This window comes from Pontixanthobacter luteolus (assembly GCF_947494915.1).
In the GTDB taxonomy this organism is placed as follows: domain Bacteria; phylum Pseudomonadota; class Alphaproteobacteria; order Sphingomonadales; family Sphingomonadaceae; genus Pontixanthobacter; species Pontixanthobacter luteolus.
Map to the genome: position 1 here is coordinate 621,999 of NZ_CANLWR010000002.1, position 115,343 is coordinate 737,341.

Annotated in this window: 103 protein-coding genes (2 of these 103 cut by a window edge); 47 read left to right on the forward strand and 56 right to left on the reverse strand. The window is 60.1% G+C overall.

The genetic code is table 11. From position 1 onward, the window contains the following. From PO778_RS11935 to PO778_RS11945, 3 genes are all read right to left on the reverse strand, one after another. Window positions 1-1,133 carry the 5' portion of a cytochrome P450 gene (locus tag PO778_RS11935; RefSeq protein ID WP_271439791.1) on the reverse strand. The gene continues 184 nt to the left of window position 1, outside the view, so only the first 1,133 of its 1,317 coding nucleotides appear in the window; it begins with the start codon at window positions 1,131-1,133; the stop codon falls past the left edge of the window. A 74-nt stretch (window positions 1,134-1,207) separates the two neighbouring features. Next, window positions 1,208-2,473: an ABC transporter permease gene (locus tag PO778_RS11940; protein WP_160731028.1), complete on the reverse strand. Its 1,266-nt coding sequence runs from the start codon at window positions 2,471-2,473 to the stop codon at window positions 1,208-1,210. Further along, window positions 2,470-3,504: an ABC transporter ATP-binding protein gene (locus PO778_RS11945; protein WP_271439792.1), complete on the reverse strand. Its 1,035-nt coding sequence runs from the start codon at window positions 3,502-3,504 to the stop codon at window positions 2,470-2,472. The genes PO778_RS11940 and PO778_RS11945 overlap by 4 nt, the downstream gene beginning before the upstream one ends. A 44-nt stretch (window positions 3,505-3,548) precedes the next feature. On the opposite strand from PO778_RS11945, the gene queG reads away from it, so the two are divergent. Then, window positions 3,549-4,625 (forward strand): tRNA epoxyqueuosine(34) reductase QueG, encoded by a 1,077-nt coding sequence (queG, locus tag PO778_RS11950; RefSeq protein ID WP_271439793.1) that lies wholly within the window; start codon window positions 3,549-3,551, stop codon window positions 4,623-4,625. Here the strand turns inward: queG and PO778_RS11955 are convergent. From PO778_RS11955 to PO778_RS11990, 8 genes are all read right to left on the reverse strand, one after another. Further along, window positions 4,609-5,835: an NAD(P)/FAD-dependent oxidoreductase gene (locus tag PO778_RS11955; protein ID WP_271439794.1), complete on the reverse strand. Its 1,227-nt coding sequence runs from the start codon at window positions 5,833-5,835 to the stop codon at window positions 4,609-4,611. The genes queG and PO778_RS11955 overlap by 17 nt on opposite strands. Window positions 5,836-5,917: 82 nt before the next feature. Next, on the reverse strand, window positions 5,918-10,639 hold the full coding sequence (locus tag PO778_RS11960; protein WP_271439795.1) for an NAD-glutamate dehydrogenase: 4,722 nt from the start codon (window positions 10,637-10,639) through the stop codon (window positions 5,918-5,920). Window positions 10,640-10,786: 147 nt separating this feature from the next. Continuing rightward, entirely contained in the window at window positions 10,787-11,770 is a 984-nt protein-coding gene (locus PO778_RS11965; protein WP_160731024.1) for an LLM class flavin-dependent oxidoreductase, read from the reverse strand. Beyond that, window positions 11,770-12,597 carry a tetratricopeptide repeat protein gene (locus PO778_RS11970; protein WP_271439796.1) on the reverse strand — a complete coding sequence of 276 codons (828 nt, stop codon included), beginning with the start codon at window positions 12,595-12,597 and terminating at the stop codon, window positions 11,770-11,772. The genes PO778_RS11965 and PO778_RS11970 overlap by 1 nt, the downstream gene beginning before the upstream one ends. Window positions 12,598-12,614: 17 nt before the next feature. After that, entirely contained in the window at window positions 12,615-13,355 is a 741-nt protein-coding gene (locus PO778_RS11975) for an alpha/beta fold hydrolase (protein ID WP_160731022.1), read from the reverse strand. A 256-nt stretch (window positions 13,356-13,611) separates the two neighbouring features. Next, window positions 13,612-13,803 carry a helix-turn-helix transcriptional regulator gene (locus PO778_RS11980; RefSeq protein WP_160731021.1) on the reverse strand — a complete coding sequence of 64 codons (192 nt, stop codon included), beginning with the start codon at window positions 13,801-13,803 and terminating at the stop codon, window positions 13,612-13,614. Then, window positions 13,800-14,423, reverse strand: a complete 624-nt coding sequence (locus PO778_RS11985) for a hypothetical protein (protein ID WP_271439797.1) — start codon at window positions 14,421-14,423, stop codon at window positions 13,800-13,802. The genes PO778_RS11980 and PO778_RS11985 overlap by 4 nt, the downstream gene beginning before the upstream one ends. Continuing rightward, entirely contained in the window at window positions 14,420-14,599 is a 180-nt protein-coding gene (locus PO778_RS11990; protein WP_160731020.1) for a hypothetical protein, read from the reverse strand. Before PO778_RS11990 ends, PO778_RS11985 begins: the two co-directional genes overlap by 4 nt. Window positions 14,600-14,749: 150 nt before the next feature. Here PO778_RS11990 and PO778_RS11995 point away from each other — a divergent pair, with 150 nt between their 5' ends. Then, window positions 14,750-16,402, forward strand: a complete 1,653-nt coding sequence (locus PO778_RS11995; protein ID WP_271439798.1) for an alkaline phosphatase D family protein — start codon at window positions 14,750-14,752, stop codon at window positions 16,400-16,402. Between the two features lie 275 nt (window positions 16,403-16,677). After that, window positions 16,678-18,675 carry a threonine--tRNA ligase gene (gene thrS, locus PO778_RS12000; protein ID WP_271439799.1) on the forward strand — a complete coding sequence of 666 codons (1,998 nt, stop codon included), beginning with the start codon at window positions 16,678-16,680 and terminating at the stop codon, window positions 18,673-18,675. A gap of 22 nt (window positions 18,676-18,697) precedes the next feature. Here the strand turns inward: thrS and PO778_RS12005 are convergent, their stop codons facing one another. The 3 genes from PO778_RS12005 to PO778_RS12015 are packed head-to-tail and all read right to left on the reverse strand — an operon-like array spanning window position 18,698 to window position 21,540. Beyond that, window positions 18,698-18,820 carry a hypothetical protein gene (locus PO778_RS12005; RefSeq protein WP_271439800.1) on the reverse strand — a complete coding sequence of 41 codons (123 nt, stop codon included), beginning with the start codon at window positions 18,818-18,820 and terminating at the stop codon, window positions 18,698-18,700. A gap of 34 nt (window positions 18,821-18,854) precedes the next feature. After that, on the reverse strand, window positions 18,855-19,838 hold the full coding sequence (locus PO778_RS12010; RefSeq protein WP_271439801.1) for an agmatine deiminase family protein: 984 nt from the start codon (window positions 19,836-19,838) through the stop codon (window positions 18,855-18,857). 31 nt (window positions 19,839-19,869) lie between these two features. After that, window positions 19,870-21,540, reverse strand: coding sequence for a M28 family metallopeptidase (locus tag PO778_RS12015; RefSeq protein ID WP_271439802.1), 1,671 nt, complete (start codon window positions 21,538-21,540; stop codon window positions 19,870-19,872). A gap of 88 nt (window positions 21,541-21,628) precedes the next feature. Here PO778_RS12015 and PO778_RS12020 point away from each other — a divergent pair, with 88 nt between their 5' ends. The 10 genes from PO778_RS12020 to PO778_RS12065 all read left to right on the forward strand — a co-directional run bounded on the left by PO778_RS12020 (window position 21,629) and on the right by PO778_RS12065 (window position 33,489). Then, window positions 21,629-24,337, forward strand: coding sequence for a bifunctional [glutamine synthetase] adenylyltransferase/[glutamine synthetase]-adenylyl-L-tyrosine phosphorylase (locus PO778_RS12020; RefSeq protein WP_271439803.1), 2,709 nt, complete (start codon window positions 21,629-21,631; stop codon window positions 24,335-24,337). Beyond that, window positions 24,337-24,801 (forward strand): peroxiredoxin, encoded by a 465-nt coding sequence (locus tag PO778_RS12025; protein WP_271439804.1) that lies wholly within the window; start codon window positions 24,337-24,339, stop codon window positions 24,799-24,801. Before PO778_RS12020 ends, PO778_RS12025 begins: the two co-directional genes overlap by 1 nt. A gap of 18 nt (window positions 24,802-24,819) precedes the next feature. Beyond that, the gene (locus PO778_RS12030; protein ID WP_271439805.1) at window positions 24,820-25,632 is read left to right on the forward strand and encodes a ferritin-like domain-containing protein; all 813 of its coding nucleotides are present in this window, start codon (window positions 24,820-24,822) and stop codon (window positions 25,630-25,632) included. Between the two features lie 149 nt (window positions 25,633-25,781). Next, entirely contained in the window at window positions 25,782-26,468 is a 687-nt protein-coding gene (locus tag PO778_RS12035) for a M23 family metallopeptidase (RefSeq protein WP_160731012.1), read from the forward strand. 157 nt (window positions 26,469-26,625) lie between these two features. Further along, window positions 26,626-28,152, forward strand: a complete 1,527-nt coding sequence (locus PO778_RS12040; RefSeq protein ID WP_160731011.1) for an acyl-CoA synthetase — start codon at window positions 26,626-26,628, stop codon at window positions 28,150-28,152. 1 nt (window position 28,153) lies between these two features. Beyond that, the gene (locus tag PO778_RS12045) at window positions 28,154-29,452 is read left to right on the forward strand and encodes a cytochrome P450 (protein WP_271439806.1); all 1,299 of its coding nucleotides are present in this window, start codon (window positions 28,154-28,156) and stop codon (window positions 29,450-29,452) included. Next, entirely contained in the window at window positions 29,449-30,186 is a 738-nt protein-coding gene (locus PO778_RS12050; protein ID WP_271439807.1) for an SDR family NAD(P)-dependent oxidoreductase, read from the forward strand. Before PO778_RS12045 ends, PO778_RS12050 begins: the two co-directional genes overlap by 4 nt. 145 nt (window positions 30,187-30,331) lie before the next feature. Continuing rightward, window positions 30,332-30,976: a YqiJ family protein gene (locus tag PO778_RS12055; protein ID WP_271439808.1), complete on the forward strand. Its 645-nt coding sequence runs from the start codon at window positions 30,332-30,334 to the stop codon at window positions 30,974-30,976. Window positions 30,977-31,002: 26 nt separating this feature from the next. Next, the gene (locus PO778_RS12060) at window positions 31,003-32,757 is read left to right on the forward strand and encodes a flotillin family protein (protein WP_271439809.1); all 1,755 of its coding nucleotides are present in this window, start codon (window positions 31,003-31,005) and stop codon (window positions 32,755-32,757) included. Between the two features lie 69 nt (window positions 32,758-32,826). Further along, window positions 32,827-33,489 (forward strand): DUF4259 domain-containing protein, encoded by a 663-nt coding sequence (locus tag PO778_RS12065; RefSeq protein WP_271439810.1) that lies wholly within the window; start codon window positions 32,827-32,829, stop codon window positions 33,487-33,489. Here the strand turns inward: PO778_RS12065 and galU are convergent, their stop codons facing one another. Further along, the gene (gene galU, locus PO778_RS12070; RefSeq protein ID WP_271439811.1) at window positions 33,490-34,377 is read right to left on the reverse strand and encodes a UTP--glucose-1-phosphate uridylyltransferase GalU; all 888 of its coding nucleotides are present in this window, start codon (window positions 34,375-34,377) and stop codon (window positions 33,490-33,492) included. It abuts the gene before it with no gap. A gap of 115 nt (window positions 34,378-34,492) precedes the next feature. Between galU and murA the strand changes: the two genes are divergently transcribed. Beyond that, window positions 34,493-35,776, forward strand: a complete 1,284-nt coding sequence (murA, locus tag PO778_RS12075) for a UDP-N-acetylglucosamine 1-carboxyvinyltransferase (protein ID WP_160731004.1) — start codon at window positions 34,493-34,495, stop codon at window positions 35,774-35,776. Here the strand turns inward: murA and PO778_RS12080 are convergent. The 3 genes from PO778_RS12080 to PO778_RS12090 all read right to left on the reverse strand — a co-directional run bounded on the left by PO778_RS12080 (window position 35,773) and on the right by PO778_RS12090 (window position 37,648). Beyond that, window positions 35,773-36,006, reverse strand: coding sequence for a ribbon-helix-helix domain-containing protein (locus PO778_RS12080; protein ID WP_271439812.1), 234 nt, complete (start codon window positions 36,004-36,006; stop codon window positions 35,773-35,775). The two genes, murA and PO778_RS12080, sit on opposite strands and share 4 nt — an antisense overlap. Window positions 36,007-36,032: 26 nt before the next feature. Then, on the reverse strand, window positions 36,033-36,755 hold the full coding sequence (gene phbB / locus PO778_RS12085; protein WP_160731002.1) for an acetoacetyl-CoA reductase: 723 nt from the start codon (window positions 36,753-36,755) through the stop codon (window positions 36,033-36,035). A gap of 122 nt (window positions 36,756-36,877) precedes the next feature. Then, window positions 36,878-37,648 carry a hypothetical protein gene (locus PO778_RS12090; protein WP_271439813.1) on the reverse strand — a complete coding sequence of 257 codons (771 nt, stop codon included), beginning with the start codon at window positions 37,646-37,648 and terminating at the stop codon, window positions 36,878-36,880. A 353-nt stretch (window positions 37,649-38,001) separates the two neighbouring features. On the opposite strand from PO778_RS12090, the gene PO778_RS12095 reads away from it, so the two are divergent. The 5 genes from PO778_RS12095 (at window position 38,002) to PO778_RS12115 (ending at window position 44,047) form a co-directional block, all read left to right on the forward strand. Next, window positions 38,002-38,436: a DUF3576 domain-containing protein gene (locus PO778_RS12095; protein ID WP_160731000.1), complete on the forward strand. Its 435-nt coding sequence runs from the start codon at window positions 38,002-38,004 to the stop codon at window positions 38,434-38,436. A 70-nt stretch (window positions 38,437-38,506) separates the two neighbouring features. Further along, window positions 38,507-41,038 carry a leucine--tRNA ligase gene (gene leuS, locus PO778_RS12100; RefSeq protein ID WP_271439814.1) on the forward strand — a complete coding sequence of 844 codons (2,532 nt, stop codon included), beginning with the start codon at window positions 38,507-38,509 and terminating at the stop codon, window positions 41,036-41,038. After that, a complete protein-coding gene (gene lptE, locus PO778_RS12105; protein WP_271439815.1) occupies window positions 41,035-41,526 on the forward strand; it encodes an LPS assembly lipoprotein LptE in 492 nt (163 codons plus the stop codon). Before leuS ends, lptE begins: the two co-directional genes overlap by 4 nt. After that, entirely contained in the window at window positions 41,523-42,554 is a 1,032-nt protein-coding gene (holA, locus tag PO778_RS12110) for a DNA polymerase III subunit delta (protein WP_271439816.1), read from the forward strand. Before lptE ends, holA begins: the two co-directional genes overlap by 4 nt. Before the next feature lie 98 nt (window positions 42,555-42,652). Beyond that, entirely contained in the window at window positions 42,653-44,047 is a 1,395-nt protein-coding gene (locus PO778_RS12115) for an exopolysaccharide biosynthesis polyprenyl glycosylphosphotransferase (RefSeq protein ID WP_271439817.1), read from the forward strand. Between the two features lie 12 nt (window positions 44,048-44,059). Here PO778_RS12115 and PO778_RS12120 read toward each other — a convergent pair whose 3' ends face one another. After that, window positions 44,060-44,281, reverse strand: a complete 222-nt coding sequence (locus PO778_RS12120; RefSeq protein ID WP_271439818.1) for a hypothetical protein — start codon at window positions 44,279-44,281, stop codon at window positions 44,060-44,062. Between the two features lie 145 nt (window positions 44,282-44,426). On the opposite strand from PO778_RS12120, the gene PO778_RS12125 reads away from it, so the two are divergent. The 9 genes from PO778_RS12125 to PO778_RS12165 all read left to right on the forward strand — a co-directional run bounded on the left by PO778_RS12125 (window position 44,427) and on the right by PO778_RS12165 (window position 54,352). Next, complete coding sequence (locus PO778_RS12125) at window positions 44,427-45,650, forward strand: WcaI family glycosyltransferase (RefSeq protein WP_271439819.1); 1,224 nt, start codon at window positions 44,427-44,429, stop codon at window positions 45,648-45,650. Continuing rightward, entirely contained in the window at window positions 45,647-46,969 is a 1,323-nt protein-coding gene (locus PO778_RS12130; RefSeq protein WP_271439820.1) for an O-antigen ligase family protein, read from the forward strand. Before PO778_RS12125 ends, PO778_RS12130 begins: the two co-directional genes overlap by 4 nt. Further along, on the forward strand, window positions 46,966-48,150 hold the full coding sequence (locus PO778_RS12135; RefSeq protein ID WP_271439821.1) for a glycosyltransferase: 1,185 nt from the start codon (window positions 46,966-46,968) through the stop codon (window positions 48,148-48,150). The genes PO778_RS12130 and PO778_RS12135 overlap by 4 nt, the downstream gene beginning before the upstream one ends. Window positions 48,151-48,217: 67 nt before the next feature. After that, window positions 48,218-48,568 (forward strand): hypothetical protein, encoded by a 351-nt coding sequence (locus tag PO778_RS12140; protein ID WP_271439822.1) that lies wholly within the window; start codon window positions 48,218-48,220, stop codon window positions 48,566-48,568. Next, window positions 48,568-50,034: an SGNH/GDSL hydrolase family protein gene (locus PO778_RS12145; protein ID WP_271439823.1), complete on the forward strand. Its 1,467-nt coding sequence runs from the start codon at window positions 48,568-48,570 to the stop codon at window positions 50,032-50,034. Before PO778_RS12140 ends, PO778_RS12145 begins: the two co-directional genes overlap by 1 nt. Before the next feature lie 71 nt (window positions 50,035-50,105). After that, window positions 50,106-51,101 (forward strand): glycosyltransferase family 2 protein, encoded by a 996-nt coding sequence (locus tag PO778_RS12150; protein ID WP_271439824.1) that lies wholly within the window; start codon window positions 50,106-50,108, stop codon window positions 51,099-51,101. Next, the gene (locus PO778_RS12155) at window positions 51,094-52,389 is read left to right on the forward strand and encodes a TolB-like translocation protein (RefSeq protein ID WP_271439825.1); all 1,296 of its coding nucleotides are present in this window, start codon (window positions 51,094-51,096) and stop codon (window positions 52,387-52,389) included. Before PO778_RS12150 ends, PO778_RS12155 begins: the two co-directional genes overlap by 8 nt. Beyond that, on the forward strand, window positions 52,386-53,234 hold the full coding sequence (locus tag PO778_RS12160) for a glycosyltransferase (RefSeq protein ID WP_271439826.1): 849 nt from the start codon (window positions 52,386-52,388) through the stop codon (window positions 53,232-53,234). The genes PO778_RS12155 and PO778_RS12160 overlap by 4 nt, the downstream gene beginning before the upstream one ends. Continuing rightward, window positions 53,234-54,352, forward strand: a complete 1,119-nt coding sequence (locus tag PO778_RS12165) for a glycosyltransferase (RefSeq protein WP_271439827.1) — start codon at window positions 53,234-53,236, stop codon at window positions 54,350-54,352. Before PO778_RS12160 ends, PO778_RS12165 begins: the two co-directional genes overlap by 1 nt. On the opposite strand, the gene PO778_RS12170 is transcribed toward PO778_RS12165, so the two are convergent. The 12 genes from PO778_RS12170 to PO778_RS12225 form a co-directional block, all read right to left on the reverse strand. Further along, window positions 54,322-54,738: a putative colanic acid biosynthesis acetyltransferase gene (locus PO778_RS12170; protein WP_271439828.1), complete on the reverse strand. Its 417-nt coding sequence runs from the start codon at window positions 54,736-54,738 to the stop codon at window positions 54,322-54,324. The genes PO778_RS12165 and PO778_RS12170 overlap by 31 nt on opposite strands. 176 nt (window positions 54,739-54,914) lie before the next feature. After that, on the reverse strand, window positions 54,915-56,060 hold the full coding sequence (locus tag PO778_RS12175; protein ID WP_271439829.1) for a hypothetical protein: 1,146 nt from the start codon (window positions 56,058-56,060) through the stop codon (window positions 54,915-54,917). Next, on the reverse strand, window positions 56,057-58,231 hold the full coding sequence (locus PO778_RS12180; RefSeq protein ID WP_271439830.1) for a GumC family protein: 2,175 nt from the start codon (window positions 58,229-58,231) through the stop codon (window positions 56,057-56,059). Before PO778_RS12180 ends, PO778_RS12175 begins: the two co-directional genes overlap by 4 nt. Before the next feature lie 28 nt (window positions 58,232-58,259). After that, window positions 58,260-58,946: a polysaccharide biosynthesis/export family protein gene (locus tag PO778_RS12185; RefSeq protein WP_271439831.1), complete on the reverse strand. Its 687-nt coding sequence runs from the start codon at window positions 58,944-58,946 to the stop codon at window positions 58,260-58,262. A 44-nt stretch (window positions 58,947-58,990) separates the two neighbouring features. After that, window positions 58,991-60,274, reverse strand: a complete 1,284-nt coding sequence (locus PO778_RS12190; RefSeq protein WP_271439832.1) for an O-antigen ligase family protein — start codon at window positions 60,272-60,274, stop codon at window positions 58,991-58,993. After that, the gene (gene fcl / locus PO778_RS12195; protein WP_271439833.1) at window positions 60,267-61,217 is read right to left on the reverse strand and encodes a GDP-L-fucose synthase; all 951 of its coding nucleotides are present in this window, start codon (window positions 61,215-61,217) and stop codon (window positions 60,267-60,269) included. Before fcl ends, PO778_RS12190 begins: the two co-directional genes overlap by 8 nt. Window positions 61,218-61,284: 67 nt before the next feature. After that, on the reverse strand, window positions 61,285-62,673 hold the full coding sequence (locus PO778_RS12200; protein WP_271439834.1) for a lipopolysaccharide biosynthesis protein: 1,389 nt from the start codon (window positions 62,671-62,673) through the stop codon (window positions 61,285-61,287). After that, window positions 62,660-63,718, reverse strand: coding sequence for a GDP-mannose 4,6-dehydratase (gmd, locus tag PO778_RS12205; protein ID WP_271439835.1), 1,059 nt, complete (start codon window positions 63,716-63,718; stop codon window positions 62,660-62,662). Before gmd ends, PO778_RS12200 begins: the two co-directional genes overlap by 14 nt. A gap of 52 nt (window positions 63,719-63,770) precedes the next feature. Continuing rightward, entirely contained in the window at window positions 63,771-64,982 is a 1,212-nt protein-coding gene (locus PO778_RS12210; protein WP_271439836.1) for a nucleotidyltransferase domain-containing protein, read from the reverse strand. Window positions 64,983-64,995: 13 nt separating this feature from the next. Further along, entirely contained in the window at window positions 64,996-65,553 is a 558-nt protein-coding gene (locus PO778_RS12215; protein WP_160730977.1) for an LptA/OstA family protein, read from the reverse strand. After that, a complete protein-coding gene (locus PO778_RS12220; RefSeq protein ID WP_271439837.1) occupies window positions 65,553-66,218 on the reverse strand; it encodes an LPS export ABC transporter periplasmic protein LptC in 666 nt (221 codons plus the stop codon). The genes PO778_RS12215 and PO778_RS12220 overlap by 1 nt, the downstream gene beginning before the upstream one ends. Window positions 66,219-66,242: 24 nt before the next feature. Further along, entirely contained in the window at window positions 66,243-66,860 is a 618-nt protein-coding gene (locus tag PO778_RS12225; RefSeq protein ID WP_271439838.1) for a ribonuclease D, read from the reverse strand. An 80-nt stretch (window positions 66,861-66,940) separates the two neighbouring features. On the opposite strand from PO778_RS12225, the gene ung reads away from it, so the two are divergent. Continuing rightward, the gene (gene ung / locus PO778_RS12230; protein ID WP_271439839.1) at window positions 66,941-67,627 is read left to right on the forward strand and encodes a uracil-DNA glycosylase; all 687 of its coding nucleotides are present in this window, start codon (window positions 66,941-66,943) and stop codon (window positions 67,625-67,627) included. Between the two features lie 36 nt (window positions 67,628-67,663). Here the strand turns inward: ung and PO778_RS12235 are convergent, their stop codons facing one another. The 6 genes from PO778_RS12235 to PO778_RS12260 all read right to left on the reverse strand — a co-directional run bounded on the left by PO778_RS12235 (window position 67,664) and on the right by PO778_RS12260 (window position 79,689). Further along, entirely contained in the window at window positions 67,664-68,584 is a 921-nt protein-coding gene (locus PO778_RS12235; RefSeq protein WP_271439840.1) for a class I SAM-dependent methyltransferase, read from the reverse strand. 73 nt (window positions 68,585-68,657) lie between these two features. Continuing rightward, window positions 68,658-69,851 (reverse strand): carbohydrate porin, encoded by a 1,194-nt coding sequence (locus tag PO778_RS12240; protein ID WP_271439841.1) that lies wholly within the window; start codon window positions 69,849-69,851, stop codon window positions 68,658-68,660. 297 nt (window positions 69,852-70,148) lie between these two features. Then, window positions 70,149-71,585 (reverse strand): glutamate synthase subunit beta, encoded by a 1,437-nt coding sequence (locus tag PO778_RS12245; RefSeq protein ID WP_271439842.1) that lies wholly within the window; start codon window positions 71,583-71,585, stop codon window positions 70,149-70,151. Window positions 71,586-71,597: 12 nt separating this feature from the next. Further along, window positions 71,598-76,238, reverse strand: coding sequence for a glutamate synthase large subunit (gltB, locus tag PO778_RS12250; RefSeq protein WP_271439843.1), 4,641 nt, complete (start codon window positions 76,236-76,238; stop codon window positions 71,598-71,600). 255 nt (window positions 76,239-76,493) lie between these two features. Next, window positions 76,494-78,419, reverse strand: a complete 1,926-nt coding sequence (locus PO778_RS12255; RefSeq protein WP_271439844.1) for a hypothetical protein — start codon at window positions 78,417-78,419, stop codon at window positions 76,494-76,496. Between the two features lie 40 nt (window positions 78,420-78,459). Continuing rightward, a complete protein-coding gene (locus tag PO778_RS12260) occupies window positions 78,460-79,689 on the reverse strand; it encodes a TIGR04063 family PEP-CTERM/XrtA system glycosyltransferase (protein WP_271439845.1) in 1,230 nt (409 codons plus the stop codon). Window positions 79,690-79,776: 87 nt separating this feature from the next. Here PO778_RS12260 and PO778_RS12265 point away from each other — a divergent pair, with 87 nt between their 5' ends. The 5 genes from PO778_RS12265 (at window position 79,777) to PO778_RS12285 (ending at window position 83,896) form a co-directional block, all read left to right on the forward strand. After that, window positions 79,777-79,938 (forward strand): hypothetical protein, encoded by a 162-nt coding sequence (locus PO778_RS12265; protein WP_271439846.1) that lies wholly within the window; start codon window positions 79,777-79,779, stop codon window positions 79,936-79,938. Continuing rightward, window positions 79,931-81,349 (forward strand): DUF5935 domain-containing protein, encoded by a 1,419-nt coding sequence (locus PO778_RS12270; RefSeq protein ID WP_271439847.1) that lies wholly within the window; start codon window positions 79,931-79,933, stop codon window positions 81,347-81,349. The genes PO778_RS12265 and PO778_RS12270 overlap by 8 nt, the downstream gene beginning before the upstream one ends. A gap of 167 nt (window positions 81,350-81,516) precedes the next feature. Next, window positions 81,517-81,966 (forward strand): MaoC family dehydratase, encoded by a 450-nt coding sequence (locus PO778_RS12275; protein ID WP_160730966.1) that lies wholly within the window; start codon window positions 81,517-81,519, stop codon window positions 81,964-81,966. A gap of 57 nt (window positions 81,967-82,023) precedes the next feature. Then, complete coding sequence (locus tag PO778_RS12280) at window positions 82,024-83,202, forward strand: acetyl-CoA C-acyltransferase (protein ID WP_160730965.1); 1,179 nt, start codon at window positions 82,024-82,026, stop codon at window positions 83,200-83,202. Between the two features lie 82 nt (window positions 83,203-83,284). Beyond that, entirely contained in the window at window positions 83,285-83,896 is a 612-nt protein-coding gene (locus PO778_RS12285; RefSeq protein ID WP_160730964.1) for a DUF4126 domain-containing protein, read from the forward strand. An 18-nt stretch (window positions 83,897-83,914) separates the two neighbouring features. Here the strand turns inward: PO778_RS12285 and PO778_RS12290 are convergent, their stop codons facing one another. Next, window positions 83,915-85,135 carry a polyhydroxyalkanoate depolymerase gene (locus PO778_RS12290; protein WP_271439848.1) on the reverse strand — a complete coding sequence of 407 codons (1,221 nt, stop codon included), beginning with the start codon at window positions 85,133-85,135 and terminating at the stop codon, window positions 83,915-83,917. 277 nt (window positions 85,136-85,412) lie between these two features. Between PO778_RS12290 and PO778_RS12295 the strand changes: the two genes are divergently transcribed. From PO778_RS12295 to PO778_RS12310, 4 genes are all read left to right on the forward strand, one after another. Continuing rightward, the gene (locus PO778_RS12295; RefSeq protein WP_438944406.1) at window positions 85,413-87,143 is read left to right on the forward strand and encodes an ABC transporter transmembrane domain-containing protein; all 1,731 of its coding nucleotides are present in this window, start codon (window positions 85,413-85,415) and stop codon (window positions 87,141-87,143) included. Between the two features lie 121 nt (window positions 87,144-87,264). After that, window positions 87,265-89,406 carry a M13 family metallopeptidase gene (locus PO778_RS12300; protein WP_271439850.1) on the forward strand — a complete coding sequence of 714 codons (2,142 nt, stop codon included), beginning with the start codon at window positions 87,265-87,267 and terminating at the stop codon, window positions 89,404-89,406. Window positions 89,407-89,556: 150 nt separating this feature from the next. Further along, on the forward strand, window positions 89,557-90,351 hold the full coding sequence (locus PO778_RS12305) for an undecaprenyl-diphosphate phosphatase (protein ID WP_160730960.1): 795 nt from the start codon (window positions 89,557-89,559) through the stop codon (window positions 90,349-90,351). Between the two features lie 74 nt (window positions 90,352-90,425). Further along, on the forward strand, window positions 90,426-90,686 hold the full coding sequence (locus PO778_RS12310) for a GlsB/YeaQ/YmgE family stress response membrane protein (protein ID WP_160730959.1): 261 nt from the start codon (window positions 90,426-90,428) through the stop codon (window positions 90,684-90,686). Between the two features lie 6 nt (window positions 90,687-90,692). On the opposite strand, the gene phhA is transcribed toward PO778_RS12310, so the two are convergent. After that, window positions 90,693-91,634: a phenylalanine 4-monooxygenase gene (gene phhA, locus PO778_RS12315; RefSeq protein WP_271439851.1), complete on the reverse strand. Its 942-nt coding sequence runs from the start codon at window positions 91,632-91,634 to the stop codon at window positions 90,693-90,695. A 58-nt stretch (window positions 91,635-91,692) separates the two neighbouring features. Between phhA and ppk2 the strand changes: the two genes are divergently transcribed. After that, window positions 91,693-92,472, forward strand: a complete 780-nt coding sequence (gene ppk2, locus PO778_RS12320; protein WP_271439852.1) for a polyphosphate kinase 2 — start codon at window positions 91,693-91,695, stop codon at window positions 92,470-92,472. A gap of 20 nt (window positions 92,473-92,492) precedes the next feature. On the opposite strand, the gene PO778_RS12325 is transcribed toward ppk2, so the two are convergent. The 3 genes from PO778_RS12325 to PO778_RS12335 all read right to left on the reverse strand — a co-directional run bounded on the left by PO778_RS12325 (window position 92,493) and on the right by PO778_RS12335 (window position 94,439). After that, window positions 92,493-93,725, reverse strand: coding sequence for a CoA transferase (locus tag PO778_RS12325; protein WP_160730957.1), 1,233 nt, complete (start codon window positions 93,723-93,725; stop codon window positions 92,493-92,495). A 57-nt stretch (window positions 93,726-93,782) separates the two neighbouring features. After that, the gene (locus tag PO778_RS12330) at window positions 93,783-93,983 is read right to left on the reverse strand and encodes a hypothetical protein (RefSeq protein WP_271439853.1); all 201 of its coding nucleotides are present in this window, start codon (window positions 93,981-93,983) and stop codon (window positions 93,783-93,785) included. Between the two features lie 99 nt (window positions 93,984-94,082). Further along, window positions 94,083-94,439 carry a hypothetical protein gene (locus PO778_RS12335; protein WP_160730955.1) on the reverse strand — a complete coding sequence of 119 codons (357 nt, stop codon included), beginning with the start codon at window positions 94,437-94,439 and terminating at the stop codon, window positions 94,083-94,085. A gap of 149 nt (window positions 94,440-94,588) precedes the next feature. On the opposite strand from PO778_RS12335, the gene recQ reads away from it, so the two are divergent. The 4 genes from recQ to asd are packed head-to-tail and all read left to right on the forward strand — an operon-like array spanning window position 94,589 to window position 98,636. Further along, entirely contained in the window at window positions 94,589-96,421 is a 1,833-nt protein-coding gene (gene recQ, locus PO778_RS12340) for a DNA helicase RecQ (protein ID WP_438944407.1), read from the forward strand. Between the two features lie 35 nt (window positions 96,422-96,456). After that, window positions 96,457-97,452, forward strand: coding sequence for a right-handed parallel beta-helix repeat-containing protein (locus PO778_RS12345; RefSeq protein ID WP_271439855.1), 996 nt, complete (start codon window positions 96,457-96,459; stop codon window positions 97,450-97,452). A gap of 45 nt (window positions 97,453-97,497) precedes the next feature. Then, window positions 97,498-97,761: a DksA/TraR family C4-type zinc finger protein gene (locus tag PO778_RS12350; RefSeq protein ID WP_271439856.1), complete on the forward strand. Its 264-nt coding sequence runs from the start codon at window positions 97,498-97,500 to the stop codon at window positions 97,759-97,761. After that, window positions 97,758-98,636, forward strand: coding sequence for an archaetidylserine decarboxylase (gene asd / locus PO778_RS12355; RefSeq protein WP_271439857.1), 879 nt, complete (start codon window positions 97,758-97,760; stop codon window positions 98,634-98,636). Before PO778_RS12350 ends, asd begins: the two co-directional genes overlap by 4 nt. Here asd and PO778_RS12360 read toward each other — a convergent pair. The 8 genes from PO778_RS12360 to pabB all read right to left on the reverse strand — a co-directional run bounded on the left by PO778_RS12360 (window position 98,609) and on the right by pabB (window position 105,199). Beyond that, window positions 98,609-99,118, reverse strand: coding sequence for a GNAT family N-acetyltransferase (locus PO778_RS12360; RefSeq protein ID WP_271439858.1), 510 nt, complete (start codon window positions 99,116-99,118; stop codon window positions 98,609-98,611). The two genes, asd and PO778_RS12360, sit on opposite strands and share 28 nt — an antisense overlap. Then, a complete protein-coding gene (ribA, locus tag PO778_RS12365; protein WP_271439859.1) occupies window positions 99,115-100,017 on the reverse strand; it encodes a GTP cyclohydrolase II in 903 nt (300 codons plus the stop codon). Before ribA ends, PO778_RS12360 begins: the two co-directional genes overlap by 4 nt. A 164-nt stretch (window positions 100,018-100,181) precedes the next feature. Next, a complete protein-coding gene (gene xth / locus PO778_RS12370) occupies window positions 100,182-100,976 on the reverse strand; it encodes an exodeoxyribonuclease III (protein ID WP_271439860.1) in 795 nt (264 codons plus the stop codon). A gap of 292 nt (window positions 100,977-101,268) precedes the next feature. Next, window positions 101,269-101,931: a LolA family protein gene (locus tag PO778_RS12375; protein WP_160730949.1), complete on the reverse strand. Its 663-nt coding sequence runs from the start codon at window positions 101,929-101,931 to the stop codon at window positions 101,269-101,271. Window positions 101,932-102,013: 82 nt separating this feature from the next. Beyond that, on the reverse strand, window positions 102,014-102,181 hold the full coding sequence (gene rpmG, locus PO778_RS12380; protein ID WP_160601956.1) for a 50S ribosomal protein L33: 168 nt from the start codon (window positions 102,179-102,181) through the stop codon (window positions 102,014-102,016). A 117-nt stretch (window positions 102,182-102,298) separates the two neighbouring features. Further along, entirely contained in the window at window positions 102,299-102,712 is a 414-nt protein-coding gene (gene arfB, locus PO778_RS12385) for an alternative ribosome rescue aminoacyl-tRNA hydrolase ArfB (protein WP_271439861.1), read from the reverse strand. After that, window positions 102,705-103,391, reverse strand: a complete 687-nt coding sequence (locus tag PO778_RS12390) for an RluA family pseudouridine synthase (protein ID WP_160730947.1) — start codon at window positions 103,389-103,391, stop codon at window positions 102,705-102,707. The genes arfB and PO778_RS12390 overlap by 8 nt, the downstream gene beginning before the upstream one ends. After that, on the reverse strand, window positions 103,388-105,199 hold the full coding sequence (gene pabB / locus PO778_RS12395; RefSeq protein WP_271439862.1) for an aminodeoxychorismate synthase component I: 1,812 nt from the start codon (window positions 105,197-105,199) through the stop codon (window positions 103,388-103,390). Before pabB ends, PO778_RS12390 begins: the two co-directional genes overlap by 4 nt. Window positions 105,200-105,305: 106 nt before the next feature. On the opposite strand from pabB, the gene PO778_RS12400 reads away from it, so the two are divergent. Beyond that, window positions 105,306-106,880 carry a helicase HerA-like domain-containing protein gene (locus PO778_RS12400; protein WP_160730945.1) on the forward strand — a complete coding sequence of 525 codons (1,575 nt, stop codon included), beginning with the start codon at window positions 105,306-105,308 and terminating at the stop codon, window positions 106,878-106,880. 120 nt (window positions 106,881-107,000) lie between these two features. On the opposite strand, the gene PO778_RS12405 is transcribed toward PO778_RS12400, so the two are convergent. The 6 genes from PO778_RS12405 to PO778_RS12430 form a co-directional block, all read right to left on the reverse strand. Next, window positions 107,001-108,401 carry an ATP-binding protein gene (locus PO778_RS12405; RefSeq protein ID WP_271439863.1) on the reverse strand — a complete coding sequence of 467 codons (1,401 nt, stop codon included), beginning with the start codon at window positions 108,399-108,401 and terminating at the stop codon, window positions 107,001-107,003. A 4-nt stretch (window positions 108,402-108,405) separates the two neighbouring features. Then, window positions 108,406-109,146 (reverse strand): response regulator, encoded by a 741-nt coding sequence (locus PO778_RS12410; RefSeq protein ID WP_160730943.1) that lies wholly within the window; start codon window positions 109,144-109,146, stop codon window positions 108,406-108,408. A 65-nt stretch (window positions 109,147-109,211) separates the two neighbouring features. Next, the gene (locus tag PO778_RS12415; protein ID WP_271439864.1) at window positions 109,212-109,904 is read right to left on the reverse strand and encodes a hypothetical protein; all 693 of its coding nucleotides are present in this window, start codon (window positions 109,902-109,904) and stop codon (window positions 109,212-109,214) included. Between the two features lie 201 nt (window positions 109,905-110,105). Beyond that, a complete protein-coding gene (locus tag PO778_RS12420) occupies window positions 110,106-110,504 on the reverse strand; it encodes a cupin domain-containing protein (protein ID WP_271439865.1) in 399 nt (132 codons plus the stop codon). An 11-nt stretch (window positions 110,505-110,515) separates the two neighbouring features. After that, complete coding sequence (locus PO778_RS12425; protein ID WP_271439866.1) at window positions 110,516-110,890, reverse strand: VOC family protein; 375 nt, start codon at window positions 110,888-110,890, stop codon at window positions 110,516-110,518. Between the two features lie 68 nt (window positions 110,891-110,958). After that, window positions 110,959-112,776 (reverse strand): aminopeptidase P family protein, encoded by a 1,818-nt coding sequence (locus tag PO778_RS12430; RefSeq protein WP_271439867.1) that lies wholly within the window; start codon window positions 112,774-112,776, stop codon window positions 110,959-110,961. Window positions 112,777-112,883: 107 nt separating this feature from the next. Between PO778_RS12430 and PO778_RS12435 the strand changes: the two genes are divergently transcribed. The 3 genes in view from PO778_RS12435 to PO778_RS12445 are tightly spaced (each overlapping or abutting the next) and all read left to right on the forward strand, a layout consistent with a single transcriptional unit that may run on beyond the window. After that, a complete protein-coding gene (locus PO778_RS12435; protein WP_271439868.1) occupies window positions 112,884-115,046 on the forward strand; it encodes a S9 family peptidase in 2,163 nt (720 codons plus the stop codon). Beyond that, window positions 115,043-115,294: a hypothetical protein gene (locus PO778_RS12440; RefSeq protein ID WP_271439869.1), complete on the forward strand. Its 252-nt coding sequence runs from the start codon at window positions 115,043-115,045 to the stop codon at window positions 115,292-115,294. The genes PO778_RS12435 and PO778_RS12440 overlap by 4 nt, the downstream gene beginning before the upstream one ends. Continuing rightward, window positions 115,287-115,343, forward strand: partial view of an acyl-CoA thioesterase gene (locus PO778_RS12445; RefSeq protein ID WP_271439870.1) — the 5' end (the start) only. It continues 351 nt past the right edge of the window; the window shows 57 of its 408 coding nt (coding positions 1-57); the start codon lies at window positions 115,287-115,289; its stop codon lies beyond the right edge, outside the window. The genes PO778_RS12440 and PO778_RS12445 overlap by 8 nt, the downstream gene beginning before the upstream one ends.

The window sequence follows — 115,343 nt, forward strand, 5'->3', positions numbered from 1 at the left end:
AGATGCCTGCGGGCATTTTCGCGCGTTATGTCGAGCTTCTCGGCATTTTCGAACAGCTCTTCATCGCGGTTGGCCGAAAGATACCACAGGATCAGCTTGTCGCCTTTCTTGATCTGTTCTCCGAACAGTTCGGTATCTTCCGATGCCGTGCGCCGCATATGCGCAAGCGGGGTCTGGTAACGAATGCATTCCTGCACTGCGTTGGGGATCAAATCCGGGTTTTCCTCGAACAGTTTGCGCTGGTCGGGGAATTTGTCGAACGCATGAATGATGCCCGACATAGTGTTGCGGGTGGTGTCGTTTCCGCCCACGATCAGCAGAACCAGATTGCCCATGAATTCGCGCGGGTCCATCTGGTTCATCGCAGGCGAATGGATCATCATTGAGATAAGATCGGGGCCGGGTTCTTCCTGTGCACGCTTCATCCAAAGCTGCTGGAAATACGTTGCCATTTCCTGGAGGACTTCCTCGCGGTCATTGGTCAAATCCTTGACCAGCGCGATCTCGGTGTCGCCTGCCCAGTCGCTCCAGAAAGTCAGCAGATGGCGGTCTTCCCACGGGAAACCGAACAGGATGGCAAGCATGCCGGTCGTCAGTTCGATGGAAACCGTCTCGACCCAATCGAACATTTCACCCTTGGGCAAGGAATCGAGGAGTTCGCCTGTGCGCTTGCGAATCTCGTCATCCATCCGCTTCATTTCTGCGGGAGTGAACGCCGGTGCCACGGTGCGGCGCTGGCCGGTATGTTTGGGCCGGTCCATCGCGATGAACATCGGCAGCTCGCGGCCTTCCTCCGCATCCATATCGCGCTCGAGAATGGTAATCCCGCCATGCTCCCAGCTGGAGGAAAACAGCTCGGGCAGGGCCTCGATATGCTGGATCGCCTTGTGCGAGACGACATTCCAGTACGGGCCGAACGGGCTTTCGGACACATAGTGAAGCGGGCCCTTTGCGCGCATTTCCGCGAAGATCGGCTGCCACCGGTCTTCATAATAAATGTCGCTGCGGCTTACATCGTACTTCTCGGGATGCTTCGGAAGATCTTCCGGATGTGCATCGAGATGTTTCACCAGCGTTTCATACGCTGAAGGCGATGTACGGAACTGGGGCTTCTCTGGTGCCTGCGTGGCCATTGGCATTCTCTCCTCTCCCGCGCTCTTTCCAAGCGTCGGATTACCGGCCCATCCTGAACTTACTTACCCTAATGTCAATAGTGGGTTGCGATTTGCGACTTATCCTTGCGGCGCATTGAAAGGAAACTGCGGCGCTTCGCCGATTTTGCCCCTCGCGGCCCGGACTTCATTACGCGGCGGCGGAACAGGCTGGCCCCGGCTTTCACGAAAACCGCCACGCACAGGATCTGCCAGCCAATCGCCAGCGCATGCTGCCACAGCGAATCGACCTGAGCGGCCCGCGCCAGCATGGCGAAGGGAGAACTGAACGGGAAAATCGTCGCGGCGATTTCCATTGTCGAGCCCGGTGCCGCCATGGCGTAGCTGGCGAAAAAGAAAACCAGCAATTGCAGCATCGTCACCGGCATGGACAGGGTTTGAACCTCGCGCACCGTAGCCGCCATCGATCCGATCGAGAGGAACAGCGAACCGAGGATCAGATATCCCATCGCGAAATAGATCACGCCCAATGTGAAGAACATCGGCCAGCCAACGGCGGGGGCGGCAAAGGTCGCCGATTCGTATCCGGCACCGAAATAGATCAGGCTTCCGACCGATCCCCACACGGCAATGCCGACAAAGGATACGCCCAGCATCGCGAAAAGCTTGCCAAGGAAAACCGCGTCCATCGGAATTGCGGCGGCAAGAACTTCGATGATCTTGTTGCCTTTCTCCTCAACCAGGTTGGACAGCACCATGCCGCCAAGGATCATGGTAAGCAGGAACAGCAGCATCTGCCCGGCCTGCGCGGTGCGGACCCGGTCGCGTTTTACATCGGCACCGCTGGTTGCGACCTCGACACTGGCGATCTCTGGGAAATTGCTGGGGGAGGAGCCGAGGCTGGTCGCCGCAACAAGGGCTACCGGGCCGCGCCAGCGATCGATCTGGTTTCCGGTCGCGGTGATGACGGGTTCCTGACGTGATCCGCTGATAATCGCGGCAAATGGCGCGCGTTGTTCCTGCAGGATCGCCATCGGGTCCTCGCCCGCCAGATCTGCATCCAGTACCACCATACTTGGCACGAAATTGCCCACGTCCTTGCGCAGCGCGGCGGCGGTTTCGACCATTGCGGCGCTGTCGGTCTCGCTCATAGAAACGGCCACTTCGACCGAAGCCGTCTGTTTCTGGACCGAGCTGCCGATCCCGCCAGCCAGCCCGCCGACGATAATCGGAAACAGCGGGCCAAGCAGGAAGAACAGGAACGCGCGGCTGAACAGAATGGCGAGGAAATCGCGCCTGGCGATCACGTAGGCGGCCTGCAGCGTGGTGAGCCGGGCGGTTTCGTGGGTGTGCTGGCTCATCGTGCGGCCTCCGCTGCGTTGTCGGCTTCCAGAGCGCGGGCGGCAGCTTCACCTGCGATATGCACGAACGCATCGTGCAGGCCTGCGCGTTCGATCGACAGCGAAAGGATTCCAGCTTCGCCTTCGATCAATGCGCGAAGCAAAGTCTCGATACCGCTTTCGGGGAGCGAGAAATACCAGAAGTCCCCCTCTCGGCGCGCGTCTTCGGGCAAAGCGCTGCGCCAGCGGCCGTCGCGTTCGCGGGTTTCCAGCCGGACCTGCGCCGGGATGCGGTCGCGCGCAGCCTCGACCGAACCGGCATAGGGCACCTTGCCCCCGGCGATGATCGCAACACCTTCGCACAATCGCTCTGCATGGTGGATCACATGGGTGGAGAATATTACGGTAGTTCCGTTTTCAGCCAGTTCGCGGATCATCCGTTCCAGCTTGCCCTGATTGATCGCATCGAGGCCGGAAAACGGTTCGTCGAGCACGACCAGCTTCGGCCGGTGGACCAGCGTGCCGAGCAATTGCACCGTCTGCGCCATGCCTTTGGACAGCTGCCGGATTTGCCGGTCTGCAGCATGGGCGAGGCCGTGATTTTCCAGCAATTCGCGGCCACGTGCCTTGCCTTCTTCCAAGGGCATTCCTCGCAAAGCGCCCATGAAACCGATCGCTTCATAAGCCTTCATTGACGGATAGAGGCCGCGCTCTTCGGGCAGGTAGCCGATCAGCTTGGCAATCTCGTGCGGTTCGTCATGTCCGAACACGCGGCGCACGCCTTCATCCGGATCAATAATGCCGAGAAGCATCCTGAGTGTAGTGGTTTTGCCTGCACCATTCGGCCCGAGAATGCCGTAAATCGCGCCTTCTGGTACGGAAATGTCGACGCCGTCGACGGCGGTGGTGCCTTCGAACCGCTTGACCAGGCCGCGGGCCTCAATTGCGAGCGGGCGAGAGTCTCCTGCCGGCGTTTCGCTATTGCTGTCGCCTTCGTTGGAGACCGTCACACTGTTGTCCTTATCGAGCGTATCGCTTAGCGGCATATCCATACATGCCGGATAACCGCAGCATGTGAACGGGAGTAACCCCAACCATGGTTAAAAGCGCGGTAATCCTTCAGCTTAAGCAAGACTTGATAGCAGAGGCGCGCCGTCTGGGCTTTGTATCGGTTGGCATCGCTCCGGCGCAAGACAATCCCGAACAGGCAGCCCGTCTCAAACAATGGCTGGATGCCGGGTATCACGGCACAATGGAATGGATGGCCGACCGCGCGGATGTGCGTCAGGGGCCGCAAAGCATGTGGGATGCGGCGCGCAGCGTTATCGCGCTGGGCATGAGTTATGCCCCGCAGCTGGACCCGCTAGCTCTGGAATCGTCCCATGATCGCGCACGAATTTCGGTTTATGCGCAAGGCCGCGATTATCACATCACCGTCAAGAAAGCGCTGAAGGCGCTGGCCCGCTGGCTGGTGGCAGAGGCGCGCAAGGTCGGCCTGGAAGAACCACAGCTGAAAGTTTTCGTCGACACCGCGCCGGTTATGGAAAAACCGCTGGGCGAAGCTGCCGGCATCGGCTGGCAGGGGAAGCACAGCAACATGGTCAGCCGCGAACATGGCAGCTGGCTGTTTCTCGGCGCTATCTACACCACCGTGCCGTTCCCGGCAGACGAGGCGCATGAGGACCGGTGCGGATCATGCAATGCATGCCAGACGGCCTGCCCGACCGATGCCTTTCCAAAACCCTATGTGGTCGATGCCCGGCGCTGCATTTCCTATCTCACGATCGAGCACAAGGGGCCGATCCCGGATGAGTTCCGCAAGGCGATTGGCAACCGCATCTATGGCTGCGACGATTGCCTGGCGGTTTGCCCATGGAACAAGTTTGCGGACACTGCCGCGCGGCATAAATCCTTTGTGCCGAGGGAAGAACTGGCGGAGCCGCGCCTGGCGGATTTGTTGCAGCTGGATGATGCGGCCTTCAGGGCGCTGTTTTCCGGATCGCCGATCAAGCGGATTGGACGCGACCGGTTTGTCCGCAATTGCCTGATCGCGGCAGGTAACAGCGGCAATTCGGAGCTCGGCGGGATTGTAGCAGAATTGAAATCCGATCCCGACCCGGCTGTGGCCGAAGCAGCGCGGTGGGCCGAAAGCGAGCTTAAAGCAGTTCCTTGAGCGGAACCTCGATATTGGCAAGAACGTCCGGATCGGGGCTGATGCGGGCATCGACCAGTTTACGGCCCTGCGCGTAATCCTTCACATTGTTCACGCAATCGAGCGCGATGATCCGCCCTTCCTTGAGGTAGACCACGGAAAACTTCCGATTGGCAGGGTCGCCGCGGAGCACGGTCTGATCATGGCCCAGCGACAGGCCGGCGGTCTGCAATTTCAGATCATACTGGTTGGACCAGAACCACGGGAAAGCGTGATAGGGCTGTTTGTCGCCCATGATCGCCTTAGCCGCAGTGGTCGCCATATCGTTGGCATTCTGCACCGATTCCACCCGGATAACCGCCCCATCGGCAAAGGGATTGGCATGCGCGGCGCAGTCGCCAATGGCATAAATATCGTCGAGCGTGGTCCGGCAATATTCGTCGACGTCGACCCCGTTCGCACCTGCGGCACCTGCCATCATCAGCGGCCCGACCGATGGAACGATGCCGATACCAACGACTACCAGATCAGCAGGGATGACTTCTCCATCCGCCAGTTTCACGCCGGAAACCTTGCCGTCTTCGCCGATCAGGCTGTCGACCATAGCCTCGAGCCGTAAATCCACGCCATGGGCCCGGTGTTCCTGCTCGTAAAATGCCGACAGTTCTTCACCGGCGACGCGGGCAAGGACGCGCGGCAGTGCCTCCAGCAGCACGACTTCCCGGTCCAGCTTGCGCAGCACGGCCGCCGCCTCAAGGCCGATATAGCCGCCGCCGATCACGACCGCACGGCGTGCGCCAGCATCAAGTTCGGCGATCATCCGGTCGACATCGGCCCGGTGGCGGATGGTGTGAATCCTCTCCAGATTGCCGCCATTGCAATCGAGCCGGCGCGCATCGCCCCCGGTTGCCCAGATCAGCTTGCGATAAGAAATCTTGGTGTCGTCAGACAGCGTCACTGTTTTGCCCAGCGCGTCGATCTCGATCACGCCATTGCCAAGTCGCAGGTCTATGTCCTTATCGGCCCAGAATTGCGGAGGGCGTATGTACAATCTCTCAAACGGTTTTTCGCCGGCGAGATATTCCTTGGACAGCGGCGGCCTTTCGTAAGGGGGCTCTTTTTCCCGGCCGACCATGATGATCGTTCCGTCATGTCCGTTCTGCCGCAAGGCAATTGCCGCCTGCGCCCCTGCGTGGCCGGTGCCTACAATCAATACGTCTGCGTGATCCATGCCCGCTGACTTGGCGGAAAACCGGCCGCGGTCAAGACCGCTTCGCTGAAACGGCCTTACACGCGGCTGATTTTGCCTGCGTCTATCTTCCCAGCAGGTTGCGCGCTTGGCTGGCAATCTGGGCGAGCATGGCCGGTGCCACGGCCGCCTGCGATTGCGCGCGGCCAATCATCGCCCGGAATTGGCGGATGGCGGCCTGATGTTCGGCGGCCCAGCTCTCTACTGCCGCCAGCGGATCATCCTTGGCCCCTTTGCGCCGCGACAGTCGCCGCAGGAAGTCGAGCCGCATCTGCTGGAAATCGCGCGCAAGCCCGGCGACCAGAAGGCGTTCCCAGACATCGGACGGGTTCATCAACGCAGCAGTTCCCTGAGCCCAGTCGAGGCCAAGCCTTTCGCCCAATTCACTGAACGCTTCTGTCAGGGTGCGCGGTTCCATCTCTGCATTGCGTGCTAGTGAGGCTAGACCGATCGCGCCGTCCATATCGAACAGGTGGGCGACCTCGGCTGCCAGCTTTTCAGGCGCGCCGGCATCGGTGAACTGGGCCCTCAGCTTGGCCGATTGTTGCTGCGATTCCACGGCCAGCAAGCCCGACGTGTCCGACAGCTGCACGACGCGCTCGTTCAGCCGCTCGATCATCTCAGATGGCGGGCTGATGCTCGCGCCGGCCCGCAACAGATCGGCCATCTGGCTGCGCATTACCGCTGCCACATTGTCGAACAGCATCAGGCGCGCCTTTTCAGGCATCGGTGTGGTTTCCAGTTTTTCCCAAAGCTCGCCAATACCGAACAGGTTTTCTGCCGCGACGAAAGATGCTGTCACATCGGCCAGGCCCACGCCCTCTTCTTCGGCCAGTTCGAACGGGTGCACGATGCCAAGCCGGTTGATCACCAGATTGGCCAGTTTCGTCGCCACGATTTCGCGCCGCAACTGATGCCCTTCGATTTGCGCCTTGTATTTCTTGCGCATCGGGGCGGGGAAGTAATTGAGCAGCAATCCGTGGACGCTGGAATCGTCGGGCAGCGACGTTGCTTCGATCGCATCCTGCAAAACCAGCTTGGTAGAAGAAAGCAGCACCGCAAGTTCCGGACGGGTCAGGCCGATGCCGTCTGCAGCGCGGCGGCTGAGCGTTTCATTGTCCGCCAGCCCTTCTGTCTTGCGGTCCAGAGCGCCGCGATCTTCCAGCGATTCCATCAGGCGAAGCTGCGATCCGGCGGCCTTTGCGCCGCCGCGTTCCGCAATGGACAGCGCGAGAGCCTGAAGACGATTGTCCTCAAGCACCAGATCAGAAACTTCGTCGGTCATTTCAGCCAGCAGCGTGTTGCGCTTTTTCTCGGTCAGCTTTCCAGCCCGCGTGGCTGCGGCGAGCGCGATCTTGATGTTGACCTCGTTATCGCTGCAATCGACCCCTGCCGAATTGTCGATGAAGTCGGTGTTAAGCCGTCCGCCTGCCATTGCGAACTCAATCCGGCCCGCTTGTGTCACGCCCAGGTTTGCACCTTCGCCGATAACCTTGGCGCGCACCTGCCCGCCATCGATCCGCAACGCGTCATTCGCCGGATCGCCCACCTGAATGTTATTTTCAGCCGAGCCTTTGATGTAGGTGCCGATACCGCCGAACCAGATCAGGTCGACGGGCGCAGCCATGATCGCCGCGATCAGCGTATCAGGCTCGATCTCCTTGGCGTCGATATCGAGCGCCTTGCGAGCGGCGGCTGAAAGCTTGATCGTTTTCGAAGCGCGGGAATAGACGCCGCCGCCCTTTGAAATCAGGCTTGCGTCGTAATCTTCCCAGCTTGAACGCGGCAATTCGAACAATCGTTTGCGTTCTTTCCAACTGGCCGCCGCATCAGGGTCGGGATCAATGAAGATGTGCCGATGATCGAAAGCGGCAACGATCCTGATCGACTTCGACAGCAGCATACCATTGCCGAACACATCGCCCGACATATCGCCGCAGCCAACCACCGTGACCGGGTCTTCCTGAACGTCGACACCCATTTCGAGGAAGTGACGCTGCACGGAGACCCATGCGCCCTTGGCGGTGATGCCCATCGCCTTGTGGTCGTACCCATTGGACCCGCCGCTGGCGAAAGCATCGTCGAGCCAGAAATCGCGCGATGTGGCGATTGCATTGGCCACATCGGAAAAGCGGGCAGTGCCCTTGTCAGCTGCGACCACGAAATACGGGTCTTCGCCGTCAAGCGGCAGAACCCGGTCGGGATGAACAACCTTGTCGTCCACGATGTTGTCGGTGATCGACAGCAGAGTGCGAATGAACACCTCGTAGCTTGCCTGCCCCTCGGCTGCCCAACCTTCGCGGTCGAGCGCCGGTGACGGCAATTGCTTGGGGTAAAACCCGCCTTTCGCACCGGTTGGCACGATCACCGCGTTTTTCACTCGCTGGGCTTTCATCAGGCCGAGGATTTCCGTGCGGAAATCGTCACGCCTGTCGGACCAGCGAAGGCCGCCGCGGGCGACCGGGCCGGAACGCAGGTGGATACCTTCGACGCGCCGCGAATAGACGAAAATTTCGCGCCATGGCACCGGCTTGGGGAGGTTGGGGACGAGGTCGGACTGGATCTTGAATGCCAGTGCCTCCGCCGCTGCCGGGGCAAATGCGTTGGTGCGCAGGATCGCCTTGATCAGTGCATGATACAGGCGCAGCAAGCGGTCATCGTTGATCGCCGCCACTTTGGACAGTCCCTGCCGGATTGCGTTTTCAGCGTCAGCGATGGCAGCGGTGCGGTCTTCCGCAAAATCGGGATCATGCGCCGCGGTGAAGCGGGCGATCAGCGCGCGGGTGACTGCTGGCGCGCTGCGCAATGCGTCGACCACGGTGTATATGGTGAAACCCATCCCGGCCTGCCGCAGATACCGGTAGAATGCGCGCAGCCAGTCCGCCTCGTTCGACGACAGCGCAGTTCCGACCACCAGGCGGTTGAACGGATCGTCTTCGGCGGTTTCGTTGAGAACTTCCGCGATCGCCTGCTCGATTGTTTCGGCGCGCTCCACGATCGGGGCTGCCGCGACACCTTCGGGCAGGGCGAGGACGAAGTCATGGATCGTCCCGGTCGTGCCGCCGGCCAGCGGTGTGGGGAATTCGGAAAGAACCTCGAACCCGAAATTCTCGAGCGCAGGGACGGCATCGGACAGCGGCAGCGAACCTTGATGTTCGTACACTTTCAGGCGCAGGCAATTTTCAGGGTCACCATCCAGATGATACAGCCGCGCATCGCGCTGGATGGTGGAAGCGGCACCGCTTTCCTGCTGCAGATTGTGGCGCATGCGCAAGATGTCGCGCGCCGCCTCTGCCGGGCCGTAGGCAACCCGGTATGGAATGGGGAACAGGTCTGCGAAACGCGACGCCATCGCCGCTGCTCGGCCAGCTTCCTCGAATTGCGCCAGCTCGTGCTCGACCGCCTCGGGCCAGCCGCGCAGCATGTTCTGCATCTGCTGTTCCAGCGCGGCTTCGTCATATTCGCATCCGCCTGTGCGGATATCGAGCACGAAGCGCAGCATGGCCAGATTGCCGCCTTCGACTTCCAGGCTCCAGTCGAGCAGCTTGCCATCGCAGCCGTCTTCCAGAAGGTCGCGAATCTGTTCCCGCACCTGCGTGGAAAGCAGGTCGCGCGGCAGCCACACAAATGCGAACAGATGCCGCGCAAGCGGAGCCTCGACAATCGCGAGCCTGGGCCTGGGCCGATCGACAAGCCCCATCATCGCAGTGCTGACGCGGGCAATATCCTCGTCTGCAAACCCGATCAGGATGTCGTGCGGCAATGCCGTTAGCGCGTGGACGAGCGCCTTGCCGGCGTGGCCCGACGGATCGAAATCGAACCGTTCCATCAGCGATGTCAGCTGAGTGCGCAGGCTGGGAATTGCGCTGGGCGGGGTAGCCAGCGCCGCGCTGGTCCAGACACCGCAATGGACCGATAGCGCAGTAACCTTGCCGCCTTCGATGACTGGAATCAGGAACAGATCCAGCGGAACCCGGCGATGGACATTGGCCAGCCGGTTCGCCTTGATGATCAGCGGCACGCGGCCTTGCTGGTTCTTCGGATCGTCGAACCAGTCGAAAGCGCGGTCCCAGGAATTTTCCGCGAGGATCAAATCGGCGCTCTTGCGGCATATGCCCAGCTTGCCTGTCTGCTTGCCATCACGCGTGCGGGTCAGGTGGCCCAGCTGTGTCAGCATCCCGTCTTCCAGCCAGTTCAGCAGCGCGGCGCCTTCGGTTTTGCCGATCCGCGCCGCATCTTCGCGCATCGCCGCGCGCATATTGGCCCAGTCGCTGACTGCGGCGCGAACGTCGCCCAGCGTTTCGCGAAGTACTTTTTCCAGCTCGCGGCGCTGTTTGGCATCGATGCGTGCAGTTTCGATGTAAATCATCGATTCGCGCATCGCGCCGTCATTGTTGGTGGCGGATATGGAGGTAAGAACGCCCGTTTCGTCACGGTTGGCTGACATCACCGGATGAACCAGTCGGTCGATCGCAAGTCCCTGTGCTGCGATGGTTGCGGCAACCGAATCGACCAGGAAGGGCATGTCGTCGTTGACGATCGCAATTCGCATGAAGCGCCGCTCTCCGCTGGCGGACGCCAGTGCAATCGCCGATCGTTTCGCGTCGCGCTGTCCTGCTGTTTCCAGCAGGAAGTCGGCGGCTTCGCGGATCTTGTCCGATTCGAACGGAGTGTCCCCGGGCAGGATAGAGCCCGCTATCTGCTTGGCCAGCGCCTTGCTCAGGCTGCTGCCGGCAGCGGGTTTCTGTTTGGAATTGCGAGGCGTCGCGGCGGTTTTCGAACCCATCCGTCATGCTCCGTGAGGCTCTCAGGCCTATTATATTGTTACTGCCCCGTGCAGTAATAGTGCGCAAATAGGCTGATCCTCTCCGCCCTGCAAGCGCATCCCTAGCGCGGCCCGCGGATTGTTGCGAGCCTTGCGCGGAGAAGCCGGTCAGCCGGACAGAACATCCATCGTCAGCTCTAGCGATCGCTGGCGATGTTCCGGCTCGAAAGTCGAACCGGCGACGATGATTTCATCGGCCGTGGTGCGTTCGATAAATCCGGCGATCTTGTCCCGAACCGTTGCTGCCGAACCGATCGCGCTGGCCTGTCCGATATGGGCGAGCATGGCCTGAGCCTGCGCGGGCAGCGAATCGCGGTAATCGCGAATGGGCGGCGGAAGCTTGCCGGGGCTGCCGGTGCGCAATCTGACGAATGCCTGAAGCTGGGAGGAGGCGAAATATTCCGCCTCCGCATCGTCATCCGCTGCGAGCACGGTCATCGCGGCCATCACGTGCGGTTTTTCCAGCGCTTCGGAGGGCTGGAAATCGCGGCGGTAGATTTCGATTGCGGCATCAAGATGATCCGGCGCGAAATGCGATGCAAAGGCGTATGGAAGGCCAAGTTTCGCCGCCAGCCGGGCGCCAAACAGGCTAGATCCCAGCATCCACATCTCGATGTTTGCACCAAAGCCCGGCGTTGCCTTTACCGGCAAATCGATATCGCCGGTGAAGAGCGCGCGCAATTCGACTACATCTTGCGGGAAATACTCGGACGCCGCGTGCAAATCCTTGCGCAGTGCGCGCTGCAATTCAGGCCCTGCTCCGGGCGCCCTTCCCAGGCCAAGGTCGATCCGGCCAGGATACAATGCCTCAAGCGTGCCGAACTGTTCGGCAATCTGGAACGGCGTGTGATTGGGCAGCATGATGCCGCCTGAACCGATCCGAATTGTGGACGTAGCCGCGCCGATATGCGCCAGCACGACTGATGCCGCAGCTCCTCCGATGCCCTCCATCGCGTGATGTTCCGCCACCCAGAAACGCTTGTACCCCGCATCTTCTGCAGTGCGCGCGAGCGCAGCCGATGCGGCGTAGGCTTCTGACAGGCTGCCGCCTTCGCGAACGGGAACCAGATCGAGTACGGAAAAGGGAATCATTACTGTGTCAATTGCTCCAGATAACCTTTGGCAGTCTGGGCCTGCGTGGTTCCGGGCGCAAGGGTAACCACCGATTGCCAACTGCGCCGGGCAGCATCGTCATTCCCTGACAGAACGGCAATGACGCCTGCCTCCAGACCGATATCGGGGTTCGAGGGGTCGAGCAGGCTTGCTTGCTCGATAAAGGATTGGGCGGCGACCAAATCGTCATCCCGCCGGGCAAGTGTGGCGGAAAGCAGCCATGCCCGCGAACTGCCGGGTGCCAGTTGGCGGGCCTTTGCCAAGGAAGCCGCTGCCGCCTCGCTCTGACCCGTTGCGACCAGCGCGCGGGCACGGTCGAGCTCTATTTCAGCGATGAGCGGGCCAAAATCGGCTGCTGCCGCATCGTTTGCCGCTTGCTCCAGCACCGTGAGCGCTTCGATATTGTTGCCCGCACTTAGCAGAGCATTCGCGGCAATCGCGCCCAGCCGCGCGCTGTAGGCCGGGTCTTTCCCCGCTGCGAGATCGCGTGCGGCAATGAAATTGCCGGCAGCATCGGTCCACCGGCCCAGAATGGCCTGCGCATAACCGATGCAATGCAATTCGTACGCGCGGTCGAGACCCCTGGCTTTGCCCAGCCGGGAGGATGCCTCGGTGGTGGCTGCGACGCTATCCAGCTCTGCCCGTGCCAGGCATTGCTGCAACCGGTCGGGAGTTTTGGTTTCGACCGATAATTCGGTATTCTGCCGCCTGCGCAGTTCCTGCAGTTCCGGCGGAATTGCGGGTATGGCACCAGCAGACGGGTTCGGGCCGGCCTGCATCAGCAGGGCAAGCATTGCGGGAAGCATGGTTCTCTCCGATCAGATCAGTTCAGAAGTCGGCGCAGATGATCGAGCAGCAATTTGATATCCTGATCGCGCGACAAGCGGTGATCGCCGTCCTTTATCAGGGTAACCTGTACATCATCCGAACGCAGCGCCTGCGCCAGACGCATGCTGATATCCCACGGCACGTCCTGATCGCGCTGTCCGTGCAGCAGCCTGACGGGACAATCGATGGCAATTTCGCTGCTTAGCATCCTGTTGTCTTGCCCGTCGGCCCAGAACCCGGCGAACATCGGTGTCGGATCGGGGCCATAGGGGTTTTCATCATAAACGGTTTCGCCATTTTGCAGCCGATCCTTGTCCGCATCCGACCGGCCCCATTCGGTGAAGTCGGGGGCAGAAGCGATGCCGACCATCCCGCAAAGTTTGCCATCAAGAGCGAGGCCGATCATCAACATCAGCCATCCGCCCATGGACGAACCCACCAGTACGACCCGTTCAATCCCGCGTGCAGCGATCAGGTCGAGCACTTCATCGCGCCATTTGCTGAGTGTGCCGCCCGCAAATTCGCCGCCACTTTTGCCGCAGCCGGAATAGTCGAGCAGAAGGCAGCCAGCGCCCTGTTCGTGTGCCCAATCGAAAACGGCGGTCGCCTTGCCCCCGTCCATGTCGGACATGTAACCGGGAAGGAAAACAAAGGTAGGCGATCCGGCTGCCGCCTCGCCGTGGCGATAGGCAATCCGGAGCCCGTTTTTCAGCTCATGGAATTTCGGCGTGTTCATGATGGGGGTCATTCCCGATCATCGGGCCGGGTGCAAGCGCCGAAACCATGAGGCGGCCAAACGCGCCGATCCGCGGACCGGGGCCAGATTGCGGGCAGTGTGGGCCAAAAATGCGCGGGCCGAGTATGCGCGGGTCTAGTACAGGCTCGGAAGCTGCAGCGGCTCGTCGCATTTGCCCTGCTGATCGTCACCGAAGCAGCCGGCCAGCAAGCATGTCAGCAAGAGGATCGCATATCGCATTCTGTTCCCTCTCAAATCAGTCCCGCTCGAAAATCGCTTCGATAGCCATATCAAAAACCTCGGCAATCTTGAAGGCCAAAGGTAGTGAAGGATCGTATTTACCCGTTTCGATCGCGTTTACGCTCTGGCGGGAAACGTTCAGCTTGTCGGCGAGATCCTGTTGGCTCCAGCTGCGTTCAGCCCGCAGCACCTTCAGGCGGTTTTTCATACCGCGCCCCAGCTGCCGAACTTGATCCGGTTCATAACTGCACCGATCGCAAGCCCGATGAACCACGCCACCGGCCACCAATAGGCATCCGCGTGCGGCACGACATCGGCCGCTTCGAGAAAGCCCCAGACCGACGCAATGCTTAGCGAAAATCCGGATGCGATAAGCGATTGCCGGATAATCAGCATGCGCACGAATTCATCCTGCTCCTCGATAATCAATCGGCCTACGGCCCAGAAGATACCGATCACAGCCAGCCCCGGGGGAACGGCCAGAACGGTCCGCAATGCCTCGCTCGGTTCACGCTGATCGATGAAGAACACCATCAGCCCGAACGATGCGAGATACAGCGCGGTGCAGATCATGACCCGCTTGGTATAACGCAGCTGCGCCTGACCCTTGCCGCACATTATGCTGCCCCCCTGATCGATCCGCCTGCTGGCCGAGCGGAACAGAGGGACCATCAGGCCTGCGGGGGCTATCATCAGGATGAAATTTAGCGGTGCGTCGATTGCATCGGTGATCGAAAGGCCCGCGATGACAGCGTAGGACAGCATGATCATGCCGCCCCAGAAAAACGGACTCCTGCCCTTCGGGCTTTGCGCCATCTGGTCGTTCACTTGCACGCGCCACCGGTCTTGGCCTGACCTTTGCTGTTCAGCACCCAAGGCAGGAATACCAGCAGTGCTAGCGGCGAAAATTCGGCAAACTGGCCCGGCAGGATGTCGTTTACCGCCAGCAGCGCGACGCCGAGCATTGCGGACGCGAGGATGAGAGCTTTCTGTACCTGTGTCATGTCAATGTTCCCTTTCATTGTGTAAAGGGTGTTTTACATACGAGTCGTGTAATGTCAACCATCCTTTACAAAAAGGGTGGTGTGCTTGTCTTTAGTGCACTGACCATGCGCGCCATTGAACTGTCACTGGAAAGGCGTAGAAACCGGAATATGAGCAATCCTGAAGCCCCCTTTTCGCCGTCCCTCTCGCGCCGTTCGCTATTTGGTTTTGCGGCACTTGCCGGCGGCCTCGCAGCCGCGCCTTTGGCCGCCCAGTCGCGCGGCGGATTCACCCACGGCGTCGCGAGCGGGGAGCCCGGGCCGGACCGTATCCTACTCTGGACGCGCTATCGGGCCTCGCAGGACACGGCGCTGCGCTATGAACTTTCAAGCGACGGGAATTTCGCAAACATCGTTGCCGGCGGAGAAACGACCGCATCCGCAGATCGCGACTGGTGTGCCAAAGCCAAGGTCGAAGGGCTGGCCCCCGGCCAATGGTATTATTTTCGTTTTATCGCTCCCGATGGGGAAGCATCGTGCATCGGGCGGACCCGGACCTTGCCGGTCGGCCCGACAGCAAGTTTCCGACTGGCAGTAGTCGGCTGTTCGAATATCGGCTTCGGCTGGTTCAATGCCTATGCCCATCTTGCAGAGTCTGACGATACCGACCTTGTGCTGCACACTGGCGATTATCTTTATGAATACGGCCTCGGTACGTACCCGTCGAAAGAGCAGCTTTTGCCGGGCCGGACATTGATGCCGGCGACGGAAATCGTTGCGCTGGCCGATTACCGCGCCCGCTACGCTACCTACCGCGCGGACCCCGATTTGCAGCGGGTGCACCAGTTGTTCCCGATGATCCACGTGCCCGACGATCACGAAAGCGCCAATGACAGCTACCGCGACGGGGCGGAGAATCACCAGCCCGAGACAGAGGGTTCGTGGGAAGACCGCAAGCGCGCCGCCGTCAGGGCGATGCGTGACTGGATGCCGGTATCCGATGAACCGTGGGCGGCGTACGAGATTGGTGACCTAGCGACCTTATTCCGGCTTGAAACCCGGTTGCAGGCGCGCAGCAAACCATTCGACCTTGGCGATATCGTGGCGCGCGGCGGCACCGATCCTTCGCGCATCTTCGCGGCCCTGAAAAGCTTTGAAGCCGGCGAATGGCGCGATCCTTCACGCACACTGATGGGCGATATTCAGGAAGAATGGCTGGCCAACGGGCTGAAATCCTCTCGCACCAGCGGCAAGACCTGGCAGGTTCTGCTGCAACAGGTCGTGATGACCAGCCTGCAGACATCGGCCGATATTGCGCAGGGCATGACCGATGCGGTGCCGGATTATATTCGCAAGCGTATCCTGGCCGGTGTCCTCACCAGTCAGGCCGGGCTGCCGTTCAACATGGATGCATGGGATGGCTATCCGGCCGCGCGCGAACGCCTGCTGAAATCCGCGCAGGAGGCGGACGCAAACCTGATCGTCCTGGCGGGCGACAGCCACAATGGCTGGGCTTCTGAACTGACCAATCTGGGGGCGAAGGCGGGCGTGGAATTTGCCGGCCATTCGGTAACATCCCCGGGTGCAGAGGGGTATCTGCCGTGGATCAAGCCGTCCGATTTCGCCGCGCAGGCGGTGCGTACGAACGCGCAGCTTAAATGGGCCGACACCGGGCAGCGCGGCTATATGTCGGTCACGCTCACCCCGGACAGGGCGACATCGGAATACCGCTTCCTCAACACGGTACGGTCGCGGTCTACGGCTCTGGCGTCCACGACGAGCCTGTCGACACTGGCGGGCAATCATGCCCTTACCATCGGCTGATTCGTGGGCGGTTGAATTGCCATTAGTTGATTTGAAAGCCTTGCGGGCCTATCTCGCTGGCATGAGCAATCGGCTTGAAACGACCACCACCACTACCACCCGGATTGTCCGGGGGCGGTTGGCTGCGCGTTAGGCAAGTCACCGCCGCCCGGTTTCGGGCGGTCCGGTGTTACCTCCCGAAATCGCGAATTTGATCAACACCGGCACTTTCGGTGCGTGCACAGTTCTGCCATGGCCGCGGATACGGTTACGCCAAACGGATACGGATAAATTCGATGAGTGAAATGTTCAAAATCAGCCTTCCCGATGGATCGGTGCGCGAAATGCCCGAAGGCTCGACCCCTGCTGACGTCGCTGCGGCGATCGGGCCGGGTCTTGCAAAGGCTGCTCTGGCGGCACGCATTGATGGCAAACTGCGCGATCTGAGCCGACCGTTTGACGGCGACGCCGAACTGGCGCTGGTGACGTCGCGGGACGAGGAAGATGCGCTGGAACTGGCGCGCCACGACTTCGCCCATATTCTGGCAGAGGCGGTGCAGGCATTGTGGCCGGGTACGCAGATTACCTTTGGCCCCGCGACAGACGACGGCTTTTACTATGACGTCATGGCACCTGAGGGCCGTGACCCATTCGGCATGGACGACCTCCCCGCGATCGAGGAAAAGATGCGCGAGATCATCAAGGCCGACAAGCCGCTGCGCCGTGAAGCGTGGAGCCGGCAGGATCTGATCGACAAATGGAACGCCGACGGTGAGACGTTCAAGGCCGAATGGGCCGCCGAACTGCCCGAGGGCGAGGAACTGACGGTCTATTGGTCGGGCGAAGACTGGATGGATATGTGCCGCGGCCCGCATTTGCCCAGCACGGGAAAACTTGATCCGCAGGCTTTCAAGCTGATGCGGGTCGCCGGTGCCTATTGGCGCGGCGACCAGAAGAATGCGCAGCTGACACGGATTTACGGCACGGGCTGGCTGAACAAGAAACAGCTGAACCAGCATCTGATGAGGCTGGAAGAAGCAGCCAAGCGCGACCACCGCAAGCTGGGCCGCGAGATGGATTTGTTCCACCTGCAGGAAGAGGCGCATGGCAGCGTGTTCTGGCATCCGCAGGGCTACAAGATCTGGCGCGAGCTGGAAGGCTATATGCGGCGCAAGATGGATGGCGGCGGATACCGCGAAATCAAGACGCCGCAGGTCATGGACGCTCGCCAGTGGGAACAGTCCGGTCACTGGGGCAAATACCGCGAAAACATGTTCGTGATTCCCGACGAAGTGCCGAATACGGAAGATGAAGGCCCGGTGATCAGCGGCAAGGCCGACTGGATGGCGCTGAAACCGATGAATTGCCCGGCGCACGTGCTGGTGTTCAAGCAGGGGATCACGTCCTACCGCGACCTGCCGGTCCGGCTGGGCGAAATGGGCTGCTGCCACCGCAATGAACCGCATGGCGCGCTGCACGGGCTGATGCGCGTGCGCCAGTTCACGCAGGACGACGCCCATATCTTCTGCACCGAAGATCAGGTGGTGGAAGAAACGCGCAAATTCTGCGAGCTCGCCGACAGCGTCTACAAGGACTTTGGCTTCAAATACGAAATCAAGCTGGCGCTGCGCCCTGAACAGCGTTTTGGCAGCGATGCCGATTGGGACAAGGCGGAAGAAGAACTGCGTCAGGCAGTGATCGATGCCGGCATGGCAACAGAGGAATATGGTTGGGAAGAACTGCCCGGCGAAGGCGCGTTTTATGCGCCCAAGCTGGAATGGCACCTGACCGACGCAATCGGCCGCACATGGCAGGTGGGCACGATCCAGTCAGACCGTGTGCTTCCCGAACGCCTCGATGCAACCTATATCGGCGAAGATGGCGGCAAGCACCGCCCGGTCATGCTGCACCGCGCGATCTTCGGTTCATACGAGCGGTTTATCGGCATTCTGATCGAACACTTTGCGGGCAAGGTGCCCGTATGGCTCGCGCCGACGCAGGCGGTGGTTGCGCCGATCGTGTCGGATATCGATGGCTATGCCAGTGAAGTGCTGCAGCAGCTCGAGGCCGCCGGCATCCGTGCGACTGCCGATCTCCGGAACGAGAAAATCAACTACAAGGTTCGCGAACATTCGCTGAAGAAGGTTCCGCACATCCTGGTGGTTGGAAAGCGCGAGGAAGAGGACCGCACGGTTGCCATCCGCACTTTGGGCGAGAAGGATCAGAAACTTCTGTCGCTGGAAGATGCGATTGCGATGCTGAAAGATCAGGCGACCGCGCCGGATCTTAATTAGGCCGGACTTTAAGCAGACCAGATCAGAACGGCAGCGCGTTTCCGGCCAGAATCAGGGCCAGCGCGCAGCCGGTGACGATCACGCTGCGCAGCGGCGCGGTGATGTCCATTTCCGGCTTGCGGATATAGGCGATAGCTTTGGCCATGCCGATATTATCGGCGTGCAAAGCTAACAATTTGTTAACCCGAGGGCGCGGGCATCTGCTGGCTGGCGCAGTGGAACCCGCCGCCGCCTGCCAGCACCGCATCACCGGCCAGACCGATTGTCGCGCGATCCGGGAACAGCTGTGCAATTGCCTCTATCCCCTCCCGGTCATGGACAGACCCGAAAGTGGGCACGACCACCAGATGGCTGGTTATCGCGAAATTGGCATAGCTGGCGGGTTCGATGTGGTCTGCCCGCGTGATCAGACCGGGGGAAGGGATGTCGGCAACTGCCACCCCGGCATCCTGCGCCCGTTGCCGCACATCGGCATAGATTGCCGCATTCGGGTCTTTTGATCCGGTTGCAACCGGCACGGCGAGTGTGTTTGCCGCGACGAACCGCGCGAGATTGTCGACATGGCCGTCGGTGTGATCGTTGATCAGGCCGTCGCCCAGCCACAAGACCCGATCAAAGCCGAGATCGGATTTCAGCCTGCTCTCGATATCCGCGCGGGACAGCTGCGGGTTGCGGTTTGGGTTCAGCAGGCATTGTTCGGTCGTGACCACCAGGCCGGTCCCGTCACCGTCGATCGCCCCGCCTTCGAGAATCCAGTCATGGGTTTCCACCGGCAAACCTGCGTCGCGCGCGATTTCCGCGCCGATCGTCTGGTCGCCCGGCATTTCGTATTTGCCGCCCCAGCCATTGAATCTGAAACGTTTGGCCAGCCGGTCTGTCCCATTGGTCAATACAAGCGGGCCGGTGTCGCGCAGCCAGATATCGCCATAGGTGCGTCGTTCCAGCGTCACGGCGGCGCAGGTCAGCTCGCGCGCGCGGGCTTCGTTGGCTGCATCGCGCACCAACAGGCGAACCTGCTGGCCGCTTTCGGCAACGGCATTGGCAAAGGCGGCTATCTGTTCCTGCGCGCGGGCCAGATAGCCGAACCATTCGTCGCCATCATGGGGAAAGCCGATCCACAGCCAATCCTGCGGTGCCCATTCGGGCGGCATGCGATAGGTCATGAGCCGGCTGTCCTGATTGTTTCCTGCTCGTTCAGCAGCCACCCTCTGCGGCGCAGCTTTCGTCGCGGGTGGCCTTGAACTCGTCGCCCTCGTTCCAGTTGGGCCAGCTCGTGCTCATGCCCATCATTCGGCCAAGGCGGTAGAACAGCTGCAGATCCTGCATCACGCCCGACCAGTCCCAGTTCTCGTCAAACTCGTCTTTCGGACCGTGATAGCGGTTGTCCCGGTAATCCATGGCAATGGCTGCGCCTGCTTCGGTACCGCCTTCGGCGAGGTCTTCGCCGCCATCGACATACAGCATCGGCACGCCGCGCTTCGCAAAGGCGAAATGGTCAGAGCGGTAGTAATAGCCGGCTTCCGGATTGGGGTTTGGCGTGGGCGTGCGCCCGGTCGCCTCAAGCGCGGCGTTGAGGAATTCGTCGAGCTGCGACTTGCCCGGGCCAACCACGGTCACGTCCTTGGAAGGGCCGGCGATCAGGAATGCATCCATGTTGATGCCGCCGACAGTCTGGCTAAGCGGGAAGACCGGGTTTGCGGCGTAATAATCCGCACCAAGCAGCCCTGATTCTTCCGCGGTCACGGCCAGAAAGACCAGGCTGCGCGGGGTGGCACCAGCTTTCGCGTGCGCTTCTGCCAGAGCGACCAAAGCCGCTGTGCCGGTGGCATTGTCGACTGCACCATTGCAGATGTCATCGCCATCGCTGGCAGGTGTGCAGCGGCCCAGATGATCCCAGTGTGCGGTGTGCATGATGTATTCGTCAGGCCGTTCCGTGCCCGGCAGGATGCCGATCACGTTCTGCGATTCGAACTTGCGGATGTCGTTGGAAAAACTGGTTGCGGCAGTCAGGCCCAGCGGAACAGGTTTGAACCCCTTTTCCTTTGCCGCCGATGCCAGCGCGCTGAAATCCTGCCCGGCAGCGGCAAGGATCGCCTTGCCCGCATCCATCTGGACCCAGCCGTTCATCTGCGTCAGCGGCGGTGCGTTTTCGCCGCGCTGAGCATAGGCCTGCGGACCGGACCAGCTGCTTTCAACCACATTCCAGCCATAGGATGCCGGTTCCGTGTCGTGAATGATGATCGCGCCAGCGGCACCCTGCCGTGCGGCTTCTTCGTATTTGTAGGTCCAGCGGCCATAATAGGTCATTGCCTTGCCGTTGAAATCGCCTTCCAGCGTTTCCGCCCCGAAATCGGGATCGTTGACGAGGATGACCGCAGTCTTGCCGGTCATGTCGATGCCTTCGTAATCGTTCCAGCCGCGTTCAGGGGCATTGATGCCGTACCCGACAAATACCAGCTCGCTGTCTGCCAGCGAAGTAGCCGTATCTTCGCGGTAGGTTACGCCGACCCAGTCCTTCGAATATTCCAGGCTGATATCTTCATCGCCGCCCGAAATCGTCAGCGGGGCGAAATCCTTGCCAGTGATTTCCACCAGCGGAACCTTCTGCACCCAGCTTTCGCCATTGCCCGGCTTCAGACCTGCCGCTGCGAACTTCTCGATCAGCAGGGCGACGGTTTTCTCCTCGCCCGCGCTGCCCGGCATGCGTCCTTCGAATTCGTCGGATGACAAAGTGCGAGTGACATCGATCATGGTCTGCTCGTTCAGCTCGCCCGGTTCCACTTCGGGAATGTCGAGCTCAGCGCTGGAGGCGCTGCAAGCAGCAAGCGAAAGGGCAGCCGTGGCGGCAAGGAGTGTGCGTATCATTGAGGTTCCTCTTCCCTGCGAAGGGCTTTCAGATTTTTTCGATGCGCTTCCATTGCAAAGCAATCGAAAGGGGGCAAGGGCTATGCGGATGAGCGAGGCCGACGATCAAGCCAGATGGACTTCCGCGATTGATCGTGCGCGCGGGCATTCACCATTCCTGGGCAATGCTCTGGGCCGGATGCCGGACATCGAAGCGATGCTGGCTGCGGGTCAATACGAGGATGCCATCGCGGCGGCGAAGGCCGCCGGCAGCGATATAGAAGACACCGGCCTTAGCCTGCGGCGCGAACGGCTGGCCTTGTCAGCGGTGCTGGCGCTGGGGGACCTTGCCGGCGCCCTTCCGGTCGGCCGCGTTATGGCGGAACTGTCCAGCCTTGCCGACCGCGCGCTCGACCGTGCGATTGGCGCGGTCATTCGCAAGCGCGTGCCAGATGCGGAACCTGCGGGATTGATTGCGCTGGCACTGGGCAAGCATGGCGCGGGTGAACTGAATTACAGTTCCGACATCGATCCGATCCTGCTGTATGATCCTGACACCCTGCCCCGCCGCGAACGCGACGAACCTGGCGAGGCGGCGCAGCGCTATGCGCGCGAAATTGTCCAGATGCTGTCGAGCAATACGGCGGAAGGATATGTTTTTCGCGTCGATCTGCGCCTGCGCCCTGCGTCGGAAGTAAGCCCGCTGGCGATTCCGGTTGGCGCTGCACTTTCGCACTATGAATCCTCGGCCCTGACGTGGGAACGGGCCGCCTTTATTCGCGCCCGCTCAGCCGCAGGGGACATCGCGGCTGGCGAACAGTTTCTCGAATCGATCCGTCCCTTCGTCTGGCGGCGCAGTCTGGATTTTGGCGCGATCGAGGAAATCGGCCGGCTAACGGCACGGATTCGCACGGCGCATAAAGGAGCGTCGCAGCCCGGCCCCGGTTTCAATGTCAAACAGGGGCGCGGCGGGATTCGGGAGATCGAATTTTTCGCCCAGACGCACCAACTGATCCATGGCGGACGCAATCCGTCGCTGCGCCTGCGCGGCACCCGCCCTGCGCTCGACGCGCTAGCTGCGGCGGAGATCATCAGTGCAGATGATGCGGCGATGCTGGGCGAATCGTATGACAGGCTGCGGGTGATCGAACACCGCCTGCAAATGGTGCATGACCGGCAGACACATTCGCTGCCGGAGGGCGAGGCGTTGGACAATGTCGCGCGGCTAGGCGGCTATCAGGATGCGACCGCTTTGGTCGATGACCTCGCGGCGCTGACCGTCCGGGTCGCCGCGCGCTACGACAGGCTGATCGATGTCGAGGACATCGGATCGGATGGAACACCGAATGGTGATACCTTGGTGGACAATCTGGAACAGCTCGGTTTCGCCGACCCGGCTGCTCTTGCAACTCGGATCAGATCGTGGAGCGAGGGGCACATCCGTGCGCTGCGCAGTCCTGCGGCCATCTCTGCCTTCGATGCGATCCTGCCTGCCCTGCTTGAGGCACTGTCAGAGGCACCCGATCCGGACCATGCGCTGCTGAGGTGGGAGAATTTCCTGACCAAGGCGCCGAGCGCGATCAATCTGTTCCGTCTGCTCGAAGCGCGTCCGGGTCTGTTCGAACAATTGGTCCGCATCCTGACGCTGGCAGGTCCGCTGGCCGATGAGCTGGGGCGCCGGCCCGATTTGCTCGACAGTCTGATCGATCGCAGCGCGTTTGATCTTCCCGGCGATGTGGTCGAATTGATCCAGCAAATGGCGCCCATCGAAGCGGGTGCCGATTACGAACGCGCACTCGACCGCATCCGGATTGTCACCGGCGAAAAGCGTTTTGCGCTGGGCACGCAGTTGATGGAAGGGGCGCATGACCCGCTCGATATCGCTGCGGGCCTGTCGCGGCTGGCAGAGGCGGGGCTAAATGTCGCGGTCACCGCAGCCGTGCAGGAATTCGAAAAGACCCACGGCACGGTAAGCGGCAGCGAACTGGTGGTGCTGGGCCTCGGGCGTCTGGGCGGCGGCGCGTTAACGCATGCCTCCGATCTTGACATGGTCTACGTTTTTACAGGCTCTCACGAACAGGAATCGGACGGCGCTCGTCCGCTGGGCGCAACGCTGTATTATAACCGGCTCGCCCAGCGGGTGAGCGCGGCGCTCAGCGTTCCGACCGCTCACGGTGCACTTTATGAAATCGACACGAGGCTCCGCCCCCAGGGAGCGCAAGGCCCGCTTGCCGTTAGCCTCGACAGTTTCGTGCGGTATCAGGCGCAAGACGCATGGACGTGGGAACACATGGCGCTCACCCGCGCCCGCCCGATCGTTGGATCGGATCAGGCCCGCAGTGTCCTCGCCGGTGCAATCACCGACGTGCTTTCTGCACCACGGGACGCAGGTGTGCTGCGCAGTGATGTCCTGAAAATGCGCGCTGAAATGGCGCAGCACAAACCGGCCAAAGGGGTGCTGGACGCCAAATTGGTGCGCGGCGGTCTCGTCGATCTGGAATTCCTGGCGCACTTCCTCCAGCTGCGTGAAGGCGCGGCATTGGTTCCGGATTTGCGCGCCGCGATCAGCGAGCTTGCGCGGATGGATAAGCTTCCATCTGACATGATGGACGCGCATGATCACCTGACACGTTTGTTGATCGCCGGACGTTTGCTGGCGCCCGATCTGGCCGAACCGGCTGGCGCTGCGGCCACTGCGCTTGCCAAAGCGTGCCAGTGCCGGAATTACGCTGACCTGATGGAGCAATTCGATTCGGCCCGCAGGCAGGTTGCGGATTGCTGGCACGATATTTTTGAACACAGGCTGGAGCTGAACTGATGCCAGAAGCAGGAACCACGATTCCCGATACCGTGATGGAAACCCCGGATGGCGGCACCGTCAAACCTTCCGATTTCAAGGGCCGGAAACTGGTCATCTTCTTCTATCCCAAGGACAACACGCCAGGGTGTACGACCGAGGCGAAGGATTTTTCCGAGCTGAAGGCCGAATTCGAAAAAGCTGGCACCGCGATTCTCGGCGTCAGCAAGGATTCGCCGAAGAAGCACCAGAACTTCATTGCCAAGCATGACCTGACTGTGGCGCTGGCCACCGATGCCGAAGAGGGCGGCCTCTCCGACGAGCTTGGCGTCTGGACCGAAAAGAAGATGTATGGCCGCACGTTCATGGGCATGGTCCGCACGACTCTGCTGGTGGATGAAACCGGTAAGATCGCGCAAGCCTGGAACAAGGTGAAGGTAAAGGGGCATGCCGAAGAGGTGCTTGCGGCGGCCAAATCCATCTGAAGCCTGCGTCACCGTTTAATGCCAGCCTCCCGCAATTCACTCGCCGCGTCGATTCGTGCCGCGCTATTAACTGCCGACCCGCGAGCCAAGGCAATGGCGGCACGCGACACTGCGCGCCAATGGCGTCACGGCAGGCTGGAATTTGATTTGGCAGATGGGGCAGCAGCAATGCCGCGCTGCCCTGCATGGCCCGAAAAGCCCGAACTGATGGACCCGCGCCACATGCCGCGCCGGGGCAAGGGCGGATCGGAAAAAGGGCGCATCGCACTGTGGCATGCACTGGCGCATATCGAATTCGTCGCAATCGATCTGGCGCTGGACATGGCAGGGCGCTTTGGCGGCGCGATGGGGGTGGAGTTTGTCGCCGATTTCCTGGCAGTCGCTGCCGACGAGGCGATGCATTTTGCACTTCTCGACCGAAAGCTCAGATCTCTGGGCAGCCGCTACGGCGCGCTACCCGCGCATGCAGGGCTGTGGGAGACGGCAGAGCGCACTGCGCATGACGTCAGCGCACGACTGGCGATTGTGCCCATGGTGCTGGAGGCTCGCGGGCTCGACGTCACTCCGTCGACGCTTGAGCGGGTCAGGTCACAGGGCGATTCGGGCGGAGCAAAAATTCTCTCGCGAATCCTTGACGACGAAATCCGGCACGTAGCGATCGGGACAAAGCACTTTATCGCAATTTGTCGCGAAAACGGGGAATCGCCCCAAAAACGTTGGAAATCCTTGGTTCGCGAACATTTCAGAGGGGGTTTGAAGGCGCCATTTAACGACTCGGCGCGTCTTGCAGCCGGTTTGTCGCGAGACTTCTACAGCGGCCTTGCTTCGTAAAGAACTCTCGGCTTACCCCAACAATCAACGAAGCGGAGGAAAGTTCCAAAGCCGTTTCAAAAAATTTCGAGCAGCAGGTCTTTAGGGGGTCAGCCAGCTCAAAAAACGGGATCCTCGGGTGTTTCGGCACCCCATAAAAAGGACGATAAGTGGTCGCATTTTCATTCAAGCGCAGTTTTGCTGCCCTCGCTCTTGCCGTTGCCGGCATTGCAGCGAGCCCGGCTCACGCAAACAGCAGCGCAGCCAGCGCGGACATTTCCGCTCCGGTTCGCGATGCCCAGTCAACCACGCTTGGCGGCGGTGATCAGCAATTCAAGAAACTCTTTGCCAGTTGGGAATCGCTTGATGGCGATACCGCGACAGCACCGGCACCGGCAGCAACCGTTTCCATCCCATCGCGGATGCCGCTCGCGAAAGCGAACCTGACCAGCAATTACGGCATGCGTACGCATCCGGTGATTGGCGGGCGCCGCGCACACAAGGGCGTCGATCTCGCTGCCCCCACTGGCACCCCGATCTACGCAACAGCCGACGGCATCGTCAGCAAGGCCGAACGTTTCAGCAGTTATGGCCTGTTTGTTTCAATTGAACACGGCGCGAAATTGCAGACCCGTTTCGCTCACATGTCGCGAATCGCAGTCGCCGATGGCGAGCGTGTCAGCAAAGGTGACATCATTGGTTATGTCGGTTCGACCGGACGCTCGACCGGTCCGCACCTTCACTATGAAGTCCGCATCGCAGGCCAGGCTGTGAACCCGATTCCCTATATGGTCGAAACGGAAGCGCAGCAGGCTTACGCACTCGCAATGGGCGAAGGCGGACGCGGCGGAGAATAACGCTACATCAAGTTCCCGGGAGAGCGGGGTTAGACATCGGAGAGGGTGTCTTGGAAAGAGGGCAGCGGAGCGATCCGCTGCCCTTTGTCATTTGCGGTCCCTTTTTGCTTGCCGGGTGCCAGCGCTTGAATAGTATGGGTTTCGGAAGAGGACCGATATGCACCCAATACAACACGCGCAGACCAGACCGGATCACGCAGCCGTTATCATGGCTGGCAGCGGAGAGACCGTCACTTACAAACAGCTGGATGAAGCGGCGAACCGGATAGCTCACTGGCTTCGTGAGCAAGGATTGCAGGCGGGCGATGCCTTCGGCCTGCTGATGGAAAACAGCGCGCGTTATTACGAGATTTACTGGGCATCGCAGCGGTCAGGACTGGTGCTGGTGCCGATTTCTACGCACCTGACCGCAGCTGAAATCGCTTATATCCTGAACGACAGCGATGCACGCCTGCTGATCACGTCGCGCAAGTTCGATGGGATCGTTGCCGATCTGCCGGAACATGACGCGAAATTGCCGACACTTGTTTTCGGCGGAGGCGCCGAAGATGTGCTGGCAAGAATGCCTGCCACGCCAATCGGCGATCAGTCTGCCGGGCGCGTTATGCTGTACAGCTCAGGCACCACTGGGCGCCCCAAGGGAATTCTTCCCGCCGCGCCGGAAGACCCCTCTGTCCAGGCACCGACGCCGCTGATGGGCCTCGCTACCATGGGTTTCCAGATCAAGGATGACGGCAGCAGCGTGTATCTTTCGCCAGCGCCGCTTTACCACGCAGCGCCGATCGGCTGGTCGACCACGATCCACCGTCTCGGCGGTACGGTTGTGGTGATGGAAAAATTCGATCCGGAAGCCGCACTGGAAGCGATCGAGAAATACCGCGTTACAGATAGCCAATGGGTGCCGACGCATTTCGTACGCATGCTCAAACTGCCGGAAGAAATCAGGACGCGTTACGACCTGTCGACCCACCAGCACGCAATTCATGCTGCAGCGCCTTGCCCTGCCGATATCAAGGAAGCGATGATCGATTGGTGGGGGCCGATCATCTTCGAATATTATGCCGGCAGCGAAGGCAATGGCATGACCATGATCGGCAGCGCGGACTGGACGAGCCACCGTGGTTCGGTAGGCCGAGCGATCCTCGGCACGATCCATATCTGCGGCGATGACGGCGAAGAACTGCCCGTGGGCGAGGAAGGCGCGATCTTCTTCGAAAGCCCGTATCCTTTCCAGTACCACAAGGACCAGGGCAAAACGAAAGAGGCGACCCACCACAAGGGTTGGACCACGCTGGGCGATATCGGGAAACTGGACGAAGAAGGATTCCTGTATCTGACTGACCGGCGATCCAATATGATCATCTCCGGCGGGGTGAATATCTATCCGCAAGAGGTGGAAAATCTGCTGGTTACGCATGACAAGGTGATGGACGCTGCGGTGATCGGTGCGCCGTGCCCAGAAATGGGAGAGCGCGTCGTCGCAGTGGTGCAGCCGGTGTCGATGGATCTCGCGAATGAAGCTCTGGAAGCGGAGCTGATCGAGCATCTTTCGGCAGAGTTGGCCCGCATCAAGATGCCCCGCCAGTTCGATTTCCGCGCCGAATTGCCGCGCGAGGCGAACGGCAAACTCTACAAACGCAAGCTGAAGGAAGAATACAAGGCAGCAGCTGCAAGGGAGGCATAGGATGGCAAACGACGTTCCGACAATTCAGGGCGACATGGCGCGCGCCGTGATCGACCCTGCCTCCTATGCCGACTGGGACAATCTGCTCAATACCTTCGATGACATCCGCAGCACTTCACCCGTTACGAAGGTGCTGCCCGACGACGAAGGCATCTTCGATCCGTTCTGGCTGGTCACCGGCTATGACGAGGTGATGCAAATATCGAAAGACAATGCCACCTTTCTCAACAACCCGCGAACGGTGGTATTCTCTCTCACCGAGGGCATCGAATTTGCGAAAGCGATGACCGGCGGCAGCCCCCATATGGTCGCGAGCCTCGTTACGTTCGATGCTCCGATCCATATGAAATACCGCAAGCTGACGCAGGAATGGTTCATGCCAAAGAACCTGCGCGGGATCGAAGATGAAATCCGGGCAATCGCGCAAGATACCGTTCAGCGCCTGATCGACGCAGGGCCCGAAACCGATTTCGTGCCCCTGGTTTCGGCCCCGTATCCGCTGCACGTCGTGATGCAGATATTGGGGGTGCCGGAAGAAGATGAACCGCGAATGCTGATGCTGACCCAGCAATTGTTCGGCGGTCAGGATGAAGACCTGAACCATTCCGGCATGAAAGACATGACAGCTGAACAAATCACACAGCTGGTCGCTGGGGCAGTCAAGGATTTCGAGTCTTATTTCGCCAAGCTGACCGCGGAAAAGCGCGCCAATCCGACCGGCGACGTTGCCAGCACAATTGCCAATGCCACGGTGGACGGGGTGCCGCTGAATGACCGTGACATGATGGGCTACTACATCATTGTCGCCGCAGCGGGCCATGACACCACCTCTGCCTCCACTGCGGGTGCGATGCTCGCATTGGCCCGTGATCCCGAACAATTTGCGCGAGTGAAGGCGGACCGATCACTGCTGCCGGGGATCGTCGAAGAGGCTATCCGGTGGACCAGCCCGGTCCAGCACTTCATGCGCACCGCCGCGCAGGATACCGAGATCGGCGGCCAGAAGATCGCCAAGGATGACTGGCTGATGATCAATTATGTCGCGGCCAATCATGATCCGGCACAGTTTGCCGATCCGCGCACTTTCGATGCCGCGCGGACACCCAATCGCCATCTTGCGTTTGGCGCGGGCGCGCATCAGTGTCTGGGCCTGCACCTCGCGCGGCTGGAGATGCGAATCCTGTTCGAAACCTTGTTGGACCGGCTCGAGACTATCGAACTGGCGGGCGAGCCGGCCCGGTCCAAGTCGACCTTTGTCGGCGGGCTCAAAACTCTCCCGATCAGGTTCACCGCAGCATGATCGGCGCGCTTGATTTCACGGGCAAGCGCGCGCTGGTCGTCGGTGGTTCCAGCGGCATCGGTAATGGCATGGCGCAGGCACTGCGGGCGCATGGGGCGCAGGTATATATCTGGGGCACACGGCCAAGCGCAGCCGATTATTCAGACGAGGATGGGTCCGATCTGGAGGGGCTGCATTATACCCAGGTCAACGCTGCCGATCCCGCTGCGGTAGATGCTGCGGCAGATATGGAATCCCTCGACATCCTGATCCTGTGCCAAGGCGCGGTCCGCTATAACCGGGCGGAATTCGAGCGCGAGGCATGGCACGATGTGCTCGACGTGAACCTCAATTCGGTCATGGACTGCGCGCGCAAATTCCATCCGGCACTGGCGGCAGCCAATGGCGCGCTGATCATCGTCAGCTCGACGGCGGCCTTTCATGCGACGGTCGGTAACCCGGCCTATGGCGCGTCGAAGGCAGGCGCTGTGGCTCTGACCCGGACCCTCGCCGCAGCATGGGCACAGGATGGAATCCGGGTAAACGGGATCGCCCCCGGATACGTCAGAACGAAGATGACCGCAGTGACCTTCGATGATGAAAAGCGCACCGAGCAGGTCGTTCGGTCTATTCCCCTGCGGCGCACCGGTGAGCCATCCGAACTTGCCGGCGCTGCACTGTTCCTCGCCTCCCCATTGTCCTCCTACATTCTGGGGCAAACCATCATTGTCGACGGTGGACTGACGCTTACGTAAAGCCTTGAAGTCGGTCCGGAAACCGTACTCGGTTCGCCCGATTATCCTGTCAATTCATCGCCATTCATGGTAGATAATGAGGCATGATAAAGAACTATAAGAAGAGAGGGCCTGAACTTGGAAACGAGTTCTTGGGCGGCATTTCGTGAGCCTGTTTTCCGACTACAATATGCCTTTCGCAATTGCGCTGGGAATCATGGCCCTGCTGGGCGTTTTGCAGGTTGTCGGCATCGGCAGTTTCGATGCCGACGTCGATCTTGATCTCGATGCGGGTCCCGATGCGAATGCGGTCAGCGGCAGCGCGGGAATCGGCGGTGCGATTACAACGTTGCTGGGGCTGGGGCGCGTGCCTTTGCTAGTATGGCTGATCGTATTCCTGCTGCTGTTCGCGCTGATCGGATTGAGTATCCAGGCCTTTGCAGCCGATCTTACCGGTTCGCCGCTCTACAGCTGGCTTGCCGCGCTGTTTTCATTCGGAGCGAGTGTGCCGGCAACTTCGCTGATCGTTCGTCCTTTGGCGCGGATCATCCCGCAGGATGAAACGACTGCGGTTAGTCTCGACAGCCTCGTGGGGCGCCGGGCGAAAATTACCAATGGCCGATCGGCTGCAGGATATCCGGCGCGCGCAAGCGTGCGCGATCGGCACGGGCATGTCCACTACGTGATGGTGGAGCCGCATGAAGGCAGCAGCGAGATGCACGAGGGCGACGAATTGCTGATCGTCCGCCGCGACGGACAGACATTTTACGGGGTGGCGCAGGCTGAGCGAAATCTGTCGCCGGTCACCTGAAACACATTCAACAACAGGGAGAATATATGGAAAACTTGCTAGATATCGGGGTCATTGGGGTGGTGGCGGCGATCTTCGCCTTCCTCACCATCGTCATTTTCCTGACCAAGCTTTACCGCCGGGCTTCGAAAGAAACCGCCTTTGTCAGGACAGGTTTCGGCGGAGAGCGCGTGGTCATGAATGGCGGTGCGCTGGTGTTCCCGATCTTCCACGAAACCATGCCGGTAAACATGAACACGCTGGTGCTCAGCGTTGTGCGCCGTGATGGAGAGGCGTTGATCACGCTCGACCGCTTGCGGATCGATGTGAAGGCAGAATTCTATGTCCGCGTAAAACCGGATGCGGATGCTATCGCGATGGCCGCGCAGACGCTGGGTCAGCGCACCATGCAGCCGGAAATGCTGAAGGATCTCGTGGAAGGCAAGTTTGTCGACGCGCTGCGTTCTGTCGCCGCCGGGATGACCATGAACGAACTGCACGAACAACGCGCCGACTTCGTCCAGAAGGTGCAGCAGGTTTCATCGAGCGATCTCGCCATGAACGGGCTCGAACTGGAATCGGTTTCGCTAACCGGGCTGGACCAGACATCGATCGAACATTTCAACGCCAACAACGCCTTCGACGCAGAGGGCCTGACGAAGCTGACCGAACAGATCGAGGCACGCAAGAAACTGCGCAACGACATCGAGCAGGACACGCGCGTCCAAATGGAATCGAAGAACCTCGAAGCGGACACCAAATCGTACGAGATTGGCCGCGACAAGGAATACGCACGTCTTGCGCAGGAACGCGAAGTCGAGGTGCGCCGCGCCGCTCAGGCATCGGAAATTGCCCGCGAGCAGGCCGAACGCACCCGCGAGGCCGACGCTGCGAGGATCGAGGCCAAGAAACAGGTCGATGCGCAGCAGATCGAAGCCGACCGGATGGTGGAAGAAGCGCGAATTGATCAGGTTCGCGCGCTCGAAATTGCGCGTCAGGAACAGCAGATTGCCGTCCAGAACAAATCGCGCGAGGAAAGCCAGGCCAAGGCCGAAGCAGACGAGGCGCGGGCCAAGGCTGTTGCAGCGGAAGAACAGGTTTCAACCGCCCGCGAAAGCGAAATCGCGGAACGCCAGAAGAAGATCGAACTGATCGAAGCCGCCAAGCAGGCGGAACGTGAGGCAATCGGTGTCAAGGTCGAGGCGGAAGCCGAGAGGGATGCTGCGTCGAACCGTGCCGAAGCGCTGAGGCTGGAAGCACAGGGTGAGGCCGAGGCCGAGAAGCTTCGCGCAGAAGCCGCACGCGTGCGCTTCGAAGTGGAGGCCGCCGGTCAGCAGGCAATCAACGAAGCTGCCAACATCCTTTCGATGGATCAGATCAGCCTTCAGACCAAGCTCGCCCTGCTCAAGGTCTTGCCGGAGGTTATCCGCGAAAGCGCCAAGCCGATGGAAGCCATCGATTCGATCAAGATCGTGCAGGTCGACGGCCTTACCCAGAATGGCGGCGGAAAGAGTGCCGCGGCGGGTTCCGGAACAGGTGGCGGATCGGGCAATCTTGCATCCGATGCCGTGTCTGCTGCGCTGTCCTACCGTGCCCAGGCACCCGTTCTGGATGGGCTGATGAAAGAGTTGGGACTCGATGGGTCTTCGCTCAACGGCCTTGTGAAGGGTCCGGCAGAAGGCGAGGCAGGCAAGCCTGCGTCATTGACGGAAATCCTCTCCGACGTGGCGGACCAGGTGAACGAAGCCAAGCCGAACCCTAACAGCGCGGGCAAGAAGGACAAATCCGGCCCCGCCAGTTAGCATCGGTAATAATTTCAGTGCTATGACCCCTTCTGCCTGGCCTTGGGCTGCGGCAGGAGGGGTCTTTCTATGGGTGCTTGGGGTTCAGGTTCGTTTGAAAATGACGGCGCGCTCGATTTCGTTTTCGAGATCGAGAGCGTCGCCGATGTGGAGCGCGCATTGGTGGCAGCGGGATCGGAATTTATCGAGCTCGACGAAGGTTGCAGCGTGATCGTGGCCGCTGAATGCATCGCCGCGATGCGTGGCCATCCTTCACAGGATTTGCCAGATGATTTGGCCGGCAAAATCAGCACTTTCGGCAAATGCCCGATTGCGCTGTACAACAAGGCGCGAGAAAATCTGTCAGCCGTGATGAGCCGGGGGGAACTGGTGGAACTTTGGGCGGAAGAGGGGTCAGGCGACTGGAACCGCGCGGTTACCGAACTGATGGAGAGGCTGAACAAACCGGTTGGCGGCGCCAAGAAAACGCCCAAACTGAAGAAAGGCCCCGCACCTAATCCTTCACCATGCATTTTCTGCGACAAGCCGATGGGCGATGGCGCATTTCATATGCTCGACATCACCATCCACGAAGACGACATCTCGTCATCGAAACAGGGTGGCTGGGTACATCTGCAATGCCTCAACGCGGCGCTTCATCCGAAACACATGTTCCAGACCTGGGACTTTGACGATGAATTGCTTGATTTCGTGATGAAGAAACTAAGGGCGGAAGACGCCCCAGACGACTGATCAGCAGCCAAGTAGCCGCTTGGCCATCGCGCGAATTTCCTCGCCCATATCATCCCGTTCCAATGCGAGCGCCAAGGTTGCTTCTACGAAGCCGACCTTGCTGCCGCAGTCGAAACGGCGGCCTTCGAAGGTCACGGCATTGAAGGGCTGGGTGCCGATCATTTTCGCCATCGCATCGGTCAGCTGGATCTCGCCGCCGGCCCCTTTGCCCTGATTTTCGAGTGTGCGCATGACTTCGGGCTGAAGGATGTAGCGGCCTGACACGATCTTGTTCGACGGAGCTTCGGCGATCGCCGGCTTTTCGACCAGCCCCTTCACTTCGGTCAGCGCGCCGTTTTCCGCACCCGGGTCGATGACGCCGTAGCTCGACACTTCATCTTGCGGAACCTCCAGCACGCTGATCAAATTGCCGCCAACCTGATTATACGCCTCGACCATCTGCTTCATGCAGCCTGTTCCGCCGCCCTTTTTCGCGACCATCAGCTCGTCGGGCAAAAGGATCGCAAAGGGTTCATCGCCGACAATCGCGCGGGCGCACCAGATCGCATGGCCAAGGCCCAGCGGAACCTGCTGGCGCACGGTGATGATATCGCCCGGAGTCGCGCGCGTCGCCTCAAGCACGGACATGTCCTTGCCGCGTTCTTCCATTGTGGTTTCCAGCTCGAACGCGACGTCGAAATGTTCGACGATCGCTGTCTTGCCCCTGCCGGTTACGAAAATGATCTGCTCGATACCGGCTTCGCGCGCTTCATCCACCGCATACTGGATCAGCGGCCGGTCCACGATGGGGAGCAATTCCTTCGGGATGGCTTTGGTCGCGGGCAAAAACCGTGTGCCAAGTCCTGCGACGGGGAAAACGGCTTTCTTGATCGGTTTGTGCTGGTTCATATTCGCAGACCTATCTTGGCCTCGCTTGGGCGGTCAACCGCGCCATGATGAAATCGGCCTGATTTAGCGTTGACCTGACGCTTGCTCTCCCGGTCATTCCGGCTAAACCGCTGCGATGGACAAGATTATTATTCGAGGCGGAAACCGCCTTTCCGGCACGATTCCGATTTCTGGTGCGAAGAATGCTGCGTTGACGCTGATTCCCTGCGCTCTGCTGACAGAGGAACCGGTCACTCTGCGCAATCTTCCGCGGCTGGCCGATATCGATGGGTTCCAGCATCTCATGGGCCAGTTCGGCACCTCGATCGGTATTCGCGGGAAACGGCCTGAGGAATTTGGCCGCGTGGTTACTTTCGAAGCGTCGCGCCTTACCTCGACCGTCGCGCCGTATGATCTGGTCCGCAAGATGCGCGCTTCGATCCTCGTGCTCGGCCCGATGCTGGCACGGGCAGGCGAGGCAACGGTTTCGCTTCCTGGCGGGTGTGCCATCGGCAACCGCCCGATCGACCTGCACTTGAAAGCGATGGAAGCACTGGGTGCGGAAATCGAACTGGCGCAGGGCTATGTTCGTGCGCACGCACCCGATGGCGGGCTGCCAGGCGGGGATTATGATTTTCCCGTTGTATCTGTCGGCGCTACCGAAAATGCCTTGATGGCGGCGGTTCTGTGCACCGGAACCTCGCGGCTGACCAACGCTGCACGCGAGCCGGAGATTGTTGACCTGTGCAATCTGCTGGTCGCCATGGGTGCCGAGATTGAGGGGATCGGATCCTCCAACCTCACGATCAACGGCGTCAAACGGCTTAACGGCGCGACTTACAAGGTCATGCCCGACCGGATCGAGGCCGGCTCCTATGCCTGCGCGGCTGCGATCACCGGCGGCGAAGTCCGGCTGGAAGGCGCAGAGGCGAACGACATGATTTCCAGCCTGCAGGCACTGCGGAATATCGGCGTCGAGGTGGAAAGCGACAAGCACGGCGTGACAGTCGCAGCGAACGCACCGCTAAAGGCGGTGGATCTGACCACCGCGCCGTTCCCGGGTCTGGCAACCGACATGCAGGCACAATTGATGGCGCTGCTGTGCAAGGCAGAAGGCACCAGCGTGCTGACCGAAACAATTTTCGAAAACCGGTTCATGCACGTGCCGGAATTGAACCGCATGGGTGCCAACATTGAAACCAATGGCCGCACCGCTGTTGTTCGCGGCGTTGAAAAGCTGACCGGGGCCGAAGTGATGGCAACCGATCTTCGCGCTTCGATGAGTCTGGTGATTGCCGGTCTTGCGGCAGAAGGCGAAACGCAGGTGCGCCGCCTCTATCACCTTGATCGCGGGTATGAGCGGCTGGAGGAGAAGCTGCAGCTGGTCGGTGCCGACATCGAGCGCGTCGGCGACGATTAAGCGGAATTCGTCACCAGCCAGACGCGAATTGCGCTGGCGAGCCCAGGCGGTGTCTCTGACCTGATCCGTTCCGCATCGATCCGTGCGACCAGCGCATTGATCGCCGCGCCTTCGCGTGCGGCGGCGTCTTTCAGCATATCCCAGAACAGCGGCTCGAGGCTGATCGAGGTCTTGTGCCGTTCGATCTGGATCGATCGTTTCACCGGCGGATGGTAGGGCGCGTCACTCATTTGTCGGCCCTAGCACTTCCGCACGGTCAATACATATGCTGCCCGCCATTGATGCTCATCGTCGAACCGGTGACAAATCCGGCGTCTTCCGCGCACAGAAATGCGACACCGCGGGCGATTTCTTCTGCATGGCCGAGCCGACCCACGGGGATCTTTGCGACGATTTTCTCTAGTACCGGCTCGGGTACGGCGGCGACCATGTCGGTATCGATGTAACCCGGCGCAATCGCATTGACCGTTACGCCGAATTTTGCGCCTTCCTGGGCCAGCGCCTTGGTGAAGCCATGGATGCCTGATTTCGCAGCGGCGTAATTCACCTGGCCGTATTGCCCGGCCTGCCCATTGATCGAACCGATATTGACGATCCGGCCCCAGCCGCGTTCGCGCATCCCGGGGAAGCATGCCTTTGCCATGTTGAAGCACCCGCCAAGGTTGATCCGCATAACCTCGTTCCAGTCGTCGAAGCTCATCCGGTGCAGCGTGCCATCGCGCGTGATCCCGGCATTGTTGACGACAACATCGACCGGACCAACCTCTTGTTCGACCTTGGCGCACCCTTCGAGGCACGCCTGGTGGTCGCCGACATCCCATTTGTAGGTCACAATCCCGGTTTCCGCAGTGAAGTTCCTGGCAGCTTCATCATTGCCGCCGTAATTGGCGACAACCGTCATGCCGCCCTGCTTCAGTTCTTCGCAGATCGCGCGCCCGATGCCGCGGGTCCCGCCAGTTACAATTGCTACGCGTGCCATGCATTTCACCCCTTACAAACTCTCCGCAGCGCTATCTTTACGCTACGGCAGCGAGAGTAGGCAAAGAAAAACCCCGCCGAAGCGGGGTCTTGCATACCAATTTCTGGTTCAGAGCTGCGCGATCAGAAGCGGAACTGGGTCCCGACATACACAGCCTGGCTGTCCTGAACATTATCGGTCAGCGGATCGAGGCGGTCACGTTCCTGCGACAGACGAACACCTGCGGTCACGTCCAGGTTCTTGGCAACACGGTAAGCACCGCCAAGGTCGAGCGATTGTTCACCAAGCCCTTCGAGTGTGCGAGGCGCGCGTCCAAGCTTGCCTTCCTGCTCCAACGCGATCCGCGGCTGGAACCGGCTCGGCTTGTCAGCCGTGCCTTCGGACGGTTTGAACGCCGCCAGATCGGGCATCTTCACGTTGCGGAGGCCAGAAGCCGTAATACCGGTGGCAATGCCCTGTTCGGTTTTGGCGAAGCTTTGATAACCGCGTGCAACACCCAGATTGTAACGGGTCGGCGCGATTGTCACGCTGCGCGAACTGGCCTGCTGCGTCTGCGCGCCCGAAATGGCGGAGCGGACCGAAATTGCACGGGCGGTTTCATCGTCGACGCGAACGGCGACGGTAATAGTCTTGTCACGGGCTGCAGTGTTGCTGGCCGGTGTGAAACTGAAATCGAGACCTTTGGCCCGAACGCTTGCCGCCACACGCTGTGCCAGCGCAGGATCGACCGTGGCCGGGGTGAATGTGGCGAAATCGTTTGCCGAGAAAGAGGCCGCGTCGTCAGTGCCGCCGAGCGCGAAACCGGCGGACGGAACAGCCAAGGCAATGCCGGTCGTGACGACGAGCGCCAGAGCCACTTTGCCAAATCCAGTGCTGTTATCCGGCTTCGCCATGATACCTGCTCGGTTACCTCTACCTCTATAGACCCATATGGGCCTTAACTGTTCCTGACCAAAAGGGACTCGTGAGTCGCTGAGGTCATTCAAAACGATAGGATTGTGACGAAAGCATTGCCAGCTTTTCCACAGGCCGAAGCTGTTCTGTGGAGTCACTGTTGCAGGAGTCACACAGATTCGCAGCGGATTAAGCAAGGGTTCACGGGCGAATCGTCCACAAGCGCCAAACAGTCAGTACGACCGCACAATTGCTCACGCGCTATCTTTCGCTAGGCCGCAGCCCCTTGCTGCAATGCTGTGGCGGGTTATAGAGGCGCAAAGGCCAAAGACAGGATTATCCGGAAATCACCATGATCACGCGCACAAACACGACCCGCATCGTTCTAGCCACAGCCGCGATCGCAAGCCTTGCTGCTTGCGGCGGCCGGGAACGCCCGACAGCCGATCTGGCTGCATCGCAGGTCACCACTATCGGTGTTAACAGCTATCTCTGGCGTGCTGCGCTGGAAACGGTCAGCTTCGCACCGCTGCTGCAGGCAGACAGCGCGGGCGGCGTTATCGTGACCGACTGGCACACGAACCCCGGCAATGCCGGTGAACGCGTGAAGATGACGATCACCATCCTCGATCAGGATCTGCGTGCCGATGCCCTTCGTGTCGCAGCCAGCCGGCAGGTCGCGCAAGGCGGCGCATGGGTCGACGCACCGGTTCAGGCAGCGACGGTTCAGAAGCTGGAAGACATCATCCTGACCAAGGCCCGCGAACTGCGCCGACAGTCGCTTTAAGGATTAATCAGGCGCGTTCCTGCCGGCAAACAGTGGCCTGGGAACGGCCGACCAGACGGACCCAGATTTTATGACCGATAGCCGTTTCGAAGCCCGCTTTGACCCGGGGCAGGCTGATGAACGCTGGCAGCGCGCGTGGGATGATGCCCGCTGCTTCGAAGCCGATAGCAACAGCACCAAGCCGAAAAGCTACGTGCTCGAGATGTTTCCCTATCCCAGCGGCCGTATCCATATCGGGCATGTCCGCAATTACACGATGGGCGACGTGCTCGCGCGCTACAAGAAGATGCGCGGGCGCGAGGTGCTGCATCCGATGGGCTGGGACGCTTTCGGGATGCCCGCCGAAAACGCGGCGATGGAAAAGGGCGTGCATCCTGGCGGCTGGACGCGCGACAATATCGCCAACATGAAAGCGCAGCTGAAGCGTATCGGATTTGCGCTCGACTGGAACCGTGAATTCGCGACCTGTGATCCGGAATATTACGGCCACGAACAGGCTCTGTTTATCGATCTGTTCAATGCCGGGCTGGTTTACCGCAAAGAAAGCACCGTCAACTGGGATCCGGTCGACAACACCGTGCTCGCCAACGAACAGGTCATCGACGGGAAAGGCTGGCGCAGCGGCGCAGAGGTCGAGAAGCGCAAGCTCAACCAGTGGTTCCTCAAGATAACCGATTTCGCCGAGGAACTGCTCGACGGCTTGGGCGATCTTGAAAACTGGCCCGACAAGGTGCGGCTGATGCAGGAAAACTGGATCGGCAAGTCGCAGGGGCTGGAATTCAGCTTCGACCTGTCGAATGGCGAGAAATTGCCGGTTTATACCACCCGGCCCGATACGATTTTCGGCGCGAGCTTCGTTGCGGTTGCGGCTGATCACCCGGTGGCTCAGGGCACTGCTGCGGGCAATGACGATGCGCAGGCATTCATCGAACTGTGCAAGCGCGGCGGCACGACGGCGGCGGAACTCGAAACCGCGGAAAAGCTGGGTTACGATACCGGCATTACCGCGAAACATCCGTTCACCGGGGCCGACCTGCCGGTCTATATCGCCAATTTCGTACTGATGGATTACGGCACCGGCGCAATCATGGCGGTCCCCGGCCACGACCAGCGCGATTTCGAATTTGCGACCAAATACGGCCTGCCGATTCCGCGCGTCGTTGCCGCAGGTGCCGACGATGCAGCCAAGCCTTTCGCGGGCGAAGCAGAAGCCGGTGCAGGTGTGCTGGTGAACTCCGGCTTCCTCGACGGTATGGATGTCGATACGGCCAAGCGCGAAGTCATTTCGCGGATCGAGGCGCAGGGCAGCGGCGCGGGCAAGACCGTGTGGCGGCTGCGCGACTGGGGCGTTTCGCGCCAGCGGTACTGGGGCACGCCGATCCCGTTCATCCACTGCGACAAATGCGGCGTTGTGCCAGCGCCAAAGGACAGCCTGCCGATCACGCTGCCTGAAGATGTCGATTTCAAGACGCCGGGCAACCCGCTGGTGCGGCACCCGACCTGGAAACACACCGAATGCCCCGAATGCGGCGGCGAGGCGGAGCGCGAGACGGACACGCTCGACACATTTGTCGACAGTTCCTGGTATTTCCTGCGGTTTGCCAGCCAGCCCGGTGACAAGTCGTTCGACCGGGACGAAATCGCCAAATGGCTGCCGGTTGAACAATATATCGGCGGTATCGAGCACGCGATCCTGCATCTGCTCTATGCCCGGTTCTGGACCCGCGCGCTTGCCCATATCGGCCTGATCGATGTGAAGGAACCGTTCGCCTCGCTGTTTACGCAGGGCATGGTTACGCACGAGACTTACAGCCGTAAGACAGGCGGGCGGGAGGTTTTCTACAGCCCGGCAGAGGTTGACCGGGGCGGCGAAAGCGCGGTTCTGAAAGACGGCGGCGAACCTGTCGAAATCGGCCGCGTGATCAAGATGTCCAAGTCGAAAAAGAACGTTGTCGACCCGGACGAAATCATCGCCAGGTACGGCGCCGACGCGGTGCGCTGGTTCATGCTGTCCGACAGCCCGCCCGAACGCGATCTGCCATGGTCGGAAGCGGGCATCGAAGGTTGCTGGCGTTTCGTCCAGCGTCTGTGGCGTCTGTTCGGCCAGTATGAAGAAGGGGCCACTGGCGAAGACAAGGCACTGGCGCGCAAGTCGCACCAGACCGTTGACGCTGTTGCCAGCGATATCGAGGCGTTGTCTTTCAACAAGGCTGTCGCGCGCCTCTATGAACTGACCGGCGCGATTGAAAAGGCGCAGCCATCCGCCAGCCGCAATGACGCGATCCGTTCGGTCCTGCTGATGGCATCGCCCATGATGCCGCATCTGGCGGAAGAAGCCTGGCAGTCGCTCGGCTCCGGCGGGCTGATTTCAGAAGCCGCATGGCCCGAAGTGGACGAGGCACTGCTGGTCGACGACGAAGTCACCATTGCAGTCCAGCACAAAGGCAAACTGCGCGACACGCTGACTGTCGCCAAGGGTCTGCCCAAAGACGAACTGGAAGCGCTTGCGCTTGCCAGCGACAAGGTCCAGCGTTCAATCGATGGAGAAGAAGTTCGCAAGGTGATCGTGGTGCCCGACAGGTTGGTGAATATCGTCACATGAAGCGCGCTGTAGCCCTTCTCGCGGGTCTTCTCGCGCTTTCTGCCTGCGGTCTGCAGCCGATGTATGCCGGTGGCAGCAGCGGTGCGGTCGCGCGCGGATTGAGCGCCATCGAAGTGGCGCCGATCGAAGGGCAGGCAGGCTGGCTGGTGCGCAATGCCGTGCGCGACCGGATCGGGATTGCGGGCCAATCTGCGGCGCAATACCGGCTGGTTGTGCGCCTCGATGATGCGCTGGAGGGTCTCGGCGTGCTGAGCGACGACACGATCAGCCGCGAACGGCGGATCTTGCGCGCGCGCTATCAGCTCGTTGATCTTGCCAGCGGCGACATCGTGCTGGATGCGACCGCCGGTTCTGACGCCGGTATCGACGTTGTGTCGAGCGAATATGCGACGATTGCGGCGGAACAGACCGCGCTTGAAAACCTGTCGCGTGAAATCGCTGACCAGATTGTGCGGCAGGTCTCGCTGACCCTGCGCGAGACGCCGTGAAGGCGACGCAAAGCAATTTTGGCGGGATTGCGCAGCGCGTCGCCAAATCCTGCAACGTATTTTTCTTTTGCGGCCCGGACGAGGCCGGCGCTTCTGCTGCCTGCAACAAGATCGTTTCCTTGCTCGATGAACCCGGCGAGCGGGTCGATATGTCCGGTTCCGACCTCAAGAAAGACCCTGTTCTGCTCGGCGACGAAGCTCGGTCCTCCTCTCTATTCGGCAGTTCGCGGCATATCATCGTGCGGGCAAGCGGTGATGAAGCTCTCGATTCGGTCGGCAATTTGTTGCTCGGTGAAGGAGAGGCGTGCCCGGTGCTGATCGTTGCCACTTCGGCAACCGACAAATCGCGCACGGCCAAGTTGCTGGAAAAGCGCGACGATGCGCTGGTCGCCATGTTCTGGCCGCCGGATCTGAAGTCTGTCTCAGCCTCCGTTCGCACGATGGCCGATGCTGCTGGTTTGCAGCTCAATGGTGACATTGCAGAGCGGATCGCGCGTGCAGCCAGTCTGGATGTACGGCTCGCCCAATCCGAAGTCGAAAAGCTGTCGCTGTATCTCGATGCATCCGCTCAGTCCCCGCGCAGCGTGGATGTTGCCACGCTTGAGCTGATCGGGGCCAAGACCGAAGATGACGGTTTCATGCCGCTGGTCAATGCAGTGCTGTCGGGCGAAACAGGGAAGCTGCAGGCAGAACTGCTGCGGATGAAGGAATTATCGATCAACCCGGTCGGCTTGCTGCTCGCGATGGAAAGGCGCGCTGCCCAGCTGGCCCAGCTGTCGGCCAAAATCGGCCCGCGCGGCGATATCACGGCGACCATCGATGCCGAAAAGCGGGCGCGCCGGATTTTCTGGAAAGACGAGCGAGATCTGTCAGTTCAGATAAGGCGGTGGCGCGGACAGCGGCTGGACCGGCTGATCGGGAAGCTGGTGGAAATGCACCGTGCGCTGCTTTCAAACAGCCAGTCGGCAGAGCTGCTGCTGGCGCAGGGGCTGACCGAAATTGCCCGTGCGGCCGCGCCCAAGCGCTGAACCGCGGCTTGACACCCGCGAGGCGATACGGGATTCTGCGTAACGGCTAGTGCGCGGTGATTTCCAATCATCCAGCCAGTCCGGGTTCGCGAGGTCACATGAATGCACCCTCATTCCTATCGGAGGCGCAAGCGCGGCACGTACCCGTCGCGGTGCCTTCACTCGAGCGTAAACGGCTCAGGGCATACATCGCGCTACTCGTTGCAGACGTAATCTCCATACTTGCCGGGTTCGCCATCGGGGGGCTGATCTATCGCGGTGACCTGCCCGATACGCAGGCGTTGATGGAGGCGCAGTTGTTCCTGCCGCTATTCCTCACGATTGCCTTGTATCAGCGGGTCTATTCAATCAGGTCGCTGACCGATGCGCAGCATGCGGCACTGCGGATTTGCATGGCGGTAGTGGTCGCAGCGGCGCTGCTCAACTTTCTGGCATTTTACGCGAAATTCAACACATCGTTTTCACGCGTGACCTTCACCTTGGGCCTGGTGCTATCTACCCTGTTCATGGTTGCTGTCAGGTCGGTTTCAGCCAGAGTTCTGCGGCGCCGATGGGGGCCTGTCGCGCGCAACATCCTCGTTCTGCATGACGGCGGACCCGCGCTGGAAATGAAATGGGCGGCCCATCTGGACGCGAGCGAATACGGGATAAGGCCTGATCCGTCCGATCCGCATATGCGTGACCATCTCGCACGGGTTCTGGAAAATCAGGAGGAAGTGATTGTTTCCTGCCCTGCGGAAAGGCGGGAAAAATGGGCGCTGATCCTGAAGGCGTCCGGGGTTCACGGCGAAGTGATCAGCGACACGGCACAGCACCTTGGTGCATTGGGTATCAAACATTACGAGGGACAGGGCTGTGCCGGCCTGATTGTTTCTGTCGGGCCGCTGGGCCTGCGCGCGCGGGTTGCCAAGCGGCTGTTCGATCTGGCTGCGGCCGGCAGCGCGCTCGTCATACTTTCGCCCGTTCTGATTATTGCAGCAGCAGCGATCAAGCTATCCGACGGGGGCCGGGTGATGTTCGTGCAGCGCAGGCTGGGGCGCGGAAACCGCCTGTTCACTGTGCTCAAATTCCGGACCATGCGAGAATCCGGCGGCGACCGCGAAGGAGCCGTATCCACTAGCAGGGAGGACGCCCGCGTAACCCGCATCGGCGCATTCCTGAGGAAAACCAGTATCGATGAGCTGCCGCAACTGATCAATGTCTTGCGCGGCGAAATGTCGATAGTCGGGCCGCGGCCTCATGCGCTCGGCTCTCAGGCAGGGGACAAGCTTTTCTGGGAGGTGGATGGCCGGTACTGGCATCGCCATGCGCTGAAACCCGGCATGACCGGACTGGCCCAGGTGCGCGGTTTGCGCGGCAACACCGAACAGGAAGATGACCTGTCGGCCAGGCTGCGCTCGGATCTCGAATATATCTCGGAATGGAGCCTGATACACGATCTGGCCATCATGATCAGGACTTTGACAGTCCTGTCGCATGATCGGGCGTATTAGATCGGTTGGATTTTAACGGGGGCTGTTGGGCTCGCTATCTGACAACAGGACGAGAAAGCCGAGGCCCAGCAAGATACCTGCACCGATCCAGAACCAGCCCGGTTCCTCCAGGCCGACTTCGTCATCATTGCTCACGATCGCAAAGCTTGCCGCCTCCGGGCGCAGCTCCGCCGCCGCCGGGGTTCCGGCAAGCAGCATGGAAAGTGCAATTACTGATGGAAGACCAGACTTCATATCATCTTATTATAGCCTGAAATTGAACCAGTCATGAATTAATCTTTGCAGGTGACATAAACCGTCAGAATTGGCGCGCTTTATGGCCTTTTCGTTCGGCGCCGTATAATGATGCCAGCCAAGGCCGGAGATCGGGTGCAGGTTTGTGAACATTCTGATTTTCGGTTTGAATTATTCCCCGGAAGAAATCGGCATCGGGCCATACACCTCCAATCTGGCGGAGTATTTGCGTTTCCGCGGGCATGAAGTCTCGGTCATCGCAGGCAACCCCTATTATCCCGACTGGCGGCTTGCCGATGGATACAGGCAGGAATTTACCGAGCGGCTGGAGAATGGCGTGCGAGTGTGCCGCGTGCCGCATTTCATCCCCGCAAAGCCGACCGGGCCGATGCGCATCGCCCACCACCTCAGTTTTGCCCGCAATGCGCGGCGGCAGGCCCGGATCGTCAGCGCCGCCGATCTTGTGCTGGCAATTGCGCCGTCGCTTATTGCAGCACCGATCGCCTTGCGGACGGCAAAGCGGTTTGATGCTGTAAGCTGGCTGCACATTCAGGATTTCGAGGTGGAAGCAGCACTCGCCACCGGCCTGCTCTCCAAGGGCCCGCTCGCGAAACTGGCGAAAAGCTTCGAACGATCAGTTGTATCGCGTTTTGACCGCGTCAGTTCGATTTCGGCAGCCATGACCCGCAAGGCGTGCGACAAAGGTGCGGATCCAGCGTCCACGATCGAATTGCGAAACTGGTCTGAGCCCGGCCTGAAAATCGACCAGAAGGCTGGCGCTGAACTGCGTGCACGGCTGCGAATTCCGGAGGGCCGAATTGCGCTATATTCAGGCAATCTCTCGCTGAAACAGGGGAGCGGATTGATTGCCGAAGCTGCGCAATCGTTGGCGCGACGGCAGGACATACAATTCGTGATTTGCGGTGCGGGGAGCGCCCGGCCTGACTTGGAGCGAGCGGCCAGAACGCTTCCGAACTTGCATGTTCATGATCTCGTGCCGCGGTCTGAACTTGGCGCGCTCCTGTCGATGGCGGACATCCATCTTCTGACCCAAATCGCCGGCGCAGCAGACCTCGTTTTGCCATCTAAGCTGACCAATATGCTTGCTTCCGGACGGCCGGTTATCGGGACTGCGGCCTCTGATACTGCGCTTGCCGAAGAAATCGTAGGCTGCGGGATAGTGGTTCCGCCGGGGAACGGCGGCGCATTTGCCGCAGCTATCGAGCAGCTGGTGGATAGTCCGGAAGAACTGGAGCGTCTTGGACGGGCTGCGCTGCGCCGCGCGCAAGAAAGATGGGCACCAACTGTATTGCTGGATCAATTCGCGGTAGAGCTTGAGAAAGCTCACGCGGAACGGGGGAGCAATTGAGCGTCATCAATCCACCTTCACCCTCAATACGGGCTGTCGGGCAAACCCGGTTTGATCCGTGGGTGATAATCGCGTTTCTCTATCCGCTCAGTCAGCTGATCGTGTTCGAACTGGTCGGTCAGCTTTATCTGACCGATTTGCTGGGCCTGGCACTTCTTGCTTTCATGGCCAAGTCGCCCGACTTTATCGAGCGTCTATCCCAGCTCAAATTGCTGTTTGCGTTGATGGGTTTGTGGCTCGCGAGCCTGATCGTCACGGATCTGATCCGGCAGACACCGCCAGAGGATTTCCTGCGCGGCTGGGCCAAGATCATATTCTTCGGAACACAAATCGCTGCGCTGTGGCTGTTCCTGCCTCGGCGGCGTGCATACCTCATCGCGTTCGCTTTCGGTGCAGCCATCGCATGGGGTTTCGGCATTCCTGAACGGTTTGCGGGCTATGAATGGAAGTTCGGCTATGACCGTGCCGCCGCGTTCAGCCTCATTGGTGTGATCTGTCTGCTGGCGCCGCGCTTTCCCGCTCTGCGGACCGCCAGTCCGATCCTGCTCGGTCTTCTCGCATTTGTCGTCATGTTCCAGAATGCACGATCTTCCTTCATCACTATCGTGCTCGCTGCCGGGATTTGCGGCGCGGTGATCGCAGTCGAACGCTGGCCTGCGCTGCAGCGAAGTATTCGTGCACCGTTATTTGGCCTCCTCCTTATCTTCGGTGCAGTGGTTGCAGGCCTGGTCAGTGCCGGTTACGGCTCGCTTGCCGGGTCAGGAGCGCTGGGTGACGACGCAAAATATAAGTATGACATTCAGACTGCGGGCAATGTGCCGCTTCTTCTGGGCGGTCGTTCCGAGAGCCTGATTTCCGCACGAGCCATCAGCGATTCTCCGGTAATTGGCCACGGCAGCTGGGCCAAAGACCGGCGCTATGTGGAATTGTATCGTTCACTAAGGCTGCGGCTGGGGATGCCCGTCCACGACAATTACTTTCTCACCCGCGAACTGATCCCCACTCACAGCTATATTCTAGGCGCATGGGTGGAGGCCGGCGTGATCGGCGCGATTTTCTGGCTCTATGTGCTGTGTTTGCCGGCGGTCGCAGTGTACCGGCTATTGCGGCGTAAAGAGAGGATGCTCCCTCTCGTCGTATATCTTGCCATGGGGCTTATATGGGCCATCCCTTTCTCCCCATTCGGGGCGACGGAACGCTTTATCGTGGCCTTCCAGCTGGTCGCATTGTTCTGGGTAATCCGCAGCCCGGACACGGTTGCCCAATATCTACCCGTTCAAACTGGCCGGAATGATCCAAGTGCCATGCTGGCGCGATGAATATCCTGCACGTCATCGCCAGCTGTGACAGGACCGAAGGCGGACCTGTGGAGGGCGTTTTTCGTCTTGGCGATGCGTTTCGGGAAATGGGCCATGAGCAGGAATTACTGACGCTCGATCATTCCTATGATGCGGCTGTTCGTGATGCGCCCAGCGTCGTTCATGCAATTGGCCGCAAGAAATCAGTCGGCGCAGGAATAGCGAGCAGAGCACTGAACTGGTCCCGCTATTCACCCGCGGCCGTCGACTGGCTTCGCGAGCATGCCGATGAATATGACGGTGTGATCGTTGATGGTTTGTGGAATTTCTCGACCAGAGTCGCGCGCCTTGGGTTACAGCGTTCGCGTACGCCTTACATCGTGTTCAGCCATGGCATGCTCGATCCGTGGTTTCGCTCCCGCTATCCGCTCAAGCATTTGGCAAAGTCTGTCTTGTGGCGGTTCAACGAAGGCCCATTGATGCGGGGGGCTGCTGCGGCAGCATTCACAACCGAGCGAGAACGCGATCTAGCCAAGGCCTTGTGGCGACCGTGGGGCATTACCGAGCAAGTCGTCGGATACGGCACGGCGGCCCCGCCTGCCGAGAGCCCATCTATGAAGGACGCCTTTCAAGGCCGTGTGTCCGGGCTGCAAGGTGCGCCGTATCTGCTGTTCTTGGGCCGCATTCACGAGAAGAAAGGGTGCGACATCCTTGTCAACGCATTTGGCGATTTCTGGGAAGGCAGTGACGCCCATTTGGTTATTGCAGGGCCGGGTGATGCTTCATTCACAGCCACCCTCAGAGAGCTTGCCGCAAAATCCGGATGCGCGGAAAGGATACATTGGCCGGGGATGTTGGAAGGTGACGAAAAGTGGGGCGCCTTGTACGGGTGTGACGCGATGATCCTGCCATCACATCAGGAAAATTTCGGTGTCGTTGTGGCTGAGGCACTGGCCTGCGGCCGCCCCGTTATAATTTCCGACCAGGTCAATATTTCCGGAGACGTCCAACGCGCGCAGGCCGGAATTATTTGCCGCGATACGCGCGATTCTGTGGTCGAGGCAATGACCAGATTTTTCCGACTGGATGCTGTAGCGCGCGAAGCAATGGGTGAACGCGGAAAGCGGCTTTTTCAGACACAGTTTAATATCGCGCGGACAGCTGAGGAGCTCGTTGAAATATTGAGTCACGCCAAGAGATAAGCCGAAACGGAAAATATCTTTCCTACAAATAACCAAAAAGGTTAACTCGCGGGCGAAAGTAAACTTCATGCCCGAATCAACTCCCTATATCCGACATCCTGCCAAGTTTGTTCCGCTGACAGCGATCGCCACCGGCGAAAGCGGCTCTGCCGCAGTGCCCATTTCGAATGCGAACCCATTACCTTGCGCAGAGAAGCCGCTGGCTGCGGTTCGTGCTCTCATCCCCGGCACCAATGTGGCGCCTGGCAGCGTGGTGCTCATCGACTGCAGTATCGATGGAAAAGTCGTGCTCGAACTTGTCGACGGCTCGCAGTTGCCACTGAGCTTCTCTGCCGGCGTCACGATGCTGCCGCTTGCCGTGCGCAGTATTGCGGAAGCCGGCACAACCGCCAGTTTCAATGCCTGGGTGCTTGACTGATGCGCGCGCTGCATATGCCGCGTGCTGCCAGCGCACCTGCGCGTTGGACGGTCAATTCGGATCAGGATGCGCCGCGCATCATGGCTTCTCCTCCGCAGATTACGGTGGCAACTTCGCCGTCCCTGCCAAAGGTATGGAATGCTGGCAGCGGGTCCAATTCCTATCAACTCGCGTCTCACGCTGTTGGCGGCCACTTTACCTTTTGCCGGGGAATTGGCGACACTGACGGGCCAACTCTGGGGTTTCGGCCAGCCCCTGTCGTTACCTCAAGCGTTGGGGGTGAGAGGGTGCCTTCCGGCCAGCAGTTCTCCTTCCTTCACGAAGGTAACCGGCTCGAGCTTCATTTCCAGAATAACGAACGCGGCTATCTGCTGAAGATCGACGGTGAATACCTGTCGCTCACGCCCGAGGTTACATCAGGCCAGACCTACAGCCTGATCAATCTCGGGCCCCGCAAGCTAAGAAGGCTCGACCTGATCACCTATAAATCGGCATTTGCCGGTGTCCGTACCGGCGCTGCAGATACCATTTACGCCGCGCCCATTCGTGGGCCGCGAGTGATCTGCGTCGGCGACAGTTTCACAGTCGCGGATGCAGATGGCTGGACCAACTGGTTTGCACAGTCTCTTGGCTGGGATGACGTCTGGACATCCGGGATCGGCGCAACCGGATACGCCAAAGATGCAGGCGGCCTCGCCCTGAACTGGCGCGACCGGGTTGCGGCGGATGTCATCGCATATGAACCCGATGTCGTCTTCCTCCACGGCAGCGTCAACGATCTGTCTGAGGAACCCGGCACAGTCTACGAAGCTGTGTGCGATACTCTTGCGCAAATTCGATCTGCGTTGCCGGGTTGCGTCATCGCTGGCGGTATGAATACCCCGTATGGTGCTGAATTCTGGGGGGCGGACAAGCTCGACATTTACAACGCGTCAAAGTCAGCCTTCCAGCGATACGGTGCCGCGTGGCTCAGCACACTGGAATTGCCGTACGGGGTCAGCGCAGCCCAGATCGGGCAGGGTGCAAGCCTGATGGATTCCGTATCGGCTGGCCGACCGGGTAACGGCGGCACTCCGGACATAATTGCCGGTCAATGCGGCTTTCGCGTCAACACGTCGAGCACGACGCCCAACACAAATCTTCGCGTTGGAGCCACGGTGGAAATCGGAACCGGCGGGACAAGAGAACGTGCCGTAATTACTGCCAGTGCGATCTCTGGCGGGCGTTTCGTCTATGCCTTCGATGGGGAGTTCCAGTACGCTCACACCGCTGGCGAGCCGGTTCGCGAGGTGGCGCCCTGCTATCTGACCGGCAATGGCAGCACAGCCGCGCCAACCGGCTGGGGTAACGCCGACCTCTATGTCGGCTCTGATGGCTATCACCCTTCGCCCGAAGGCCACCGCGCCCTGGGTCAGGTCAATGCCGCCATGCTCAAACAACACTTGCGGGAAATCGGGCGCATCTAGCCAGATCAAATCGCCGACTATTCATCGGCGGCGCTCTTCCAATGCGGACCCATGCCTCATACAATCGAGGCATGGGTCCAGCACACGAAAACGACGAGGTTCTTGATCGAGAACGGCCCAATGCGGACGGCCTATCTTTAACCGTCATCATCCTGACCCAGAACGAAGCCCATCATTTGCGCAGAGCGATCGCTTCTGTCGCCGCAATCGCCGCCCGCATCATTGTCGTCGATTCTGGATCGAGTGACGGAACGCGCGAGCTTGCCGCACAGCTTGGTGCCGAAGTCCACACGCGTGACTGGATCAACTACGCTGCCCAGTTCGAGTGGGCATTGGACAATTGCGCAATCGACACAGATTGGGTCATGCGGCTGGATGCGGACGAGTGGATTGGCGCCGATCTGGGCGAGGCAATTTCACGCCGCCTACCTGAAGCGCCGAACGATCTGGCCGGCTTCAGTCTTGATCGCCGTCATGTTTTCATGGGCAAATGGATCAGGCACGGGGGGCGCTATCCGCTCCGGCTGCTGAGGATCTGGAGAACCGGTGTCGGACACATCGAGCAGCGATGGATGGACGAGCATATCGAGCTGACTGGTGGACGGATCGAGCATTTGCCCGGTCAATTCAGCGATGAGAATCTCGGCGATCTCAGATTCTTTATTACCAAGCACGCTGGCTATGCCGTACGTGAAGCCGCCGATGTTCTGATCGCAAAATACAACTTGGCCGGGCCGTCGCAGGCCAGTCTGGCTTCAACGCGCCAGGCTGCATCCAAACGATCTGCCAAGCTTGGTTTTTACAATCGCCTGCCCCTGGGGGTCGGGCCGCTTCTCTATTTCATCTATCGCTATTTCATTCAGCTAGGTTTTCTGGATGGCCGCGAAGGGCTGATCTATCACGTGCTGCAGGGCTTCTGGTACCGGTTCCAGGTCGATGCGGCCAAGTTCGAGCTGGAGCGGGCAATGCGCGGTGCGGAGAATGCGGAGGAGCGGCTCGACCGGCTGGAACAGCAAAGCGGTCTCGCTATCCGCGGGTTTCTGGAAGAACGGGTGATGGATGGCTGATCGCAATGGTCCAATCGGCGCCCTCAATCCGTCGGCACGCTTGGCCGCTCACACACCGGCTGGGGAAAATATCTTCTTCGGTTTTCACGACATTTCCCCGTGGTCGCCCGATGGTTCGCGGTTGCTTTGTCTGCGCCTGAATCCCGAATGGCAATCGATGGCTGATACCGCGCAGACTGCCGAAATCTGCCTATGGAATCCAGATGACGGCCTGCTAACCCCCGTCGGCAAGACCGAGTGCTGGAACTTCCAGCAGGCAGCAAGGCAGCAATGGTTACCTGACGGATCGGGCCGCATCGCATATAATCGGCTGGACAACGCCGGCTCCTGCACCGGTATTATCGCCAATCCGGATGGGGAGGTTACCCGGCACATCAAAGGCGGTATCTATGCGATTTCGCCTTGCGCGACATGGGCGCTTGCACCGGATTTCGAAACCCTCACACGAAACTGGCCAGCCTATGGCTATGCCAGCCTGACAGACCCTGAGAAACCGAGTGGGCAAGGCAATATCGATGCCGGGATTACCCGGATCGATCTTCGAAACGGTGAAGCGAGCACGCTGATTTCTCTCGCCGACGTGATTGAGCGATGGAAGCCCGGCTTGCCGACCGACGGCCATTTCCTGACCCACCCGAGCATCAGCCCAAGTGGACAGCGGATCGTTTTCCTTCACCGCTTCTTTGCTGAAGATGAAGGCTCGTTTACGCGGTTGATAAGCTGCGACCCGCAAGGCCGAAACATGGCGGTGCTTGCTGAAGAAAAGGTCAGTCATTTCGATTGGCTCGATGACGATACACTGCTCGTCTGGGCGCGATATACCGGCGGCGGTCTTGCTGCGATGCGCGCGAGCGGACGGCTGAATTCTCCATGGCTCCGGCCGGTAGTCAACCTGGCGAGGAAATTCAGCGGCCGGTGGAAGAAGCGGGTTCTGGCGGAATCCTATTTCGCGGTTGATGTAGATACCGGTCGCCGTGAAAAGTTCGGCTGGCCTTCGCTCGATGTAGATGGCCACCCGATGGTCGCGCGCTCTCACGATTGGCTGGTCACCGACACCTATCCCGACAAGAGGGGCTTAATGTCGCTGATCCTGTGGAACCACAGCCGCAATCTGCGCGAAGATATCGCCCGGATTGGTGACGGTGTTTTATCAACTGATAGCGACGCCAAGTGCGACCTGCATCCACGCTGGAACCGCATTGAAAATCAGATTGCGGTCGATCACTGTGTCGCCGGTATCCGCCGTATCAGCATTTTCGATGTATCGCGTATCGTGGGTGCTTCATGAAAATCTCTGTGGTTACCAACGCATTCAATCAGGGGCAGTATCTCGCCGCTGCGGCAGAAAGCGTTCTGTCGCAGGAAGGCCCCGAAATCGAATATTTCATCATGGAGCCGGGTTCGTCCGATAACACGGTGCAGGTGTTGGAAAAGCTTCAGCAGCGGTATCCGGGCCGTATCACTGTGATCCGGGATGCCGATTCGGGGCCTGCCGACGGTCTCAACCGGGGGTTTGAACGAGCCAGCGGCGATTGGTTCATATATCTGAATGCGGATGACGTTTTTCTGCCCGGAGCTTTCACTCAGGCCGCTGCAGCAATTGCAAGAAACGGGAACGCGGGCGCGATTGTCGGCAACGGTTACATCGTCGATGAGCACGGGCGCTATATCCGCCGCGCAATTTCGACCCCATTCACCGCGCGCCGATTTGTCCAGGGAACGGCGTTTGCACTCCAGCAATCGACCTTTTACCGGGCGGAGGCATTTCGCCAGGTCGGGGGCTTCAACCTGGCCAACACGACCAGTTGGGATGCCGAACTGCTTGTCGATCTGGACCGCAGCGGCTGGTCAATCGCCAATGCCGGCGGTTACTGGTCGTTGTTCAGAATGCAGCCGAATTCGATCACCGTCAGCCAGCGTTATGCAGGTGAAAGCGAGAGGACTCATGCCCGCTACTTCCGCGATGAAATGCGCAGGGAACGCGGGCCGCGGGATGCAATCGTCCGTAGATTGAGGCAGAATCTCTACCGTCTTACTCATCCAGCGATGACGATCGCACGGCTGCACGACCGCATCGCGCCGCGCGATCATGTGTTTCATCAGGCATCGCCGCCAGCCTGGGCCCGCGATTGATGGACGCCCGATGCATTGCATTTGTCTGGGACAATTTCGGACCGCTTCACATCGACCGCTGCGAGGCGGTTGCCCGGCATTTTGGCGGCAAGGCGCAGGTGTTGGCGATCGAGCTGTTCGCCAGAAGCGAGCTATACAGCTGGGAACAACCGGAACCGCAGAACATAACAAAGATCACTCTGTTTGATGAAGGCGGCTGGGGAACGATCGGCACGCTGAAGCTTGCCAGGTCGATCGCCGCGGCAGTCAGACAAGCAGGCTGCGAGACCGTGTTCCTCAGTCACTATGACAAGACCGCCATCCTGATCGCCGCGATTCTCCTCAGGGCATCGGGGGTGTCGCTGTTTACCATGGGCTGTTCCAAATACGACGATGCGCCGCGCAGACCCGTTCGGGAAATGATCAAGCGTCAATTCTACCGACCGTATCACGGCGGGATCGGTTCGGATGACAGATCGACGGACTACATGCGGTATTTGGGCCTGCCACCAGCCAGGGTTTTCGGCGGTTACAACACTGTCCACCAGCAACGAATTCGCGACCTGGCGGCAGCGAACCAGAACCCGTCACCGGAATTCAGCGAACGCTCGTTCCTCGTCGTTGCACGGCTGATCCATGAGAAGAATTTCCCCACGCTGTTCAGGGCCTACGCTGATTACTGCGGAAAGGCGGAATTGCCGCGCCGCTTGAAGATTGCAGGCGATGGCCCGTTGGAAAGCGAACTCAGGCGGCAGGCATTGGACCTCGGTGTCGCGGACAGGATTGATTGGCTCGGCTTTGTGCAGAGCCGTGAAGTCGCCCCGCTAATGCGTGATGCCCTGTGCCTGATCCTGCCAAGCGTGTCGGAAACATTCGGCAATGTGGTTCCCGAAGCGCTTGCGGTTGATCTGCCGGTCATCATCAGCCGCCAGTGCGGCGCTGCTGACAGGCTTGTCGTTGATGGGAAAACCGGTTTCGTGTTCGACCCGCGCGATACTGGCACGCTGACCGGGCTGTTGCTGAGAATTGGCAGCGACGAGGCGAACTGGCACATGCTGCGAAATGGATCGCGCGAGATTGCGCCGCGCGGCGACACCGCGGTGTTCGCTCAATCGGTCGCGCGATTAAGCGAAGACTGATCGGGGCTGGTACGCTCGGCAATTTGACGCGCCGGATTGCCGCCCCAGACAGTCCAGGCCGGCAGATCAGACACGGTGCATCCGCGCGCCGCCAATACAGCGCCTTCATATACCTCGACGCCCGGTCCAACAAATGCCTCCGCAGCAATCCAGCAGTTCGCGTCCAGAACGATCGGCCGGGCGGTCAGCTGGAAATGCGGATTCTCGTAATCGTGGCTGCCGGTGCACAGGAATGCGCGCTGCGAAACAATGGCTCCGGGCCCAAGTGTCACCGGCGCGATATTGTAGCATTCAGCGCCCGGGCCGAGCGTGGCCCGCTCTGCCATGGAGAGGTTGCGCGGCAGCCAGATCGTGGCGCTCGCATAGACTACGCTCCCCTTTTCCATCCGCGCCCCGAAAGCTCGCAGGAGAAACCGGCGCCAATGAGGCCCGAACGGAGGCGGTACGGCCCTGCCCAGAAGAAACCAAACGGCCCGCCACAGAGCCCGTTCAGCCCGATTTGCGAATGAGAAGCTCGGGCCTCCTGTAACCGGCCTGCTTTTCGCGGCTTCCAGCGGCTCGCTCACGGCAGCCGCTCAAGCTTCACGCTGCGGATAGTGGCACTACGCGCTTGGCCGCCGGAATTTGCTGTCACACCGGCTGTAAGCACTCCGAACTGGCAGGCAGACGCGAGTGTTATCATCTGACGGATTTGATCGCTGTCACGGGCGGCTGGTTCCGCAGTCATTGGCAAACCGGGATCGCGGCATTGGAAATTCCATGTCAGCATCTGTTGCGGGTCGTCGCTATCAACCGTCAACGCATGGCGCCCCGGAGTCAGCGAGATCGCCTGGGACAATATCGCGCCGCTGCCCGTGCCAAAACTTTCAATCCGCACGCCGCCCTCTGGCAGACGTTCGGCCGCTGTCGGCGACTTTCCAGCAATCTGCCATTCGCCGCCAACGGCTTGCATGGCGGTGCCGAGCAAACGGAATTCGGAGTCGTAAACGGCATCACTGAAACGCTGCGGTTCGGCGAGGGTGCTTTGCCACAGGGCTAACCCTTCTGCCAGGTATCCCGCCTTTGAAAACCCGAGCTCCGCATCGCGGACGATATTGCGCAGCCATGTACCATCGTCTGCTGCCACTGATTTTATCATGGCCGAACGCAGGCCGGCAACTTGCCGCGATGCTGGCTGGCTTCGCAGCCAACCCTCCCACCACGCATTGTTCGCGCGGTATGCGGCGCGGTCCGCAAGAGCAGCGACGCCGCCATTCGCAGCCAGCACCCGGTCAGCGAGCGGAGCCGCAGCCTCTGCACCGATCGAACGACCGATGGCGTCCACACGTGCAGCGGCAATATCCGTTCGCCCTTCGGTGAGACCGGCTTCCACGAGTGCAATGTTGGTAACCGCATCGCGCCAGCCGAGTCCGGCTGCTGTGTTCAGGGCGCTCGTACGCATTTCTTGAGGGGCATCGCCGCTCGAAGCAGCCAAAGCGAGTTGGTCAAACGGCATGGCCGAAACGGCGGCCTTTCCAAACCGGGCGGCTTGCCTTGCATCGCCCGATTTGATGGCTTTACTGGCGGCGGCCCGCTGAACCCCGTTATCCCAATGGGCAAGCCGGGCGGCATTGATCGGGGTAATCTGTCCGTAAATCTGGAAGCCCCAGACGAGTCCCCCTGCCAGGCAGGTGGCTGCCGTGATCGTGGCTGCCCAGGCAGCCCTCATCCAGCAGCGTCCTGCCCATAGGAGTAGTAATAACCGTAATTATAGCCGTAGCCGGACTGCCGCGGATCAAACTTATTGAGCACTGCGCCGTCGATCTGGATGCCGTTTTCGCGCAGTCTGCGAATTGCCGATTGCGCGCGGCCATGCGTTGCGCGGCCGGCTTCGGTGACGAAGACGAGATGTTGCAGACGCTGAGCAAGAAGGACCGTGTCGGCAAGGCCCAGAACGGGTGGGCCGTCAAAGATGATCACATCGTAAAGCTCGGACACTTCGTCGCGGAATTCCTCGAAGCTGCTGCTCGTGAGCAATTCAGGCACCGATGGCGGCAGCGGTCCGGTGGGAATCAGGTGGAGATTGTCTTGCCGCTCGTGCAGCACTTCGCGCCAGGTCTTCTGGCGGGTGAGAATGTTCGTAAGCCCTTCTTCGCGCGAGGTCGCAAAAATCTGGTGCTGCGACGGGCGCCGCATATCTGTGTCGACCACCAGCACTTTCTGGCCCGCACGCGCCATGCTGCGGGCAATACCGTAAGCGACGAGGCTCTTGCCTTCCGATTGCTGGCTGCTGGTGATCAGTATCGTTTTCAAGCCTTCGGCGGACAGCAGGTCGAGCGAGGTTCGCAGTGCGGCGAAGGATTCCGAGGAACTGGATTTCGGGTTTTCCAGCTCGGTCACGATATCCGCGCCCTTCTCGATCTTGGGTACAGTGCCGAGGAAGGGTAGGCGCAGTCGGTCGGTCACATCCTCCGGGGTGCGAGCAGCATCATCAATGAATTCGCGCAGGATCGTATAGATGGCGGCGAAGAGAACGCCTGCCACCAAAGCCAGCGCGATGTTGAGCACTGGGTTTGGCCGGAAGGGTGCACCGGGCACCGCAGCCCGGTCGATCAACTGGATATTGTTGGTCGAAACGCCAGCTGATGCGCTGACTTCCTTGTAACGCTGGAGCAGTGCATCATACATTGCCCGGTTGGTGCCAGCCTCGCGCGCGAGGATGTTGTACTGGATGCGCTGCGATTGCTCTGCCGCAGTGCCGGATCGGAGCGAGGAAACCTGGGATGCGAGGCGCTGTTCATTGCGCAGTGCAGCCTGGTATTCCTGTTGCAGCGCACCGCGCGCATTGCCGACAGCGGCGTTCAATTGCTGCTGCAGTCCGGCAAGCTTTTCGCGGTGTTCGATCATCACCGGATGATCGCGTTTGTACCGCTCGGCGTCGCTCGAAATCTGCGCGGAAATAGCTGCTATCTCGCGCTGCAGCCCCTGAATGTACCCGTTATCCTGCACATCGGGAATGGCAAAAGCGCTGCCGGCCCGTGCCACTCGGTATCGTTCCTCTGCCGCGAACCGGGCAGTGCGCGCGCGGTTCAGCGCACTGTTGGCTTCCGCAAGATTTGTCTGCACCAGGGACACACTGCCATCGCGGTCGCCCGGTTCCGGCAAATCGATCAGGCCGAAACGCTGCGCATAATCAACCTGCTGACGCTCGCTTGCTTCCAGCCGCTCCTTTGCCAGGTCCAGTTGCCCTTCCAGATATTCTCTGGCGTAGGACGAGGAATCGAATTTCCGTTGCAGGTTGGAAGCTATGAAGCTGTCAATATAGGCGTTGGCAATCGTCGACGAATATTTCGCATCAGGGCTGGCAAAGCTTACATCGACCACGCGGCTGTATCGCGGAAGCTCCGCATCGACATTGCCGATCAATGACGATGCGATGATGTCCCGGCGGGTTTCCGCCATGGTCTTGCCCGGTGCGGCAATTGCCGGTGCCGCGATCCCCATCCGGTCGAAGAATGTGTCGTCCCGGGCCAGTCCCAGCCGGTCGATGACTTTTCCGGCCATGTCGCGGCTCAACAGGACGTCGAGCTGTGTCTGAAGGAAGCGTTCTACATCCCATTCAACCGGCGTTGCGGCAGCATCTTCATCCAGAACTTCGCTGACCTGGCTATCGATCTGAACCGTTCCCACAGCCCGGTATACGGGGGTAGTCGACAGGGTGACGACGACCCCGAGAACCAGCGCGGCGAGCATGATCCCGCCGACGATAAACCGGTTGCGATAGAGCGCGCTTGCGACGCGGCGCAAATCGATCCCGATTGTCGGCATGGCACCGGGATAGCCGTACGAGCCTTGCGGCATGGCCGTAGGGGATTGGTCCGGAGAGGGTGATGCGCTCATTGGCTGGGTGCTCCGCTCACTCTGACCATCAGTTGAAAGGCCTGAAAATGCTGATCAGCGGCGCGGCAGTCAGCGCATCGCGGTAAAGCTGTTTCAGGCCGTCATTTCCGACGATCACCTGGTCACCCGGGAGTATCTCGACATCCGGGGCCTTGCCCGCGCTGATCAGGCCCAGATCGAAAACAGCACCGAGCCGTTCACCTTCGGCGCGGCGGAAAACCACCACCTGATTGAACTTTGCCGTGTTTGTCGGTCCCGAAGCAAGGGCAACGGCATCAATCAACGATATCCGGCTGTTCATGTCGTACATGCCCGGTTTCGTGACTGCGCCTGTTACCGTCACGCGCCGCAGAGATGCCCGAGTGATGGCGACGGTTACACTGGGATCGACAAGATAGCGCGCGCCTAACTGCCGCTGCAGTTCCTGCGCAAATTCGGAGGCAGTCAGCCCGGCCGCAGTAACAGGACCCAGCAGCGGGATTTGAACCTTGCCATCGGAGTCAACGATCGCGCGCTCCTGCGACAGATCGGGTTCCCTGAAAATGAGGACCGACAACTCATCATTCGGAGCAATCACGGACATCCTCGGGGCAAGGACATCGCCGGGCGGCACCTGATCATATGCCGCGCTGCCTGAAGGCAACGATGGAGCCGGGCCGCTAGCGCAAGATGCGAGCAGCAAGGCCAGAACCACTGCAGCCAACCGATTAATCATATCGCGTCCCTCTTGGCGAGCCCGCGGGCATCATCCAGTTCGCTTTAGATGCCATTTCGCACGCCATCGCGCAATCGCATGGTGCCGCCTTGTGCTGCGCCTGTGCACAAACCGAAAATGACAGCAAGCGTCGCCGTTCGAAGCGGGAAATCGACCGCGGAATGCAGCAGAATGATCACCGCGAGCACCCATGCCGCCCAGATCAGCGCAGGCGCTTTCCTGCGGATAAGGCTCCAGCCCAGAAACAATATCGCAACCGGCCCGGCAAGCGCCGTGATGATACCTGCGATGCCGCCTTCCAATGCCAGCTGGAGGTAATCGTTGTGCGCCGCCACCACATATCGTGCCTGCATCATGTCGAGGTCTTCATAGGCCATGTAGACCGGCACGAAACTGCCGTACCCCGATCCGACCGGCCACATCGCACGTGTCGCGGCCAGTGTATCGCGGGCCATGGTCAGACGCTGATCTTCGCCAGCAACGCCGAACCGCGCGAATATTTCGCCAAAGGCCGGGATGTACATGATCGCTACGCCGGCAATCGCCGCTGTGCCGATCAGGATGGCTGCCTGGCGCGGCTGCGGCCGCCAGATCACCGCGAGCGAGACCAGCGCGGCGGGTATGGTCAGCGCAATGCCTGCACGCGATGTCGTGGCGATGACAGCGAACACCAGCAGCGCGAGCAGCGCGGTCAGAGTGATGCGGTGCTGCCTCAGGCGCGCATGGGGGACAAGCGCGGGGGCCAGTAACATCGCTGCGATCAGAAGATCGGCATGGTGATTGCGGTTGGCGAACAGGCCAAGTGCGGCACCGATATGCTCTGTATCATAGAGGCTAAGTCCTCCCGAGAGCCGCTGGACGATGCCCAGAACTGCGCTCATCAAACCAAACCCAGCGACAACCGCAAACAGCCTGCGCATGTCAGCAGGCTGCAAACGGGAAGCGGCAATATGGGCCGTAATCGGAGCGACCAGAAACAGCATCGCCCCGACCGCAGCGGCGGGATTGAGGGCAATGGGCCGCCACCCGATCTCATTACCCGATGCGATCAGCGATGCGGCGGCAAGATCCCGTCCCGGCAAAGACGTCCAGATAGCTGGAGGGAGCGGGATCAATTGCACCAGTGCGAGCGCAGCAAGCGCCAAAGCCAGTTTGCCGGTCCATACCATTTTCGGCGCATTCTGCTGGGCCAGCAGGACATAAAGCAGCGGGAGTGATGCCAGCAGGACGAGCAGATCGTTCATTGGCCGCGCCGTGCCGCCTGCCAGCAACGCTGTGACAAGCAACACGGTGGCGGCCAGAGGAAGGCTCCTGCTCGCGTCAGCCATGCGCGCTGCCCGAAACCCTGCTGGCGTAATCGCGATACACCGCGGCGACGCCCTCGCTCAGCGGAATTGTACGCGACCATCCCAGCTGTGTCATGCGCGATATATCGAGCAGTTTTCTGGGGGTGCCATCAGGCCTGGCCGGATCGCAGCGCAGCTCTCCATCCAGACCGGCGATGCCCATGATCATGCGCGCAAGACCGGCGATGGTGATTTCGTCTCCGCTTCCGACATTGACATGCTCTTCCTCGGAATAGTTCTTCATCAGGAACACCAGCGCATCGGCCAGATCGTCGGCGTGCAGAAATTCGCGAAGCGGTGTGCCGCTGCCCCAAATTGCCAGGTCGCTTTCACCGGCCTGGCGCGCATGATGCGCCTTTGCAATCAGTGCGGGCAGCACATGGCTCGTATCCAGATCATAATTGTCGCCTGGTCCGTACAGATTGGTAGGCATGGCGGAGATGAAATCGCGCGCGTATTGCCTTCGGTACGCTTGGCAAATCTTTATCCCGGCAATCTTGGCGATTGCATACCATTCATTGGTCGGTTCCAGTGGACCGGTCAGCAGCGCATCTTCAGCGATGGGTTGAGTGGCAAGTTTCGGGTAAATGCAGGACGAGCCGAGGAACAGCAATTTGCCTGTATCATGGCGGTGCGCAGCTTCGATCACATTCGTCTGTATCGATAGGTTGTCGTGCAGGAAATCAGCCGGCGCTTCCGAATTAGCCTTGATCCCGCCAACTTTGGCAGCGGCCAGAAACACGGCATCCGGCCTGTTCTGCGCAAACCAGTCGTGCACCGCCGCCTGATCCAATAAATCCAGCTCGGCGCGCGAGGCTGTCAGCAGCTCGCACTCTTCGCTGGCCAGACGGCGGACAATGGCCGATCCCACCATCCCCCGGTGGCCAGCGACGAAAACACGTTTCCCTGCGAGCTGGAATTTCACTGCGGCCCCTTACCCATTGGCAGAGCATGGCAAGCCTTCAACTGGTCCGCAACAAGGATGCTGAAAATCATTGGGTTCGCCGCGCTCTGCTGAAAAGAAAGGTAGCAAGCTGGCGGAGTTCGGCCAGTGGCGGAGTGATCAGAGACAGCATGAACCGCCGTACCGGCACGCCCAACAAGGCGACAGTCACAGGTATGGTAAGCACCAGCATGGCAAGTTCTGCAGCGGCAGCAATCCAGCCCAGCGCCTCCAGACCGCCGTTCTCTGCCAATCCCGCCATTGCGGCCAGGGCTGCAAGGCTGATGGTCAGATACCCCCATGCAATGGGACGGTGCCGATTGCTGCCGAGCCGGATCGACGCTGCAACCGACCACACCGTTTCAAAGATGGTTGCCAGTATCAGGGCGGCGAACAAGGCGGGGGCATAGGCGATCTTTTCGCCGGTCCAGGCGTCGAAGACCGGTTTCCCGGCAAACCACAGGATTCCCGCGCAGGCCAGCGCGGCCCAGAATGTCAGCCGGGAAACACTGAGCAGGATGGCGCGTAACTCAGGCAGGTTCTCTTTGCTTTGCATTAGCCCCGATTCCGACCGCAAAGGCACTGCGACCAGACGGACAATCTGCGACGTTGCCCGCGCAAGGGTGCGGTGTGTCGCGAATATTGCCACCGCTGCGCTGCCCAGAGTTAGCCCGGCGACCACGATCGCGCCCTGAAGCAGGATGGCCTGTGCCAGCGGGAACAGGAGGAATTCGAGCCCGCTGATCACAAATGGCCGCATGCTCTCTTCGCTTTTCCTCCATGGGTTGAACGAAACGGACAGGTCCTGCCGTTTGAGCAGCGCTGCCTGCACAGCGTATTCGATTGCCCTTGATGACAGCATGATTGCGGCAAGCGCGACAGGTCCTGCGTCCATCAGGCTGACTGCCAGAAATGCTCCACCGAGCCGGGCAAACGCGCCCAGCGCGCGGATCAAAAGCCCGGCCGGCAATATCCGCCTCGCCCGCATGCCGCCCAGAAGCGCCATCGAATTCTGCGAGATGAGCGTCGCGCCGATCAGGATCAGAAAAATCTGTCCGGCCTGTGCATTGTCGATGATCGACAGGCCAAGCCAATCGGCGACAGGGCTGAGCGTGACGGTGATGGCCAGTCCAACGAAAATGGCCGCCGACCATTTCACGAAGAAGGAGGTGTAGTCGCGGAAGAAGCTCCGAACGGCTTGGTCGTCATTCTCGCCTGCCCTGCGCGCCAATTCGTTGGAACCGGACTGGACCACGCCCAGATCGAACAGGGACAGGTATATCGGGATCGCTGCAATCAGCAGCCATTCGCCAAACAGATCGGCAGACCAGGCCGCCAGCAGCACGGGAACCAGCAGCAATTGTTCCAGCATCCGGGCCAGCAAGCTTAACCCGCTGGCGCCGCTCGCCTGAACCAGCCGGGTTCTAACGCCGTTCATTGCCCATCAGCTGCAGATCGGCCTCGACCATTTCGCGCACGATTTCGCGTATGCCTGTCTCGTGTTTCCAGCCGAGCTTTTGATGCGCCTTGCCCGGATCGCCGACTAGCAAGTCGACCTCTGTCGGGCGGAAATATCGCGGATCGATTTCGATCAACGGCTTGCCGGATTTCCGGCAATAGGCTTTTTCTTCAGCACCGTGGCCGCGGAATTCCAGCTCGATCCCGGCATCCTCGAATGCCCATCTGGCGAACTCGCGGACGGTCGTTGTTTCACCTGTCGCGAGAACGAAATCGTCCGGCTCATCCTGTTGCAGCATCAGCCACATTCCGCGGACATATTCTTTCGCATGGCCCCAGTCGCGGCTGGCATCGAGGTTACCAAGATACAGCCGGTCCTGTTTGCCAAGTGAAATCGCCGCTGCCGCACGGGTGATCTTGCGCGTGACAAATGTCTCGCCGCGAAGCGGGCTCTCATGATTGAACAGAATCCCGTTGGACGCATGCAGACCGTACGCTTCGCGGTAATTCACCGTGATCCAGTAGGCATACAGTTTTGCGACGGCATAGGGACTGCGCGGATAGAAGGGCGTACTTTCGCGTTGGGGCACCTCCTGCACCGACCCGTATAACTCAGACGTCGATGCCTGATAGAACCGGGCCGTTTTTTCTAGGCCGAGAATGCGGATCGCCTCAAGCAGGCGCAGCGTCCCGATTGCATCGGAATTGGCGGTATATTCCGGCGTTTCAAACGACACCTGAACATGGCTTTGCGCGGCCAGATTATAGATTTCGTGCGGCTGTGTTTCCTGCACGATGCGGATCAGGTTGGTTGCATCGGTCAGGTCGCCATAATGCAGGATCAGGCGAGGGTCGGGATCGTGCGGGTCCTGATAGATATCCTCGATCCGGCCCGTGTTGAACGAGGACGAGCGGCGCTTGATGCCGTGGACTTCATATCCCTTGCCGAGCAGCAATTGCGCCAGATACGCACCATCCTGCCCGGTTATCCCGGTGACCAATGCCCGTTTGGTTTCATTTGCCATGTGCATGGCCTAGCGGATCACGCGGTCCGGGCAATATCGGGCTGTGAATTGTCTACGCTTTGCCTTCGTCCAGCCACTCGCCGATACGCGCATGTTGCCTTGCCGCTGCGCGGAGGTTCCTGTCCGCAATGGACGATGCCGATTGCTTGCCCCTGCGCAAAATCCATGCCGGGAAACTTTCTGAAGATTCCCCGCCGGCCGGCACACGGGCGCGGTTTCCGCCAGCGAGACGCCGCCTGATCTGGCCAATTCGCGAGAAAACGCCGCCTTTGGCGTAAACCGAAGCTGCTGCGCCCAGATCGCGGCGCTGCGCGGGGTTCTGGAACAGCAGGCTTTCTGCGGCATCCACTGCGTCCATCGGGGCGAGAGGTTCACTGCCGGACAGAACCTGAATATCGCGCTGCATCCAGAGGAAATACAGCCGCATGACCAGCGCCGCCCCGCGGTGCCAGCCGCCGTCATGCGCATCGCGCCAAAAGCTCGCCCAGTCGATCTGTTCGCGGTGGATTAACGCGTCGATATCACTGAGCACAAGCGGTCCGACATCGAAGCGATGGCTGTAGACGGCGTGGATGCACAGGTGCGCCAGCATGTGTTGCGGCTTGGGATAAAGGCACGGATCACCTGCGCCGCCAGGCCGCGCATTTGCAATGATCCTGTTGTCTATCAGCGGGGGCATCGGCCATTCCACCGCGCCTTCCGGCTCCCATGCGTGCATATGGATTTCAAATTCCACCCCCGTTGGGGAGGTGAGCGGCGGAAGATGCTTGGCGTGTCCGATCATCTCCGCTGGGGCTGACGCGGATGCTTCGGTCTGGCGGAATCCTCTGGCCCGCAGCAATTCGAACGCGGGCAGCGCTTGTTCAGCTGGCAACAGCAGGTCGATGTCGCGCAGCGGACGCTCTGCGGCCGAGGGGTAAGCATACCATGCCAGCCACGCACCTTTGAGCGAGACGGGCTGCATTCCGGCAGCGGCTAGCGCTTCGACTGCGGCAAACAATTCCGTGCGATATGCAAGGTTGAGCAGGGCGCTTTCCCTGTGTGCCTGCCGCAACCGTTCGCGGTGTTCATCAGGCGGGCTCAGGGCAATTTCACCGCGTTCGAGCCGGGCATGCAGCCGCGGCATCAGTCGGTGTTCGCTGGCGAGAGCGAGAAGGTCGCTCCATTCCTGATCATTCTCGATGATCAGATTTCTTTGGTGCTCAGTCCTGCCCAGCAGCCGCAGCAGTTTGCGGCCGGTTGCTTTTCTGTCAATCCGCGCCACGCCGCGCGCCAGTTCAGTCCTGCGGAACTGTGAAGCTGCCGGTTACGCGGCCGCCCGAAGTTGTCGTTCCTGTTTCTCCAGTGACACTGGACGATCCTGATGCGCGACCGTCAACGCTCGATACGCCGGTGCGCAGATCGATAACCAGCCGTCCGCCGTTCAGCGTATCGGTGCCTCTGCGCAGCCGGACATTACCGGCCATGGTGATGATCCGGCGTCCGAAATCATACACGGCCACATCGCCGCTGGCCGATTCGCTGCCCCGGGTAACGCGCACACCGCCGGTTGCGGTAATCCGCTGGATGCTGAGCGATCCGGCGTCGCTGTAATTCACCAGTGTACGGGCCGCCTGTACGCGCAGGCCAGCCTGAGTGATGTCGACATTGCCAGACAGCACGACGCGGTTCTGCCGGTCCTGCAACTCGATCCGATCTGCGGCGTAATTTACCGGCGCGTTGGAATTGTGAGAGGCGATCGCCTGCGCATGCAGCTGCATTCCGCCCAGCGCCGCCGCTGTGACCGCGAAACCTAGCAGAGCAGACTGGGCTGCATTACGAAGTGTCTTGTGCATCACGGTATCCTTAGCTTGCCCGGTATCATCCGCAGCCTTGCATTGCCTTCCAGCGCAACTGTTCTTTCAGTCAAATCAGCTTCAAGCCGGTTGGCCGAGAAAGTGCCCGCGGGAATTGCACCTTCGACCCCGCCTTCGCCGGTCAATTGTTTGTCTGCCAGACTGAAAGACACGTTCCTGGCCGTCATCCTGTAACCGTCGGCGGCGATCATGGTGATGGTAGACGGTACAGCCACCACTTCATCGTCGATCGTGTAGGTGCCGTCATCAGCCTCCAGTATGGCAGGCCCTTCGGGCAGCAATATCCGGGCCACCAGATCATCCATCCGGACGATCCCTTCCTTGCTAGATTTCTGCACCGCCTCGTCGGCGGTCAGTGAAAACGGGCGGCCCTTGTTGTCCTGGCCGCGGTAGAGCGCATTGTCGACGCGCAGCCGTTCATCGATCACGGCGACCTTGTTACGGTCCAGCAGAAAACTGATTTCGCCGCGCGGAGACAGCGGAGTAATCACCATCAGCGCTGCGAGAACGCCAACCGCCATCGGCAGCACTTTTCCCAGAACGCTTACCAGCCTGTCATGCGAACCGCCGGGCGCAGCGAAATGTTGCCGCGCGCTGCGCAGCTCCTTCGCCTTGTCCGTTTCGATCCGCCGTTTGATGACCATGGCCGGTTCCTGATCTCCGTTCGCTTAAGCGTGGCTGAAAATATCGTGTTCCGGCCAGCCGGCAATATCGAGCCGTGCACGGGTCGGCAGGAAATCGAAACAGGCCTGCGCCATTTCCGTACGTCCTTCGCGCGCCAGCCGTTCGACGAACACCTCGTGAAGGCGGTGCAGAAAACGGACGTCGGATGCCGCATAATCGCGCTGCGCCTCGTTAATTACAGGCGCGCCCCAGTCGGAGCTTTGCTGCGCCTTCGACATGTCGCCGCCCAGCAATTCGACGACCAGATTCTTCAAGCCGTGCCGATCGGTGTAGGTGCGGGTCAGCTTGCTGGCGATTTTGGTGCAGAATACCGGCCCGGCTTCCACGCCGAGGTAATATTCGATCGCGGCAAGGTCGAACCGGGCGAAGTGGTACAGCTTCAGGCGTTCCGGATCCGCCAGCACTGCCTTGAGGTTGGGCGCATCATATGTGCTGTCAACGGCAAAGCGGACCAGATGTTCGTCGCCCTTGCCATCGCTGATCTGAACCACGCACAGCCTGTCGCGGTGGGTAATCAGCCCCATGGTTTCTGTATCAACCGCTACCGGACCCGGCGCGAGCACGCCTTCGGGTAGATCTTCTTCGTGAAAATGAACTGCCATAGGCTGCGCCTTAGGCCGATTGGGGATTAAGGGAAAGAGGCGGCTGGCGGTGATTTGCATGCAGGGGTAATCTGGCTGCCATGAACGAGGCAATCCCGGATAGCTGGCGCGGCGCGCTCGAGCCTGCGCTGACTGCGCCCGCTGCGCGCAAGCTGGGTGGTTGGCTGCAGGCGGAGGAGAATGCGGGCAAGCAGATATTCCCGCCGCGCGGACAGCGCCTCCGCGCGCTTAAACTGACGCCGCTGGATCAGGTGAAGGTCGTTATACTGGGGCAGGATCCCTATCACGGTGCGGGGCAAGCGCACGGGCTGTGTTTTTCTGTCGCGCGGGACATCAAGGTGCCGCCATCACTGATCAATATTTACAAGGAACTGGAAAGTGACCTTGGAATCTCGCCGCCGGGCCATGGCAATCTCGAACCTTGGGCGCGGCAGGGTGTTCTGCTGCTCAACAATACCCTGACGGTGGAAGCAGGTCAGGCAGGCAGCCATGCGGGTAAGGGCTGGGATGCGATCACCGATGCCGCAGTTTCAGCCGTCGCGCAGCGCGGCACGCCAACAGTGTTCATACTTTGGGGGAGCCATGCGCAGGCGAAGGCCGCGCGTATTCCCGCACTTGGACAGGCGCCGAACCATCTGGTCCTGAAAGGTCCCCATCCGAGTCCGCTGTCAGCCTATCGCGGCTTCTTCGGCAGCAAGCCTTTCAGCGCGGCAAACAAATTTCTCGAAGCGAATGGATCCCGGCCAATCGACTGGTCGCTCGGCTAACAACAGCACTGCCTGCGCGCCGGCTAGGTTGGTGGTTCAGGCCAGATGAAACTCCACCCGGTTGGAAAATAGCTCGTAATCATCCTGCAATGGGAGTGCGGTGCGTTTTTCCGCTGTCAGATGACGTTCCCCCAGACGCCCCAGAAGAGCGTGATCCTTGAGGATTTCAAATCCGGCTTGCTGAAAAGCGTCCGCGAACTGCGCACGGCTGAGCCGGTTGAGATAGGTGTCCGGCGCGAACTCAGGATCAATCAGGTGCCTCCAGGCCTGATCGGCAGGCATCCGGTCAGCGGTCCAGCGGGTCCAGGCGGGATTGTGCCCGCCAAGTATTCCGGTAAACACCATCGGGAGAGTGACAATCAGACCGTCTGGCGCAAGATTTGTGCGGAGCAGGCCTAGCATCCGGTCCAGATCGCCGGGCTCGATATGTTCGAACACATCGCTGGAAAATGCGAAGTCGATCGGCGGAATTTCGTTCCAGATGCTTTGTTCACCTGCCGACCCCACGGCGAATTGCACCTTATCGGGGGCATAATTCGGGAGAGCAGTCTTTGCGGTTTCATGGAAGCGCGGCCAGTCTCGCGCGTCGAACAGCATGTGCCGCGCCGCGCTTTTGAGGGCGCGCTCCATGCCATTTTTGCGCCAGGTCCGTGCGGCATCGCGGAGCGACAGAACGGGTGCATCGAGGTCGATCGCGTAAACCCGTTCGAAAAACCCGGACAATAGGAACGCGCGCCTCGGCCGCGCGCCAAATCCGATTTCCAGAACGGTGGAACGAGCAGGGTCCTTACCAGTATGCGCGGCGAAGCTTTCGACGTGACGCGTGACATCCGCGATTTGCGAAAGGGCTGCATCCTCACCCGAAGTCATCGCCAACCGGTTGCGCAGCAAGCGAGCGGCGTTACGCGCCTTGCGCCCAAGGCCGAGACCGCGCTGAGAAGAGTTGCTCCGTTTCATTCAGCCAAACCTGTCGGGCACTTGCCCAAATGTTGCAAGCTGCGCCCGCTTCAGGCGGTAATGCGATCAGGTGCTAGAAAGCAGTGGTCAGCCGCAGCCCGGCGGTCACGCCTACATCGCGCACGCTGACTGCCGAATCCACGACCTGAAGATTGGCGGTGAGGCGGAACGGCTTGCCCACCTGAACCGTGTAGAAGGCCTCGACGCCCTCTTCATCTTCGAGAGCGACGCGGTTGTTGAGGACATCAACCAGGCCGTCCGCGAGTGAATACCGGAAATAAGTCAGGCCAAACCGGTCGGTCGGCCGCCCCTTGGGATTGCCCGAGATTCCGATGAAGCCGCTTGCGTCAAGGAAGGTCGGATCGCCGTTCGACATATATATCTGGCCGAAAATGCCGATCCCTTTGCCGGGGTTCTGGCTATCTTCGAAAATATATTGGTCGAACGCCAGAATGGCGCTGATTTCACCCTTCCGGTTGCCGAAGCTTGATCCGGGCGCCGGTATGAGGGCAGCCGGTAAAGCATCGGCGGCAACTTCGCTGCGTGTCGAACCGGCAATCTTGAGCGCGTAATATCCCCGCTTTCCGCCGATCTTTACCGGTAATGTCGCCGAAGCGAGTACACCGACGCCCTTGGAAAACGGGTCTTCCAGCCCGCTGCGCCGGGATTGCAGTTCGGGGTCGAACACCAGCACACGGTAGATCAGCTTGTCGGTCGGCACATTCAGCATCGCGCCGGTTATGGAACCAGGCACGATTGCGCTTGGCGGGAGGGCCAGTGCCAGGTTCTGGAAGCCTTCATGCCCGCCGCCGCCTTGCACAGGAATGCGCGCAGCAAGATCAAGAATATTGAGCTTGCCAACAGTGAGGCTGATCCCGCTCTTCCAGCGTTTCGTGATGTTGATATCGAGGTCGAAAACATCGCCTTCATCAGGATAGAAGAGCAATGTGTTGGCCGGGATCAGGCCGACTTCACCATTGCTGCTTTCGCCGTATTTGAATTCCGGATGCACATGCAGCGAGATGCTGTCGTCCAGCCCCACCGTGCTGCCTCCGATATCGACATACGCATCGATTTTGCCGCCATACCGTAGCGTGTCATCGGCATCACCCGAAACTACGATGTCGGTGAATTGAGACCACAACACGCGGGTTTTGATCGGACCAGGGGCCTTTTGCTCGGGTTTTGCCGGGGGTAGCGCGGCTGCCTCGGGCGCATCTGCGGTGATTGCCGCGGCATCCTGTGCGCCTGCTGGCAACGCGCTCAACCCGGATGTCGCCAGCAAAGCTGAACAAAAGGCTGATCGAGTGAGCAACTTATTCTTTTTTTTCATCAAGGTGTTAGCGACCAATATCAGGAATTCAGCGGCGGCACTTGCATGGCAACGCTCGATAAATTCAATTCCTCCCATCGGTACTGCACACGCCCGAAATGCGGCACCAATTTACTGTCGGTATTCTTTATACGCGCTTTCTGCCCGCGAAAAGCGTTAAGTTTCAACAAATCTGGCCGGATGCATCAGATCGGCCGGTCGGCAGAGCCGGGTCAGCAATCAGTATGACGCTCAGCGTGGCAGTTCGCTGGACCCCATCAGGGCTTCGTCGACCGCGCGCGCGCACTGGCGCCCTTCGCGGATTGCCCAGACAATAAGTGACTGGCCGCGCCGCATGTCGCCGCAGGCAAAAACGCCCGGCTCGCTGGTGGAATAGTCGACCGTATTGGCGGCCACGTTTCCGCGCGGATCCAGTTCAACACCGGCACGGTCCAGCAGGCCGCGTTTCTTGGGGCCGGTGAAGCCCATCGCGAGCAGGATCAGATCGGCTGGAAGCGTAAATTCGCTGCCCTCGATCTCGACCATCTGGCGATCTTTCCATTCGACGCGGATGCATTCCAGGCCGGCCACTTCGCCGCCATCGTCGATCACACGCTTGGCCAGAACCGACCAGTCGCGGCTGGCGCCTTCTTCGTGGCTGGACGACGTGCGCATTTTCATCGGCCAATCGGGCCAAGTCAGCGCCTTGTCTTCTTTTTCGGGAGGCTGGGGCATGATCTCCAGCTGGGTGACGCTCTTCGCGCCCTGGCGGTTGGATGTGCCGACACAGTCGCTGCCGGTATCGCCGCCCCCGATCACGATTACGTGCTTGTCCTTCGCGGTCAGCGTGCCGCGAGGGGCCGCACGGACTTCATCGTCGCCGGCATTGCGCTTGTTCTGCTGGGTCAGGAATTCCATCGCAAAGCGAACGCCCGGCAATTCAGCGCCCGGCACATCAAGCATACGCGCTTCTTCCGCGCCGCCCGACAGGACGATCGCGTCGAAGTTTTCCTGAAGCGCCTTGAAAGAAACTTCCACGCCGACCTCGGCAGAGGTTTTGAAGGTCACGCCTTCCGCCTCCATCTGCACGGCGCGGCGATTGATCAGATGTTTTTCCATCTTGAAATCAGGGATGCCGTAACGCAGCAGGCCGCCGATGCGGTCGCTCTTTTCGAACACTGTCACCGCGTGCCCAGCGCGTGCGAGCTGCTGTGCACAGGCCATCCCGGCGGCGCCCGATCCGATTACAGCAATGGATTTGCCAGTCTGTTTCTCAGGCACATGGGGCTTGATCCAGCCCTCTTGCCAACCCTTGTCGACGATGGCGCATTCGATGCTTTTGATCGTCACCGGTTTATCGATGATGTTGAGCGTGCAGCTTGCCTCGCACGGAGCAGGGCAGACGCGGCCGGTGAACTCGGGGAAATTGTTGGTCGAATGCAGCACTTCCAGCGCATTCTTCCAGTCACCCTTGTAAACCAGATCATTCCAGTCGGGGATGATGTTATTCACCGGGCAGCCATTGTGGCAATACGGGATGCCGCAATCCATGCACCGCGAAGCCTGCGCCTTCAGCGCCTCTTCATCGTGAGGAACCACAAATTCCTTGTAGTTCTTCAGCCTTTCGCCGGGATCGAGATAGGTCCGGTCCTGCCGGTCTACTTCGAGAAAGCCTGTGTCCTTGCCCATGGTTTCTGACCCTTATTCCGCTGCGACCGCTGCGGCCTCTTCACGCTCTGCCTCGAACTGGCGGAGCGCGCGGGCGTAATCACGCGGCATGATTTTCTTGAATTTGGTGAGTGCGTTGTCCCAATCGTCGAGCAGGTCGCCGGCACGCTGGCTGCCAGTATGCAGCTTGTGCCGTTCGACCAGTATCTTCAGCCGCTCTGCATCATGGCGCAGCGGATCGCCCATTCCGAAATCATTGACGTTGGATGCCCGGTGCTGCGGGCGGCCAGTGCCGTCCTCTTCGTCCGGGGTGGCGGAGATTTCTTCCAGATCGACCTGGGCCATGTTGCAAAGGTCGGCGAAGCTGCCGTCCTCGTCGTAAACATAGGCGATACCGCCGGACATTCCCGCGGCAAAGTTGCGCCCGGTCTTGCCCAGCACGCACACGACGCCGCCGGTCATGTATTCGCAGCAATGATCTCCGGCGCCTTCGACAACCGCGATGGCCCCTGAATTGCGCACCGCGAAACGTTCACCCGCGACGCCGTTGAAATAGGCTTCGCCAGCGATTGCCCCGTACAGAACGGTGTTGCCGACGATGATGTTTTCCGATGGTTTGCGAGGCGCATTGTCTGGCTGTTTCACAATGATCCGTCCGCCCGACAATCCTTTGCCGACATAATCGTTGGCGTCTCCTGTCAGGTCGAGCGTGACCCCATGCGCCAGCCATGCGCCGAAGCTTTGCCCGGCAACACCGGTCAGATTGATGCGGATGGTTTCCGGCTTCAGTCCTGCATGGCCGTGCGCCTTGGCGATCAGGCCGGACAGCATCGTTCCGACTGTGCGGTTCACATTGCGCACTTCCATATCGATCTGAACTGGCTCGCCGTTCTGGATCGCACCCTGCGCCTTCTCGATCAGTATATTGTCGAGCGCTGCAGCGAGGCCGTGATCCTGCGTTTCGGTGTGGTAGAGTTTCTTGCCCTCTTCCACATCGACCACGTGGAGCAATTTGCCCAGATCGACGCCATCGGCTTTCCAGTGACGGTGGACCCGCTTCATATCGATCCGGTCGACCCGGCCAATCATTTCCTCGATCGTGCGGAAGCCCATTTCGGCCATGATCTGGCGTAGCTCTTCCGCGACGAAGAAGAAGTAATTGATGACATGTTCGGGCGTGCCGGTGAAACGCTTGCGCAGGACCGGATCCTGCGTTGCGACGCCAACCGGACAGGTGTTGAGGTGGCATTTGCGCATCATGATGCAGCCGGCCGCAATCAGCGGCGCGGTCGCAAAGCCGAATTCGTCCGCGCCCAGCAGAGCGCCGATGGCAACATCACGGCCGGTTCGCAGACCGCCATCGACCTGCACCGCGATACGGCTGCGCAAATCGTTCAGCAGCAGGGTCTGCTGGGTTTCGGCCAGGCCGATTTCCCACGGGCTACCGGCATGGGTGAGCGAGGTCAGCGGGGATGCCCCGGTGCCGCCTTCATAACCCGAAATCGTAACGTGGTCGGCCTTGCACTTCGACACACCGGCGGCAACCGTGCCAACCCCGACTTCGGAAACCAGCTTCACCGAAATGCGCGCGCTGGGCTGCACATTCTTTAGGTCGTGGATCAGCTGCGCGAGATCTTCGATCGAATAAATGTCGTGATGCGGCGGCGGGGAAATCAGGCCCACGCCTGGCGTCGAATGGCGCACCGCGCCGATCCGCTTGTCAACCTTGTGGCCGGGCAGCTGACCGCCTTCACCGGGCTTTGCACCCTGTGCCATCTTGATCTGGATATCGTCTGCATTGGCGAGATATTCGGCAGTCACGCCAAAGCGGCCAGATGCGACCTGCTTGATGCGGCTGCGCATCGAATCGCCATTGGCCATCGGCGTGAAGCGTTCGACTTCCTCGCCGCCTTCGCCGGTGTTCGAACGGCCGCCAAGGCGGTTCATCGCAATGGCGAGGGTGCTGTGCGCTTCATGGCTGATGGAGCCGAAGCTCATCGCGCCGGTGCTGAAACGTTTGACGATTTCGACTGCGGGTTCGACCTCGTCGATCGGGACAGCTTTTTCGCCTGGCTTCAATTCCATCAGACCGCGAATGGTCAGCAGACGTTCCGACTGTTCATTCACCGAGCGGGCGAAATCTTCGTAATTCTTCGGATCGTTGCCGCGCACGGCATGCTGAAGGCTGGCGACATTGCCCGGCGTCCAGGCGTGGTCTTCGCCGCGCAAGCGGTATTGGTAGATCCCGCCGACATCGAGCATGCCCTTGTAGAGCGGATTGTCGCCATAGGCGACGGCATGGCGGCGAACCGCCTCCTCCGCCACTTCCTTCAGGCCGATTCCTTCGATGGTGGTCGCGGTGCCTTTGAAATAGGTATCGATCAGGTCGCTGGAGAGGCCGACCGCGTCGAAAATCTGCGCACCACAGTAAGACTGATAGGTGGAGATGCCCATCTTGGACATGACCTTCAGGATGCCCTTGCCGACAGCCTTGATGTAGTTCTTTTCAACCTCGCTCTGCGGCGTTTCGGGGAATTTCTCCGCCCGCATCTGTTCGAGGGTCTCAAACGCTAGATAGGGGTTGATCGCTTCCGCGCCGTACCCTGCGAGGACGCAGTAATGATGCACTTCGCGGGCTTCACCGGTTTCGACCACAAGCCCGGTCTGCATCCGCAGGCCCTGGCGGACCAGATGATGATGGACGGCTGCGGTTGCCAGCAGTGCGGGCATGGGGATCCGGTCGGGCCCCTGTGCGCGGTCGGAAAGGATCAGGATGTTGTGATCCTGAAGCACCGCCTCGGTGGCGGCCCAGCACATTTCCTTCAGCGCCAGTTTCAGGCCCTTTGCGCCCTTGCTTGCATCCCAGGTGATGTCGATGGTTTCGGTCCGGAATGCGCCGTCCAGCGCCGCCTCGACCGAGCGGATCTTGGCCAGATCGTCATTTGTCAGGATCGGCTGGCTGACTTCGAGACGCTTGTGCGTGCCGGCATCACGGCCGAGCAGATTGGGGCGTGGGCCGACCATGGACAGCAGGCTCATCACCAGTTCTTCGCGGATCGGATCAATCGGCGGATTGGTTACCTGCGCGAAGTTCTGCTTGAAATAGTCGTACAGCAGCCGGCTCTTGTTGGACAAGACCGCCAGCGGAGTATCGGTGCCCATCGATCCGATCGGGTCTTCGCCCCTGAGGCCCATAGGCTCCAGGAATTTGGAAATATCTTCCTGCGTGTAACCGAAGCTTTGCTGGCGCTGCAGCAGGCTGTCGATCGGTTCTGGCACTTCGGACAGCTCGGGCTCGATCACGTCGAGGTCTTCCAGCTTGTACTGCGCCTGCTCCAGCCACTTGGCGTAAGGGTGCGCCTCGGCCAGATCGGCCTTCAGTTCTGCGTCTTCGATGATCCGGCCTTTTTCAAGGTCGATCAGCAGCATCTTGCCGGGTTGCAGACGCCATTTGCGAGTGATGTCTTCCTCTTTGAACGGCAACACGCCGCTCTCGGATGACAGGCATACGATATCGTCGGTGGTGACGCAGAAACGTGCGGGGCGCAGGCCGTTACGGTCCAGGGTCGCGCCGATCTGGCGGCCATCGGTAAAACAGACTGCCGCCGGCCCGTCCCACGGTTCCATCAGCGCGGCATGATATTCATAGAAAGCGCGCCGTTCAGGCCCCATCAGAGCGTTCTTGGCCCAGGCTTCGGGCATGAGCATCATCATCGAATGCGCCAGGCTGTATCCGCCAGCCAGCAGCAGTTCGAGCGCGTTATCGAGACACGCCGTGTCGGATTGGCCATGCGGAATGAGCGGCCACATCTTGTCGAGATCGGCGCCCAGCAGTTCACTTTCCATGGTCCGGCGGCGGGCGTTCATCCAGTTCACATTGCCGCGAACCGTGTTGATTTCGCCGTTATGCGCCATGAAGCGGTAAGGGTGGGCAAGACGCCAGCTCGGGAACGTATTGGTGGAGAAGCGCTGGTGGACCAGCCCGAGTGCGGACACGCAGTCGGCATCACGCAAATCATCATAAAACGAACCAACCTGGTTCGCCAGCAGCAGTCCCTTGTACACAATGGTACGGCTGGAAAAGCTTGGAATGTAGGTTTTGACCAGATCCGGAAGCCCGTGCTTCTCGGCCAGTCGGGCGAGCGGATTGAGCGTTTGCTTGCGAATGACGATCAGCTTGCGTTCGAAGGCGCTCTGGTCGGCGCAGCCTTCGCCGCGTCTGACGATGCATTGCCGCATCACCGGCATCGATTCGATCACGGCCTTGCCAAGCCCGTCCAGCGTGGTTGGAACATCGCGCCAGCCGATAACGGTCTGGCCTTCCTTCGCGACGAATTTTTCGAGCTGCTCGGTTACGAAGTCGCGCGCGGCCTCGTCTTGCGGCATGAAACACTGGGCCACGGCATAATCGCCCGGTGCCGGGAGCTCATAGCCGCTTTCATCCGCCCATTTGCGGAACAGCGGGTCGGGTACCTGCAGCAGGATGCCCGCACCATCGCCCAGCAAGGGATCTGCGCCCACCGCGCCGCGATGATCCAGATTGGCGAGGATTTCCAGCGCCTGCGAAACAATCGAATGCGATTTCTTGCCTTTGATATGCGCAACCATGCCGACGCCGCAGGCATCGTGTTCGTTCCTTGGATCGTACAGCCCTTCAGGCGCAGGGTATCCCATTCAATTCTTCCTATCATGCCAGGTGCCGGATTGAGGGCTCCCTAGGCCAAATCCGGCAATGTTGCGCATCGAATCCGCAGGTGACGCACGGAAAATGTCGCGAAACACCGTAATGGCGACATGAAATGATTTTTGCAACTGCGAAGGGCCAAGTTATCGTATGCACGGCAATAGATTGTCGTTCGGTAGCCCGGACGCAAAAAAGCCCGCCAAACCTAGGGCGGGCTTCCTGCGCTTTCTCTAGTGTGGGTTGGTTCAGGCGGCGCCGCTCATGCGCTGCAGCTTTTCCAATGCCTCTCGCAACGCGCGCTCGGTTTCCATCGCGTTATTGGGCTGCGCCGAATTGCTGATCGTATGCGGTGCAGGTTTGGGTGTGCCGGCAACAGGCGGCGCGTCAAACGGGCGCGGTGCAGCGGCGGGTTCGCTTCTCGCAGAGCTGAAGACCGGAGCCGCTACTGCACTTTGTTCCTGACCGGGGAATACCACGACTGGTTCCGCCACTCCGGCGGTTTCTTCGCTGGGCAAGTCATCATCTATCCGGACGAACTCTTGCCCGCCGCCCAGTTGGCTCCTCATGGAGAGCAGTGAACTGTAGGCAGAATTGTCTTCGAGCTCGGGTTCCTCAGGGGCCAATTCGTCAGCCATTGAAGCGGCAAATTGCGGTAGCGAATTGTCTTCCGCGACCGGCGTTGCGGGCCCACCTGCCGGGCCGGCGAACGGACCGGCTGCCCGGGCAAAGGAAAGCGAGAGATCAAGATCACCGTCCTGGTCGTCGTCATCAGGCACGTCGTCGAAGCCCAGGGGCCTCAAAGCTGCGGGCATGGCTGCACTCGCCTGAGACAAGCTGTTCACAGAAGCGTTTGCTGTCGCTGAAAAGCTGAACCGTTCCGGCTGGCTGGTTTCAGCAGGCGCAAATTGCGGCTGGGCCTGCGGTTCAGGCTGCGACTGGCTTTCAACTGCCGCAGGATTGGATCGGCGGAAGACCAGAGGCGATGCTGCCGGCTCAGGTTCTGCGGCCACTTCGGCCTCAGGAATGAACGCTGGCGCCGGGACATCATCCAGCCGGGCATCCTCAACTTCAGCCGCAGCGGCTGAAACGTGATTGGATTTCGACTGCAGCGCCATGGCGAACCGTTCCACCAGTTCCGCAATTCCCAGTTCGTTTAGCGGCCTCTCACCCAGCGGTGCGGCTGGCTCAACCGGCGCAGTGAACTGCTGTTCAGGCGGGGTGGCCGATGCTGGTGGGGCGAACGGGGCGGGTTCGTGTGCGGGTACCATGGAAGGCTGTGTTTGACTGGACATTGGCTCTCGCTCCCCATGCGGGATTTCCGCCGGGGTCTGTTCTGGAAAATGGCTGTCTTCGGGTTCTGCGGATGCCGACTGGGCGCCGATCTTCAATGCGGCGATGGCTGGCTGCGCCGATGCGCTTGCAGTGGACGCGCCGAAGGGACGCGGTTCGTAAACTTCGTTCTCGATCGGCTGCGCAAACGGGCTTTCAACAGCCTCAGCGGCGGGTTCCGCCAGGGCCAATTCATGCAGCTCAAGCGGTTCGGCAGCTTCGCTCGGCTCATCGTCAATATTCGTGCTGTGCTCTGCGTTCTGTCCGGCGCCGTCACTGCCATCGTAATCTTCATGGTCATCGATGATTGCATCGCCGCCAGGGAGGGGGGCGGATTCGAAGAAATCGCTGGGTCCGCTGTCGTCGGTCACCGCAAGCGCGCGCCTCCGGCCACCGAAGTTTTCCCGCGCTGTGTGCGGTTCTTCAAGCGGCTCGTCCAAACCTTCGGATCCGAGCTCCTCATGGGCCGAGATCGGCGCGCGCATTGGCAGATCAGATGCTACGGTGGGCTCGTCACCGGTTCTGGCATCGGCCTTGCGCGGTGAAGGGGTGCTCTGGCTTTGTGCGACCTTGCGGGCGATGAACAGACCGGCGGCAGCCCCTGCCAAAGCAGCAGAAATGGCGATCGCGAGACGCGCAGTCACGCCCAGCGGCGGTGCGGCAGATTGCCAGATCGATGCGATGCCGGTTGCGGTGACCGCTTTTTCAAGCAGCGCGATCGGCAGAACCAGACTGCCGAGGCCAAGCAGCGCTGCAAACCACAAGGCGACGACAACCGGAAACGCCGGATGGGCGCTTATCGCAGCTTGATTCGCCGATTTGCTTTTATTTGTGCCTGCCACTTGTTGTCCTCGTTCAATCCGCTGGGAATGCCCGTCGCGCCTATGCGGCGGCCGAGATTTCCCGATTGGACCCTCGGGTTAGCAAATGATGGTAAACAGACTGATAACGATGAATGTTCTGCGCCCAGTCGTGATTGCGGATGACATGTTTCACCGCTGCTTCACGCATGGCAGGCCAGTTTTCACGATGCCTGATCAGTTCATCCAGCGCGCCAGCAATGCCTGACGGATCGTCTGCGGGAAAAAGTATTCCGGTCTGTTCGTGCTCGATCAGTTCACGGTGTCCGCCGACATTTGATGCCGCGACCAGACGCTTCTGCGCCATCGCCTCAAGCGGCTTCAGCGGTGTCACAAGATCGGTCAGCCTGCTTGCCTTGCGCGGATAGGCAAGTACGTCGATCAGCGAATAATAGCGTTCGACTTCCGAGTGGGGAACGCGGCCGGTGAAATGAATTTTGCCGGCTGCACTGGATGCGGCCGCTTGTTGACGCAGCGATTCGTCGCGAGGCCCGCCACCCACAAGCAGCAATTGCGCACCGCTGTGCGATGCCTGCAGTTCGGGCATCGCGTCGATCAGATCGTCGAGCCCCTCGTAATCATAGAAGCTGCCGATAAATCCGATGACCGGTCCGTCTTCCAGGCCCAATTCACGCGCAAGCCCATCGTCGCGCGCCGGCGGATCGCCGAACAGCGACAGGTCGACGCCGTTGGGCGAAATACCGATCTTGCCGCCATCGAAACCGCGCCCGATCAGATCGTCGCGCAGGCCATTGCAGATTGTGAATACCGCATCGGCCCCGGCGACCACCCGATTTTCGAGCGTGCGGGTCAGGCGGTATTTTAGCGAGTTCTCTCGACCCGTTCCGTTGCCCACTGCCGCGTCTTCCCAGAATGCGCGAATTTCATAGACAAGCGGTATGCCGAGCTTTCGCGAGGCTCTCAGCCCTGCTTGCCCGCACAGGGCGGGTGAATGGGCGTGCAGAATATCCGGGCGCCATTCCTGGCAAAGCTCCTCGATTGCAGAAGCGAGTGCGCCGATTTCGCGCCACTCGCGCACGCCAGCGGGCCCTTCGGCCTTTCCACTGGTGCGGTGGAACAATAGGCCGTCCGCCTCCTCGACATCCGGTCCGTCGGCTTCATGGCGAAGTCCGGTGATTCCGCGCACCTCGAGCCCGGCAGCCTGCTGGCTCTTCAGAATTGCCCGCGTGCGGAAAGTGTACCCGCTGTGGAGGGGCAGGGAGTGGTCCAGAATGTGCAAAACGCGCGTCATGCATGGTCGAATGCCAGAACAAGCTTAACGGCGCGTCAACTCCATCTTGTTAGGGCGGCAGTCCAACCCACCGGAGCTTTACGCACCTTGATCGACTATTTCGCCCTTGCCCTGATCCACGGCCTGCTCCTGCTTGCGCTGATCCGCATTGCCGGGCGGGACGATCTGGACCGGGAAACCGACGCGAAACCGTCGCGTCGGAGAGTTCGTAAATCCGGGCAATCGGGCGAGGTTGCTGGCGATGATTGATCTTGCGCTGTTCGCGTTCATCGCGTCGGTCATGCTGATTGGTTTCAGGCGACCATTCATCTGGGTGCTCGCATATATCTACGTCGATATCCTCAGTCCGGGCCGGATGGGCTACACGATCATGCCCGCGATCCAGATCTCCCTGATCACCTTCTGCGCAGCGTTTGCAGGGTGGCTGCTGACCGATTCGAAGCGCGAAGCGCGATTCACGCTAAGACAGGCGATCATGGGTGTGCTGCTGCTTTATTGCATGTGGACCACCGGCAATGCTGACTTCCCCGAATTCGCGGACGAGAAATGGCAGTGGGTATGGAAGGCGCTGTTTTTCGCCATATTCCTGCCCTTCACCATGATCACCCGGCTGCGGATTGAAAGCGCGCTGCTGGTGATGGTCCTGACGGTTGCCGCGATCGTGATTTCAGCGGGTATGAAAACCGTGCTGGGTGGCGGCGGCTACGAACGCAACCTGTTCTTCGTCAACGACAACAGCGGCATTTACGAAAGCTCCACCTTGGCGACTGTCGCCATCTGTAGCATCCCCGTAATTATCTGGTTAACGAAACACGGAACAATTTTCGAACCCGATTGGCGGGTCAAGACATTTGCCTATTCCCTGATCTTTGCATGTTTGCTGATGCCAATCGGGACAGAGGCGCGGACAGGCCTGATCTGTATCGCCGTGCTGATCGGCCTGGCGATGCGCGATGTGAAGCGCAGGCTGGTGTTTATCGTTTCCGGCGCGGCGCTGGCTCTGGTCGCGCTGCCGTTCATTCCGCAAAGCTATTACGAACGGATGTCGACCATCACCAGTCATGAAGGTGATCAGTCCGCCTCGACCCGTGTCGCGGTTTGGACATGGACGCTTGAATATGTGCAGGACAACCCGGTGGGCGGGGGTTTTGATGCCTATCGCGGAAACAAGTTCACCTATGACATGCCGGTCAAGCAGGAGAATCTCGACGGGAATACAGTTTCCGTCGAATACCGCGAGGTGACCGATAACGGCCGCGCATATCACTCGGCGATTTTCGAAATGCTCGGCGAACAGGGCTGGCCGGGCCTGTTTCTCTGGCTGTGGCTGCACGCGCTGGGACTGTGGCAGATGGAACGGCTGCGCCGCCGTTGGCGGGGCAGGACCGGGGCGGACCAGCAATGGCAGGCCCCGCTCGCAACCGCGCTGCAATATGCGCAAATCATCTATCTCGTGGGATCTCTGTTTCAGGGCATCGCCTATCAGCCATTTGTGTTGATGCTGGTTGCGCTGCAATGCGGATTTTGGAGCTATCTCAAGCGGACTGATCCGGAACAAGCGAAACAGCGGAAGCTGGCTTCAACGCGCTTGCAGTCTGGAGAGCAAAGGGCGGCTGATGGCCGTGCTGCGGCCCAACCGGAAGCGCCCGCCGCATCCTGATCCTGCGTGCCGGGCTTCGGCCCGACCGATTATTCCTGCAATTGGCCCGTCTTGCGGCCCGCGATTCCGTAAGGTCAGGTTGACGTTAACGGAAAGTGCGTTGCGCTCTGCGCCTGTATGCTCCATGTAGCGGCCAGATTTCACACAAGCGGCCAAAGGAGAGGCACATGTCCCCACAGGATATCGCAGCGAAGACAGGCGAAGTTATCGGAACCAGCGAATGGGCCGAAATGAGCCAGGAACGGATCAACCAGTTCGCGGACGCGACCGGCGATCACCAGTTCATCCACATCAACGAAGAAGCGGCCAAGATGACCCCGTTCGGCGGCACCATCGCACACGGCTTCCTGACCCTCTCCATGATTCCCTATCTCTCGGCCAATTCGGATATTCCGAAGATCGACGGTGTGAAGATGGGTGTGAATTATGGCGGAAACAAAACCCGCTTCATTTCCCCGGTCCGCAGCGGCAAGCGCATTCGCGGCCACTGGAAACTGACCGAAATGGTAGAGAAGCGTCCCGGCCAGTGGCAGCAGACCTGCGAAATCACGATCGAGATCGAAGGCGAAGATAAACCCGCCCTGATCTGCGAATGGATCACCATGCTGTTCGTCTGATTTTCCACCCCCTCCCCAGGAAAATCGACCGAATCACGACCAAAGAAGGAGTTCGCCATGCGCGACGCAGTAATCGTTTCAACCGCCCGTACCGGTATGGGCAAAGCCTATAAGGGCGCTTTCAATTCCACCCCTGGCGCAACGCTCGGTTCGTACTCACTCAAGCCGGCCATCGAACGCGCTGGCATTGAAGCGGGCGAAATCGATGACGTGCTGTGGGGCGCCGCTTTGCAGCAGGGTGCGCAGGCCGGTAACCTCGGCCGTCAGGTGGCGCTGCGTGCGGGCTGCCCGATCAGCGTTTCGGGCATGACCATCGATCGTCAATGCTCCTCGGGTCTGATGACTATCGCGACCGCCGCGAAGCAGGTCATCACCGACCGGATGAATATCGTCGCAGCTGGTGGTCAGGAATCGATCAGCATGGTCCAGACCCCGGAAATGCGCGTCATGCCTGACCCGGAACTGATGGCGATGCACGGCGCGATTTACATGCCGATGCTTCAGACCGCTGAAACCGTCGCTCAGCGTTACGGCATCAGCCGCGAAGCGCAGGATGAATACGCTCTCCAGTCGCAGCAGCGCACCGCCGCTGCGCAGGAAGCAGGCCTGTTCGACGACGAAATCGTTTCGGTCAGCACCACCCACAAGGTGAAAGACAGGGAAACCGGTGAGGTTTCCGATCAGGACGTGACCATCGCCAAGGACGAAGGCAACCGTCCGTCGACCACGCTCGAAGGCCTGCAAAGCCTGCAGCCGGTTCTCGGCCCTGACACGACCATCACTGCCGGTAACGCATCGCAGCTGTCGGATGGTTCCGCCGCTGTTGTCGTGATGGAAGCCAAGGAAGCTGAAAAGCGCGGTCTCAACCCGCTTGGCCGTTATGTCGGCATGGCAGTCGCCGGTACCGAGCCTGACGAAATGGGCATCGGCCCGGTTTTCGCCATCCCCAAGCTGCTTGAGCGTTTCGACCTGTCGGTTGACGATATCGACCTGTGGGAACTGAACGAAGCTTTCGCCGTGCAGGTGCTTTACTGCCGCGACAAGCTGGGCATCGACAATGACAAGCTGAACGTAAACGGCGGCTCGATCTCTATCGGTCACCCGTATGGCATGACCGGCGCACGCTGCGTCGGCCACGTTTTGCGCGAAGGTCAGCGCCGCAAGGCGAAATACGGCGTCGTCACCATGTGTGTCGGCGGCGGCATGGGCGCGGCGGGTCTGTTTGAGATCTTCTAAGCTGTAGCCGGGCCCGCGCTATTGCGGCGGGCTTGCCTAAAACTATCCAGCGGCCCATTCTCCGAACAGGAGGGTGGGCCGTTTGGGTATTGTAGAGATTCTTGGTGTCGCCGGTAGCGTCAGCCTGCTTGCGGGCTGGCGGCTTTATTTGTGCATTTTTGCAACCGGTCTGGCGATGCGGCTGGATGCGCTGCCCGTGCCGGAACATCTGACGAGCCTCGCGATTCTAGAGAATCCGTGGGTCATGGGTATCGCCGCGCTTGGGGCGGTTGCCGAATTCTTCGCCGACAAGGTCATGTGGCTCGATACGATATGGGACACGGTTCATACATTGCTGCGCCCGATCGGCGGCGCTTTGCTGGCGCTCGCAATTGTCGATCCATCAGACCCGGCCATGCAGGTCATCGCGTTCATGCTGGGCGGCGGTGCTTCACTGGCTGCGCATGGCGGCAAGGCCGGTGCGCGCGCGGTGGTCAACACCAGCCCCGAACCGGTTTCGAATATCGCTGTGTCCACCGCAGAAGATGTTGCCACCGTGGGGCTGTTATACGCTGCCTATGAATACCCGTATTGGGCGGCAGCGATTGCAGCCGTCCTGCTGGCCCTGACGATCTGGCTGCTGATCACCGCGCGCCGCATCATCAGGCGTATCTTCAGCTTCGGAAAACCTCAGGAAATCCCGCCACCGCGCTGATTGGCAAGGGCGGGCAGATCACCCGTGTTCGGCGATGAATTCCTCGACCACGGGGGCGACCTTTTCACGCCATTTGCTGCCGTTGAAAATGCCGTAATGCCCGGCACCTTCGGCCATGTAATAGCGCTTTTTCTTGTCGGACAGCTTGTCTGCCAGCTTTAGTGCGGCCTTCGTCTGTCCCAGCCCTGAGATATCGTCACGCTCGCCTTCGATTGCGAGAATGGCCGTTTCGGTAATCTCGTGCAGGTCGACAATTTTCCCCCGGTGAACGAACGTGCCGTTGGGGATCGCGTGGGTCTGGAAAACTTCTTCGACCGTTTGGAGATAAAACTCCGCCGTCATGTCGCAGACAGACCGGTATTCGTCGTAGAAATCCTTGGTCGCCTGGGCGCTGTCATCATCGCCTGCGGTCAGATGTTTGAACATCTCGTAATGGCTGAGCATGTGGCTGCCCAAATTCATGCTCATGAAGCTCGCCAGCTGCAGGAACCCCGGATAGACCCGCCGGCCCGCGCCGCGATGGCTAAGCGGCACGGTCGCAATCACGGTTTCGCGAAACCATCCAATCGGACGTTCCATGGCGAGGTCGTTGACCGTCGTCGGGCTCTCACGCGTGTCGATCGGTCCGCCCATCATGGTCAGCGTCTTCGGGGCGCACTCGTGGTTTTCGCGGTTCATGATCGCGGTTGCTGCAAATGCCGGAACAGATGGCTGGCATACGGCCATCATGTGCGCGCCGGGGCCGATGTGTTCGAGAAACTCGATCAGATAATCTATATAATCATCAAGATCGAAGCTGCCCTCGTGCAGCGGCACAGTTTTCGCGTCTGCCCAATCAGTTATGTAGACCTCGCAGCTGTCGACCATCCGTTCGACGGTGCCGCGCAGCAAGGTGGCGAAATGTCCGCTCATCGGGGCGACGATCAGCAATTTCGGCGCATCTTCCGGCAGGTCTTCGCGGACAAAGCGCTTCAGATCGCCAAAGGGCTTGTTCACCACTGTCGCCTCGGAAACGGGGTGTTGTTTCCCGCCGACCGTCACAGCTTCGATACCGAATGCAGGTTTGCCATAAGGGGCGGCTGCGTGGGCGAACACTTCCAGCGCCGATGCCGCCATCGGGCCAACGCCCATGTAGCCCATCGGCAATTTGGGATTGGACAGCATTTCAGCGCCGATCGATGCCCAGGCGCTTGCGCTGGACATCCAGGCGCGCTGCAATTCGTAAGCGTGATAAAGCAAATGAAGTCCCCTGCGACGAAAGGTTGGCCGATACGGCCTATTGTGCACTGCACCATGAGCCTATTTCTTGCCAAGCGCAACGTCTGAAGGCGATTATCGTTCATATCGCGCCGTGCAGGTGGATTTTCCCCATCGCACTCCCTATTTCAGCGCAATGGACGCGGATCAGACACTGCAAGAAAGTGATCAGGCTCCTGCCGGGCGCAGGAGATTTGGACGGGGCAAGAAGGCCGGAAATTCGGAGCCTAAGCCGGCCAAGACGCTAGGCCCGCTCAAAATGATCTGGACGGAAGCGGCCAAATATCCGGGCAAGGTGGCAATGGCGTTTGTCGCGCTGCTGATTACCGCGGGTGCAACGCTGGCGATTCCTGCCGGGTTCAAGCTGATCATTGATTATGGTTTTGCCGCTGGCGGCGATCCTGATGAAATCGGGCGCTGGTTCCGATATCTGCTGCTGATCGTCGGCGTTCTGGCCATCGGCACGGCGCTGCGGTTCTATTTCGTCAGCTGGCTTGGGGAGCGCGTGGTCGCCGACATCCGCCGCAAGGTGCAGGAAAACCTGCTGCTACTGGCGCCCGCCTTCTATGAAGAAAACAGCCCCAAGGAAATCGCCAGCCGAATGACCGCCGATACCGGGCTGATCGAAGTGGTTGTCGGGACCACGGTTTCGGTCGCTCTTCGCAACATATTGATGGCGATCGGCGGGACGATCTACCTGTTCTACCTCGCTCCCAAGCTGACCATGGGCCTGCTGCTCGGTATTCCGCTGATCGTCGGGCCGATCATGTTTTTCAGCCGGCGGGTTCGGAATATCTCGCGTTCGAGCCAGGACCGTGTGGCTGACATTGGGGCGATCATCTCCGAAACGCTGGGCGCGATGAAAATCGTCCAGGCGTTCAATCAGGAAAAGCGCGAACAGGCCCGGTTTGGCGATGCCGTCGAGGCGACATTCGACACCGCTAAAAAGCGGATTCTCCTGCGCGCCCTGATGACGTCGATCATCATCCTGTTCATTTTCGGCTCGATCACCCTGATAATGTGGCGCGGCGCCGTTGGCGTCACCACAGGCGACATCAGCGGAGGCACCATCGCCGCATTCGTGATCACTGGCGGCCTAGTGGCAGGCGCATTTGGCGCTCTTACCGAGGTTTACGGAGAACTACTGCGCGGTGCAGGCGCGGCAAGCCGGCTCAACGAACTGCTGAATGAACGGCCCGCTATCGCCCCGCCAGAGCGGCCGCAGGAACTGCCGGTTCCGCCGCGCGGCAGCCTGTCATTCCGCAATGTCACTTTCCGTTACCCGACGCGGCTGGACACCGCTGCGCTCAAGGATTTCACGCTTGAGGTCGAGCCAGGCGAGACGGTTGCAATCGTCGGCCCTTCAGGTGCCGGCAAATCGACCATCTTCCAATTGGCGGAACGGTTTTACGACCCGCAAGCGGGCACCATCCGGATCGATGGCGTGCCGCTGACCAGCGCCGATCCGGCGGAGATTCGCAAGCGTATTGCGTTGGTCCCGCAGGATGGAGTGCTGTTCTCCTCCAACGCCCGCGACAATCTGCGTTACGGCCAGTGGGATGCCAATGACGAAGAAATCTGGGAAGCGGCACGGGCTGCCAATGCCGCGTCTTTCCTGCGAGATCTGCCGAACGGGCTGGATACCTATCTGGGCGAAAGCGGCACGCGGCTGTCGGGCGGCCAGCAGCAGCGCATCGCCATTGCACGCGCTCTACTGCGCGACGCTCCGATTCTGCTGCTGGACGAAGCGACAAGCGCGCTGGACGCTGAAAGCGAGCAATTGGTCCAGCAGGCACTCGACCGCCTGATGCAAAGCCGCACTACGCTTGTCATCGCGCACCGCCTTGCAACCGTACGTGCTGCCGACCGGATTGTGGTGCTGGAAGACGGCCAGATCGTTGAGCAGGGCACGCACCAGCAATTGTCTGATGCTGGCGGGCTTTACAGCAGGCTGGCGGCGCTGCAATTCGCGTCCAGCGAAGCGGCTTAATCGACCAAGCTGCATATCAAACCGATGAATGTCGGCTGGAAATTGCCGCATGCGGTATGACACACTCAATCGACAGTCCGGCTGGACTGTCTGGGACTGATTCTTTGGGAGCACAAATCATATGATTCGTACAATTCTTGCCGCAGGCGCGAGCGCCGTTGCGCTGATCGCCGCCACCCCGGCGATGGCCGAACATCATGGTGAAATGGATAAGAAGGAAGAGGTTGTCGCAACCCCGACCATGAGCTTTGGCGAATGGGGTGTTGATCCCGAATTGCTGAGCGATACGATCAATCCGGGTGATGACTTTTTCGCATACGTCAATCAGGATTGGCTGGATGCGAACCCGCTGCCCGCCGAATTTTCACGCTTCGGCGCATTCAACCTTTTGCGGGAAAAATCGACCACCGATGTGAAAGCACTGGTGGACGAACTGGTTTCCCGTGACGGCAGCCTGAGCGCCTCTGAACAGCGCATAGTCGATGCCTACAGCGCATTCCTCGATACCGAGGCGATTGACGCGGCTGGCCTGACAATGGCGCAGCCATATATCGACACAATCCAGGGTGCGGATACGCTGGCGGCTCTCGCCACGCTTTGGGGTACGCCGGGTTATTCCTCGCCTCTGGGCGGTTATGTGAATGTCGATGCGAAGGAACCGACCCGTTATTCGGTTTATGTCGGCGCCGGCGGCCTTGGCCTGCCGGACCGGGATTATTATCTCGATGAAACCGAGAAAGGCCAGGAAATCCAGGCCAAGTACCGCGAATACATGGCATTCCTGTTCAAGGAAGCCGGCTATGACGATGCGGAAGCGACCGCGCAGGCAGTTTACGATTTCGAAGATGCTATCGCACGCAAGGTCAGCTGGGACCGCGCCACACGGCGCAATCGCGATCTGACATACAATGCTGTGACGGCCGATGAACTGGCGGATCTGGCCAGCGGTTTCCCGCTCGCCGCGATGCTGACAGCCAGCGGATTTGCAGATACCGACCGGTTCGTTGTCAGCGACCTGCCCCCTAGCGCTGAACGCGCCGGCGAACTCGGCCTGGACGAGGAAACCCTCGCCAAGATTGGCGGCGGTATGCCTGCGATGTTCGATCTGGCAGCCAACACACCGCTCGAAGTGCTTCAGGCATGGACGGTCAAAGGCTTCCTTTCGTCCAATGCAGAAGTGCTCCCGACCCGGTTCGACGAAGCCAATTTTGCTTTCTTCGGCCAGACCCTGCGCGGCACGCCTGAACAGCGCGCACGCTGGAAACGCGCCATCGCCGAAACCGAAGGTGCGCTGGGTGAATTGGTGGGCGCGTCCTATGTCGAGCGTTACTTCCCGCCGGAGAACAAGGCTGCGATGGACGAGCTGGTCAAAAACCTGCGCGTCGCTCTCGCTCAAAGCCTCGATGACATCGACTGGATGGGCGAAGAAACGAAGAAGCAGGCGATGGACAAGCTGAACAGCTTCGATCCGAAAATCGGCTACCGCGATAATCTGGAAACCTATGAAGGTCTGGAGATCGTTCCTGACAATCCCCTCGCCAACCGTATGGCTGCGGCCGAATGGGGCTGGAACGACATGATCGCCAATCTTGGCGGTCCGATCGACCGGACCGAATGGTTCATGCTGCCGCAGACGGTGAATGCGTATTACAACCCGACGAAGAACGAGATCGTCTTCCCCGCGGCGATCCTGCAGCAACCGTTCTTCGGCATCAGCGCTGATCCGGCGGTCAATTACGGCGCAATCGGCGGTGTGATCGGCCACGAAATCGGCCACGGTTTCGACGATCAGGGTTCCAAGTCCGATGGCACCGGCATGCTGCGGAACTGGTGGACAGATGCCGATCGTGCAGCGTTCGATGAGCGCGGCGATGCGCTGGTCGAGCAGTACAATGCGTTCTGCCCGCTCGATGACGGCGAGACGTGCGTCAACGGCCGTCTCACGCTGGGCGAGAATATCGGTGACCTCGGCGGTCTGAGCCTTGCCTACCGTGCTTACAAGATCGCCACCGAAGGCAAGGAAGTACCGGTGATTGACGGGCTGACCGGCGATCAGCGCTTCTTCCTCGCATGGGCGCAGGTATGGCGTTCGGCGCAGCGCGAAGAAAACTATCGCAACCGTCTGCGCACCGACAGCCACAGCCCTGAAGAATACCGGGTGAACGGCGTCGTTCGCAATATCGATGCCTGGTACGAAGCGTTCGGCGTGACCCCCGATAATGCGATGTATATTCCCCCGGAACAGCGCATTTCGATCTGGTAACAGCCAGCCTGAAATCCGGAACCAGCGAGCCGAGACGGCTTGCCTGCTACGGTTGGAAAGGCCATGGAACGGGCCGGATTGCAGTGGTGCGATCCGGCCTTTTCTATGAGCCTGTGTTACCCGGGCTTTTTGCAGGGATTCTGCCAGACCATGACTCTGTTCCAGCAGCTTCTGATCGCGATCGTTCAGGGCATTACCGAATTTCTGCCGATTTCGTCGTCGGGGCACCTGATCCTGATCCCGCATCTGACGGACCTTCCCGATCAGGGGCCGCTGATCGACGTTGCGGTCCATATCGGGTCGCTGCTGGCCATCATTATCTATTTCCGCAAGGACGTGCTGGGTCTTGCCCGCGGCGGTTTTGCGACAATTGGGCTGGGTGACAATCCGGTCCAGCGCAAGCTGTTCATGTGGGTGCTCGCCGGTACGATCCCGGCGGTGATCGCCGGCCTGTTCCTGAAGACCGGCGGTTATATGGAGGGGTTCCGGACGACCGACCTGGTTGCAACCAACCTGATTATCTTCGGGCTGCTGCTGGGTGCGGCTGACCGTTGGGGCCGCCAGGACAAAAGCTATGAAGACCTGACGCTGCGCGACGCGGTTCTGGTGGGGATTGCACAGGCGATGGCTCTGATCCCTGGCACCAGCCGGTCAGGTTCAACCATGACCGCAGCGCGCGCGCTCGGTTATTCGCGGTTCGAATCGGCGCGTTTTTCTTTCCTGCTGGCTATTCCGGCAGTTGCAGGCGCAGGATTGTTGGCGGCGTTCGACCTGGCTGACTTGTCCGTACAGATGCAGATGGACGCGCTGTTGACCGGTGCGTTCACCTTTGTCGCTGCACTGCTGACAATGGTGTTCCTGATGAACTTCCTCAGGAAAGCCTCGATGCTTGTATTCGTGATTTACCGGGTGGCGCTCGGTATCGCGCTATTGATCATCTTCTAGGCAAGACTCTGGCATCCCGGAACGATTCACCGTTTCCCCGCGTTTCTTCACTGTAACGTATTTTGGAAATGGAAATGGGTTTAGTAATTCTTCTCGCTGTCGGGGGCATCCTCGGCTGGTTGTCTTCGATCGTCGTCGCCGTTCACGAGCGGCGCGAGAAGGCGCTCTACATCACCGCCAGCGTGTTCGGTGCGCTTGCCGCAGGCATTTATGCTGCGTCCAGCTCTCCATTGAGCGCGGTCAGCGGGGCATCAGTGATTGCCGCGACGTTAGGCGCGGTGCTGTGCATCACGCTGGCGCATCTGGTGCGCCGCAATCTCAACACCGGGCTCTGAGCCGCTTTAGGCAGGCTTCGCGCCGCTTCCGCGGCCACCACGCAGCAGATATTCCTGCGTTCCCCGGTTCACCACATAATCCACATCGATGACCGCTGAATTGGCATAGGTAAATGCCGGCGGCAGGTTACGATAAAGTTTGTCGAAATCGCGCTCCACGGTCTGCCGATAAAGGTCTTCGAAGCTTTCGATAACGAAATATGTCGGCTGCAGGTCGCTGATCACATAGTCGGTGCGCATGACCCGATCGACATTCAGCATGATCCGGTTGGGGCTTTCCGCCTCCACAGCAAACACTGCTTCGGTCGGGCCTGACAGGATACCCGCACCATAGGCGCGAATGTCGCCCGGTTGTTCTTCGATCAGGCCAAATTCAACCGTGTACCAGTACAGCGCACCCAACGCCTTCAGGCGGTTGTACTTCATCGCCTTCCATCCGGCCTTGCCGTATTCCTGCATAAAATCGGCATAGGTCGGATCGGTCAGCATGGGGACGTGGCCGAACACATCATGGAATACATCGGGTTCCTGAATGTAATCGAACGTCTCGCGTGTGCGGATGAAGTTTCCGGCCGGAAAACGGCGATTTGCCAGATGCCAGAAAAACACGTGATCAGGAATCAGCATCGGCACCGGAACCACGCTCCAGCCTGTCAGCGCGTCCAGTTCTTCAGACAATCGCTTGAATTCAGGTACGCCGCCACGGCCCAGGTCGAGCTTCTCGGTCCCCTGGATAAAGGCGGTTGCCGCGCGTCCGGGCAGAACACCCATCTGACGTTCGAAAAGGTCGTTCCAGATTGCATCCTGATCGGAATCATACTGCGCCTGGCTCGGTTCCAGCCAATCGTCACCCAGATGCCTGGGCTTTTTCAGCGGAGCGGTGAAGACATCGGCCGGCATCTCCGGCAGGGTGGTAAAATCGCTTTGTGGTTCTGCTATTGTGGCCATAGTTTCCATTGATACCATTTATCGCCGCGCGGGTTAAGGCGGAATTAGGAGAGCAGGAATGCCCAGTCTGAAGCGCAAGAAATACGAGGATTTGCTTGAGCCGCTTGAGGAAGAGCTGGTCGCAATGGCGCGCTGGGCGCGGCACACTGGCGCGCGTATCTGCGTCGTGTTCGAGGGCCGCGACACTGCGGGCAAGGGCGGCGCAATCCGTGCCGTAAGTCAGCGGTTAAATCCGCGCCAATGCCGGATCGTCGCGCTTTCCAAGCCGAGCGAGGCGGAAATGACCCAATGGTATTTCCAGCGCTACACACCCTATCTGCCGGCGGCAGGTGAAATAGTCCTGTTTGATCGCAGCTGGTATAACCGTGCGGGTGTGGAACAGGTGATGGGTTTCACCGAACAAAGCCGTGTCGATCAATTTCTGACCGAGGCGCCTGTATTTGAACGGATGCTGGTGGATGACGGGATCTTGCTGTTTAAATATTGGCTGACCACCGATCAGGCAAATCAGGAAGAACGGCTGGCTGAGCGGCTGGAGGACCCGCTCAAGCGCTGGAAGCTGTCGCCTATCGATCTTGCCGCGCGGGAAAAATATGCGGCCTATACCGATGCGCGCGAAAAAATGCTGCGGGCGACGCATACTGACCACGCCCCGTGGACATTGGTCGATTTCAATGATCAGAAACGCGGCCGGCTAACGCTAATCCGCGATTTGCTCGACCGGCTACCGGACACACATATAGAGCCGCCAGCGTTGGAATTTCCTGACCTCGGCCATGCTCCAATGACAGAGACCTATTCAGTTATCGAGCCGATTGACGATTTCCCGATCGATTGACCGCGCGGCCACCCGGCGCTTCAGAAATCGCCTTTGTCGCTGCCTGAGACGATACCGGAATCGATTAGTTTGCCGATTTCACCCGATCCAAGCCCGAGCCGCTCGGCAAGGATTTCCTCGCTGTTCGCCCCGAGATAGGGCGCGGGTTTCGGCGCACCGCGATCCTGCTGGGGCAGGTTGGCGAACGGTCCGGGTGCCGGATATTCAAACCCGCTGGGATTTTCAGGCGACGGCCCGAACAACGGGTTGTTGGTGACCAGTTCCGGATCGGTCGCCGCTTCGTGCATCGTCCGGTACCTTTCGAACGTGGTACCCGCTGCCGCCAGACGCGCGGCCAGCGTATCGTAATCCATCGTATCGGCAACCGACTGGAACAGCGTGAAAAGCTCTTCGCGGTGAGTGAAGCGGTTGTGATCACTGTGCGCGAATTCGACACCGTGCCTCGCTTCGATGGCGGCGATCTGTTCGGCCACGCCGAATGCTTCGATCAGTCCCGACCATTGTTTCGATGTGAGCGCGGCAACCATGAAGCGCTTACCGTCCTTCGACCGGAAATCGCGCCCGAACGCACCCCATATCGCATTTCCGAGCCGCTGCCGGTCCGATCCGCGATAGAGCATTTCCGCCATCGCGCCGCTATTGGCGACCGTGCCGATCGCCACATCGCCCAGCGGAATGCGGATTTCGCCGCCTTCGCCGGTTGCATCGCGGTGCCGGAGTGCTGCCAGCAGAGTAAATGCGGTATACGCGCCGGTCAGGAAATCCCATGCGGGCAGCAACTGGTTTACCGGCGGGGCGGTTGCAGGATCCCATTCCGCCGGGCCGGTCATCAGCGGATATCCGCTGGCCGCATTGACGGTGAAATCCATCGCCTGGCGGCCATCTCCCCAGCCCATGATCCGCACCGTGATCATATCACCGCGGCCTTCCTTGAGGACCGCGTGCGAGAGGAAGCTTTTTTCCGGAACATTGGTGATCAATTGACCGGTCTTGCGGGCAAGTTCCTGAACCAGTTCGCGCCCTTCGCCGGTTCGCATATCCAGCGCGACGCTTTTTTTGGCCCGGTTCAGGTTTTCCCAGCTCAGCGAACGGCCAGCCTCTGTCAGCTGATAACGATCATAGTCCAATCCGCCGCCGATCTGGTCGACCCTGATCACTTCGGCGCCCATCTGCGCGCAGTAAAGCCCCGCAGTTGGCGATGCGACGAAACTGGAAACCTCGATAACCGAAAGTCCGGACAGGAGCTGATACATTTGCGGGATACTCGTTTGGCTGGCTGATTCAGTGACGCAGGGGCGCGTCGGTGCTTGTTATTCGGTTGGCTGCTCCGGCTCTTCGCTGGATTCTTGCTCCAGCGCGGCTTCTGGCAGGCGCCGTGCTTCGATCATCTCGGCCGCCTCGTCCAGTGCGCGGGCCTCGCCCACCGTCACGCCGCCCGGCCCCGGTTCGTTATCGGCTTTCCCGCAGGCTGCCGTCAGGCACACTGCAGCGATTATCAAGAGGTTCCTCATGGCATCACCATAGCGCACCGTTCGAAAAGGAAAAGCGGGCGAACTGCCTGTGCAACTCGCCCGCTTCCCAAATTGTCCAGCCGGGTGGAACGCGGCAGATTACATCGCGCTTTCGGCGTCTTCCTGGGCGTCGTCGACTGCATCGGCAACGTCGCTGGCAACTGCGTTGGCTTCGCCTTCTGCGGCGGCCATCACGTCCGCAGCAGCAGCAGCGGCAGCAGCGCCGGCATCATCGGCTTCCGCTTCGACAGCTTCCGACACGCTTTGCTCTGCATCGTCAGGAGCGGCAGCTTCCGCGTCTTCGGCAGGCTCTTCGACAACGTCTTCCAACGCTTCGTCAGCTGCCATTTCCACGTTTTCCGCTTCTGCCTCGGTGGAGGCGTCTTCGGCTGATCCGCATGCGGCGAGCGCCAGCGCGGCGGACGATACGAATGCAGTGTAAGCGATCTTCTTCATCAGGTGTGCTCCCAAAATCAAAACTGGTCCCGCGGTAACGCTACGGGTGCGATAATCCAGACTAGCCGCCGCTTATCCCCGCCGCAAATCCAATTTTGACGTGCGTGGAATTCAAGTCCGGCGGTTGCTCTGCCATAGCGGGCGGCATGATGAACGACGCCGATCCAGTCAGTCCGCCCGAGGCTGCTCTCCGCGATGCATCCGGCGCGTCGCTCGAAACTGCGCGGGCAACGCTGCGCAGCGTATTCGGCTTCGATGCATTTCGGGGCAGGCAGGCCGAAGTCGTCAGCCGGATACTGGACGGCCAATCGGCGTTGGCGGTCATGCCCACGGGGGCGGGCAAGTCGCTGACCTACCAGTTGCCAGCGACCATGCTGGAAGGGACGTGCATCGTCATCTCTCCGCTGATCGCGCTGATGCATGATCAGCTGCGTTCGGCCCGGGCCAACGGGATCAGCGCCGCAACGCTGACCAGTGCCGATGCTGATTGGCGCGAGACGATGGATGCGTTTCGCGCGGGCGAGCTCGACCTGCTTTATGTTGCGCCCGAACGGGCGACCCAGCCGCAATTCTGCGACCTGTTGACTGCGGCGCCGATTGCGCTGTTTGCGATCGACGAGGCGCATTGCGTTTCCGAATGGGGGCATGATTTCCGCCCGGATTACCGCCAGCTCAGGCCGCTGCTCGACCGGTTCGATCAAGTGCCCCGGCTGGCGCTGACCGCCACTGCGGATCGCCGGACGCGGCAGGATATTCTGGAACAGCTCGGCATCCCGCAGGAGGGGCTGGTCCTCGCCGGGTTTGACCGGCCCAACATCCGCTATCAGGTCACTCACCGTGACAGCCCGGTTCGCCAGTTAGTCGATCTGATGAACGAACAGCCCGGCCCGGGCATTGTCTATGCGCCGACCCGCCGCAAGGTGGAGGATATCGCGGCAAAACTGGCGGCGGAAACAGGCCGGCCTGTTCTGCCCTATCACGCAGGGTTGGAACCGGGCGTGCGCGCCGTGAACCAGGCCGCATTCGTGGCATCCGAAGACATGGTGATTGTGGCGACAATCGCGTTCGGCATGGGAATCGACAAACCCGATGTGCGCTTCGTCGCGCATGTCGGAATCCCGAAATCGATCGAGGCGTATTACCAGGAAACGGGCCGCGCGGGGCGCGACGGCGATCCTGCGCGGGCGGTGATGCATTGGGGCGCAGGCGATTTTGCCCAGGCCCGGCAACGACTGGGCGATATGCCCGAGCAGCGGCGTAATGACGAGCGTGCGCGGCTCGATATGCTGGCGAGCCTGATCGAGACGCCGCATTGCCGCCGCGCTGTGCTGCTGCGTCATTTCGGGGAAGATCCGCCGAAAACATGCGGAAATTGCGACAATTGCCTCAGCCCGCCGGAAGTCACCGACGCGACCGAGACTGCGCGCAAGCTGCTCTCTGCGGTGTACCGGACCGGGCAAAGCTTCGGGTTCGGACATATCCAGAAAGTGCTGACCGGCAGCGTGGACGACCGGATCGAGGGGCGCGGGCACGACCAACTGAGCGTGTTCGGTATTGTTGCCGGGGAAGAGGCGGCCATGCTGCAGCCCCTTTCGCGTGCGCTGCAAGCGCGCGGCGCACTGGTTGCCACCGAACATGGCGGGCTGGCCCTTGGCGGTGAAGCCCCTGCGATCCTCAAGGGCGAAATTCCGGTAGAGATCGTAATCCCGCCCAAACGCAGCAAAGGCCGCGGGCGCGGTAATTCGGCGGCCAATCCGGTCGGTGACCCGCTGTTTGACGCATTACGCGATCTGCGCCGCCAGCTTGCGCAGGATCAGGGGGTGCCGCCCTATGTCATCTTTCATGATGCGACCTTGCGGGAAATTGCCTCGCAGCGCCCTGCCGATCTCGCAGCGCTAGGCCAGATCAGCGGGATCGGCCGCAAAAAGCTGGAAGCATATGGCAGCGAATTCCTGGCCGTGGTGCGCAGCCAAAAGCCTTAGCGGGGCATTAACCCTTTTTCGCTATCGCGAGAGGCATGGAAGACCATGCTCACCCTTCGCCGCTCGAATATCCAGTAAGCCGGCCATCATCGAAATTCATTCTGGTTCTGGCAGCGCTTGCGATTGCAGCAATCCCTGCCGGCGCGCTTTTTGCGCAGGACGGGGGCGGTTTCACGGTGGTCGAGACAGGCCGCAGTTTTGACCGCCTGCAACAGGCCGTCGACGCGATTGGCAGCGGCACAGGCACAATAGCGGTTGCGCCTGGCACCTACCGGCAATGCGCGGTCCAGGCAGCGGGCGCAATCTCTTACATGGCGAGCGAGCCTGGCAAAGCCGTGTTCGACGGTGTGACTTGCGAAGGCAAGGCGGCGCTCGTCCTGCGCGGACGGGACGCCAGCGTTTCAGGTCTGGTGTTCCGCAACATGGCGGTTCCCGATTTCAACGGCGCGGGCATCCGGCTGGAGCAAGGCAATCTGACCGTCGCGCAAAGCTGGTTCATGAACAGCCAGCAGGGTATTTTGACCGCCAATGACAGCGGCGGCAGGATCGTGATCGACAAGTCGACATTCTCCGGTCTTGGAACCTGCGAAGGCAGCGGCGGCTGCGCGCATTCGATCTATATCGGCGATTATGGCCATTTGCGGGTTACCCGCAGCCGGTTCGAAAAGGGCCGCGGCGGGCATTATGTGAAAGCGCGTGCGGCGCGGGTCGACATCGCGTCTTCCAGTTTCGACGATTCAGCGGGCCGGGGCACGAATTACATGATCGACCTGCCCGCCGGGGCAACCGGCCAGATCACCAATAACTGGTTCGTCCAGGGGCAGGACAAGGAAAATTATTCGGCCTTTATCGCGGTCGGCGCAGAAGACCGCCTGCATCCCTCCGCAGGCCTGCAAATTGCCGGCAACGATGCCCGTCTGGCCCCGTCTGTTCGCCGTAACACGGTGTTCGTGGCGGACTGGTCAGGCGATCATCTGGTGATCGGCGACAACAATCTGGGTCAGGGCCTGCAACGCTTTGAAAGCAGATAGGAACATTGTCGCTCTCTGCGCCGTTGATGAGGCAAGGAGATTACAATGGCAGGCGGATGGGCGCGCGATGGCGCCGTACAGGATCAAATCGACGACACGGTGAGCGACGCTGTCAAGGCAGCGCGTGCGCGGATGCCCGAGGGCAACGGCGCGAAATATTGCGACGATTGCGGTGAAGCGATCCCGGTGAAACGGCGCAAGGCTTTACCCGGAACTCGCACCTGCGTGGCTTGCCAATCGGACCGCGATGGCCAAGTGCAGCGCAGCGCCATCAACCGGCGCGGCAGCAAGGATAGCCAGCTACGATGAGTTCCCCCTTTATCTGGCTGCAACATATCGCACCGCAGCATTTGCTGACCAGGATTGCCGGCAAACTGGCCCGCAGCGAAAGCCCGTGGCTGCGCGACCGGATGATCCGGCGTTTCATCAAGACGTATAACGTCGATATGGCGCAGGCCGACCGGCCTGAGGGCGCGTATCGCAGCTTCAACGATTTTTTCACCCGCGCATTGAAGCCCGGTTCACGCCCGCTGGCGGACGGATTGCAGCGGGTGCTGTGCCCCGCCGACGGTGCCGTGAGCCAGCTCGGCAAAATCAAGCAGGGCCGCATCGTGCAGGCCAAGGGCCAAAGCTACACCGCGGCAGAATTGCTTGGCGGTGACGAAAAGCTGGCGAAAAAATTCGACGGCGGCAGTTTCATCACGATCTATTTGTCGCCGAGCGATTACCACCGCGTCCATATGCCAGTGGCTGGCACGCTCGATCACACGACATACATTCCGGGCGATCTGTTTTCGGTCAACACGGCGACTGCGCAATCCGTGCCGCGGCTGTTTTCGCGCAACGAACGGCTTTCCTGTGTATTCGATACGCCGCGCGGCGCTGTCGCCAGCGTGATGGTGGGCGCGATGATAGTGGCCAGTATCGAAACCGTCTGGGGCGGTCTGGTGCAGCCCCATGGCAAGAAAGTGCTCCGCACCGATTTCGCGCAGTCCGGTGAAGATGCACCCAGCTTTGCCGCTGGCGACGAGATGGGCCGGTTCCTGCTCGGTTCTACCGTTATCCTGCTGTTTGAGCCCGGCACAGTCGAATGGTCCGAAGGGCTGGAGCCGTTGACCGTTGTTCGCATGGGCCAATCGCTGGGTAAATTTACCCGTCAAGCCGCGGAAAACGCATCGGCATAGCGTACTACGCCTGACGGGGGCGGTCCATCCAGCACCAGACGCTGGAAATACTCTGCTGGCGGCCCGGGATAGCTAAGCTGAGGGTCGTGCTCAAAGCCGAAACGGGCGTAATACCCGGGATCACCCAGCAACACGATGCCGCATGCACCGGCTTGGCGCAGTTCGGCTATGCCCTGATTGATCAATGCGGTACCTATCCCGCTGCGCTGGAATTCGGGCAGCACCGAAACCGGGCCCAGACCATACCAGTCGGCGCTATTGTTTGAGATTGTTACGCGCGAGAACGCGATATGGCCGACAAGGCCGTGATCGGCTCGCTCCGCAACCAGCGATAACGCCAGATCTCCGTCGCTGCGCAGCTGGCCAATCAGATCAGGCTCGCTACCGTCGCTGAACGCCGTGCCCAAAAACGCGGCCTCGGTCAGCGCGTGAATGGATGGCTCATCGCCCGGTCTTTCGGGCCTGAGGGTAACGGCACTCACGTAAGCAAGTGCCCCGACTTGTCGCGCTTCACCGCCAGATAGCGGCGATTATGCGGGTTGTCGGGCAGCTGGTGCGGCACGCGTTCGGCCACTGTAACCCCCGCCTTTGCCAGCGCATCGACTTTCTTCGGATTGTTGGTCATCAGCTTGATCGATTTTACGCCGAGCAGTTCCAGCATCCTTGCGGCAACAGGGAAATCCCGTGCCTCATCTGGCAGGCCAAGCCTCTGGTTCGCCTCAACCGTGTCGAAACCCTGATCCTGCAACTGGTACGCGCGCAGTTTGTTAATCAGCCCGATGCCGCGCCCTTCCTGCCGCAGATATAGCAGGATACCCCAGCCACCTGTGTCGGCCTGCTTCGCCATTGCGGCCAGGGACGCATCGAGCTGCGGACCGCAATCGCATTTCAGACTACCCAGTATATCCCCTGTCAGGCATTCCGAGTGCAAACGCACCAGCGGAACCGAGTCGGCCGATTGCTGCCCGATTACAAGCGCGACATGTTCGCGCAGATCGTCAGCGCTACGGAACGCGATGATACGCGCGTCCTCGCTCGCATTGACCGGCAATCTGGCCCGGGTCGCGATCGTAAGCTGGGCGGTGTCGGACCATGCCGCGAGATCGCCGGACGCCAAGCGTTCCGCCTCGCCTGCGCCGGACGGTGCCACCAGGAATGCCGGCAATATCCCCGCAATCCGCGCGAGCTCCATCGCCGTTTCCGCCTGCGTTTGCCACTCGATTTGCTCGGCCTTGAATGGACCTTTCATCGGATTGAGCAGGTCGAGCGCCGGATCTGCAATCGGGCGCGCCGCCGGCAGGTCGAACGGCTCCGCACCCCGGATCAGGACCGGCGCGTGCGGAGCTGCCGCCTCGCGCTGGTTCGCCATCTTCAGAGTCACGGCACGGGCTGCCGATATCAACATTCGCGGCGATTTTGCGTCCGCAGCTATGGCCGTTTCGACCGGCAGCAGCAGCGGTCCGCCATCAATCTCGATTGCCCAACCATGGCGCAGCGCATCGACCGCGCGGGCAACGCGCCGCGAAGCAGAAGGGCTTGTCTCGCTCAGAGATCGAACTCCGTCACCAGCGGGATATGATCAGACGGCTTTTCCCAGCCGCGCGCGTCTTCGTGAACATGATGCGCAGTCGCCATCTTGGCGAGGTCGGGGGACGCCCACATATGGTCCAGTCGCCGCCCACGGTCGCCCACACGGTAATCTTTCGAACGATAGCTCCACCAGCTGTAATAGCGGTCCGGATCGCGGATGAATTCGCGGCCAATATCAGTCCATCCGTGCGCATCGCGGAACTTGCCCAGCGTTTCGACCTCGAGCGGGGTGTGGCTGACGACCTTGAGCAGCTGTTTGTGGCTCCAGACATCGCTTTCGAGCGGTGCGATATTGAAATCGCCGACGATCAGCGTCGGCCTTTCAATCGCGTCAGCCCAACGGGTCATCCGCTCCAGAAAATCCAGCTTCTGGCCGAATTTCGTATTTACCTCGCGGTCCGGCACATCGCCGCCGGCAGGCACGTAGACATTTTCGATCACCATGTCCTGTCCCGGACCGGTCAGTTCCACGCCGACATGGCGTGCCTCGCCATTGTCCTGCCAATCATGACGGCTGAATTCCTTAAGCGGGATCCGGCTGACAGTTGCCACGCCGTGATACCCTTTCTGCCCGTGGATCGCGAAATGCTCATAGCCGAGCTTGCGAAACGCCTCGTAGGGGAACTGGTGTTCCTGGCATTTGATTTCCTGCAGGCACAGGACATCGACCGATTGCTCGGTCAGGAAACGTTCGACGATCGGCATGCGAAGGCGGACGGAATTGATATTCCAGGAAGCTACAGAAACCATGAGCAGGAGATAGGGATGCGGCGCGGCGGTGTCTATTGCGGCGGGGAGGGCCGCGCACAGAAACGCATCCGGGCAACAAAAAACCCTCGTGTCGGGGGCATTGACACGAGGGTTCCATGTTAGCGTTCGTCACGCTTTGACAAAGCAGCCGTACCGAAGACTGAGGCAACAGGGGGGAACCAATGTCTCCAGCTGCTTTGCTAAGTCAGAGAATATGCCTGTTAGGCTTTCTAGCCAATGAACAATCAGCAGCAGCCCGTCGCAGCGACAAGGCGGCTAATCGGTGAAATGATTATCTGGGGCGGCGAGATGAACGGCGAGGGTCCTTGTAGGTGAAAGCACCGTCAGAAACCGCGACTCCATAACGGTGATTCCGCAGGCGAACCGTGGTGCGGTTGTTCTGCGAATCGAGCGCTACCCAATTGGTCAGCTGTAGCCCGCCGGGCGCTGAACCGTCGCGAACGAAAATCAGCGTGATCACGCCGAATTCGGGCCGGCTCTTGTCGCGCACTTCGATGCTGACGACATCACGGTTTCCGGTCTGCACCAGTTTGCCGAATTTCGCGACGTCGCGGCTGGGATCAAGCAGCGCACCGAGCGGCGATTTCTTGATCGGCCAGCGCTGGACCTGATTGACCTCGTAATCGATCATGGTCAGCGATTTGCCGTTGGAGACGACCAGAAGCGGAACGTCTTTTTCGTATTCGAAGCGGATCTTGCCAGGGTTTTTCAGGGTGAGCACGCCCGCCACGGTCTGGCCGTTGCGGTCGGTCTGGGTGAAATCGGCCTTCATCGTGCTGATCCCGCGGATTGCGGTGACCGCTCGGTCGAGGTCGGATTGCTGGGCGGCAAGGGGCGCCGGTGCTACAAACGATGTTGCAGGCACAGCAAAAGCCACTGCACCGGCAAGTGCGGCGAGCAGTGGCTTTTTCGAAAGGGATGTCATTGTGTTCATGCTCCGGCTGATAGCGTCAGAGCGTTGAACCGTCACTGAACTAATACGGTTCCCGCAGTTCAGGTACCAAGCAAGCCGTGGCTTACTTGATCTTGGCTTCCTTGAACTCGACATGCTTGCGCACGACGGGGTCGTACTTGCGGAAAGTCATCTTTTCAGTGATGTTCCGCGGGTTCTTTTTCGTCGTGTAGTAGAAGCCCGTGTCTGCAGTCGAGACGAGCTTGATCTTGACGGTTGCTGGCTTCGCCATGACGTATTCCTAAAATCGAATGAGGCCGGGGATGGCCGAAAAAATAAGGGCGGCGCGAGTAAGCACCGCCGTTCCGGCGCGCCCATTGGGTGATTCACGGGGAAAAGTCAAGCAGTGTCACCAGTCGCGCCGGCTGACCTTGCCCCGATTGGCCTTCACCTCTCCGCGATTCTTCTTGGCCTTGATCCGCTTTTCCTTGCCGACCCGGTTGACCCGGCTCTTGGCGCGTTTCTTCGGCTCTTTCCGGGCTTCCTCCAGCAATTGGGTAAGTCGTGTACGGGCGTCTTCGCGGTTCGCCTCCTGCGTACGGTAATTCCGCGCCGTAAGGATGATCTCGCCCTTGGACGTCATGCGGTTCCCCGCGAGGTTTTTCAGGCGGTTGAAAACCGGAGGGCTCAGGCGCAGCGCGAACACATTGAGGCGCAATTGCACCGCCGTTGCGACCTTGTTGACGTTCTGCCCTCCCGGGCCGGAACTGGCGATGAAGCTTTCTTCGACCTGCGACAGCGCCCGTTCGATCAGGTCATCCATCCGTAAACCCGAGATCGATGAAATCGGCCGGCATCGGAGCGATTCCGGCAATCTCCGGCTTGTTTGCGCGCTGAACGGTAATTGCGGACGCGTGCAACATTGTGCGCCGCGCGCCAACCGATTTGCCGTGTTCTGGCCCATAAACCGGATCGCCCAGCAATGGTTTGCCAAGCCCCGATTCGGCATGAACGCGGATCTGGTGGGTGCGCCCGGTTTCAGGCCTGAACTCAATTAGCGAATTGCCGCCTTCGACCTTCAGCACTTTCCAGTGGGTTATCGAAGGCTTGCCGTCAGGATCGTGAACCATGCGCCAGCCCATTTCGGCGCTGCTGACTTTGCCCAGTGGCAGGTCGATCGTGCCCTCTTCCTGGTCCAGCTCGCCGCCGATAATCCCGAGATAGCGTTTTGCGACCAGCCGTTCCTCGAACGCGCGGGCAAAGCGTTTCACCGCCTTGGGGTTGCGCGCGAGCAGAAGGCAGCCGGACGTGTCGGTATCCAGGCGGTGCACTGCCACGGGCGGCCGCATGAAGCCCAGTTTCAGCCCTTCGTAATAATCCGCCAGACAGGTTCCGCCATTGCGCGGCGGATCGACCGGCAGACCGGCGGGCTTGTCGATAACCAGCGCTTCGCCGTCTTCGTAAACAATCGGGATTTGCGCGAGCACAGGGGGAGAAATCATTGTTTCAGCTTTCCGGGAATGAGGCCGCGCACTGCGTTTCCGAGCAGGAAGCCGTTTTCAAGATCGTCGAGTGTCAGCTCCGCCTCTTGCGCGCGGCCGCTTTCAATCAGCGAGCGGCGCAGGACACCCGGCAGCAATCCGAGTGAGGCTGGCGGGGTGAGCAGCGTCTCGCCGCGTTCAACGAAGATATTGGTCCAGCTACCTTCTGTTACAAGGCCGTCGCCGCGCACAAGGATCGCTTCGCGCGCATCGGCATCCTGCGCTGCGGCCAGCGCGTCCTGATAAAATCCGCGATCGGTTGTCTTGTGCCGCAGCCTCCAGTCAGCCGGATCAACCGGGATCGGCAGGGCGATGCAGTCAAATGTGCCGGAAGCGCCCACGGGCAGTTCGCTCGTGGTCAGCGAGGTCGCGCCGCTGCGGGCGGCGAGCAGGCGGACTTTCGAACGTTTTTCCAGTTCGAAACACAGCGCATGAATCTGGTTGCGCGCCGCGTGCCTGTCGAAAGAGAAACCCAGCTCCGCCGCGCTCGACTTCATCCGTTCCAAATGCAGTTCGAGAAGTTCGATTCCGCTCTCAGGATCGAACAGCATGGTTTCGATCAAATCGAACTGCGGCGCGCTGTGCGCTGGTGAGGATTGGCGCGCAAAACCGCCTTTGAGGATGCTCTCGCGCCATTCATCCATCGGCTGGCTATCGGCCACGATGGCGGATCCGACGCCCAGCACCGCAGTGCCGCGTTCATTCTCGACCGGGGTAAGCCGCAAGGTGCGGATTGCGACGTTGAAGGCGGCATCGCCATCCGGGCCAATCCGCCCGATTGCGCCGCAATACGGGCCGCGCGCATCACGTTCGGCCCCTGATATCAGCTCCATCGCCCGGATTTTCGGTGCGCCTGTAATCGATCCGCAGGGGAATATCGCACGGATCAGATCGCTGGCGGTCTTGCCCTCGCTCAGCCTTGCACGAACGGTCGACACCATCTGATGGACTGTCGGATAGCTTTCAATTGCAAACGGCGCATCGACCTGCACGCTGCCGGCATCGGCAACGCGCGACAAATCGTTGCGCATCAGATCGACGATCATCAGATTCTCGGCCTTGTCCTTGACCGACCCGGCGAGTTCTTTTGCAAGCGCCTTGTCCGCATCGGGCGTCGGCCCACGTGGGCGCGTGCCCTTCATCGGCTTAACTTTGGCCGCGTCTCCGTGGAGGGAGAAAAACAGTTCCGGCGACAGGCTGAGAAGCCAATGCGAGCCGTCGAATATCAGCCCGCCATAACCGGCGTTCGCCGCTGGCCGGAGCGCCGAATACAGCGCCACCGGATCACCGCGATATGAACCTGCAAGCGGGAAGGTGAGGTTGGCCTGATAAATGTCGCCGGCGCGGATCGCATCCTGCATCATCTCGAACGCGGCAACATAGCCGCCGGGCGACAATTGCGGGTCAAGCGGCCCGATCGAAGCGCCGCCTTGCGCTCTCTCGGCCAGCCAGTCGTGAACCGCATCCGGCGGCAGGATATGCTCATTCTCGAACAGGCCAAGCCATACCAGCGGACCGTTTCCGCCTGCACGCTTATCGGCAAGGCCGGTGAGGCGCGGTTCCAACGCCAGACCCGCTTCATAAGCGATATACCCGGCCAGCGTTCCGCCGGTCTTTTCCCGTTCGGCATCGGCAGCAGCGAGCACATCGGCGACTTCCGAGGCGCGCCTAGCGACGAATATCCTGGTCGGTTTTTCGAAGATATGCGCGTCTGCTGCGCCGTCTTCTCGCGCATCGTCCAGCAGTACAAAGGGCTCAGGTTCGGCCATTCGCCCAGCCTTAGCGTCTTGGCCGCGCAAGTCGAGATACTTGACCGCAAGTCAGTGTCTGCGCCACAGCCGCAGCATACAATTTCAGGGTCGGAGCAAGACAAAAATGGGCAGCATCTTTCTGGGGCTAGGCGAAAATCAGGAGCAACAATCGCTCGATCTGGGGCGTGCGAACCGTCACGGACTGATCGCGGGCGCGACCGGCACGGGTAAAACGGTCACGCTGCAGGGGCTTGCAGAAAGTTTCTCCGCCAATGGCGTGCCGGTATTCGTGGCCGATGTGAAAGGTGATCTGTCGGGTATTTCGATGCCCGGATCGCCCACTTTCAAGCACGCCGACAAGCTGGAAGGCCGCGCGAAAGAACTGGGCATGGAAGACTATGCCTATTCGGATAACCCGGCGATCTTCTGGGATCTGTACGGGGAACAGGGCCATCCCATCCGCACGACAATCAGCGAGATGGGGCCGCTGCTGCTTTCGCGGCTGCTCGATCTGAACGACACGCAGGAAGGCGTGCTACAGATCGTCTTCAAATATGCCGATGAACACGGTCTGCTGCTGCTCGATTTTGCCGATCTGCAGTCGATTCTCCTGCACGCCTCGCAAAACTCGAAAGAACTTTCTGCGAAATACGGCAATGTCAGCAAGCAGAGCGTTGGCGCGATCCAGCGGCAGCTGCTCAGCTTCGAGGCGCAAGGGGCGGACAATTTCTTTGGTGAACCCGCGCTGGAGATCGACGATTTCCTGAAAACCGACGAACAGGGGCGCGGATACATCAACGTGTTGGCCGCAGACAAGCTGATGCGCAGCCCCAAGCTCTATGCGACATTCCTGTTGTGGCTACTCGCCGAACTGTTCGAATCGCTGCCAGAAGTCGGCGACCCGGAAAAGCCCAAGCTCGTATTCTTCTTCGATGAAGCGCATCTGTTGTTCGACGATGCGCCCAAGGCGCTGGAGGACAAGATCGAACAGGTCGTCCGCCTGATCCGTTCGAAAGGCGTTGGCGTCTTCTTCGTAACGCAGAACCCGATCGACATTCCCGAGGAAGTGGCCGGCCAGCTGGGCAACCGCGTGCAGCACGCGCTGCGGGCATTCACTCCGCGTGACAAGAAAGCGATCAAGGCGGCTGCGGACACCTTCCGAATCAATCCCGATCTCGATGTGGAAGAGGCAATCACGCAATTGCGTGTGGGTGAGGCACTGGTCTCCACCCTGATGGATGATGGTGCGCCTTCGGTTGTTCAGCGCACGCTGATCAAGCCGCCGCGCAGCCGGCTGGGTCCGATCACCGCGAAAGAACGCGCGATCATCAATTCCGTCAGCCCGGTTGACGGGAAATACGACACGGCGGTTGACCGCGAAAGCGCTGAAGAAGTGCTCGCGGCCAAGGCGGCCGATGCCGCGCAGACCGCGCAAGAAGTCGAGGAAAAGGGCGAGGACGAAGTGCGTAAGCAATCGCGCAAGACGCCCAGCCTGTGGGAAAAGGCCTTCAGCCGCGGGGCTAAGGTTGCGGCAGGTTCGGCAGCCGGCGCCGCTGCTGCTGCGGTGCTGGGCAAGAAATCGCGCGCCAATCCGATGGCATCGGGCGTGACCTCTGCCGCCGGATCGATCGCGACCGATCTAGCCGGGCCGATTGCCGGCCGGTTTGTCCGCAATCTGATCGGCGGCCTGATGCGCTAGACGCAAGGCACCAGATGTCTGCATCAGCCAGCGAAGGGGTTGGCGGTGCGGATGGCTGGATGCCTTGGCCGGAATGGCAAAGGCGATAAATTTCCTGCTGCACGCAGAGCCGCCTAAGTCTCAACCTTTCGGGAGCCGGATTTCTGCGTGAAGTCCGCCCTCGGGCCGGTTCGCCAAAATCAGCCGTCCCCCGTGCTGTTCGGCAACAGCCCGTGCGATTGTCAGACCAAGGCCTGCACCGCCGGTGTCACGGTTGCGCGATGCCTCCCCGCGCTTGAACGGTTCGAGCATTTCGGCGATGCGGGCCTCTTCAATACCGGGACCGTTATCGTCCACTTCGAGCACGACATGGGTGCCGGTTTCGCGCAGGGTAACCGCAGCGGTGCCGCCGTATCTCAGGGCATTTCCGATCAAATTGCGCAGGGCACGTTTCAGCCAGGTCAGGTAAACCGGATGGACGATTTTTCCATTGGTATTGAGCGTGACCGGTTGGCCCTGATCCTCGAATTCCTCGACGACTGCCGCGGCCAGTGCGGAAAGCGAGGCACGCTCGGGCGGTTCGCCTGATTTGCCGATCCGCGCCAGAGTAAGGATATCGTCGAGCGAGCGGGTGATATCCTCGATCCCGGCGGCCATTTTCCGGCGCTCGGTTTCATTTTCGACGTTCTCGATCCGCACCCTTAGCGCGGCGAGCGGTGTCTTGAGATCGTGCCCGATCGCCCCAAGCATCACGTCTTTTTCGTCGAGCAGTGCGGCGATCCGTGCTTCCATTGCATTATGCGCAGTTACCAGACGGCGCACGTCCTGCGGGCCATTGGGTTCCAGTGGTTCTTGCGTCTGTCCGCCATTGCCGAAATTTTCTGTGCGCCGGGTCAGCTCGGCAAGCGGTTTGGTAATTCGCCGGAGCAACAGGAAATGGAGGCCGACGAGCACCAGATAGATAATCAGCGTCTGCAACACGATTGTGCGCAGCGCCGCTCCGTTGGATTCCGGTATCGGAACCCGCGCAATTTGCCACTGGCTGTCCGGGGTCCGTTTCAAAGCAGCGACAAGGACATTGGTGACCGGACGATCCTGGTCGATGACCCGCCGCATCAGTCGTGGCCGGTCGAGCACGAACGGATCATCGAGCGCCAATCGTTCGATCACGATCAACTCTGCGGCGGAGACATTCTGGTCAGCCAGAATGCCAGCGAGTTGTTCTTCCAGCTGCGTCTCGCGGGTCTCGCCGCTCATCAACTCGAAGCTGGCGGATGTTTCCAGCCGCAAGGGGCGCGGAAACCGGCGAGTGCGATTACGCAAATCGTTGCGCGGCCTGTTATCGGCACCGCGAAGATCGCGGCGGGCGTTCTGCCGCTCGGGCACCACCAGGCGAAACGCAGCAGAATTGAGCAAGGCCTCGTCTCGCCTCGTCTCGGCGGCGCGCCATAACAGACCTGCGGAAATCGTTTGTGCCACCAGCAAGGCCAGCGCGACTGCGAGAAGCACCTGCCCCAACAGGCTCTTGGGCCAGAACCGCATGGTCTTAGCTCTGGGCCGCTGGCTGGCGGCGGACATCGGCGGCGAAGCGGTAACCGCCCCCGCGCACGGTCAGGATAAGTTCGGGATTGCGGCTGTCAGCCTCGATCTTGCGGCGCAGGCGGCTGACCTGATTATCGACTGCCCGGTCGTACAAATGCGCTTCGCGGCCCTGCACCATGTCCAGCAACCGGTCACGGTCGAGCACTCTGCGCGGATTTTCAAGAAACGCCTGAAGCAGGCGAAATTCCGCAGTCGAAATGGATATGACCACCCCATCGGGATCAGTGAGGCGCCGTTTCAGCGGATCGAGCTGCCATTCCTCGAAGACATAAATCGCGTCTTCTTCCGGTGCCGGCTTCGAACCGGTTTTGCCGGTGCGGCGCAGAACGGATCGGATGCGCGCGACCAGTTCGCGCGGCTCGAACGGCTTTACCACGTAGTCATCGGCGCCAATTTCCAGCCCGATGATCCGGTCCGTCGCCTCGCCCTTGGCGGTCAGCAGAATGACCGGCAGTTCGCGGGTTTCCACCAGATGCCGGCACAGCGAAAGGCCATCTTCGCCGGGCATCATGATATCCAGCAAGATCAGGTTCGGGGTGAATTCCATCAGCACGCTGCGTGCGCTGGCGGCGCTTTCCGCTTCGCGCACGACAAACCCCTGGCGGGTAAGATACTCCGCCAGGGGTTCGCGTAAACTGGCTTCGTCGTCGACGAGCAGCAATTGGGTGGGCGCGGTGTCAGTCATGATTTCCTTACCGCGCCTAGACCCGCGACGAGGTGCCTAGCAAGCGCAAGCTTGCCAGCCGGAATTTAGCGGGCCTGCCGGGCTGCCTTGCGCTCTGCGCGCGCAGCCTGGCGTTCTTCCTGAGAGATCGAGCCGCTATTATCGGTGTCCATCTTCTGGAAGCGGGCGGTCATCGCAGCGTCGAATTCGGCGCGGCTTATGGCCTTGTCGCCGTTGGTGTCAGCCTGACGGAGCATAGCCATGCCTTGTTTTCCGCGCTTACCCCGATTTCCGCGGGCCATCTTGTCGCCGCCGCGTTTGCCGCGTGCTTCCATCCGGTCACCGCGCTTGCCGCGGCGTTCGCTGCGCATTTCACGGGCTGCTTCCATTTCAGCTGCGGAAATACCGCCGCTATTGTCGGTATCAAGCCTTGCGAAGCGCGCATCGGCACGATCAGCACGCTTTGCGCGCCGTTCAGATGCTGCAGCATCCATTTCAGCCTTGGTCACTTCGCCATTGCCGTCCGCATCAAGCCGGGCAAATCGCGCTTCCTTGCGCGCGGCACGGTCTTCCGCATTGATGATGCCATTTCCATCGGCATCCAGCCGGGCAAACATCGTGTCTGCATGGGCATTGTGTTCGGCAAGGGTTACAATCTTGTCGCCGTTCGCATCGGCGCCGCGGCGGTCATTTTGCTGGGCCGCGATTGCGGTACCGCCAACGAGGGCGAGAGCTGCTGCAGAAAGGGCCAGAGTAATCTTCTTGGTAGGGGTCTTCATAAGTCTCTCCAATCGTCGTTTCGATTGAGCTGCGGCAACCCCGTCAGGGAGGGGGAGGGGGGAGATCAGGGATCGCCGCAACTCGTGATACCTTTCTAGTGACCCATTGTCGCAGGAATATCCCGGTTGCGGCCTGAAATGTCGCAAATTGTCGCAGCAAATGACAGCCGTTCATGCAGCTGAAATTTTGGCGGATTGCAGTTACCGCGGCCTGTGCTGCGTGCCTTCCCCGGCGGTTATGAAGATCGCAGTGGCATGCGAATCGATGTCGGCAATGTGCCAGACCCCGGGCGGATTGATCGCATAATCGCCCGGCGTGAGGATCACCTGGACTTCGCGCCCGTCCGGAAATTCCTGCGTCAGCGTCATTTCACCGTCTATGCAGATGACCACCTCTGCGCCGTGAGGGTGCATTTCCCATGTGGGCCATCCTTCACTGAAACTGTGCTGGCTGACCAGCCTGCCTTCGGCACCGTCGCTGGCAGTCCGCTTGGCGTAAGCGTCGTACCATTCCATCCCCGCGAAGGGCGGCTGAGGGCTGGCGCTCGCCCCCAGGCCCAAATGCACCCAGCTTTCGGAAAGCTTTCTCGCGGCGTCCACCGGAAGGTGGCCTATTTCGTCATCGTGAAGACGTTGAGTTTGTTGCCATCCGGGTCGCGGAAATATCCGGCATAAAACCCGTCATCACCGCGCGGCCCCGGTGCGCCTTCGTCGGTTCCGCCATTGGCCAGCGCCGCATCGTATACGGCCTGCACCTTGTCGGTGCTGTCGACCATCAACGCGGCCATTGCGCCGTTTCCGACGGTCGCCTCGTTCCCGTCGAACGGCTTTGTTGCAGCAATGCCGGGCGCTCCGCCAGCTTCGCCCCAGGCAATGAACTGATCGAATTCCATCATTCGCCCGACGCCCATTTCCCCCGCAACCGCATCATAAAACTTGGCTGCCCGCGGCAGGTCGTTCGTTCCCAGCGTTACATACCCCAGCATAGTATCCTCCTAATCGCGACTCGCAACATCGGAACAATACAGGAACATTTAGCGGCTCACAAGGACGCTCAGATTGGGGCGCAAGCGTCCTTCAGCCAATCGAGAACATCGCCATCCAGCTGCGGAGCGAGGATTTCGTAGGTTTTTGCGTGATACGCATTCCACCAGTCTTTTTCTTCCGCGGTCATCAGCGACAAGTCGAGCATATCGCGCGCCATCGGAACCCAGGTGAGGTTTTCAAACCCGAGATAGGTGCCCTCTGCGCCGTCGATTTCCTGCTTTTCTACTAGCACGAGATTCTCGATCCGGATGCCGAACGCGCCGTCCTTGTAATAGCCCGGCTCGTTCGAGAGGATCATGCCTTCGAACAATTCCTGATCCGTGCCCGGCTGGCCGCCCGATGCCTTCGCAATGCGCTGCGGCCCTTCGTGCACGCCGAGGAAGCTGCCAACCCCGTGGCCGGTGCCATGGGCGTAGTCGACGCCCGCTTCCCACAGATACTGACGCGCGAATGCGTCCAATTGGCCGCCGACTGTACCTTGCGGGAAAGTCGCGCGGGCAATCTGGATATGGCCCTTCAGCACGCGCGTATAGCGATCGCGTACTTCGGCTGTCGGCTGTGCTTTGTCGCCTTCGCCCGCGATCCACACCGTGCGTGTGATGTCGGTCGTACCGTCGAGGTACTGGCCCCCGGAATCGCACAGGAAAACGCTGCCCGGCTCGATACCGAGATTGCTGTCTTCATCGACCCGGTAATGGCAGAGCGCGCCGTGCGGGCCGGTGGCGGAAATCGTATCGAAGCTCTGGTCCTTGAGGACGCCGGTTTCATCGCGGAATTCGCGCAGCTTGGCGGCTGCTGACAGTTCCGTCTGGCCGCCTTTGGATGGTTCATACGAAAGCCAGTGCAGGAATTTGGCGACCGCAGCACCGTCGCGCGCCTGCGCATCACGGTGCCCCTGCTGTTCGACCGGATTCTTGATTGCCTTGGGCAGGATTGCTGGATCGCGCACCGCAACCGCTGTTGCGCCGCCCTTTTCCAGGGCCTGATAGATCGCTGCCACGCCGTAATCGGGATCGACGGCCACGGTCTTGCCGGCGAAACCTTTCAGGTGAGGGGTGAAGTCGGCGCGGTCCCGAATGGTGACAGCATTGCCCAGATGCTGTTCCAGTTCTGGTGTGACCTTTTCAGGTTCGATGAACAGCTCGGCAGTGCCGTCGGAGTGCGCGATCAGATACGATAGCGCGACCGGGGTCCGGTCCACGTCCGCACCGCGAATATTCAGCATCCAGGCGATGGAATCGAGCGCACTGATGACAGCAGCGTCGTATTCCTCTTCCTTCAGCCAATCGGCCACGATCGCGCGTTTTTCGGCGGAAGATTGCCCGGCAAATTCCTGTGGATGGACGATTGCAGGGGCTTTCGAAGGTTTCGGCTGATCGCCCCACACGGCATCGATCGGATTGGTTTCGACAGCGACCAGTTCCGCGCCCTTCCGCGCGAGCGCGGCAGAAAGGCTGTCGGCCCATCCCTTTGAATGGAGCCATGCATCATATCCGATGCGAGCACCCTTGGTAACGTTGGCCGCGAGCCATTTTGCATGGGTGGTGTCCAGCGTCGACTGATAATCGAACAGCTTCCCGTCCACCTGTTCGCGGACCTGAATGGTATAGCGCCCATCGACGAAAATCGCGGCGGTATGCGAGAGCACGATTGCGCTGCCGGCAGAACCGCCAAACCCGGTCAACCATTCCAGCCGCTGAGCGTAAGAACCGACATATTCGGACATGTGCTCATCGGAAATCGGCACCACGAAACCGTCCAGTTTCTGGCGCTTCATTTCTTCCCGCAGAGCGGAAAGGCGGGCTTCGTGGGTCTGCATGAGCATATAATCGGTCCTGAATTTCAATCGGTGCTTGTCGCGGTACATCCGGCGACATAGTTTCAACTGAACTCATTACCATAGGTCGCATCATTCCAACAGGGACATCCGCCATGAGAATTGCCTCTTCCGCTGCCATTGCGATCGCCACGCTGTCTTTCGCCATGCCGTTATCGGCGCAGGATGCATCCCGAACCGAGGAAACAAGTTTGTCTGACAAGAAAATTGCCGCTCCGCCTGTCGCAGAGAAGCGGGAACACAGTTACAGCCACCACGGCATCACCATTTCAGATCCTTACCACTGGTTGAAAGACCAATCCTATCCGGTGGTCGATGACGAGGATGTGCTGGAATATGTGAAGGCGGAAAATGCCTGGTTCGAACAGGAAATGGAAAGCCGCAAACCGCTGGTCGAAAAGCTGTTCGAAGAACTCAAGGGACGGGTGAAGGAAGACGATTCCTCCGTCCCGCAAAAGGATGGTGACTGGCTCTACTGGACTGAAGTGGCAGAGGGTAAGGAATACCGCCTGTGGTACCGGCAGCCGGTTGCCGGCGGCGACAAGGAATTGCTGCTCGACGAAAACCAGATGGCGGAGGGCAAGGAATATCACCGCCTTGGCGCATTTTCCGTCAGCAAGAACGGGCGCTATCTCGCTTATTCATTCGATGACAACGGGGCTGAACGCTACACAGCGCGGGTCAAGGACCTGCAGACCGGCGAATTGCTGGACGATGTGATCACCGAGACGCGCACCAGCCTCGTCTGGACGGCGGATGACACGATGCTCGTCTATGGCAAGGCCAACGAGAACTGGCGGGTCGACAATGTCCGCGTCCACACCATCGGCACATCTGCGGATCAGGACGTGCAGATCTACACCGAGGAAGACATCGGTTTCAGCGTCAGTGCGGGATTGTCGGCACAGGAAGACTGGCTGGTTATTTCAGCTGGCGACAACGAGACAAACGAAGTCCGTCTGGTCCGCGCAGATAACCCGCTGGGCGAACAGATACTGATCAGGCCGCGCGAAAAGGGCATCGAATATTCGGTCGACCTGCGCGACGGAATAATCTTCGTCCATACCAATGACGACCACATCAATTTTCGCCTTGCCACCGCGACGTTCGAAAGTCCGGCCGAATGGTCGACGCTGATCGAGGGATCGGACGAATTCTACCTGACCGATTTCGAACTGTTCAAGGATTTCTATGTCACCGAAGGCCGTCTTGGCGGGCTCGATCAGGTGCAGATCAGGAATTACGCGGATTCGGCAAAAGTCACGCCGATCGCATTTCCCGAGGCGAGCTACACTGCCGGATTATCCAACAATCCCGAATATGACGTGAGCAAGCTACGCCTTTCCTATGAAAGCATGGTCACGCCCGATTCGGTGTATGATTACGACGTATCCGGCGCTTCGCTGGAACTGCTCAAGCAGCAGGAAATCCCCAGCGGATATGACGCCTCGCTTTACACTACCGTGCGCGAGACAATCACTGTTCGCGATGGAACGCAGGTTCCTGTCAGCGTGGTAATGCGCAAGGATCGCCCCGAAGGCGCGGGCCCGCTGCACCTCTATGCCTATGGCGCTTATGGCTATGCTGTTTCGCCCGGCTTTTCATCCAGCCGCCTTAGCCTGCTCGATCGCGGCATGGCCTATGCCATCGCGCATATCCGCGGCGGCGATGATCTGGGCCGCAAATGGTATCTGCAGGGCAAGCTGAATGACCGGACCAACACGTTCAACGATTTCGTCGACGTCGCGAAGGGGCTGGCAGCCAAGGGTTATACCGAGGAAGGCATGATCAGCGCCAGCGGCGGGTCCGCAGGGGGCGAACTGATGGGCGTGGTGGTCAACACTGATCCCGATTTGTGGAAGGCGGTCGTGGCCGACGTGCCGTTCGTCGATGTGCTCAGCACCATGCTCGACACCAGCCTGCCGCTGACGCCGGGTGAGTGGCCCGAATGGGGCAACCCGATCGAAAGCAAGCAGGCGTTTGCCTACATCCTCAGCTATTCTCCCTATGATCAGGTGATCGCGCAGGATTATCCGCCGATGCTGGTAACCGCAGGGCTGAACGATCCGCGTGTCACCTATTGGGAACCGGCCAAATGGGTTGCCAAGCTGCGTGACACCAAGACCGACAGGAACGAGCTGCTGCTAAAGACCAATATGGGCGCAGGACACGGCGGCAAATCGGGCCGTTTCACCTCGCTTTACGAAGCGGCAGAGGAATATGCGTTCATTCTCAGCCATCACGGGATTACCGAGTGAGCGAAAAGGCGAAAACGATAATCTATTGGATGTCGGCGGTCGTAGTTGCTCTTACGAGCGTTTCGATCACCGGCTTCTTCCTAACACTTAACGATTTCTCCTATGCCGTTATTGCGGCACCCGTTTCGGTAATTGGCGTGATTGCTTGGTGCTTCGCAGCCCTTTTGAGATGGCGTTGGTGGCTTCTCCCGCCACTGCTTGCGTATGTCCTGCCGTTTCTGCCTTGGATGGAAATTATCTATGGCTAGCAAGTTCGAGAAAACCTTCACCGCCGGACCCGAGCACATTGATGTAATG

Coding starts and splice junctions, on each gene's coding strand:
- PO778_RS12095 (WP_160731000.1), top strand. CDS start 38,002: ATGATCACGCGCACAAACACGACCCGCATCGTTCTAGCCACAGCCGCG.
- PO778_RS12275 (WP_160730966.1), top strand. CDS start 81,517: ATGTCCCCACAGGATATCGCAGCGAAGACAGGCGAAGTTATCGGAACC.
- PO778_RS12220 (WP_271439837.1), bottom strand. CDS start 66,218: ATGGTCATCAAACGGCGGATCGAAACGGACAAGGCGAAGGAGCTGCGC.
- PO778_RS12335 (WP_160730955.1), bottom strand. CDS start 94,439: ATGAAGAAGATCGCTTACACTGCATTCGTATCGTCCGCCGCGCTGGCG.
- PO778_RS12280 (WP_160730965.1), top strand. CDS start 82,024: ATGCGCGACGCAGTAATCGTTTCAACCGCCCGTACCGGTATGGGCAAA.
- PO778_RS12190 (WP_271439832.1), bottom strand. CDS start 60,274: ATGGCTGACGCGAGCAGGAGCCTTCCTCTGGCCGCCACCGTGTTGCTT.
- PO778_RS12040 (WP_160731011.1), top strand. CDS start 26,626: ATGCACCCAATACAACACGCGCAGACCAGACCGGATCACGCAGCCGTT.
- PO778_RS12005 (WP_271439800.1), bottom strand. CDS start 18,820: ATGGCCAAAGCTATCGCCTATATCCGCAAGCCGGAAATGGACATCACC.
- PO778_RS12150 (WP_271439824.1), top strand. CDS start 50,106: ATGGGTCCAGCACACGAAAACGACGAGGTTCTTGATCGAGAACGGCCC.
- pabB (WP_271439862.1), bottom strand. CDS start 105,199: ATGGCCGAACCTGAGCCCTTTGTACTGCTGGACGATGCGCGAGAAGAC.
- gmd (WP_271439835.1), bottom strand. CDS start 63,718: ATGGCAAATGAAACCAAACGGGCATTGGTCACCGGGATAACCGGGCAG.
- PO778_RS12415 (WP_271439864.1), bottom strand. CDS start 109,904: ATGAAGACCCCTACCAAGAAGATTACTCTGGCCCTTTCTGCAGCAGCT.
- PO778_RS12270 (WP_271439847.1), top strand. CDS start 79,931: ATGATTGATCTTGCGCTGTTCGCGTTCATCGCGTCGGTCATGCTGATT.
- PO778_RS11990 (WP_160731020.1), bottom strand. CDS start 14,599: ATGACACAGGTACAGAAAGCTCTCATCCTCGCGTCCGCAATGCTCGGC.
- PO778_RS12300 (WP_271439850.1), top strand. CDS start 87,265: ATGATTCGTACAATTCTTGCCGCAGGCGCGAGCGCCGTTGCGCTGATC.
- PO778_RS11980 (WP_160731021.1), bottom strand. CDS start 13,803: ATGAAAAACCGCCTGAAGGTGCTGCGGGCTGAACGCAGCTGGAGCCAA.
- asd (WP_271439857.1), top strand. CDS start 97,758: ATGAGTTCCCCCTTTATCTGGCTGCAACATATCGCACCGCAGCATTTG.
- PO778_RS12050 (WP_271439807.1), top strand. CDS start 29,449: ATGATCGGCGCGCTTGATTTCACGGGCAAGCGCGCGCTGGTCGTCGGT.
- PO778_RS12245 (WP_271439842.1), bottom strand. CDS start 71,585: ATGGGCAAGGACACAGGCTTTCTCGAAGTAGACCGGCAGGACCGGACC.
- PO778_RS11960 (WP_271439795.1), bottom strand. CDS start 10,639: ATGGGTTCGAAAACCGCCGCGACGCCTCGCAATTCCAAACAGAAACCC.
- thrS (WP_271439799.1), top strand. CDS start 16,678: ATGAGTGAAATGTTCAAAATCAGCCTTCCCGATGGATCGGTGCGCGAA.
- PO778_RS12020 (WP_271439803.1), top strand. CDS start 21,629: ATGAGCGAGGCCGACGATCAAGCCAGATGGACTTCCGCGATTGATCGT.
- PO778_RS11975 (WP_160731022.1), bottom strand. CDS start 13,355: ATGAACACGCCGAAATTCCATGAGCTGAAAAACGGGCTCCGGATTGCC.
- galU (WP_271439811.1), bottom strand. CDS start 34,377: ATGAACCAGCACAAACCGATCAAGAAAGCCGTTTTCCCCGTCGCAGGA.
- PO778_RS12390 (WP_160730947.1), bottom strand. CDS start 103,391: ATGATTTCTCCCCCTGTGCTCGCGCAAATCCCGATTGTTTACGAAGAC.
- PO778_RS12030 (WP_271439805.1), top strand. CDS start 24,820: ATGCCAGCCTCCCGCAATTCACTCGCCGCGTCGATTCGTGCCGCGCTA.
- PO778_RS11940 (WP_160731028.1), bottom strand. CDS start 2,473: ATGAGCCAGCACACCCACGAAACCGCCCGGCTCACCACGCTGCAGGCC.
- PO778_RS11955 (WP_271439794.1), bottom strand. CDS start 5,835: ATGGATCACGCAGACGTATTGATTGTAGGCACCGGCCACGCAGGGGCG.
- PO778_RS12155 (WP_271439825.1), top strand. CDS start 51,094: ATGGCTGATCGCAATGGTCCAATCGGCGCCCTCAATCCGTCGGCACGC.
- PO778_RS12325 (WP_160730957.1), bottom strand. CDS start 93,725: ATGTATCAGCTCCTGTCCGGACTTTCGGTTATCGAGGTTTCCAGTTTC.
- murA (WP_160731004.1), top strand. CDS start 34,493: ATGGACAAGATTATTATTCGAGGCGGAAACCGCCTTTCCGGCACGATT.
- PO778_RS12145 (WP_271439823.1), top strand. CDS start 48,568: ATGCGCGCGCTGCATATGCCGCGTGCTGCCAGCGCACCTGCGCGTTGG.
- leuS (WP_271439814.1), top strand. CDS start 38,507: ATGACCGATAGCCGTTTCGAAGCCCGCTTTGACCCGGGGCAGGCTGAT.
- PO778_RS12260 (WP_271439845.1), bottom strand. CDS start 79,689: ATGACGCGCGTTTTGCACATTCTGGACCACTCCCTGCCCCTCCACAGC.
- PO778_RS12330 (WP_271439853.1), bottom strand. CDS start 93,983: ATGAGGAACCTCTTGATAATCGCTGCAGTGTGCCTGACGGCAGCCTGC.
- PO778_RS12215 (WP_160730977.1), bottom strand. CDS start 65,553: ATGCACAAGACACTTCGTAATGCAGCCCAGTCTGCTCTGCTAGGTTTC.
- PO778_RS12410 (WP_160730943.1), bottom strand. CDS start 109,146: ATGACTGACACCGCGCCCACCCAATTGCTGCTCGTCGACGACGAAGCC.
- PO778_RS12350 (WP_271439856.1), top strand. CDS start 97,498: ATGGCAGGCGGATGGGCGCGCGATGGCGCCGTACAGGATCAAATCGAC.
- PO778_RS12345 (WP_271439855.1), top strand. CDS start 96,457: ATGGAAGACCATGCTCACCCTTCGCCGCTCGAATATCCAGTAAGCCGG.
- PO778_RS12295 (WP_438944406.1), top strand. CDS start 85,413: ATGATCTGGACGGAAGCGGCCAAATATCCGGGCAAGGTGGCAATGGCG.
- PO778_RS12405 (WP_271439863.1), bottom strand. CDS start 108,401: ATGCGGTTCTGGCCCAAGAGCCTGTTGGGGCAGGTGCTTCTCGCAGTC.
- PO778_RS12185 (WP_271439831.1), bottom strand. CDS start 58,946: ATGATTAATCGGTTGGCTGCAGTGGTTCTGGCCTTGCTGCTCGCATCT.
- PO778_RS12120 (WP_271439818.1), bottom strand. CDS start 44,281: ATGAAGTCTGGTCTTCCATCAGTAATTGCACTTTCCATGCTGCTTGCC.
- PO778_RS12010 (WP_271439801.1), bottom strand. CDS start 19,838: ATGACCTATCGCATGCCGCCCGAATGGGCACCGCAGGATTGGCTGTGG.
- PO778_RS11970 (WP_271439796.1), bottom strand. CDS start 12,597: ATGCTTCCCGCAATGCTTGCCCTGCTGATGCAGGCCGGCCCGAACCCG.
- PO778_RS12060 (WP_271439809.1), top strand. CDS start 31,003: ATGGAAAACTTGCTAGATATCGGGGTCATTGGGGTGGTGGCGGCGATC.
- PO778_RS12200 (WP_271439834.1), bottom strand. CDS start 62,673: ATGAACGGCGTTAGAACCCGGCTGGTTCAGGCGAGCGGCGCCAGCGGG.
- PO778_RS12235 (WP_271439840.1), bottom strand. CDS start 68,584: ATGAAACGGAGCAACTCTTCTCAGCGCGGTCTCGGCCTTGGGCGCAAG.
- PO778_RS12045 (WP_271439806.1), top strand. CDS start 28,154: ATGGCAAACGACGTTCCGACAATTCAGGGCGACATGGCGCGCGCCGTG.
- rpmG (WP_160601956.1), bottom strand. CDS start 102,181: ATGGCGAAGCCAGCAACCGTCAAGATCAAGCTCGTCTCGACTGCAGAC.
- PO778_RS12170 (WP_271439828.1), bottom strand. CDS start 54,738: ATGGAAAAGGGGAGCGTAGTCTATGCGAGCGCCACGATCTGGCTGCCG.
- PO778_RS12025 (WP_271439804.1), top strand. CDS start 24,337: ATGCCAGAAGCAGGAACCACGATTCCCGATACCGTGATGGAAACCCCG.
- PO778_RS12065 (WP_271439810.1), top strand. CDS start 32,827: ATGGGTGCTTGGGGTTCAGGTTCGTTTGAAAATGACGGCGCGCTCGAT.
- PO778_RS12310 (WP_160730959.1), top strand. CDS start 90,426: ATGGGTTTAGTAATTCTTCTCGCTGTCGGGGGCATCCTCGGCTGGTTG.
- PO778_RS11995 (WP_271439798.1), top strand. CDS start 14,750: ATGAGCAATCCTGAAGCCCCCTTTTCGCCGTCCCTCTCGCGCCGTTCG.
- PO778_RS12160 (WP_271439826.1), top strand. CDS start 52,386: ATGAAAATCTCTGTGGTTACCAACGCATTCAATCAGGGGCAGTATCTC.
- gltB (WP_271439843.1), bottom strand. CDS start 76,238: ATGGGATACCCTGCGCCTGAAGGGCTGTACGATCCAAGGAACGAACAC.
- phhA (WP_271439851.1), bottom strand. CDS start 91,634: ATGGCCACAATAGCAGAACCACAAAGCGATTTTACCACCCTGCCGGAG.
- PO778_RS12115 (WP_271439817.1), top strand. CDS start 42,653: ATGAATGCACCCTCATTCCTATCGGAGGCGCAAGCGCGGCACGTACCC.
- PO778_RS12015 (WP_271439802.1), bottom strand. CDS start 21,540: ATGATACGCACACTCCTTGCCGCCACGGCTGCCCTTTCGCTTGCTGCT.
- PO778_RS11965 (WP_160731024.1), bottom strand. CDS start 11,770: ATGATTCCCTTTTCCGTACTCGATCTGGTTCCCGTTCGCGAAGGCGGC.
- PO778_RS12165 (WP_271439827.1), top strand. CDS start 53,234: ATGGACGCCCGATGCATTGCATTTGTCTGGGACAATTTCGGACCGCTT.
- PO778_RS12090 (WP_271439813.1), bottom strand. CDS start 37,648: ATGGCGAAGCCGGATAACAGCACTGGATTTGGCAAAGTGGCTCTGGCG.
- ppk2 (WP_271439852.1), top strand. CDS start 91,693: ATGCCCAGTCTGAAGCGCAAGAAATACGAGGATTTGCTTGAGCCGCTT.
- PO778_RS12135 (WP_271439821.1), top strand. CDS start 46,966: ATGAATATCCTGCACGTCATCGCCAGCTGTGACAGGACCGAAGGCGGA.
- PO778_RS12175 (WP_271439829.1), bottom strand. CDS start 56,060: ATGAGGGCTGCCTGGGCAGCCACGATCACGGCAGCCACCTGCCTGGCA.
- PO778_RS12435 (WP_271439868.1), top strand. CDS start 112,884: ATGAGAATTGCCTCTTCCGCTGCCATTGCGATCGCCACGCTGTCTTTC.
- PO778_RS12080 (WP_271439812.1), bottom strand. CDS start 36,006: ATGAGTGACGCGCCCTACCATCCGCCGGTGAAACGATCGATCCAGATC.
- PO778_RS12225 (WP_271439838.1), bottom strand. CDS start 66,860: ATGGCAGTTCATTTTCACGAAGAAGATCTACCCGAAGGCGTGCTCGCG.
- PO778_RS12400 (WP_160730945.1), top strand. CDS start 105,306: ATGGGCAGCATCTTTCTGGGGCTAGGCGAAAATCAGGAGCAACAATCG.
- PO778_RS12180 (WP_271439830.1), bottom strand. CDS start 58,231: ATGAGCGCATCACCCTCTCCGGACCAATCCCCTACGGCCATGCCGCAA.
- xth (WP_271439860.1), bottom strand. CDS start 100,976: ATGGTTTCTGTAGCTTCCTGGAATATCAATTCCGTCCGCCTTCGCATG.
- PO778_RS12305 (WP_160730960.1), top strand. CDS start 89,557: ATGACTCTGTTCCAGCAGCTTCTGATCGCGATCGTTCAGGGCATTACC.
- PO778_RS12430 (WP_271439867.1), bottom strand. CDS start 112,776: ATGCTCATGCAGACCCACGAAGCCCGCCTTTCCGCTCTGCGGGAAGAA.
- ung (WP_271439839.1), top strand. CDS start 66,941: ATGAACGAGGCAATCCCGGATAGCTGGCGCGGCGCGCTCGAGCCTGCG.
- lptE (WP_271439815.1), top strand. CDS start 41,035: ATGAAGCGCGCTGTAGCCCTTCTCGCGGGTCTTCTCGCGCTTTCTGCC.
- PO778_RS12425 (WP_271439866.1), bottom strand. CDS start 110,890: ATGCTGGGGTATGTAACGCTGGGAACGAACGACCTGCCGCGGGCAGCC.
- queG (WP_271439793.1), top strand. CDS start 3,549: ATGGTTAAAAGCGCGGTAATCCTTCAGCTTAAGCAAGACTTGATAGCA.
- PO778_RS12375 (WP_160730949.1), bottom strand. CDS start 101,931: ATGAACACAATGACATCCCTTTCGAAAAAGCCACTGCTCGCCGCACTT.
- phbB (WP_160731002.1), bottom strand. CDS start 36,755: ATGGCACGCGTAGCAATTGTAACTGGCGGGACCCGCGGCATCGGGCGC.
- PO778_RS11945 (WP_271439792.1), bottom strand. CDS start 3,504: ATGGATATGCCGCTAAGCGATACGCTCGATAAGGACAACAGTGTGACG.
- PO778_RS12140 (WP_271439822.1), top strand. CDS start 48,218: ATGCCCGAATCAACTCCCTATATCCGACATCCTGCCAAGTTTGTTCCG.
- arfB (WP_271439861.1), bottom strand. CDS start 102,712: ATGGATGACCTGATCGAACGGGCGCTGTCGCAGGTCGAAGAAAGCTTC.
- recQ (WP_438944407.1), top strand. CDS start 94,589: ATGAACGACGCCGATCCAGTCAGTCCGCCCGAGGCTGCTCTCCGCGAT.